General features: G+C 71.1%; 78 protein-coding genes and 3 rRNA genes (2 of these 81 running past the window's edge). 28 read left to right on the top strand and 53 right to left on the bottom strand.

What is annotated here, in order from left to right:
- On the bottom strand, positions 1-431 hold the start of the coding sequence (locus tag J8403_RS25925) for an NsdA family TPR-like regulatory protein (protein ID WP_211125255.1). Its footprint begins 823 nt before the window's first position; the window shows 431 of its 1,254 coding nt (coding positions 1-431); it begins with the start codon at positions 429-431; the stop codon falls past the left edge of the window.
- Between the two features lie 774 nt (positions 432-1,205).
- Between J8403_RS25925 and J8403_RS25920 the strand changes: the two genes are divergently transcribed.
- Both J8403_RS25920 and J8403_RS25915 read left to right on the top strand, forming a co-directional pair.
- Positions 1,206-1,445: a DUF7848 domain-containing protein gene (locus tag J8403_RS25920; RefSeq protein WP_211125254.1), complete on the top strand. Its 240-nt coding sequence runs from the start codon at positions 1,206-1,208 to the stop codon at positions 1,443-1,445.
- Positions 1,442-1,891, top strand: coding sequence for a DUF7848 domain-containing protein (locus tag J8403_RS25915; RefSeq protein ID WP_211125253.1), 450 nt, complete (start codon positions 1,442-1,444; stop codon positions 1,889-1,891). The genes J8403_RS25920 and J8403_RS25915 overlap by 4 nt, the downstream gene beginning before the upstream one ends.
- Before the next feature lie 386 nt (positions 1,892-2,277).
- Here J8403_RS25915 and J8403_RS25910 read toward each other — a convergent pair whose 3' ends face one another.
- A complete protein-coding gene (locus J8403_RS25910; RefSeq protein WP_211125252.1) occupies positions 2,278-4,092 on the bottom strand; it encodes a glycosyltransferase family 39 protein in 1,815 nt (604 codons plus the stop codon).
- Between the two features lie 175 nt (positions 4,093-4,267).
- On the opposite strand from J8403_RS25910, the gene J8403_RS25905 reads away from it, so the two are divergent.
- Both J8403_RS25905 and J8403_RS25900 read left to right on the top strand, forming a co-directional pair.
- A complete protein-coding gene (locus tag J8403_RS25905) occupies positions 4,268-6,400 on the top strand; it encodes a hypothetical protein (RefSeq protein WP_211125251.1) in 2,133 nt (710 codons plus the stop codon).
- Between the two features lie 227 nt (positions 6,401-6,627).
- The gene (locus J8403_RS25900; protein ID WP_211125250.1) at positions 6,628-8,634 is read left to right on the top strand and encodes a glycosyltransferase; all 2,007 of its coding nucleotides are present in this window, start codon (positions 6,628-6,630) and stop codon (positions 8,632-8,634) included.
- 204 nt (positions 8,635-8,838) lie between these two features.
- On the opposite strand, the gene J8403_RS25895 is transcribed toward J8403_RS25900, so the two are convergent.
- The 3 genes from J8403_RS25895 to J8403_RS25885 all read right to left on the bottom strand — a co-directional run bounded on the left by J8403_RS25895 (position 8,839) and on the right by J8403_RS25885 (position 18,315).
- Positions 8,839-10,848 carry a glycosyltransferase family 2 protein gene (locus J8403_RS25895; protein ID WP_211125249.1) on the bottom strand — a complete coding sequence of 670 codons (2,010 nt, stop codon included), beginning with the start codon at positions 10,846-10,848 and terminating at the stop codon, positions 8,839-8,841.
- Between the two features lie 69 nt (positions 10,849-10,917).
- On the bottom strand, positions 10,918-13,179 hold the full coding sequence (locus tag J8403_RS25890) for a bifunctional glycosyltransferase/CDP-glycerol:glycerophosphate glycerophosphotransferase (protein WP_211125248.1): 2,262 nt from the start codon (positions 13,177-13,179) through the stop codon (positions 10,918-10,920).
- A gap of 177 nt (positions 13,180-13,356) precedes the next feature.
- Complete coding sequence (locus tag J8403_RS25885) at positions 13,357-18,315, bottom strand: NAD-glutamate dehydrogenase (protein WP_211125247.1); 4,959 nt, start codon at positions 18,313-18,315, stop codon at positions 13,357-13,359.
- Between the two features lie 558 nt (positions 18,316-18,873).
- Between J8403_RS25885 and J8403_RS25880 the strand changes: the two genes are divergently transcribed.
- Positions 18,874-19,440 carry a DJ-1/PfpI family protein gene (locus J8403_RS25880; RefSeq protein ID WP_043241320.1) on the top strand — a complete coding sequence of 189 codons (567 nt, stop codon included), beginning with the start codon at positions 18,874-18,876 and terminating at the stop codon, positions 19,438-19,440.
- 248 nt (positions 19,441-19,688) lie between these two features.
- Here the strand turns inward: J8403_RS25880 and J8403_RS25875 are convergent, their stop codons facing one another.
- Both J8403_RS25875 and J8403_RS25870 read right to left on the bottom strand, forming a co-directional pair.
- Entirely contained in the window at positions 19,689-20,357 is a 669-nt protein-coding gene (locus J8403_RS25875; protein WP_211125246.1) for an HAD family hydrolase, read from the bottom strand.
- A gap of 35 nt (positions 20,358-20,392) precedes the next feature.
- The gene (locus J8403_RS25870; RefSeq protein WP_093462289.1) at positions 20,393-20,899 is read right to left on the bottom strand and encodes a DUF6912 family protein; all 507 of its coding nucleotides are present in this window, start codon (positions 20,897-20,899) and stop codon (positions 20,393-20,395) included.
- 666 nt (positions 20,900-21,565) lie between these two features.
- On the opposite strand from J8403_RS25870, the gene J8403_RS25865 reads away from it, so the two are divergent.
- Positions 21,566-22,036: an Rv3235 family protein gene (locus tag J8403_RS25865; RefSeq protein ID WP_246585987.1), complete on the top strand. Its 471-nt coding sequence runs from the start codon at positions 21,566-21,568 to the stop codon at positions 22,034-22,036.
- Between the two features lie 886 nt (positions 22,037-22,922).
- On the opposite strand, the gene secA is transcribed toward J8403_RS25865, so the two are convergent.
- Positions 22,923-25,787, bottom strand: a complete 2,865-nt coding sequence (gene secA / locus J8403_RS25860; protein WP_211125245.1) for a preprotein translocase subunit SecA — start codon at positions 25,785-25,787, stop codon at positions 22,923-22,925.
- Between the two features lie 242 nt (positions 25,788-26,029).
- Here secA and J8403_RS25855 point away from each other — a divergent pair, with 242 nt between their 5' ends.
- Positions 26,030-26,686 carry a GNAT family N-acetyltransferase gene (locus J8403_RS25855; RefSeq protein ID WP_211125244.1) on the top strand — a complete coding sequence of 219 codons (657 nt, stop codon included), beginning with the start codon at positions 26,030-26,032 and terminating at the stop codon, positions 26,684-26,686.
- 137 nt (positions 26,687-26,823) lie between these two features.
- Positions 26,824-28,008, top strand: coding sequence for a winged helix-turn-helix domain-containing protein (locus J8403_RS25850; RefSeq protein WP_211125243.1), 1,185 nt, complete (start codon positions 26,824-26,826; stop codon positions 28,006-28,008).
- 109 nt (positions 28,009-28,117) lie between these two features.
- Here J8403_RS25850 and J8403_RS25845 read toward each other — a convergent pair whose 3' ends face one another.
- From J8403_RS25845 to mtnA, 7 genes are all read right to left on the bottom strand, one after another.
- Positions 28,118-28,867, bottom strand: a complete 750-nt coding sequence (locus J8403_RS25845; RefSeq protein WP_059149118.1) for a response regulator — start codon at positions 28,865-28,867, stop codon at positions 28,118-28,120.
- Between the two features lie 222 nt (positions 28,868-29,089).
- The gene (gene hpf / locus J8403_RS25840) at positions 29,090-29,779 is read right to left on the bottom strand and encodes a ribosome hibernation-promoting factor, HPF/YfiA family (RefSeq protein WP_014061177.1); all 690 of its coding nucleotides are present in this window, start codon (positions 29,777-29,779) and stop codon (positions 29,090-29,092) included.
- 315 nt (positions 29,780-30,094) lie between these two features.
- A complete protein-coding gene (locus J8403_RS25835; RefSeq protein WP_211128431.1) occupies positions 30,095-30,952 on the bottom strand; it encodes a ComF family protein in 858 nt (285 codons plus the stop codon).
- Between the two features lie 120 nt (positions 30,953-31,072).
- Positions 31,073-32,950, bottom strand: a complete 1,878-nt coding sequence (locus J8403_RS25830) for an LpqB family beta-propeller domain-containing protein (protein ID WP_211125242.1) — start codon at positions 32,948-32,950, stop codon at positions 31,073-31,075.
- On the bottom strand, positions 32,940-34,913 hold the full coding sequence (mtrB, locus tag J8403_RS25825) for an MtrAB system histidine kinase MtrB (RefSeq protein WP_211125241.1): 1,974 nt from the start codon (positions 34,911-34,913) through the stop codon (positions 32,940-32,942). Before mtrB ends, J8403_RS25830 begins: the two co-directional genes overlap by 11 nt.
- 64 nt (positions 34,914-34,977) lie before the next feature.
- A complete protein-coding gene (gene mtrA / locus J8403_RS25820) occupies positions 34,978-35,655 on the bottom strand; it encodes a two-component system response regulator MtrA (protein WP_014061181.1) in 678 nt (225 codons plus the stop codon).
- Entirely contained in the window at positions 35,652-36,809 is a 1,158-nt protein-coding gene (gene mtnA, locus J8403_RS25815) for an S-methyl-5-thioribose-1-phosphate isomerase (RefSeq protein WP_211125240.1), read from the bottom strand. Before mtnA ends, mtrA begins: the two co-directional genes overlap by 4 nt.
- Before the next feature lie 149 nt (positions 36,810-36,958).
- Here mtnA and J8403_RS25810 point away from each other — a divergent pair, with 149 nt between their 5' ends.
- Positions 36,959-38,227: a DUF7544 domain-containing protein gene (locus J8403_RS25810; protein WP_211125239.1), complete on the top strand. Its 1,269-nt coding sequence runs from the start codon at positions 36,959-36,961 to the stop codon at positions 38,225-38,227.
- A gap of 301 nt (positions 38,228-38,528) precedes the next feature.
- On the opposite strand, the gene rrf is transcribed toward J8403_RS25810, so the two are convergent.
- The 5 genes from rrf to ahcY all read right to left on the bottom strand — a co-directional run bounded on the left by rrf (position 38,529) and on the right by ahcY (position 46,538).
- Positions 38,529-38,645: ribosomal RNA gene (rrf, locus tag J8403_RS25805) — 5S ribosomal RNA — on the bottom strand.
- 100 nt (positions 38,646-38,745) lie between these two features.
- A 23S ribosomal RNA gene (locus tag J8403_RS25800) occupies positions 38,746-41,864 on the bottom strand.
- Positions 41,865-42,152: 288 nt separating this feature from the next.
- A 16S ribosomal RNA gene (locus tag J8403_RS25795) occupies positions 42,153-43,672 on the bottom strand.
- Together the 16S, 23S and 5S rRNA genes form the textbook arrangement of a ribosomal RNA operon.
- A 655-nt stretch (positions 43,673-44,327) precedes the next feature.
- A complete protein-coding gene (locus J8403_RS25790; protein WP_211125238.1) occupies positions 44,328-44,945 on the bottom strand; it encodes a hypothetical protein in 618 nt (205 codons plus the stop codon).
- A 135-nt stretch (positions 44,946-45,080) separates the two neighbouring features.
- Positions 45,081-46,538: an adenosylhomocysteinase gene (ahcY, locus tag J8403_RS25785; RefSeq protein ID WP_086710652.1), complete on the bottom strand. Its 1,458-nt coding sequence runs from the start codon at positions 46,536-46,538 to the stop codon at positions 45,081-45,083.
- Between the two features lie 412 nt (positions 46,539-46,950).
- On the opposite strand from ahcY, the gene J8403_RS25780 reads away from it, so the two are divergent.
- Positions 46,951-49,161, top strand: coding sequence for a fructose-specific PTS transporter subunit EIIC (locus J8403_RS25780; protein ID WP_211125237.1), 2,211 nt, complete (start codon positions 46,951-46,953; stop codon positions 49,159-49,161).
- A 575-nt stretch (positions 49,162-49,736) separates the two neighbouring features.
- Here the strand turns inward: J8403_RS25780 and J8403_RS25775 are convergent.
- From J8403_RS25775 to J8403_RS25745, 7 genes are all read right to left on the bottom strand, one after another.
- Positions 49,737-50,660, bottom strand: a complete 924-nt coding sequence (locus J8403_RS25775; protein WP_211125236.1) for a cation diffusion facilitator family transporter — start codon at positions 50,658-50,660, stop codon at positions 49,737-49,739.
- A 105-nt stretch (positions 50,661-50,765) separates the two neighbouring features.
- Positions 50,766-51,962: a mannose-6-phosphate isomerase, class I gene (gene manA / locus J8403_RS25770; protein ID WP_211125235.1), complete on the bottom strand. Its 1,197-nt coding sequence runs from the start codon at positions 51,960-51,962 to the stop codon at positions 50,766-50,768.
- A gap of 101 nt (positions 51,963-52,063) precedes the next feature.
- Positions 52,064-53,371 carry an SIS domain-containing protein gene (locus J8403_RS25765; RefSeq protein WP_211125234.1) on the bottom strand — a complete coding sequence of 436 codons (1,308 nt, stop codon included), beginning with the start codon at positions 53,369-53,371 and terminating at the stop codon, positions 52,064-52,066.
- Positions 53,372-53,449: 78 nt separating this feature from the next.
- Positions 53,450-53,632: a Trm112 family protein gene (locus J8403_RS25760; protein WP_078641824.1), complete on the bottom strand. Its 183-nt coding sequence runs from the start codon at positions 53,630-53,632 to the stop codon at positions 53,450-53,452.
- 340 nt (positions 53,633-53,972) lie between these two features.
- The gene (locus J8403_RS25755) at positions 53,973-55,331 is read right to left on the bottom strand and encodes a phosphomannomutase/phosphoglucomutase (protein ID WP_211125233.1); all 1,359 of its coding nucleotides are present in this window, start codon (positions 55,329-55,331) and stop codon (positions 53,973-53,975) included.
- Positions 55,332-55,545: 214 nt separating this feature from the next.
- The gene (locus tag J8403_RS25750) at positions 55,546-57,162 is read right to left on the bottom strand and encodes an L-lactate permease (protein WP_211125232.1); all 1,617 of its coding nucleotides are present in this window, start codon (positions 57,160-57,162) and stop codon (positions 55,546-55,548) included.
- Between the two features lie 239 nt (positions 57,163-57,401).
- Complete coding sequence (locus J8403_RS25745; protein WP_211125231.1) at positions 57,402-57,857, bottom strand: DUF3499 domain-containing protein; 456 nt, start codon at positions 57,855-57,857, stop codon at positions 57,402-57,404.
- Between the two features lie 342 nt (positions 57,858-58,199).
- On the opposite strand from J8403_RS25745, the gene J8403_RS25740 reads away from it, so the two are divergent.
- A complete protein-coding gene (locus J8403_RS25740) occupies positions 58,200-58,619 on the top strand; it encodes a metallopeptidase family protein (RefSeq protein ID WP_211125230.1) in 420 nt (139 codons plus the stop codon).
- A 168-nt stretch (positions 58,620-58,787) separates the two neighbouring features.
- On the opposite strand, the gene J8403_RS25735 is transcribed toward J8403_RS25740, so the two are convergent.
- The 3 genes from J8403_RS25735 to J8403_RS25725 form a co-directional block, all read right to left on the bottom strand.
- Positions 58,788-60,365: a DUF5719 family protein gene (locus tag J8403_RS25735; protein WP_211125229.1), complete on the bottom strand. Its 1,578-nt coding sequence runs from the start codon at positions 60,363-60,365 to the stop codon at positions 58,788-58,790.
- Positions 60,362-64,396 (bottom strand): glycosyltransferase, encoded by a 4,035-nt coding sequence (locus J8403_RS25730; RefSeq protein WP_211125228.1) that lies wholly within the window; start codon positions 64,394-64,396, stop codon positions 60,362-60,364. Before J8403_RS25730 ends, J8403_RS25735 begins: the two co-directional genes overlap by 4 nt.
- Positions 64,397-64,753: 357 nt before the next feature.
- Complete coding sequence (locus J8403_RS25725; protein WP_004952403.1) at positions 64,754-65,017, bottom strand: WhiB family transcriptional regulator; 264 nt, start codon at positions 65,015-65,017, stop codon at positions 64,754-64,756.
- A gap of 718 nt (positions 65,018-65,735) precedes the next feature.
- On the opposite strand from J8403_RS25725, the gene J8403_RS25720 reads away from it, so the two are divergent.
- The 4 genes from J8403_RS25720 to J8403_RS25705 all read left to right on the top strand — a co-directional run bounded on the left by J8403_RS25720 (position 65,736) and on the right by J8403_RS25705 (position 70,438).
- On the top strand, positions 65,736-66,269 hold the full coding sequence (locus J8403_RS25720; protein ID WP_137966063.1) for a cysteine dioxygenase: 534 nt from the start codon (positions 65,736-65,738) through the stop codon (positions 66,267-66,269).
- 49 nt (positions 66,270-66,318) lie between these two features.
- Complete coding sequence (gene cofD, locus J8403_RS25715) at positions 66,319-67,317, top strand: 2-phospho-L-lactate transferase (protein ID WP_211125227.1); 999 nt, start codon at positions 66,319-66,321, stop codon at positions 67,315-67,317.
- The gene (locus J8403_RS25710; RefSeq protein WP_211125226.1) at positions 67,314-68,798 is read left to right on the top strand and encodes a coenzyme F420-0:L-glutamate ligase; all 1,485 of its coding nucleotides are present in this window, start codon (positions 67,314-67,316) and stop codon (positions 68,796-68,798) included. Before cofD ends, J8403_RS25710 begins: the two co-directional genes overlap by 4 nt.
- Before the next feature lie 728 nt (positions 68,799-69,526).
- Positions 69,527-70,438, top strand: coding sequence for a DNA-3-methyladenine glycosylase family protein (locus J8403_RS25705; RefSeq protein ID WP_211125225.1), 912 nt, complete (start codon positions 69,527-69,529; stop codon positions 70,436-70,438).
- 386 nt (positions 70,439-70,824) lie between these two features.
- On the opposite strand, the gene manB is transcribed toward J8403_RS25705, so the two are convergent.
- On the bottom strand, positions 70,825-71,931 hold the full coding sequence (gene manB, locus J8403_RS25700) for a mannose-1-phosphate guanylyltransferase (protein WP_211125224.1): 1,107 nt from the start codon (positions 71,929-71,931) through the stop codon (positions 70,825-70,827).
- Positions 71,932-72,003: 72 nt separating this feature from the next.
- The gene (locus J8403_RS25695) at positions 72,004-73,671 is read right to left on the bottom strand and encodes a peptidoglycan recognition protein family protein (protein WP_211125223.1); all 1,668 of its coding nucleotides are present in this window, start codon (positions 73,669-73,671) and stop codon (positions 72,004-72,006) included.
- 128 nt (positions 73,672-73,799) lie between these two features.
- Between J8403_RS25695 and J8403_RS25690 the strand changes: the two genes are divergently transcribed.
- From J8403_RS25690 to J8403_RS25675, 4 genes are all read left to right on the top strand, one after another.
- On the top strand, positions 73,800-74,552 hold the full coding sequence (locus tag J8403_RS25690) for a TIGR03089 family protein (RefSeq protein ID WP_211125222.1): 753 nt from the start codon (positions 73,800-73,802) through the stop codon (positions 74,550-74,552).
- Positions 74,553-74,925: 373 nt separating this feature from the next.
- Positions 74,926-76,044: an LCP family protein gene (locus J8403_RS25685; protein WP_211125221.1), complete on the top strand. Its 1,119-nt coding sequence runs from the start codon at positions 74,926-74,928 to the stop codon at positions 76,042-76,044.
- 227 nt (positions 76,045-76,271) lie between these two features.
- Entirely contained in the window at positions 76,272-77,963 is a 1,692-nt protein-coding gene (locus J8403_RS25680) for an LCP family protein (RefSeq protein ID WP_211125220.1), read from the top strand.
- 79 nt (positions 77,964-78,042) lie between these two features.
- Positions 78,043-79,698: an LCP family protein gene (locus tag J8403_RS25675; RefSeq protein ID WP_211125219.1), complete on the top strand. Its 1,656-nt coding sequence runs from the start codon at positions 78,043-78,045 to the stop codon at positions 79,696-79,698.
- Positions 79,699-79,787: 89 nt separating this feature from the next.
- Here the strand turns inward: J8403_RS25675 and J8403_RS25670 are convergent, their stop codons facing one another.
- Positions 79,788-80,804 carry a glycosyltransferase family 2 protein gene (locus tag J8403_RS25670; protein ID WP_211125218.1) on the bottom strand — a complete coding sequence of 339 codons (1,017 nt, stop codon included), beginning with the start codon at positions 80,802-80,804 and terminating at the stop codon, positions 79,788-79,790.
- A 219-nt stretch (positions 80,805-81,023) separates the two neighbouring features.
- On the opposite strand from J8403_RS25670, the gene J8403_RS25665 reads away from it, so the two are divergent.
- Positions 81,024-82,478 (top strand): LCP family protein, encoded by a 1,455-nt coding sequence (locus tag J8403_RS25665; RefSeq protein WP_211125217.1) that lies wholly within the window; start codon positions 81,024-81,026, stop codon positions 82,476-82,478.
- 6 nt (positions 82,479-82,484) lie between these two features.
- Here J8403_RS25665 and J8403_RS25660 read toward each other — a convergent pair whose 3' ends face one another.
- A complete protein-coding gene (locus tag J8403_RS25660) occupies positions 82,485-83,057 on the bottom strand; it encodes an acyl-CoA thioesterase (RefSeq protein WP_211125216.1) in 573 nt (190 codons plus the stop codon).
- 107 nt (positions 83,058-83,164) lie between these two features.
- Between J8403_RS25660 and J8403_RS25655 the strand changes: the two genes are divergently transcribed.
- Positions 83,165-84,481 carry an LCP family protein gene (locus J8403_RS25655; RefSeq protein ID WP_211125215.1) on the top strand — a complete coding sequence of 439 codons (1,317 nt, stop codon included), beginning with the start codon at positions 83,165-83,167 and terminating at the stop codon, positions 84,479-84,481.
- A gap of 62 nt (positions 84,482-84,543) precedes the next feature.
- On the opposite strand, the gene J8403_RS25650 is transcribed toward J8403_RS25655, so the two are convergent.
- Positions 84,544-85,719 (bottom strand): acyl-CoA dehydrogenase family protein, encoded by a 1,176-nt coding sequence (locus tag J8403_RS25650; protein WP_272934033.1) that lies wholly within the window; start codon positions 85,717-85,719, stop codon positions 84,544-84,546.
- A gap of 163 nt (positions 85,720-85,882) precedes the next feature.
- On the opposite strand from J8403_RS25650, the gene J8403_RS25645 reads away from it, so the two are divergent.
- Entirely contained in the window at positions 85,883-87,223 is a 1,341-nt protein-coding gene (locus J8403_RS25645) for a UDP-glucose dehydrogenase family protein (protein WP_211125214.1), read from the top strand.
- 125 nt (positions 87,224-87,348) lie between these two features.
- On the opposite strand, the gene J8403_RS25640 is transcribed toward J8403_RS25645, so the two are convergent.
- From J8403_RS25640 to J8403_RS25630, 3 genes are all read right to left on the bottom strand, one after another.
- Positions 87,349-88,548 carry a dipeptidase gene (locus J8403_RS25640; protein WP_211125213.1) on the bottom strand — a complete coding sequence of 400 codons (1,200 nt, stop codon included), beginning with the start codon at positions 88,546-88,548 and terminating at the stop codon, positions 87,349-87,351.
- A gap of 154 nt (positions 88,549-88,702) precedes the next feature.
- The gene (gene purE, locus J8403_RS25635) at positions 88,703-89,227 is read right to left on the bottom strand and encodes a 5-(carboxyamino)imidazole ribonucleotide mutase (protein WP_093462347.1); all 525 of its coding nucleotides are present in this window, start codon (positions 89,225-89,227) and stop codon (positions 88,703-88,705) included.
- Complete coding sequence (locus J8403_RS25630; protein ID WP_211125212.1) at positions 89,224-90,372, bottom strand: 5-(carboxyamino)imidazole ribonucleotide synthase; 1,149 nt, start codon at positions 90,370-90,372, stop codon at positions 89,224-89,226. Before J8403_RS25630 ends, purE begins: the two co-directional genes overlap by 4 nt.
- 163 nt (positions 90,373-90,535) lie before the next feature.
- Here J8403_RS25630 and J8403_RS25625 point away from each other — a divergent pair, with 163 nt between their 5' ends.
- A complete protein-coding gene (locus J8403_RS25625; RefSeq protein ID WP_059145136.1) occupies positions 90,536-91,063 on the top strand; it encodes a GtrA family protein in 528 nt (175 codons plus the stop codon).
- Positions 91,064-91,099: 36 nt separating this feature from the next.
- On the opposite strand, the gene J8403_RS25620 is transcribed toward J8403_RS25625, so the two are convergent.
- Both J8403_RS25620 and J8403_RS25615 read right to left on the bottom strand, forming a co-directional pair.
- A complete protein-coding gene (locus J8403_RS25620) occupies positions 91,100-92,350 on the bottom strand; it encodes an ATP-binding protein (RefSeq protein WP_211125211.1) in 1,251 nt (416 codons plus the stop codon).
- Between the two features lie 31 nt (positions 92,351-92,381).
- Positions 92,382-93,062, bottom strand: a complete 681-nt coding sequence (locus J8403_RS25615) for a response regulator transcription factor (protein ID WP_014061218.1) — start codon at positions 93,060-93,062, stop codon at positions 92,382-92,384.
- Positions 93,063-93,387: 325 nt separating this feature from the next.
- On the opposite strand from J8403_RS25615, the gene J8403_RS25610 reads away from it, so the two are divergent.
- On the top strand, positions 93,388-94,914 hold the full coding sequence (locus J8403_RS25610; protein WP_211125210.1) for a peptide MFS transporter: 1,527 nt from the start codon (positions 93,388-93,390) through the stop codon (positions 94,912-94,914).
- Between the two features lie 95 nt (positions 94,915-95,009).
- Here the strand turns inward: J8403_RS25610 and J8403_RS25605 are convergent, their stop codons facing one another.
- From J8403_RS25605 to J8403_RS25580, 6 genes are all read right to left on the bottom strand, one after another.
- On the bottom strand, positions 95,010-96,395 hold the full coding sequence (locus tag J8403_RS25605) for a hypothetical protein (protein WP_211125209.1): 1,386 nt from the start codon (positions 96,393-96,395) through the stop codon (positions 95,010-95,012).
- Between the two features lies 1 nt (position 96,396).
- Positions 96,397-97,458, bottom strand: a complete 1,062-nt coding sequence (locus tag J8403_RS25600) for a hypothetical protein (RefSeq protein WP_211125208.1) — start codon at positions 97,456-97,458, stop codon at positions 96,397-96,399.
- Positions 97,455-98,462 (bottom strand): COG1470 family protein, encoded by a 1,008-nt coding sequence (locus tag J8403_RS25595; RefSeq protein WP_246585985.1) that lies wholly within the window; start codon positions 98,460-98,462, stop codon positions 97,455-97,457. Before J8403_RS25595 ends, J8403_RS25600 begins: the two co-directional genes overlap by 4 nt.
- Before the next feature lie 26 nt (positions 98,463-98,488).
- Positions 98,489-99,235, bottom strand: coding sequence for an LPXTG cell wall anchor domain-containing protein (locus J8403_RS25590; RefSeq protein WP_211125206.1), 747 nt, complete (start codon positions 99,233-99,235; stop codon positions 98,489-98,491).
- Positions 99,236-99,591: 356 nt separating this feature from the next.
- Positions 99,592-100,110: an ATP-binding protein gene (locus J8403_RS25585; protein WP_208520919.1), complete on the bottom strand. Its 519-nt coding sequence runs from the start codon at positions 100,108-100,110 to the stop codon at positions 99,592-99,594.
- Between the two features lie 183 nt (positions 100,111-100,293).
- Positions 100,294-100,662 (bottom strand): STAS domain-containing protein, encoded by a 369-nt coding sequence (locus tag J8403_RS25580; protein WP_069873351.1) that lies wholly within the window; start codon positions 100,660-100,662, stop codon positions 100,294-100,296.
- A gap of 261 nt (positions 100,663-100,923) precedes the next feature.
- On the opposite strand from J8403_RS25580, the gene J8403_RS25575 reads away from it, so the two are divergent.
- Complete coding sequence (locus J8403_RS25575) at positions 100,924-101,868, top strand: RNA polymerase sigma factor SigF (RefSeq protein WP_211125205.1); 945 nt, start codon at positions 100,924-100,926, stop codon at positions 101,866-101,868.
- Between the two features lie 96 nt (positions 101,869-101,964).
- Here the strand turns inward: J8403_RS25575 and hutI are convergent, their stop codons facing one another.
- The 4 genes from hutI to hutU form a co-directional block, all read right to left on the bottom strand.
- Positions 101,965-103,161 carry an imidazolonepropionase gene (hutI, locus tag J8403_RS25570; protein WP_211125204.1) on the bottom strand — a complete coding sequence of 399 codons (1,197 nt, stop codon included), beginning with the start codon at positions 103,159-103,161 and terminating at the stop codon, positions 101,965-101,967.
- A 44-nt stretch (positions 103,162-103,205) separates the two neighbouring features.
- Entirely contained in the window at positions 103,206-104,606 is a 1,401-nt protein-coding gene (locus tag J8403_RS25565) for a formimidoylglutamate deiminase (RefSeq protein WP_211128429.1), read from the bottom strand.
- Complete coding sequence (locus J8403_RS25560; protein WP_211128428.1) at positions 104,603-105,814, bottom strand: allantoate amidohydrolase; 1,212 nt, start codon at positions 105,812-105,814, stop codon at positions 104,603-104,605. Before J8403_RS25560 ends, J8403_RS25565 begins: the two co-directional genes overlap by 4 nt.
- Positions 105,815-105,972: 158 nt before the next feature.
- A complete protein-coding gene (gene hutU / locus J8403_RS25555) occupies positions 105,973-107,631 on the bottom strand; it encodes a urocanate hydratase (protein WP_211125203.1) in 1,659 nt (552 codons plus the stop codon).
- A 201-nt stretch (positions 107,632-107,832) separates the two neighbouring features.
- On the opposite strand from hutU, the gene J8403_RS25550 reads away from it, so the two are divergent.
- Both J8403_RS25550 and J8403_RS25545 read left to right on the top strand, forming a co-directional pair.
- Complete coding sequence (locus tag J8403_RS25550; RefSeq protein ID WP_211125202.1) at positions 107,833-108,849, top strand: MDR family NADP-dependent oxidoreductase; 1,017 nt, start codon at positions 107,833-107,835, stop codon at positions 108,847-108,849.
- 419 nt (positions 108,850-109,268) lie between these two features.
- Positions 109,269-110,633, top strand: coding sequence for a type III PLP-dependent enzyme domain-containing protein (locus J8403_RS25545; RefSeq protein ID WP_246585984.1), 1,365 nt, complete (start codon positions 109,269-109,271; stop codon positions 110,631-110,633).
- Positions 110,634-111,169: 536 nt separating this feature from the next.
- Here the strand turns inward: J8403_RS25545 and J8403_RS25540 are convergent.
- The 3 genes from J8403_RS25540 to J8403_RS25530 form a co-directional block, all read right to left on the bottom strand.
- Complete coding sequence (locus J8403_RS25540; RefSeq protein ID WP_211125201.1) at positions 111,170-111,757, bottom strand: hypothetical protein; 588 nt, start codon at positions 111,755-111,757, stop codon at positions 111,170-111,172.
- A gap of 204 nt (positions 111,758-111,961) precedes the next feature.
- A complete protein-coding gene (locus J8403_RS25535) occupies positions 111,962-112,927 on the bottom strand; it encodes a MurR/RpiR family transcriptional regulator (protein WP_246585983.1) in 966 nt (321 codons plus the stop codon).
- A gap of 31 nt (positions 112,928-112,958) precedes the next feature.
- Positions 112,959-114,485: an aromatic amino acid ammonia-lyase gene (locus J8403_RS25530; protein WP_059145152.1), complete on the bottom strand. Its 1,527-nt coding sequence runs from the start codon at positions 114,483-114,485 to the stop codon at positions 112,959-112,961.
- 160 nt (positions 114,486-114,645) lie between these two features.
- On the opposite strand from J8403_RS25530, the gene J8403_RS25525 reads away from it, so the two are divergent.
- Positions 114,646-115,343, top strand: the 5' portion of a protein-coding gene (locus J8403_RS25525; RefSeq protein ID WP_211128425.1) for an ABC transporter ATP-binding protein. It continues 475 nt past the right edge of the window; the window shows 698 of its 1,173 coding nt (coding positions 1-698); it begins with the start codon at positions 114,646-114,648; its stop codon lies off the right edge, out of view.

The raw sequence follows: 115,343 nt of genomic DNA, 5'->3' as shown, positions 1-115,343 counted from the left end.
CGGTCCTCAGCTCTGCGATGCTCGGCAAGCAAGCGGTCAAGCCAATCGAGGGTTGCGGCGTCCACGCGATGTGATTCGTTCACGACGCCAGTCACCCGAGTCAACAAGTCTTCGTCCGGAGCAGCTCCAGGGAGGGCCAGTCCCGCGACCGGGGCTGTGTCCATTGCGAGTTGCGCCGCTGTGGCTTGCAGATCAAGGGGAACGTTGATCCCCGCCACAATGCGTTGCCGCACCTCCACAGAGGTCACCCGGCGACGGCCCCGCTCGATGTCGGATACGTCGGGTTGAACAAGCCCGACACGTTCCCCCAGCTTCATCTGACTCAGACCGGTGAGCTTCCGGTACGTGCGGAAGACGGCGCCCCAATCTTCACTGGTGACTGCCGCTACTAGCTGGGGATGGGACCACAGGTTCTCGGGACTCTCTCCCATACCTCCAATATAGGGCGGCTCTATAGGGCCATGGGATGGGAGCGACGGAGGGTAGCCCGGAAGGGTCTTGGGGACACGAGACCCCCGCGACCGTGGCGACGGCCCGGGGGCATGTCCACCAACCCCGTGGAGGTTGACGACGTGCACCACGCTATCGGGTGGATCTTCGAATTACTGATGTCTCCGGTGCTGCGCACACGGGGTGGTCAACGACGCTCTCAGCCATCCTCTGCCGACTCCTGGTCCGCCACTTCTGTTGTGGTGGACACACCGAAGGTGCGCTTGCCGCATGTGCCTGCTCCTGTGCTGCGGGGCGGTGAGGTGAGCCAGGTCCGGCCCTACGTGACGGCGTACGAGCGGCAGCGGGAGGGACAGTGTCGGTGTGCGCAGGTACTCGCCACGTACGGCTTCGATCCCTGTCCGTGCCGGATCCGCGGGGGGCAGGCAACGGGATGACGGACGAGGTCTCCGAGGCCCCCCGAGTAGCTGACATCGAGCAGCTTCAGGCGGCCTACCTGATGCACCGCCAGGAATGCCGACAGTGCACCCGTAAGCGGTCATGCCCGATGGGGCGACGGCTGGAAGAAGCGTTCCGAAAGGCGGAGTCAACATGACCCCCGGGAAGGCAGCCTGTGATGCCTGCGCCCGCCTGGAGCGCGAGAAGGAAGCGGCGCGTCAGGCGGGGGACCTGAGCAAGGTCACCGACTGTGCCGTGTTACTCAAGCGCCACCCCGGCCACAGCAAGAGGAGCACCCTCTCAGGAAGGGGGCGGGCATGAACCGGGCCACGTACCGTTTCCGTGAGTTCCAGCTCGTCCCCGACACCGAGCCTGACGCCGAACCGATCACGTTCGCCATGCAGTGCGCGGTATGCGAGCAGACCGGGGAGCCCAGCGACGAGCAGGCCGCCGCGCACGCGTGGGCGACCAGCCACCTGAGAGCGAACCCGGAGCACTTCACCTATCGGGAGATCATCACCCGCCCCTGCCGGTTCGAACCGGGAGCGTGGCAGTGACGCGAACCATCCTTGAAGGCTCGGACCTGGTGCTCAGCGCCGAACGCGCCCAGGGAGCGCCGGACGGGATCTATCTCGCCGAATGCATGACGTGCCCCGCCACGTCGGGGAGGGTGGACAGCGATTCCGGTCCCGTCGCGCGCTGGTCCATCCTCCACACCCAGCAACACGGCCTGAATCATGGGCAGTTCCTCGTGACCGTCGAGCGTCACTGGCGCGTGGACCTCATACGGTCCCAGGACGGAAACGGCACGGCCACGCTGCCCCTGGCCCGCAGCGCCAGCCAGGCGCCAGCCACGCGCCGCGCCCCCGGACGCTGGGGCGCCTGCTGGCGACGCACCGTGGCGCGGCTGGGGCGATTCGCCGGGCCGCTGGTCCTGACCACGTTCATCGTGGCCGCCGGACTCGGCGGCTACCTCATCGGGACCGGCCAGGACACCGGCTGACCCGCTGATGACGCCCGCGCGGCCGGAGGTGCTCCCCCGTAGCCTCCAGCCGCGTGGGATCGGTGACGCTCCCGACCGGACAAGCCCCGAGCCCGATGGGCAGACATGCCCACACCGAGCGGACGCGCTTGAGGCTCCCGCCCCGGTCCGCCCCTTCACCGGAGTGCCGCGCACCGCGCGGTGAGAGCGCCACCGGCCAGCCCCGTCCCAGCCTGATCACCATCGGGGGCGGGGCACTTCCATGCCCTCTGACCTGCCCGTATGCTCAAGAACGCTTACTTACGAGCATCGGGGCTTCCCGAACCAAGGGGCTCAAGCCCCCTGCCTCCGCCGGGACTCCGCCCCAGACCCCGGGACGATCCGCTGTGTGGGGCAGGCCCTCGGTCTCAGCCGGCGGGCTCCGCCCGCACATAGTGCTCCAGCCGGATGCCGGGCAGGCACAGCGAGTACGCCAGTTGGAAGCGCCCGGTCAGCACGGTCGCCTTCGCCCGGTGGGTCTCCCGCTCATCGGCCGCGATCACCCATGCCGACCGCGCCCCGCCGAGCCGCCGCAGCAGCTCGGCGGGGCCGACGTCGACCCCGTAGAGGGTGCCGGAGGCGGGGCCGGGCGTGCCCAGCGCGATGTCGCGCAGCCCGGCGAGGGGGCGCGGATAGGCGATCGCGATCCGCCGTTCCTTGGGCGGGTCGTACAGCACCGGCTCACCCGGCCGGGTGAGCCTGCCCACCGCTGCGGCCAGCGCCGCGAGGTCGTCCTGACGGCTCAACGGCTCACGCTCCCGCTGATGCAGCGGAAGCTGCCAGACGAAGCCGCAGCCGACCACGAGGACCCCGGCCGCCACGACCACGGCCCGGCGCCTGCCCACCACGGCGCGGCGCCAGTCGGCCGCCACCCCCGCCAGCCGGTCCACCCCCGCCGCTGCCAGCAGGGGGATGCCCGCCAGAGCGAAGAGGAGATAGCGCTCGTGAAAGCAGGGGCGGTGGAGGGCGAGGGCGAAGAGGAGGACGGGCGGGACGCAGAAGAGGGGCAATGCCACCGCGGTCAGTGAACGCCATCGGGGACGGACCACCGCGACCACGATCAGCAGGAGGTTGAGGGCCAGGACGAGAGCGCTCGGGCCCGCGAACTCCTCCACCACCGCCCACAGCCGACCCGGCGTCGGATGGCGGATCCAGGCGATCTGCGCGCTCTGCCGCCGGGCCAGCGCCGCCAGTGGCGCCACCGCGGCCACCGCCCCGGCCGCCGCGCTCCCCCAGCCCCACCACACGCGGCGCGGGGCGCGCGAGACGAGCAGCGTCAGGGCGTGCGCGGCGAGCATGAGCACCGCGAAGACGTGCAGCAACGCGGTCACGGCCACGACAGCTCCGTACGCCGCCCACCGCCACCCCGCTCCCGACGCCGCCCGCTCCGGGCCCGGCGCCGAGGCCACCCGCGCGACACGAGGCACGCCGCCGCGGACCAGTACGGCCGAACGGACGCGTGCGCCCAATGCCGCCCTGCCCGCCTCCCCGGCCGCTCGGTCGGGCGCGGCCGAGCGGGCAGACCCGCCCGCGTCCCCAGCCGCTCGGGCCACCCCGCCCGCAGACCCAGCCGCTCGGGCCGCCCCGGGCCCGGCGGCCACGCCCGGACCCACCCCCGACCCAGCGCCCATCCCAGACCCAGCGCCCGCCCCCGCTCCCGCCCCCGCCGCGGGCCGGCCCGCTCGGGCGGCCCCCCGACCCGGCGCAGGCCGGTCCGCCGGGACGCCCCCCGAGGCGCCCCCCGGGGCGGCCACCCAACCCGCTCCCGGGCCGAGCCCCGCCGCGCCCACCAGCAGGTACGTCGCCCACGCCGCGCCCGCCGCGACCAGGGCGTAGGAGCGGCCCTCCTGGGCGTAGTGGGTGGCCACGGGCGTGGTCGCGTAGAGGAGTCCGGCCCAGAGGCCCACCCGGGGGCGGGCCAGGCGGCAGCCGAGGGCGGCGACCAGGGCCGTGGCGGCCACGGCGGCCAGGACCGAGGGCAGGCGCATGGTCACCTCGGAGGGGTGCAGCGCCAGCAGGGGGTGCATCAGGAGGTAGTAGAGGCCGTGGACGGCGTCCACGGTGCCGAGTGTGTCGCGGATCTGAGGGAGGGTCCGCCGCGCCATCTGGTACGTCGCGGACTCGTCCCGCCACATCGTGCCCCGGTCCAGGCCCCACAGGCCCAGCCCCAGCATGACGGCCATCGGGAGCACGATCGCCGTCGGCGCGGAGATTCCGTCACGCTTCCGCGCGCTCGCCCTCATACCCACCTCCGACCTCCCACCTCATCCACTCCACACGACAACAAAAGGCATAAATACGACTATTCGCCTACAGTGTGCAGTCAGGACGACACATCCGCCGCGAAGGGCACGCGTCATGAACCGCCTCGGTATCGAAAACCCCCGCGGTCTCGTGGCCTTCGCCACGCTGACCGGGTGTCTGGTGACCCTGGCGGTGGCCGCGCTCACCGGGGCCGGAGAGGTGTTCGCCGGGGCGGGGCTGGTCGGCTGCGGCTGTGAGCTGCTGCTGCATCGCACCGAACCGGGGCTGATGGCCCGTCTGGGGCGGCTGCACATGGGCGCCACGTCCCGGTTCGAGATCCGCTGCGTCCTGCTGCTCCTGCTGCTGGGCCGACTGCATGTCACCGGCCCGATCGGGCTGGCCGCGGCCATGACGCTGGTGCTGTGCCTGCTGGCCGGGCAGGCCCTGCACGCCGCGCTCATCACGCTGATCCGGCGGCGCCGCGCCCTCGCGGTCGCGGCCCGCAACATCGATCTGCGCCGACTGGACATCAGCGACCGGCCGCCCCGCCGACTCACCGAATGGCCCGGTCAGCGGATGCTGGTCTACGAGCTGTCGGCCCTGCTCGGGCTGACCGCGTCACTGATGACCGGCGATGCCCGCTGGGTGGTGGCGGCGCTCACCCTGGCCGCCGGATCCTGCCTGATCACGGTCGTGGCCCTCGTCCCGTACCTCGTCCGGGCCATCCGCCGGCTGCCCGGCGCCGCGCAGGTGCTGGCCGAGGTCGACGCCTGGCTGATCCAGCGCCGCCCCCGTACGGTGCTGTACTTCTCCGGGCCGCGCGACCGCGCCGACCAGCTCACCCGCTGGCTGGGGCCGGTGGCCGCGCTGCCCACCCCGTCCCTGGTCATCGTGCGCGAACGGGAGTTGCTGGAGGCTTTGGAGCCGACCCCGCTGCCGGTGCTGTGCGTGCCGAGCGCCGCGCACCTCTCGCAGTTGGACCTGAGCGGGGTGCGGGTCGCGCTCTACCCCGCCAACACCGGCCGGAACATCCACCTCCTGCGGATCCCCACCATGCAGCACGTCTTCCTGGCCCCCGGCGGCGACGGCGACGAGGCCACCGCCGTCGACCCGTACAGCAAGGTCTACGACCAGGTGTGGGTCGCGGGCGAGGCGGGGCGGCGGCGCCACGTCCAGGCCGCGGTCGGTGTCGAGGACGCCGACATCGTGGAGATCGGCCGCCCCCAGCTCGACGGACTGCGCGCCGCCGGAACCGGAACCGGAGCCGGAGCCGGAACCGGGACCCGGGCCGGGACCTGCCCCACCCCCGCGCCCCTGCCCACCGTGCTGTACGCGCCCACCCGGGACGGCGCGGCGGGCGCGACGGGTGAGGCGGACGCGACGGGTGAGCCGGGCGCCGCGGACGAGGCGATCGTACGGGCGCTGCTGGACAGCGAACGCCCCCTGCGGCTGCTCTACCGGCCGCATCCCCCCACCGGCCACCGCACCCCCGAGGCCCGCGCCGCCCACCGCCGTATCGTCGCCCTGATCGACGCCGCGAACGAGCGGCGCACCGCGGACGCCATCGGCGAGGCGCCCGAGGACGCCGAGGCGCAGCGCACCGAGGCGCGGCGCACCGAGGACGCCCGCCGCCGCGCCGAACTGGCCAAGCGCATCGCGGCGCTGGACGCGCGGCTGCGCCGGGCCGACGCCGACGAGGCCATGCTCACGCGGGACCGCGCCGCCCCCGATCCGGCCCTGCTCACCGAGGCCGAGGGGCTGCGCAGACAGTGGCACCAGGCCCACTGGGCGGCCTCACCGCCCTGGCTCCACCAGGTGATCGAGGGGGAGATGCCCACCCTCCACTCCTGCTTCGACCAGGCCGATCTGCTGATCGGCGATCCCTCCGACGTGGTCGGCGACTTCCTGGCCACCCTCAAGCCGTACGCGCTCATCGCCCCGGCGGGGCTCGGCGCGGAGGAGTTCCGGCGGCAGAACGTCGTGGCCAGGGCGGCCTATCTGCTCGGTCCCGGGGCATCCGGTATGGAGGACCTCCTGCGCCGGCTCTTCGACCCGTGCCTCGACGAGCTGCGCACCGCCCGCCACGAGGTGAAGGAGTTTCTGCTCGGCCCCACCACCCCACCGTCCATCCAGCGCTTCACCGACGCCGTGGACGCGCTCGCCGAGAAGGGCGAGACGGTCGTCCGGCTGCGTGACCTCCACACGGCCCCGACCCCCGGCGCCGGACGCTGGCCCGTCATCCGATAACAAGACATCCCACAGGTACGTCATCCGATACGTCATCCGACAGCACGACACCCCCCGTGCACGTCGCCCGACATGTACGTCGCACCACATGTACGTCACCCGGTAGCAGCACATCCCACACCCGGACCTCACCCCAGGCCCTCACCATGAGCTTCCACCCCAGACCCCGCCCCCAGGAGCCCCCCTCCCACGTCTCCTGAGCCCCCCGCACCCCCTCCGGAGCCAGCATGCCGCGCAATCACCGCCCCGGCCCGCCTCCCCGTGTCAGCGTGATCGTCCCCGCCCGTGACGCCATGCCCGGGATCACCCGGGCCGTCACCTCCGCCATGGAGCAGACCCTCGGGCTCAGCCGACTCGACATCATCGCCGTCGACGACGGATCGGCCGACGGCACCGCGGAGGAGCTGGAACGGCTCGCCGCCGGCTGCCCCTCGCTCCATGTCGTCCGCAACCCCCACCCCTGCCGCGGCGGCGCCGGCGGCCCCCGCAACACCGGACTGGCCCGCGCCCGCGGCGACTTCGTCTTCTTCCTGGACGCCGACGCCCGCCTGGCACCCGACGCACTGCGCCGCATGGTCGCGATGGCCGACCAGAACGGCACCGACGTGGTCCTGGGCAAGATGGTCTCGCCGGACGGACGCGGCGTCCCCAAGGCGGTCTTCCGCCACAACCAGCTGCGCACCGACGCCCACAGCTCCCACGCCTACGCCACCCTGGAGCCCTGCAAGCTCTTCCGCCGCTCCCTGATCGAACGGCTCCGGCTGCGCTTCCCCGCCCACCTCCACCACGGCGAGGGCAAGCCCTTCACCGCGGCCGCCTACCTCAACGCCTCCGGGATCTCCGTCGTCGCCGACTACGACTGCTACCACCTGGGCCCGGGCCGGGGCCGTACCGCCACAGGTCTCGCCGACCGCGTCGACGCCATGCGGCCGCTGTTCGAGACCGCCGCCCGGCACACCCGGCCCGGCACCCGCCGCGACACGGTGATGCTGCACCACATCCGGCGGGAGCTGTGCCCGGCGCTGCGCGCGCTGCCGCGCGAGGACGAGGCCGAGGCCCGCGAGCGGTTCCTGCCCGAGCTGCGCCGGTGGGCACTGGCCCACTGCTCCGACACGCTCTTCCCCACCCTCACCGCCCCCGAGCGGCTGATGGTCCATCTGCTGCGCACCGGCCGCTTCGAGGATCTGCTGTCCGTCGTGCGCAACGCCAAACGGGACGCCCGGAGCGGCCATCTGGTCGAGAAGGGCAGCGTCTACTGGCTCCACCCCTTCTTCCGCGACCCCGACGCCGAGGTCCCCGACGCCTGCTTCGACGTCACCGACCGGCTGCCGGTGCGCCACCACCTCGCGGGCGCCGCCTGGCACGGCCGCAGCACCTTGCGGGTGCGCGGCCGGGCGGCCATCGACGGGCTGGAGACCGACCCCGAGGAGGACCGCGCCGAGCTGGTGCTGCGCCGCCGCGAGGCACGGGACGAGGTGCGGATCCCGGTGGTGGCCACGGCGGAGGACGACCCGGCGGAGTTCGCGGCCGATGTGAACATCGCCGCCGCGGACGGCGGCGCACCGCTGCGCCCCGGTGTCTGGGACGTCTTCCTCGACGTCCGCGCCCAGGGCATCAGCCGCACCGTGCGGTTCGGCAACCGCCATGACGACACCCTCGACATCGGCACCGCGCGCCGGGTGGTGGCCGCCGGGCCCGGGCTGCGCGCCCGGGTCACGCCGTACTTCACCAGCCCGTACCGCAATCTCTCCCTCGACATCGGCCCGGCCCCGCGCGGCGCGCCCTGCGAGGTGACCGAGGCCGTATGGCATCCGTCGGACAAGGGCACGCTGGTCGTCGCCGGACGGCTGCTGCCGCCCGGCACCCCGGCGCGCGGGCGGCTGCTGCGGCTGCGCGCCGAGCACGCCGACGGACGGGTCTTCGACCATCCGGTGCGGTTCGCCGCGGGGCATCCGGCGGGTGCGTTCACCGCCCGGCTGCCGGTGCGGGACCTGGGCCGCGGCCGCTGGACGGTGACGCTGGCCGTCATCGGCCCGGGCGACCAGGCCCCGGGTCGGCCCGCGCCCGCCGCGCCCGTGCCGCCACCCGCCCGACTGCCCGGCGCCCGCTGGGTGCGCCGCGGCCGTCCGTACTACGCCAAGCCGCTGATGGGGCGCGGCGAGGTGACGCTGGAGCTGCGGGTGGCGCCGGTGCGGCTGCTCGCCGCGGTACGCAACCGGCTGCGGCTGAACTGACCGACGCCCGCGGCAGGCTGTTCCCCTCGGTCCGTTTCCGGTCCGATCCCCGCCCCTTCCCGCGGCATCGATATGCGGATCCGCCGCGTGGCAGGGGCTTCGCCCCTGGACCCTGGGGCCTGGGGCGAAGCCCCGGTCGTGGGAAGGGGCGGGGAGGGGAGAATATGCGGCTCCGCCGCGTGGCCCGCCCGGACATGGCCACGCTCACCCCCGCAGCCGCCGCCGCACCCCCGTGGCCACCTTGATCGGAGCCACCTCCAGGCCGAGGGCCCGGGCCGGGCCCAGAGCCACCGGCTTGGCGTAGTACGGACGGCAGCCGAACCGCAGCCAGCGGGTCGCGGCCAGCCGGTCGAAGTACGGCACGGCCGCGGCACGGCGCGGCGCGTCCTCGTCGCGGCCGTCCATGATCAGCGTCAGGGTCCAGCGGCCCGCGCCCAGCCTGCCGACCGGCAGCCGGGCGGTGAAGACGGACATGGCACCGCCGGGTTCACAGCGCACCGGCAGCTCGTGCACCGTGCCCGTCCCGCCCTCGGCGCGCAGCAGCAGCGTCCCGCCGTCCCGCGCGGCCTCCTCGGTCAGCCGTCCGCCGACGAGCAGGGTGCTCCGGGTGTGCCAGATGGTCCGGAGCACCTGGCAGGGCGGGTCGAGGGGATGGGCGACCTCGCCCACGTCGAGCGAGAGATTGCCGTACGGGGTGTAGTACGGCACCACCACCTCCGCCCCCCGGGACGTGGTGACGCGGCGCCGGGTGGGATGGGTGACCTCACCGCCCTCGCGGCGGTTGCCGAACCGCACCGTACGGCTGACGCCCTGGGCGCGGACGTCGAGGTAGATGTTCCACAGCCCGCGCTCCAGCGGGGCCCCGCCGTCGGCGGTGGCCGGGTCGATCTCGGCGGTGAAGCCCGCCATCTCGTACCGCCGCCCCTCCCCCGGCAGCGGGTTGGCGGAGAGGCACGGCGTGGTGGGCAGCCGCACCTCGGGGCGGTCGGACCGGTACTTGCGCAGCACGATCTCGGTGGCCGGGTCCAGGGCGTCGACGTCCTCGACATAGGCGTGGCCGGCCAGCCGCAGCGCCCCGCCGTGCCAGCTCGCCGCCTCCAGGTAGTGCTGGACCGGCAGCCGGTCGGTGACGTCGAAGCAGACGTCGGGGACGGCGGCGGCGTGGTCCCGGAAGAACGGATGGAGCCAGTAGACCCGGCCCTTTTCGACGAGATGGCCGCGCCGCGCGTCCCGCCCCGCGTTCCGGACCACGGTCAGCACCTCCTCGAAGCGGTCGGCGCGCAGCAGCTGGATCAGCAGCCGGTCGGGGGCGTCGAGCCGCTGGAAGAGGGCGTCGCTCACCCACGTCCTCGCCCAGTGCCGGAACTCCGGGAAGAACCGCTCCCGCGCCTCCTGTTCGCTCTCGCGGGGCAGCAGGGCGCGCAGCGGACCGCACAGCTCCCACTCCACATGGCGGCGCATGATCTGGTCCCGCCGCGGGCCCGGTTCCAGATAGCGGGCCACGGTCTCGAAGCACAGCCGGCTGCCGTCCATGCGGTGGGCGAGATCGGCGGCGGTGAGGGTGAGGTTGTTGCGGTTCTCGCGGTAGCGGACGTAGTAGCAGTCGTAGTCGGCCACCACCGAGATACCGGCGGCGTTGAGGTAGGCGGCCGCGGTGAACGGCTTGTCCTCGCAGTTGCGGTAGGGCGGGAAGCGCAGGTGCAGCCGCTCGATGAGGGAGCGCCGGAACAGCTTCCACGGGCCCAGGGTCAGATAGGCGTGGGAGGAGAAGATGTCGGTACGGGGCTGATTGTGCTGGAAGACCGCCCGGGGCACGGCCCGTCCCCCCACGGAGGCGATCTTGCCCAGCACGATGTCGGTGCCGTGGGCGTCGGCCATGGCGACCATGCGGCGCAGCGCGTCCGGCCCCAGGTAGTCGTCGGAGTCGAGGAAGAAGACGAATTCGCCCCGGGCGTGGTCCAGTCCGGTGTTGCGGGGTATGCCCGCGCAGCCGGAGTTCTCCTGGTGGATGACGCGCAGCGCGGAGCAGGTACGGGCGAGCCGGTCCAGCTCCTCGCCGGTGCCGTCGGTCGAACCGTCGTCCACCGCGATGATCTCGACCCGGTCCGGGCCCAGGGTCTGGTCCATCGCGGAGGTGACGGCGCGGGTCAGCTCCGGCAGGGCGTTGTAGGCGGGGATGATCACACTGACACGAGGTCGGGACGGAGAGGGCATGACGGCCTCCTGACTCCGGGCTCTCGACGGGGCGGGGGTCGGGGTCGGGGGTCGGGGTGAGGGGTCGGGTCACTCGGCGGTGAGGACGCCGCCGCGCGGCCCCGCCGGGGCGCTGTCGCCACCGGCCGGCAGCGGCCGCGGCCGTGGCGCGGACGCGATCGGGAGCGCCATCTCGTCCTGGCCCAGCATCAGGGTCCGTACCACCCGTTCGGCCGCGTGGCCGTCGTCGAACGGGCAGAACCGGGCCCGGAAGGCGGTGCGCAGCGCGGTAGCGTCCGCGTCGCACCAGCGGCCCTCGCGGAAGACCTCGGCCAGCTCCCGCCCGGTGCGGGCGACGGCTCCCGGGGTCTCGCCGGGGGATCCCGAGAGGAGGTCGAAGTAGACCCCGCGGGAGGACCGGTAGATGTCCCAGTCGTCGGCGTAGATCACGATGGGTCGGTCCAGGAGCGCGTAGTCGAACATCATCGACGAGTAGTCGGTGATCAGCGCGTCGGCCGCCAGGCACAGGTGCTCCGCCGACGGGTGGTGCGAGACGTCGATCACCAGCCCGGCCTCCTGGAGCCGGGACAGGTGGTCCTGCGGCCGGTAGGAGTAGTGGGCCCGCACCAGCAGCGTGGTCCGCGGGCCGAGTTCGCGGCTGAGCCGCTCCAGGTCCAGCCGGGGGGTGAACCCCTTCTGGTAGTCGCGGAGGGTGGGCGCGTAGAGGAGGGCGGTGTTCCCGGCCGGGATGCCCAACTCCCCGCGGATCCGCCGGATGTCCTCCTCCGACGCCGTGAAGAAGACATCGTTGCGCGGATATCCGTATTCCAGCAGCCGGTACGCGGCGGGATAGACCCGCTCCCAGATCTGGCTGGAGTGCGGATTGGAGGAGAGGGCGACGTCCCAGCGGTCGATGCGCTTGAGCAGATTACCGAAACTCATGCCGCCCGCGGCGGCCGGATAGTGCTGCTGATCCAGCCCCATGCATTTGAGCGGAGTGCCATGGAAGGTCTGCAGATGCACCGTGCCCGGCCGCTTCACCACCTCATTGGGGAAGTTGACGTTGTTGATGAGGTATTTCGCGCGGGCCACGGCCCGGTAGAAGTCGCGGGTGCCGGTGACGACGTAGTCGACGCCTTCCGGAAGCGCTTCGATCTCCGACTTCTTGACCGCCCACACCCCGTGGACCTCCGGTGCCAGCTCCCGCGCCTTGTAGTAGATGGCCCCCGGATTGCACAGCACCCCACGGCCCCAGTACGCGGAGTAGACGGCCAGGTGGGGGTCCACGGGGCGCTGCCGGTGCAGCCGGTACAGCCCCCGCTTGGCGCGTGCGGCCAGGGGCGGCCGGACGGTCCGGCGCAGCTTGCGGGCCCCGGCGGCCGCCCGCACGCCCAGCTCGCGCTCCCGGTAGCGGAGGAAGGAGCCGGACGCCAGCGCCTCGAAGCGCCACCGGCCCTCGACCGGCGGGGTGAACCCGGCCGGCAGCCGGCGGCGGTACCACGCGGCGGCCCGTGCGAAGAAGCGCGGCCGGTCCGCCGTCGCCACCCGGGACGTCCGGTCCAGGCAGAACAGGAAATGCGAGATGGCCCGTTCGAAGAGCAGCGGGCGCAAAGGGTCCAGCCGCGGATGCTCGTCGAGGAAGTCGAAGAGCCGGGCGTACTGCTGGAAGATGACGAAGTGCTTCTCCCCGGGGCTTGCCGTACTGGCCCCGACCCGCCGCTGCCGGTATTCCAGACCCACCAGATCGATACACGCTATTCGCCGCGCGGTGAGCATCGTCTTGTACGAGAGCAGGGCGTCCTCGTAGATGCCCTCGCTGAACGCGAAGCCATGACGGGCGTAGAAATCCCGGCGATAGACGCGGTTGGACGACATCGCGAACAGCCGCAGGAATTCCGGGCGTTCGACGACGGAGAAGACATCGGTGCCCGCCGAGGCCAGCAGCTCCCCGAAGAGGCTGGGGGCCCTCCGCTCCGACCAGTAGGTGCGCACATGGTTGAAGTAGAGGATGTCCGGGTCCTGGGTGAGGGCGATCCGGTCGGCGAGGCCCTGGAGGGTGCCCGGGGCGAGGGTGTCGTCCCCGTCCAGGAAGAGCAGATAGTCCCCGCGGGCCCGCTCGACACCGGCGTTACGGGCCTGGCCCGGCCCGGAGTTGACCCGCTGGTGCACGGGCACGACCCGGCTGTCGCGCGCCGCGTACGCGTCGATGATCGCGCCGCAGTGGTCCGGTGAGCAGTCGTCGACGGCGACCACCTCCACGTCCTGACACGACTGCGTCAGCACGGAATCCAGGCAGGCGCTCAGATAGCCCTGGACGCGATAGGCGGCGATGACGATGGTGAAGCGGGGCATAGGGCTCCTCGGGACGCGACGGCGGTTCGAGGTGCGAAGCACTCACTGACCACCCACGCTAGGTGGGTTCGTCCCGGTATGCCCGCTCGGTCGTTGGACGGACGCCCAAGCGGGTGACAAACGCCCCCGGCGGACATGAAGTCCACCGGGGGCGCCGGTACTGCCTTCTGCTGAGCCTCAGCTGTGGGTGCGCAGCAGCGTCCGCATCGTCCGCATCGCGACCGACAGATTCGCCAGGTCGAAGGTCTCCGACGACTGGATCTCATCGAGCGTGGTGCGCGCACGCTGCAGGATCGCGGCGTTCTTCTCCTCCCACGCCTTGAAGCGCTGCTCGGGCGTGGAGCCGCCGTTGCCCACCGACAGCACATCGGAGGTCAGGGCGGCCTGGGCCGCGTACAGGTCCTCGCGGATGGAGACCCGGGCCATGGACTGCCACCGGTCGGCGCGCGGCAGCTCGATGATCCGGTCCATCAGCTGGCTGATCCGCAGCCGGTCGGCCAGGTCGTAGTAGACCTCGGCGACCGCCAGCGGCTCCTTGCCGGTGCGGTCCGCGATGGCGACGATGTCCAGCGTCGGGAAGGCCGAGGAGAAGCCCGCCACCCGGGTGGCCAGGTCCTCCGGGACGCCCGCCGCGGTGATCTCGTCGTAGATCCGCTGGTACCACTCGATGTCGGAGCCGCGCAGCAGCTTGGGCATCTGCGCCCGGACCGCGGCGACCCGCTCGCCGAAGAAGTCGATGGTCTCGGCGAGCTCCAGCGGCTGCGGCCGGTTGTTGAGCAGCCAGCGGGTGCCGCGCTCGACCAGCCGCCGCGAGTGCAGCCGCATCCTGGTCTGGATCTCGGCGTCGACGACCGTGTCCAGCGCCTCGACCTCGTCCCACACCTGGTTCAGCTCGAAGATCGCGCGGGCCGCGGTCTGGGCGCGCACGACCTCCTCGGTGGAGGCCCCGCTCTCCTCCCGCATCCGGTGCAGGAAGGTCGTCCCGGCGGTGTTGAGCGTGTCGTTGACCAGCACCGTGGTGATGATCTCGCGCCGCAGGGCGTGAGCGTCGATGTACTCGGGGAACCGCTCGCGCAGCGCCTGCGGGAAGTAGGCGTGCAGCAGCCGCTGCAGATACGGATCGTCGGGCAGCCCGGTGGCGATCAGCTCATCGGCCACCGTGATCTTGACGTAGGCGAGCAGCACGGCCAGCTCGGGCTGGCTCAGACCGCGCCCGGCCGAGAGCCGCTCGCGGATCTGGCGGTCGGTGGGCAGGAACTCCAGCGCCCGGTCCAGCCGGCCCTCGCGGCCCAGGCGGCGCATCAGCCGCTGGTGGGCGTGGAGCAGGCTGGGGGCCTGGGCGACGGAGTTGGCCAGGGCCACGTTCTGCGCGTAGTTGTTGCGCAGCACCAGCGCGCCGACCTCGTCGGTCATCTCGGCGAGCAGCTTGTTGCGCTGCTTGAGGGTGAGGTCGCCCTCGGTGACCAGGGCATTGAGCAGGATCTTGATGTTCACCTCGTGGTCGGAGGTGTCCACACCGGCGCTGTTGTCGATCGCGTCGGTGTTGATCCGGCCGCCGTTGGCGGCGAACTCGATCCGGCCCAGCTGGGTCAGGCCCAGGTTGCCGCCCTCGCCGACGACCTTGACCCGCAGGTCCTGGCCGTCCACCCGGATCGCGTCATTGGCCTTGTCGCCGACATCGCCGTGGGATTCGGTGGACGCCTTGACGTAGGTGCCGATGCCGCCGTTCCACAGCAGGTCGACCGGGGCCTTGAGGATCGTCTTCATCAGATCGGCCGGGGTCATCTTGGCGACCCGCTTCTCGATGCCGAGCGCGGCCCGCACCTGCGGGGTGATTGGGATGGCCTTGGCGGTACGGGGGTGGATGCCGCCGCCCGCCGACAGCAGCTCGGTGTCGTAGTCCTCCCACGAGGAGCGCGGCAGCTCGAACAGGCGGCGGCGCTCGGCGTAGGAGGTGGCCGCGTCCGGGTTGGGGTCCAGGAAGATGTGCCGGTGGTCGAAGGCGGCGATCAGCCGGATGTGCTCGCTGAGCAGCATGCCGTTGCCGAACACGTCACCGGACATGTCGCCGACGCCCACGACCGTGAAGTCCTCGGTCTGGGTGTCATGGCCCAGCTCGCGGAAGTGGCGCTTGACCGACTCCCAGGCGCCGCGGGCGGTGATGCCCATGCCCTTGTGGTCGTATCCGGCCGAGCCGCCGGAGGCGAAGGCGTCGCCGAGCCAGAAGCCGTACGACTGGGCCACGTCATTGGCGATGTCGGAGAAGGTCGCGGTGCCCTTGTCGGCGGCGACGACGAGATAGGTGTCGTCCCCGTCGTGGCGGACCACGTCCTTGGGCGGCTCGACCTGGCCCGCGACCAGGTTGTCGGTGATGTCGAGCAGACCGGAGATGAAGGTCTTGTAGCAGGCGATGCCCTCGGCCATCCAGGCGTCGCGGTCGACGGACGGATCCGGCAGCCGCTTGCCGACGAAGCCGCCCTTGGCGCCCACCGGCACGATGACCGTGTTCTTCACCATCTGCGCCTTGACCAGGCCCAGGATCTCGGTACGGAAGTCCTCACGCCGGTCGGACCAGCGCAGACCACCGCGCGCGACCTTGCCGAACCGCAGATGCACACCCTCGACCCGCGGCGAGTACACCCAGATCTCGTACGCCGGGCGGGGCGCGGGCAGATCGGGCACGGCCTGCGGGTCCAGCTTGATCGACAGATACTCGTGGGGCTTGCCGTCCCCGTTCATCTGGAAGTGATTGGTGCGGAGGGTGGCCTTGATCAGGGTGAGGAACGAGCGCAGGATGCGGTCCTCGTCCAGCGAGGCCACCTGGTCCAGCGCCGCGTCCAGCTCCTCCAGCAGGGCGTCGGTCAGCTCCACGCCCGCCCGCTGCCGCTCCGGCGACATCCGCGCCTCGAAGAGGGAGACCAGCAGCCGGGTGGTGTGCACATTGTTGCGGAGGGTGTCCTCCATGTACGACTGGCTGAAGGTGGAGCCGGCCTGCCGCAGGTACTTGGCGTAGGCCCGCAGCACCATCGCCTGCCGCCAGTCCAGCCCGGCGCCCAGCACCAGCTGGTTGAAGTTGTCGCTCTCGGCCCGGCCGGTCCACACCGCGGCGAACGCGTTCTGGAAGCGCTCACGGGCGTCGTCGGCCAGCGCCTCGCCCTCGCGCAGGGGCAGCCGCAGCCCGAAGTCGTAGATCCAGGCGGTGCTCTTGTCCGAGCAGCGCAGCTCGTACGGGCGCTCGTCGACCACCTCGACACCGAGGGTGTTGAGCACCGGGAGCACCGCGGACAGCGAGATCTGGGCACCCGCCCGGTAGATCTTGAAGCGGCGCTCGGCGTGGGCCGCGCCCACCGGCTCGTAGAGGCTGAGCCCGAATTCCTTGCCCCGGTCCTTCAGCCGCTCCAGGTGCTGGAGGTCGGCCACGGCGCCGCGCGGGGTGTGGTCCGCCTTGTACCCCTCGGGGAAGGCGTGCTGATAGCGGCGCAGCAGCTCCGCCGCGCGCTCCTCGCCGACCTCGGAGACCAGCGCCTCGGAGAAGCCGTCGGCCCAGGAGCGGGCGGCCTCGATCAGCCGGTTCTCGATCCGTTCCACATCGGCGTCGGTGAGGTCGGGCAGCTCGGTACCGGGCTGGAGGCGCACCACGAAGTGCAGCCGCGAGAGCACCGACTCGGTGTGCAGGGCGGTGAAGTCGACCGGCGGACGGCCGCTCAGCTCCTCCAGCAGGATGTCGGTCAGCCGCAGCCGCACATCGGTGGTGAAACGATCGCGCGGAAGGTAGACCAGCGCGGAGTAGTAGCGCCCGTACTCGTCCTGGCGGAGGAACAGCCGCAGCCGGCGGCGCTCCTGGAGGTAGAGCACGCTGGTGACGATCGAGCGGAGCTGGTCGACCGGGGTCTGGAACAGCTCATCACGCGGGTACGTCTCCAGGATCTGCAGCAGATCCCGGCCGTCATGGCTGTTGGGGGCGAAGCCCGCGCCCGCGAGCACCTCGACGACCTTGCGGCGGATGACCGGGACCCGGCGCACCGACTCGGTGTACGCGGCGGAGGAGAACAGCCCCAGGAAGCGGCGCTCGCCGATCACATTGCCCTCGGCGTCGAACTTCTTCACGCCGATGTAGTCGAGGTACGAGGGGCGGTGGACGGTGGCGCGGCTGTTCGCCTTGGTGAGCACCAGCAGCTTGCGCTCACGCGCCTTGGCGCGGGCGTCGGCCGGAAGCCGGTTGAAGGACGGCGACCCCGGGCCCCCGTGGGTGCTCTCGTCGCTGTCCTTGTGCTGCGGATCGGAGCGGAGGATGCCCAGGCCGGTGCCGGGCACGGCGGTCAGCACGTCCTCCTCGCCACCGGCCTCGGTGGGGACCTGCGTCAGCTCGTACTCGCGGAAGCCGATGAAGGTGAAGTGGTCGTCGGCGAGCCAGCGCAGCAGCTCCCGCGCCTCCTCGACCTCCTCCTCGCGGACCTCGGCGGCCTTGGGCTCGTCCGGCAGGCCCTCGGCGAGGCGCAGCGCGGACTCGCGCATCTTCTCCCAGTCCTCGACCGCCTCGCGGACATCGGACAGGACGCGCAGGAGGTCGGTGGTGATCTGCTTCAGATCGCCGCGGTCGGTCTCGCGGTCGGTCTCGACATGGATCCAGGACTCCACGACCGCGTCGTGCGGGAGCTTCTTCCTGGCCGGGCCGTCCGGGGAGACATCGAGCAGCTCGATCAGCTTGCCGGTGATGTCACGGCGCACGATCACCTGCGGGTGGATCACGACATGGATGCCGCGCCCCTGGCGGGTGAGCTCATTGGTGACCGAGTCGACCAGGAACGGCATGTCGTCGGTGACGACCTCGACCACGGAGTGGCTGCAGGTCCAGCCGTGCTCCTCGACGGTCGGGGTGTGCACACGGACGTTCGCCGTGCCCTGCGGACGCACCTCGGCGAGCCGGTAGTGGGAGAGCGCCGCCCCGAAGACGTCGACCGGGTCGCGGTCGGCGAGGTCCTCCGGAGGCGTGTGCAGGTAGTAGTGCTGGAGGTATGCGGTCAGGGTCTCCGGTCCTGGGCCCTGAACCGGTTTTCCACCGGCAGGGCTGTTCTCAGCGACCCGGGCGGCCCGTTCGAGCAACTCGGCCTTGGCTTCGTCCAGCTTGGTCTGCATGTCCTCTGGCTCCTGTCGCGCGCCGTTGCGTGACATCGATGGCGGTGGCATGACGCCGCGACGCGAAAAATCCGGTCGTTGACGACGGTATGCCGGATCGGGGAATGGCCGGGGTGTACTGGGCCGTAAGTGACCAAGAACCCACGCGCCACGGGTCAGCGGCGGCTCGGGCCCGGGGCCGGTGCGGCTCCGGGCGCGGAGCGAGGGCCTCGTTGCCCTCACGGACTATCGCGCTGATCACGCAGTAAGGCTATCGCTCCTCCCCAGGGGGTCGTCATGAGCCGTTCGTGTACAAAACCGAGCCCTGAAGTTTGACGAAATGGACAGCGACCACGGGCGCGCGCGAACCGATGATGTGCCGGTCATGCTGTCTGGTGCCCTCTGGCGCCGTCTTGCGCCGTCTGGCGCCTACTTGTGTCCTCTGGTGCCCTCTTGGCAACGCGTCGGCGCGGATGCACCGTGATCGGGACGGTGGTAAGCGTGGACGTGAAGGTGGAGGTGGGCGGTATGAGCGGCAACGGCACGGGCGGCGCGGGCGGCATGGGCGGCGCGGGCGGCATGACTGCGAAGATCCTTCTGGTGACCGGCGACGCGGCCGAATCCCTGGAGGTGCTCTACCCCTACCAGCGGCTGCGCGAGGAGGGGTACGAGGTCCATATCGCGGCCCCGACCCGCAAGACGCTGCGCCTCGTGGTCCATGACTTCGAGGAGGGCTTCGACACCTACACCGAGAAGCCGGGCTACACACTCCCCGCCGACCTCGCCTTCTCCGAGGTCGACCCGGGTCAGTACGGAGCCCTCGTGATCCCGGGCGGCCGGGCCCCGGAGTATCTGCGCAACGACCCCGAGCTGCGCAAGATCTGCAAGGCGTTCTTCGACGCGGACAAGCCGGTGGCGCAGATCTGCCACGGCCCGCTGCTGACGGCGGCCGTGGGCGGCCTGAGCGGGCGGCGGGTCACCGCGTATCCGGCGCTGGAGCCGGACATGCAGGCGGCGGGCGCGGAATACCAGGACGCGGAGGTCGTGGTCGACGGCTCGCTGGTCTCCTCACGGGCCTGGCCGGACCATCCGGCGTGGATGCGGGAGTTCCTGGCGGTGCTGCGGACGAAGGCGCCGGTGGTGTGAGGGGGGCGGGGGCCGTCCGTGGCGACGCGGGGGGCGTATGGAGGCAAGAGGGGGCGCACTAGGGGGGTGAAGAGCCCGAGACGGACGCCGAGGAAGCCAAGAACGGACCCCGAGGAGCCCAGGACGGGCCGGCGCGCTCCGGATGGCCTCGCCACGCCGGCCCGCCTCACCACTCCGGCCTACGCCTACTCGCGCCTACGCCTACTCGTGCTCACACCTGCCCGTGCCTACGCCTACCCGTGCCACGCCTACTCGTCGGCCATGCGCTCGGCCTCCCGTACGGCCTCCTCGAGCGTGTCCACGACCGGCACCCCGGCCGCCTCCAGACTGACCCTGCTGTGCGAACCGCCCGTGTAGAGCACGGCCCGCGCCCCCACATGGCGCGCCGCCAGCGCGTCGTCCACGGCGTCCCCGATCACCACCATCCGCTGCGGGGGCACCCCTTCGAGCTCGGCGATATGGCGCATCATCTGCTCGGCCTTGCCGGTGTTGCTCTGGCCGACGCGGCCGTCCACCCGGACGAAATGGCGCTCGATGCCATGCGTCCGCACCAGCGGGACCAGATGCTCATGCGGGGCCAGTGAGCACAGCGACTGGGTGAGACCCGCCTCCTGCCACTCGACGAGCAGCTGCCGGGCGCCGATCGCCAGCCCGGCGCTCTCGGCCAGCGCCCAATAGTGCCGGTGGAACGCCTCGTCCATGACCACCCACTCCTCGTCGGTGGGCAGCCGCCCCATCAGCCGCTCATAGAAGCGCGGGACCGGGACGCAGTACAGGTCGCGATAGCGCTCGAGGGTGATCGGCGGCAGCCCGACCTCCCCGAACGACGCGTTCGTCGCCGAGATCACGGCGTCGATGTCGTGGAACAGCGTGCCGTTCCAGTCCCACACCAGGTGCGTCACGTGGTTCTTCCCCATTCCACGACCGTACCTGCCGGGTCCGACAGCGGGCATCACTCGATGAGATTGGGGATCTCCTGGGTGGCGTACCAGAGCAGCTCATGGTCCTCGGCGCCGTCCACGGTGAACTGCGCGTCGTCGTCACCGAGGTCCGCCGCGCCCAGCGCGTCGGCGGCCGCGGCGATGTCGCGCTCGGCGTCATCGGCGTCCAGGTGCACGGCGGCGGCCTTCGCCAGCGGTACGGCGGCCTTGATCCGCACCTCGCCCAGCGCGGACTGGTCCAGCCCCCGGTCCGGATCGGCGACCGCCTGCCCGTCGGGCACGTCCACGGCCACCACGACCCGACGGCGCGGCGCTTGCGGGTCGACGGCGAGCAGCCGCAGCGAGGCCTGCGCGGCCCGGCTCAGCGCCGCGTACTCCAGCTCCTCGATGTCGTCGGACACGTACCACTCGCGGAGCGCGGGGGTGACCGCGTAGGCCGTCAACGGCGTCGGCCCCAGTTGGCCCTCCTTGTGCGCCTCGGCGAGAGCGGAGAGGGTCAGGGGGACGTAGACGCGCATGTCTGCCGCTTTCATCAGAGACCAATAGGTTCCCAGCATACGATCGCCCGTCCGCTGGCCCGAGCCTTCCGCTAAGGCCCGGCGGTCCCCTTTCGGGCGACGAACCGCGTCGCCGCCGCACAGAGCTCCGAACGGGCCCGCCCCGAGCCCGTGACCAGCGGCGATGAGCCCCCGTATGCCCCAAATAGGTGAACCGCGACGTCGCCCGCGACCAGTGGCCGCCTGCATTGCGGAGGCCGAAAACCCCCCGGTAGAAGACTTTCCTACGAAAGCTACCGCCCGGTATTCGACCGGGCCGGCGAGAACGGGGCGAGCGGCATGCGCGAGGGCGTCCGGACGACGGATCGGACCACGACGACCGGGGAGGCCGCCGTACGACGGCGCGCCGGCAGCGGCCCAGGCCGAAGCGGCCCTCCGCCCCGCAAGGACCCCCGCCGCCCCCGCACCACCCCGACAACGGCAGCACCACCACCCACCACGACGGCAGCACCACCCCCCGCAACGTCGGCACCACCCACCCAGGCCGCACCATGCAGCGCGACCGCCACCAACGACACCGCCACCTCGCACGACGTAGCAGCCACGCCACCCGCCCAGGCCGCCCCGCACAGCACGACCGCCACCAGCGGCACCCGCGCCGCGGCGGTATCGCGTACTGCGGTCACATTGCCCACCACGAAAACCGCAACCGCACCCCACGCCCCCACCGCACCCCACGCCCCCACCGCATCCCGCGCCGCCGCCGTATCGCGCACTGCGGCCGCCGCCGCGGCGTGTCGGCAGCGAGACCGGTTGCCGCGCTACTGGTTCGCCAACCGGCTGGTGCTCACCCTCAGCGGTCAGCGCCCCGTCCACACCCTCCTCGGCCACGCCCTCCCCGCCGCCTACGACCAGCTGATCGAACTCGCCCCGCGCGCCCCGCTGCGCCCCGCCGGAGGGCGCGCCACAGCGCCCGTCGTGCGGCGCTGTGGCGAGTACCAGCCCCGGCACGGGGTTATCGAGGCGTTCGCCCGGATCGCCTCCGGAGACCGGCTCAGCGCGCTCGCATTCCGGCTGGAACTCGGCGCCGACGCCCGCTGGCGCTGCGCCGCCATCGATCTCGGCCCACTCGCCCAGGCAATGTCCGACGGAGCGTGACGCCTACAGCAGGCTGCTCCCCGCCCCGCAGCATCGACGCGGCTCCGGCCCAGCCGCCCGGCGCCCAGGACACTTCCCGAAACCGGGGCGTAGCCCAGGCCCCGCGTTCCAGGGACGGAGCGCTAGCCCACCCCCGGCGTTTGAGGAGCGGAGCCCCGCCGGGGGCCGGGGCCAGCCAGGCCCCCGGTTTTCCAGCCCCTCCGGCACTTGAGGAGCGGCGCCCGGGGGCGGAGCCCCGGCGGGGCCGGGGGCCGGTATCCCCGGTTATCCAGCCCCTCCGGCACCTGAGGAGCGGGGCCCGGGGGCGGAGCCCAGCCGGGGGCCAGGAAGCCAGACCCCGGTTATCCAGCCCCTCCGGCGCTCGAGGAGCGCGGCCCACCGGCGGAACCCCGCCGGGGGCCAGGGGCCAGGCTCCCGGTTTTCCAGCCCCTCCGGCGATTGAGGAGCGGGGCCCGGGGGCGGAGCCCAACCGGGGCCGGGGGCCGGTATCCCCGCTTATCCAGCCCCTCCGGCGATAGAGGAGCGCGGCCCACCGGCGGAGCCCCGCCGGGGCCAGGAAGCCAGACCCCGGTCATCCAGTCCCTCCGGCGATTGAGGAGCGGGGTCCAGGGGCGGAGCCCCGGCCGGGGTCTGGGGCGGAGCCCCGGTCTTCCAGCCCCTCCGGCGATTGAGGAGCGGGGCCCGGGGGCGGAGCCCCGGCGGGGGCCGGGGGCCGGGTCCCCGGTTGCGGGAAGGGGCGGGTAGGGGAAAGACCCGCCGGACACCCCATAAGCCCGCAGCCACAACCACAGCCACGGCCAACACCCACACCCACACCCACAACGCACCGGGCCGAGGCGCCGCGCCCCGCGCGGCACCCCGGCCCGTCAAACCAACCCCCGCCGGACTACTTCTTGCGGCGCCGCCCCTTCTGCGCCTTACGCCGCTCCGCCCGCGTCAACCCGTCGGACTCCGACCGCGGCGCCGGCGGCGTCTCCCCGTTGGGGAAGTCGCCCTCGACGACACCGCCCTCACCGTCCACCGTCGGGGCGGAGAAGTGCAGCCGGTCCGGCCGCTGCGGGGCCTCCAGGCCCTTGGCGCGGATCTCGGGGCGGCCCGAGGAACCCGCGGCCGGCGCGGCCGGCGCCGCGGGCGCACCCGCCGGCACCGCAGCGTCCTCCACGTCCTTCGCGAGGGCGACCTTCTCGTCCGCCGCCTCGACCGGAACCTCCTCGACCTGCTGCTCGACCTGGACCTCCAGGTTGAACAGGTAGCCGACGGACTCCTCCTTGATGCCCTCCATCATGGCCTGGAACATGTCGAAGCCCTCGCGCTGGTACTCGACCAGCGGGTCCTTCTGGGCCATCGCGCGCAGCCCGATGCCCTCCTGGAGGTAGTCCATCTCGTAGAGGTGCTCGCGCCACTTGCGGTCCAGGACGGAGAGCACGACCCGCCGCTCCAGCTCACGCATGATCTCGGAGCCGAGCTGCTCCTCACGCGCTTCGTACTGCTGGTGGATGTCGTCCCTGATGGACTCTTCGATGAACTCGGCGGTGATCCCGGCGCGGTCGCCGGCCGCGTCCTCCAGCTCCTCGACCGTCACGCTGACCGGGTAGAGCTGCTTGAAGGCGCTCCACAGCCGGTCCAGGTCCCACTCCTCGGCGAAGCCCTCGACCGTCTCCGCCCGCACATAGGCCTCGATGGTGTCGTCCATGAAGTGGCCGACCTGGTCCTGCAGGTCCTCGCCCTCCAGGACGCGGCGGCGCTCGCCGTAGATGACCTCGCGCTGCCGGTTCAGGACCTCGTCGTACTTCAGGACGTTCTTACGGGTCTCGAAGTTCTGCTGCTCGACCTGCGACTGGGCGGAGGCGATGGCCCGCGTGACCATCTTGTTCTCGATCGGGACGTCGTCCGGGACGTTCGCCATCGCCATGACGCGCTCGACCATCTGCGCCTTGAACAGCCGCATCAGGTCGTCGCCGAGCGAGAGGTAGAAGCGGGACTCGCCGGGGTCTCCCTGACGGCCGGAGCGGCCGCGGAGCTGGTTGTCGATCCGGCGCGACTCATGGCGCTCGGTGCCCAGCACATACAGCCCGCCGAGCTCCTTGACCTCTTCGAACTCGGCCTTGACCGCGGCCTCGGCCTTCTCCAGGGCGGCGGGCAGCGCGGCGGCCCACTCCTCGGAGTGCTCCACCGGGTCCAGACCGCGCTGGCGCAGCTCGGCCTCGGCGAGGTCGTCGGGGTTGCCGCCGAGCTTGATGTCGGTACCGCGGCCCGCCATGTTGGTCGCGACCGTCACGGCGCCCTTACGGCCGGCCTGGGCGACGATCGTCGCCTCCCGGTCGTGCTGCTTGGCGTTGAGCACCTCATGCGGCACCCCGCGCTTGGCGAGCTGCTGGGAGAGGTACTCGGACTTCTCCACGGAGGTGGTGCCGACCAGGACGGGCTGGCCCTTGGCGTGCTTCTCGGCGATGTCGTCGACCACCGCGTCGAACTTCGCGACCTCGGTGCGGTAGATCAGGTCGGACTGGTCGATGCGGGCCAGCGGGCGGTGGGTCGGGATCGGGACCACGCCGAGCTTGTAGATCTGGTGGAACTCGGCGGCCTCGGTCATCGCCGTACCGGTCATGCCGGAGAGCTTGTCGTAGAGGCGGAAGAAGTTCTGCAGGGTGATCGTGGCGAGCGTCTGGTTCTCGTCCTTGATCTCCACCGCTTCCTTCGCCTCGATGGCCTGGTGCATGCCCTCGTTGTAGCGGCGGCCCGCGAGGATACGGCCGGTGTGTTCGTCGACGATCATGACTTCGCCGTCCATGACGACGTAGTCCTTGTCCTTCTTGAAGAGCTCCTTGGCCTTGATCGCGTTGTTGAGGTAGCCCACCAGCGGGGTGTTGACCGACTCGTAGAGGTTGTCGATCCCCAGCCAGTCCTCGACCTTGGTGACACCGGACTCATGGATGCCGACGGTGCGCTTCTTCTCGTCGACCTCGTAGTCCCCGGTCTCCTCCACGCCCTTCTGCGGCTCGGCGGCCTGGCCCCTGCTGAGCCGGGTGACCAGCTTGGCGAAGTCGCCGTACCACTTGGTGGCCTGGTCGGCCGGGCCGGAGATGATCAGCGGCGTACGGGCCTCGTCCACCAGGATGGAGTCGACCTCGTCGACGATCGCGAAGTTGTGCCCGCGCTGCACCAGCTCGTCCTGCGACCACGCCATGTTGTCGCGCAGATAGTCGAAGCCGAACTCGTTGTTGGTGCCGTAGGTGATGTCGCACGCGTACTGCTCACGGCGCTGCGCCGGGGTCATGTTGGCGAGGATGCAGCCGACCTCCAGGCCGAGGAACCGGTGCACCCGGCCCATCCACTCGGAGTCGCGCTCGGCCAGGTAGTCGTTGACCGTGATGAGGTGGACGCCCTCGCCCGACAGCGCGTTCAGATACGCCGGGAGAGTGCCGACCAGGGTCTTGCCCTCACCGGTCTTCATCTCGGCGACATACCCGAGGTGCAGCGCCGCGCCGCCCATCAGCTGGACGTCGTAGTGACGCTGGCCGAGCACCCGCTTGGCCGCCTCGCGCACCGTGGCGAACGCTTCGGGCATGAGGTCGTCGAGGCTCTCACCGTCGGCGTACCGCTGCTTGTACTCGTCGGTGAGGGCGCGCAGCTCGGCGTCGGAGAGGGACAGGAAGTCCTCTTCGATGGAATTGACCTGGTCCGCGATGCGGTGCAGCTTGCGCAGGATCTTTCCTTCGCCTGCACGCATGAGCTTGTTGAGGACGGACACGTAGGCTGGCTCCTTGCCGGTCGGGCCTGGCACGGTCGGGGTGCGCTGGCGCGGCATTGTCAAGGGGCGCAGGCCCCGCCGCAACGGCCATCGTAAGACAGACCCCGGCACGCCGGGAGGTCCGTCACCACGAGGACCGGATGTCACCTCACCGTGTCAACGCCCGAGAGCTCCCCCAGGTGCCCTGGAATTCACGGAAACCGCTCGCGGTGAGTGACGACGGCGGCGCAGACTCAGGACGCATGGAGCCCGTCACCCTCACCACCGAGCGTCTGGTCCTGCGCCCCTTCCGGCCCATCGACACGGACGCGGTCTTCGCAGCTTGTCAGGACCCGGACATCCAGCGATGGACCGCCGTGCCCTCTCCGTACGAACGCGCGCACGCGGAGGACTTCACCGGCCGGATCTGCCCGGAGAACTGGCGCGACGACGTGACCTACGACTTCGCGGTGGTCACCAAGAGTGACAGCATCCTCGTCGGCGCCATGGGCCTGGTGCGGCTGACCCATCTGCGCACTCCCAGGCACCAGGCCGAGCTCGGCTACTGGACGGTACGGGAGCACCGGCGGCGCGGCTATACGGACGAGGCGGCGCGGGCCGTGATCGAGTGGGCGTTCACCCGGCTGGGGGTGGAGCGCCTGGAGTGGAGCAGCGAGGCCGGGAACGAGGGCTCGCGGGCGGTCGCCCTCGGGGTGGGCTTCCGTATGGAGGGGACGGACCGCGCCCGGATCGTCCATCAGGGGACCCGGCGGGACGCCTGGCGGGGCGCGCTGCTGCCCTCCGACTGGGGACTGCCGTCGACGACGCCCTATCTGCCCTCCAAGGCGTCGGAGACGTCCAACGCACCTCAGGCCTCCGAGGCGTCCGGCCGGGCGTCCACGGCGCCGTCAGCGGTCTGAGAGAGGCCGTGAGAGGCCGTCGGCCGGGGGCCGCGGCCTCTCACGGGACAGTCGTCCCGGGGCGGCGGTGCTCGGTGTCGGGCGGGCGCGGGCGGGGATCGGCGGCGTTGTCAGTGGGTGCTACTACGGTGGCGCGCATGACGAACGCCGCCACCGGGTCCGCCGTGGACCGCACACCCGAGGCCACGCTCTCCGCCGACGAGGCACGCCGGATCGCGCTGCGCGCCCAGGGGCTGCTGGGCGCGCCCGACCGGCGTGGCGGGGTGCGCGGCGTGCTGCGCCATCTGGGCGCGGTGCAGCTCGACACGATCTCGGTGCTGGCCCGTTCGCATGAGCTGATTCCGTACGCACGGCTGGGCGCCGTCGGCCGTAAGACGGTCGAGTCGGCCTATTGGAGCGACACCCACGCCTTCGAGTACTGGTCGCATGCCGCCTGTGTGCTGCCGATCGAGGAGTGGCCGCACTTCGCCTTCCGGCGCCGCGCCTACCGCCTCCGTCCGCACTGGCACCACGAGCTGCCGGACGGGGTGTACGAGACGGTGGTGAAGCAGCTGCGCGCCGAGGGCCCGCTGACCGCGACCGAGCTGGGCGGGGCCAAGAACGGCGGGCCGTGGTGGGACTGGTCGGCGGCGAAGATCGCGGTCGAGCGGGCGCTGATGTTCGGCGAGGTGGTGTGTGTCGAGCGGCGCGGCTGGAAGCGGGTGTACGACCTGGCGGAGCGCGCCGTTCCGGACGCCCTGCTCCATGACGACCTGGACGACCGGGAGTGTCTGCGCCGGCTGGTCCGGCTGGCCGGGCAGTCCCTGGGCGTGGGCACTCGGGCGGATATCGCCGACTACCACCGGCTCAAGGGCGAGCAGGTGGACGCGGTGATCGCGGACTCCGGGCTGGTGCCGGTGGCGGTCGAGGGCTGGGACAAGCGGGCCTGGGCGGACCCCGAGGCGCTGGCCGCCCCGCCGCGCGGCCGGCACCGCACCACGCTGCTGTCGCCCTTCGACTCGCTGATATGGGACCGGGCGCGCACCGAGCGGATCTTCGGCTTCACCCATCGGCTGGAGGCGTATGTGCCCAGGCCCAAGCGGATCTACGGCTACTTCGCGATGCCGCTGCTGTCGGGCGGGCGGCTGCTGGGCCGGGTCGATCCGGCCCGGGAGGGGACGACCCTGATCGCCCGGCAGGTGTCCCTGGAGTCGCCGAAGGCCGTGGCCCCCATGGCGCAGGCGCTGCGGGAGGCGGCCGACTGGGTGGGCTGTGACTCCGTACAGGTCGAGCGTGTCGACCGCCCGGAGCTCGCCGCACCGCTCGCGGCGGCCGTCGCCTGAGCCACCCCGGCGGACGCCCGGCCGGGGCTCCGGCTCATCCGGGGCTCCGGCGTATCCGGGGCTCCGGCGTATCCGGGGCTCCGGCGTATCCGGGGCTCCGGCTCACCCGTCACCTGATCTCGAGGATCTTCTCCCGCATCGCATAGACCACGGCCTCCATCCTGGAGTGCAGCTGCAATTTCTCCAGAATGTTCCGCACGTGGTTCTTCACGGTGTTCTCGCTGATGAACAGCTCCTTGGCGATATCCCGGTTGTTCATTCCGGTCGCCACCAGCTTGAGCACCTCCAGCTCCCGGTCGGTGAGCCGGGGCGCGGGCACCAGCCGCCGCTCATCGGTGCGCTGGATCATCGACTTGAACTCGGTCAGCAGCTTGGCCGCCATCGACGGGCTGATCTGCGACTGGCCGTCCGCCACCGCCCGGATGGCGGTCGAGACCTCGTCGGTCGAGATCTCCTTCAGCAGATAGCCCGTGGCACCGGCCTTGATCGCGTCGTAGAGGTCGGCTTCCTCATCGCTGATCGTCAGCATGATGATCTTGGCGCTGGGTGCCACCTCCTTGATGGCGGTGCAGGCCTCGATCCCCCCGCGCTTGGGCATCCGCACATCCATCAGGACGATGTCCGGCAGCAGATCCGCCGCCTTGTCCACGGCCTCGGCCCCGTCCCCCGCCTCGCCGATGACCTGGATGTCCTCCTCCTGAGCCAGGACGATCTCCAGCCCACGCCGGAAGAGCGCGTGGTCGTCCACGACGAGGACCCGAATCGGCTCCTTGCGCGGCTCGCCGCGCGGCTCGCCCCCGTCCGGACCGACGCCATGGTGTTCACCGGCGTCGGACACGGGCCCGAAGCTGTCCGCCATCGTTCCTCCCCCTGAAGGCCATGGCCCTTGCGGTGCGCACCCTGGGTGCACTCGGTCTGGCGTCAACCGGTGCATTCGCTACACCGGTTGGCCGCCCGGCCATGATTTCATGCCCGGACGGCGGAATGTTCCTACCTTGGTCGCACGGCGGTGCCCCGGGAGGCGCGCACGCGCTCCGGGGCACCACTTACATATCAGGCTGGATTCGGCTGAATTTCTCGGTCAGCCGCCGAGTGCGCCACCGGCGCCGCCGGGCGCCTCTCCGACGAACGCTTCCGGCTGAAGATGAATCACCCCGTAGTCATAACCATGCCGCCGGTAGACGACGCTGGGCTGGTTGGTGTCGGAGTCGACGAACAAATAGAAGTCGTGCCCGACCAGCTCCATCTCGTAGAGAGCCTGGTCGAGGCTCATCGGAGCCGCGGCGTGGGTCTTCTCCCGGACCACCAGGGGGCCCTCACCCTGGACTTCCAGGGGGCCCATCCGAGTGGTGGGAACGGTCTCCGTCGTGCGCTGGGGTGCGATATCGCCATGCCCGTTGATACGGGCCGCGTTGGGCACGGTGACAGCCACATCGCTGGCCGGAATGCGACCGTTTCCACGGCGCGTATGGCGCTTGTCGTGCTGCTTGCGCATCCGTGCTTCCAGCTTGCTGGCCGCCAGGTCCAGCGCTGCGTACGGATCGGCCGCGGCGGCCTCCGCCCGGATCACCGGGCCGCGCGAGCGGAGCGTGATCTCCACCCGGTCGGCGCGGTCGGACTGCCGCGGGTTGTGCTCCTTGGACACCTCGACGTCGAGGCTGATCACCTTGCCGTCGAGCTTCTGGATCTTATCCAGCTTCAGCTTCTCGGCCACGTGCTTCCGGAACCGCTCGGGCACCTCAGTTTTACGGCCCTTGACGACGATGTCCACGCAGAACTCCGTTCCCGGGTAGCTCCAGTCAGTATCGGAGCGTCATCCCTTGTGCACTTGGCTCCGGCGTCCTCCGGAGCCATCGGCTTGGCGCTTTCAGCTCCTCCTTCCCACGGAGAGGATCTCAACCCCGTTTGTTCCAAGCCTCACCAGAATGCAGGCAAAACACGCCAAGCGGATGAGCGAGTCATAGCACCCGCCTTTCCTCACAACCGAACATAGCTCGACCGGTCGGAAGTCGGCACCCCCTACCGGCACGTACCTCCGATCAGGTGCTTTGCCGCGCTTACCACCTGCAACGATGCGGCTTCGTATTCAGTTCCGGTTGATACGCGTCAGGGGTGCGGCCACCACGGCCGCGCCGATGACCAGCCCACCGGCCGCCGTCACCGCCCGCGCCGCCTCCGCGAGCGAGGCCCCCGTCGTCATCAGGTCGTCCACCAGGACGACCGGACCTGCCGCCAGCAGCCGGCCGCTGCCGGGGACCGCTCCCAGCGCCCCCGTCACATTCGCCCGCCGCTGCCGAGCGTCCAGCCTCGACTGGTCGCTCACCCGGCGCCGCTGGCGCAGCACCGCCGGGACCCGCGCCGGACACCCACCACCGCGCAGCACACCCGCCGCGGCGAGCGCGATCCGCCGGGCCGGGTCATGCCCCCGGGCGCCCACCGCACGCCGGGCCGATGGCACCGGCACCAGCAGCAGCGGACCGCCGCCGGGTCTCGCCCCGGATCCGTACCCGGGTCTCGCCCCGGCACACGCTCCCGATCCAGTACCCGGTCTCGCCCCGGATACCCGGTCCGATCCCGCGCCCGGCCGCCTTGGGGACCCCGCACCGGGCCGTGGGCCGGGCTCTGAGCCGGGCAGTGGGCCAGGCCCCGGCCCGGGACAGGCCGCCCGCACCGCCCCCGCCAGCGCCTCGCCCAGCGGCCGCGCCAGCCGGAGCGCTCCGCGCTCCTTGTGCGCGAGCAGCACCGCCCGCGCCTCGTCCACGTAGTCCACCGCCGCATGGACCACCGGCAGCCCCGGCGGCACCGGGCTCGGCTCCACCCGGCGCGCCCCGGACCCGCGCAGCGCCCCACGACAACGCTCACACAACGCGCCGCCCGGCCGACCGCATCCGGCACAGTCGCCCGGCAGCACCAGATCGGCGATCTCCTGCCACCAGCCCCGCATGAACACCACTGTCCCGGCGGCCAAGCCCGCGCGCCACCCCTTGTGGACAACCGCGCACATGTGGACAACCGCGCCACCCCGACCGGTGTCCTCGCCCAGAAGCTGCCGCCGCGGCCCCGGCTAGCCGGGGTAGACCGGAGCCGAACCGTCCTGGTCCACGGTCTTCCAGTCGGTGTTCGGCAGCAGCCGCACGATGCCGTTCTCCCTGGTCTCGGCGATCAGCGGCCGGGTCTGGTCCTCCGAGGCACCGATCGACTGCACGCCGTTCGGACCCGGCACCTCCGGGATGTTCGCCGGCGAGCCGTCCGTCTCCACGTACTGCAGCTGCTGCACCCCGTCCGATTCCCGGCCCGCGACCACCAGCCGGCTGTCGCCCGCCCAGGAGAAGGTGTCCACGTCCTCCAGCTTCGGCGCGACCGCCCGCAGCGCCCCCACCGACAGCTTCGGGGCCGCCTCGGTGCCCCGCCGCTCGATCCGGCCGAGCCGCAGCGTGGTGTGGCCGGACCGCTTGACCAGCATCGCGATCCTGGATCCGTCCGCGGAGACCCGCAGCGCCGTGATCCGGCCGCCGTCCAGCCGCGGCAGCGCCACCTCGTCCGCCGCTCCGGTGCCGCCCCGCAGCCGCAGCAGCCTCGGCCGCTGCGGATTGCGGTCGGCCACCCACAGACCGCCCAGCCCGTCCCAGCTCGGCGCCGTCAGACCGTGCTCCACGCTGCCGCCCTGGCTGCGCAGCCGCACCTTGCCGCGCTCGGCGCCCGGGGCCATCTGGCTGACGTACAGCGCCTGACCGTCGGCGGTGACCCCCGCCGCGTCCCGCTCGTCGCGGGAGACCGCCACCGTGCCCAGACCCGCGCCATCGGAGCCGAACGGCCCCGGAACCGGCTGTGGCTGATCCTCGTCGTCGGACAGCCGGACCATCCGATGATCGGAGTCCACGAAGTACTGGTGGCGCGGATGGCCCTCGACCCCGTCCGGGGCGTAGGCACGCGCCCCGTCGCTGGAGAGGGCACACAGCTCCGAACCGTTCTGCCGCTCCAGCCGCACCCCGCTGACCTCGGACGAGCCCTCGCCCAGATCCTGGACCGTGAACAGCGTCTGCGCCGCCATCCGGGCACACCGCGCCGCGCTGACCTGCGCCGCCCGGTCACTCAGCCGGACCTTCAGCGTGTTCGAGTCGTCCAGCGACAGCCGCTCGTCCCGGCGGCCGAGCGCCGAACCGCGCGGGAAGGAACTGCTGACCACCGGCTCCAGCCACTCCGTCGGACCGCCCAGCAGCGCCTTGACGGTCGCGGTCACCGGATCGATACGGCGCCGCACATAGACCGGATCGGCCACCAGCACGTTGTCCCCGGCCGTCGACTCCTCGGCGTCCGGACCCAGATCGGCGAAGTAGTACTTGTTGACCGAGCGGTAGATGCGCTGGAAGTCCGACTCACCGAGGATCAGCCCCCGCGGCGGCCCGTCGATCCGCCACTCCGAACCGCTCAGCGTGAGATGGATGCGCTCCTCGTACGGCTGCTCATCGGGCTTGTAGGCGTGCGTCTCGTCCACGACGGCGATCCGCTTGCCCGACAGCACGACCGTCTTACCGCTGCCGTCCCGGTCCCCCGGGTCCGTCTCCACCCGCACATCCGGAGCCTGCTCCAGCACGGTGGTGGCCGCGAACGGCTGCCACCGCTTCACCGCGCTCTTGGTCAGGTACTCCTTCGCGGTGCCGAAGTTCTCCTCGTCGCTCGTCGTGGCCTCCAGGAAGCCGGAGACCAGCTCCGCGGGCTGCTCACCCTTGCCCGGGCTCACCCCGTACACCCGGACCTGCGAATCGACGTCGGAGCGCGGTGAGGAGTCCACCCGCCGCACATCGCCGCTGTCGGGCATCGAGGCACAGCCGGACAGCAGCAGGGCGCCACAGGCCAGCAGCGCGGGCGTGCTCAGGGCCCGGCCGTCCGGGCGGCGCCCACGGCGGCGGAAGCGGCGGCGGTCGGCACGGTCAGCGCCCACGAGGGCGGCCCTCCCCTTCGTTCGATGTCGTCGGCCGGGCGGCCGGCGCCCTGCCGCCCAGCGACCCGTCGGACGGCGTCTCCGGGGCGCCACGCACCACCCGCGCCCCATTGCCCGGCAGGGCCGTGGGGTCGGCCGACGGCGCCGCCGCTTCGGCGGGCAGCGCGGACCGCGGCTGCGCGGGCACCGCCGCCAGCCGCTCCGCCGGGGGCTGCGGGTCCCCGGCGTCATCCGTACGGCGGTTGCGCCGGGAGTCCTCGGGCTCCAGCGGGATCGGCGAGCCGCGCAGCAGATCGCCCGCGGTGCGCGGCACCGTCAGCCGGAACTGCGAACCGCCGCCGGGCTCACCCCACGCCTGCAGCCAGCCGCCGTGCAGTCGCGCGTCCTCCACCGCGATCGACAGGCCGAGACCGGTGCCGCCGGTGGTGCGCGCACGGGCCGGATCGGCCCGCCAGAAGCGGTTGAACACCCGCGTCGCCTCGCCGGGCTTGAGCCCGACGCCGTAGTCCCGCACCGCGACGGCCACCGCACCGCCCGCCGTCGCGAGCCGCACGACCACATCGCGGCCCTCGCCGTGCTCCACGGCATTGACCACCAGATTGCGCAGCACCCGCTCGACACGGCGGGTGTCCACCTCCGCGATCACCGGCGCCTCGGCGCCCCGCACCAGGATCCGGGTGCCCTTGGCCTCGGCGAGCGGCTCGGCCCCGTCCACCACCCGGTGCACCACATCGCGCAGATCGATCGGCTCGGCCTCCAGCGCGGCCGCTCCCGCGTCGAACCGGCTGATCTCCAGCAGATCGCTGAGCAGCGACTCGAAGCGGTCGACCTGGCCCCACAGCAGCTCGGCGGAGCGCGCGGTGATCGGGTCGAAGTCCTCACGCGCCTCGTAAATGACGTCCGCCGCCATCCTTACGGTCGTCAGCGGCGTGCGCAGCTCATGAGAGACATCGGAGACGAAGCGACGCTGCATCCGGGAGAGCTCCTCCAGCTGCTGGATCTTGAGCTGGAGGTTCTGCGCCATCTTGTTGAACGACTCCCCCAGGCGGGCGATGTCGTCCTCCCCGGTGACCTTCATCCTCTCCTGGAGCAGACCGGCCGCCAGCCGCTCGGAGATCCCCGCCGCCATCCTTACGGGCGTCACGACCTGCCGGACCACCACCCAGGCGATGGCCCCCAGCAGCACCACCACGAACACCCCGGCCGTGGCCAGGGTGCCCTTGACCAGGCTCAGCGACTTCTCCTCCTGGCTGAACGGGAAGAGGTAGTAGAGCTGGTAGGCGTCGCCGTTGTTGTCGTCCAGACGCTTGCCGATGATCAGCGCGGGCTCGGAGTCGCCGGAGCCCGCGTGCACGATCTTTCCGTAGCGCTCATACGGCGCCGTCCGGCCCTCGTCCACCCGACGGCGCAGATCGGCGGGCACGCTGTCCGGCTGGACATCGCCCGAAGCCCGCGGCCCCCGGCTGGCCACATAGGGCGTCTCACCGGAGTCGGAACTGAGCGCCACCACCGAATACGCGCCCTTGCCACCGCTGGAGAGCTGCTCCACCAGCGCGTTCAGCCAGGCGCCGGAGTCCTCGGGACCGGCCCCCGGCCCGTCCTGGCCACGGGAGTCGCTCTTGCGGTCGGCCATCTGCTCGGCCACCTCGAACCCGCCGACTGCCTGCCCCTGCGCCGCATGGCGCTTGGCGTCCAGCAATCCGTTGCGCACCTGCCCGATGACCACCAGGCCCAGCAGCAGCACCACACCGAGCGACATCAGCAGCGTGGTGGCGACCACCCGCAGCTGGATGTTCCGCCGCCACAGCCGGGCAGCGGGCAGCAGCGGACGGCGCACCCACCGTCCGAACAGCCGGATCACCGGATGGGCCGGCCCTCCGGAAGCCCCGTCGGGCAGCAGATGTCCACCGCTCCACAACCTGCGCAGCAGCGGTATCTCACCCGCCGGATCGGGCCGCCCCATCCGGGCACCCTCCGGAGCCCCGCCTCCCGGTCCTCCGGGCTGCGGCGCCGTACCACCCGTCATCTCAGCTTGGCCCGGCCTTGTAGCCGACACCGCGCACGGTCACCACGATCTCCGGCCGCTCCGGGTCCTTCTCGACCTTCGACCGCAGCCGCTGCACATGCACATTCACCAGCCGGGTGTCGGCGGCATGCCGATAGCCCCAGACCTGCTCCAGCAGCACCTCACGGGTGAACACCTGCCACGGCTTACGGGCCAGCGCCACCAGAAGATCGAACTCCAGCGGGGTCAGCGCTATCGACTGGCCGTCCCGCTTCACCGAATGCCCCGCCACATCGATCACCAGATCGCCTATGGCCAGCTGCTCCGGCGCCGGCTCCTCGGAACGCCGCAGCCGCGCCCGGATCCGGGCCACCAGCTCCTTCGGCTTGAACGGCTTGACGATGTAGTCATCCGCCCCGGACTCGAGCCCGACCACCACATCGACCGTGTCGCTCTTGGCCGTGAGCATGACGATCGGCACCCCAGACTCGGCCCGGATCAGCCGGCAGACCTCGATGCCGTCCCGGCCGGGCAGCATCAGATCGAGCAGCACCAGATCGGGCTTGGTCTCGCGGAAGGCGGCAAGAGCCTTGTCGCCGTCCGACACGAACGACGGTTCAAAGCCTTCGCCGCGCAGCACGATGCCGAGCATCTCTGCCAGTGCGGTGTCGTCGTCGACGACAAGGACGCGTCCCTTCATATCGACATCATCCCATTACCCGATCGTGACCTGGCCCACAGCTCGGCGATACCGTCCGCTGTGACCGGAGAGATCACACCGTCCTCGGTCACGATCGCCGTCACCAACTCGGGTGGTGTGACGTCGAAAGCCGGATTGTGGGCCTGTGTCCCCAGCGGAGCGACCGGCACTCCGGTGCCCGCCTCATGCCCGGCGATGGGGGCGTAAGGAATTGTGATGTCTGTCACCTCATGTCCAGGGCGCTGCTCGACCTCGATCGAGGCTCCGTCGGGAGTGGCCGGGTCCACCGTGGTGGTCGGGGCTACCACCACAAAGGGCACATGGTGGTAGCGGGCCAGCACCGCGAGCGGATAGCTGCCCACCTTGTTGGCCACCGAGCCGTCCGCGGCGATCCGGTCCGCCCCGATCAACACCGCGTCCACCTCACCGGCCGCGAACAGCGAACCCGCCGCGTTGTCGGCGAGCAGCGTGTACGCCATACCGGCACGCGCCGCCTCGTACGCGGTCAACCGCGCCCCCTGGAGCAGGGGCCGGGTCTCGTCCACCCAGAGCCGCCGCAGCTGCCCAGCCCGGTGCACCGCCTTGACCACGGCGAGGGCGGTCCCCTCACCCCCGGAGACCAGTGCGCCGGTGTTGCAGTGCGTGAGGATCCGATGACCACCGGCAGGCAACAGCTCATCGAGGAGCGCTTGACCATGGGCCGCCATGCGGTCGCTGGCCTCGGCATCCTCCCGGTGCAGGGCCCGGGCCTCGGCGAGGGCGGCCGCGGCGGCCTGAGCGTCGTCCGCGTCGTCCCGGATCGCCGCGTGATAGGCGGCGACGGCCCGGCGGACGCCATAGCCGAGGTTGACGGCCGTGGGACGGGCATGGGCAAGCGATTCGGCGGCCTCGTCCACATCGAAACCCCGGGCCGCGGCGAGCGCGATCCCGTATGCCCCGGCGAGGCCGAGCAACGGGGCGCCGCGCACGGCGAGCGAGCGGATCGCCTCCACCAGCGCCGGCACATCGGTGCACACCAGATCGACCTCTTCGGCCGGCAGCCGGGTCTGGTCGAGAAGTACCAGTACGGGCCCCTCCGGGGGCTCCTCCCAGCGCAGCGCCAAGGCGGTGGGAGGTATGGGGGCTTCCGGGGACACCGGACGCTGATCAGCCATCCGCCCAGTCTGCCCTGTGCGCCACCGACTATTGAAGTGCCGGACCGCCCCCAGTGACCGGTACGAGGCGGAATACGCCGTGGCACGATGGCTGGCATACGGCCGCCGCGGACGCCGCGGCCGGTCAACGAACAACCTACGGAGCGACGATGAATGACACTCCGGGCTGGGCCCCGCCCGGATCGTCCCCTTCCGACGAACCGGACCACGGCGCTCAGCAGCAGGACGAGCCCGCCGACCAGCCCGCCCCGGAGCAGCCCACCTGGGGCGGCCAGTGGGCCCGTCGCCAGCCGCCGCCGGGCCGCTGGACCGCGTCGGGAAGAGGCCCCACGCCACCACAGGTGCCGCCCGCTCCCATGCCGGGCGGCGGGTGGGGCGCCGGCCGGCGTCAGCCGCCTGCTCCCCGCCCCGGTGTCATTCCGCTGCGGCCGCTGGCCGTCAGCGAGATCCTGGACGGCGCGGTGTCCATCATGCGCGCCCACTGGCGCACGGTCCTCGGCATCTCGCTGATCGTCTCGATCGTCACCCAAGGTCTGATCACGGCCGCCACGGGACTCTGGTTCAACGACGCCCGCGGCAACGAGAGCAATGTCCTCGACGATCCGGACGCCACCGTCAGCCAGGCGATGCGCGCCGTCGGCGCCGCACTCGGGGACAGCGGAGTCACCCTGCTGCTCGGCGTCCTCGGAACGATCGTCACCACCGCCCTGCTGACCGTGGTCACCGCCCAGGCGGTGCTGGGCCGGTCCGTGTCCGCCAAGGAGGCATGGGGCGGCGCCCGCCCGCACCTCCTTCAGCTGTGCGGGCTGCTCCTTCTGATCCCCACCATCGCAGTGGCCGTCATCGCGGCCGGTATGACGCCGGGTCTGCTGCTGGCCTTCGCGGGCGTGCACAGCGAGGGCGCCGCACTCGCCTCTCTGGGCGGGTTCGCCGCGGCCGGCGTCGCCGCCTGGCTCTGGGTCCGCTTCAGCCTCGCCCCTCCCGCGCTGATGCTGGAGAAGCAGGGGATCATCAAGGCCCTGCGACGCTCTTTCAAGCTGGTGCGCGGTGCGTGGGGGCGCGTCTTCGGCATCCAACTGCTGGCCGTCGTCCTGGTCTTCATCGTCGGTGCCATCGTCGAGATCCCCACCAGCCTGATCGCCATGGTCATCGGCGGGGACAACGCCATGGACTGGCTCTCCGGCGAATCCGTCTCCGTCAGCTGGACCTTCCTGATCGTGGTCGGTGTCGGCGGAGTGCTCAGCTCGACCATCACCTTCCCGATCAGCGCGGGTGTGACGGCCCTTCTCTATATGGACCAGCGCATCCGGCGCGAGGCGCTCGACCTCGAGCTCGCCCGCGCCGCGGGAATGGCGGACGACCCCACGCAAGGCCATGGCAAGGACCAGCCGACCGTCGCCTCGACATCCGGGAACTGACGGCACCACAGGCGGGCACGAAGGGGACGTCACCCGACGCCCCTTCACCGCACAGGTCGTCACTCTCACAGGCCCTCACCTCCCCCGTCCGCCCGCTCGGCGTCGCGCCTGCGGTCTGCTGACCGGTCGTCAACGGGCTTGTCGGCCCCCGGCCTCACAGACAACTCTGCGTGCCATCCACCGCGCCACGCCAGGACGCTGAGCCTTATTCACTCGATCCGGTGGAACATCCGATCGAATGGGAACGCAAAAAAGCCTCGGTCCCGAGCACTATGTGTGCTCGGGACCGAGGCTAAAAATTGTTCGGCGGCGTCCTACTCTCCCACAGGGTCCCCCCTGCAGTACCATCGGCGCTGAAAGGCTTAGCTTCCGGGTTCGAAATGTAACCGGGCGTTTCCCTAACGCTATGACCACCGAAACACTATGAAGTTGAACCGGAACCACACCCCAAAGGAACAACAAAGGGGGGCTCAATACGGTTCGTTGCTTCAGAACCAACACAGTGGACGCGAGCACCTGAGGACAAGCCCTCGGCCTATTAGTACCAGTCAACTCCACCGGTTACCCGGCTTCCATATCTGGCCTATCAACCCAGTCGTCTACTGGGAGCCTTAACCCATCAAGTGGGTGGGAGTCCTCATCTCGAAGCAGGCTTCCCGCTTAGATGCTTTCAGCGGTTATCCCTCCCGAACGTAGCCAACCAGCCATGCTCTTGGCAGAACAACTGGCACACCAGAGGTTCGTCCGTCCCGGTCCTCTCGTACTAGGGACAGCCCTTCTCAAGACTCCTACGCGCACAGCGGATAGGGACCGAACTGTCTCACGACGTTCTAAACCCAGCTCGCGTACCGCTTTAATGGGCGAACAGCCCAACCCTTGGGACCGACTCCAGCCCCAGGATGCGACGAGCCGACATCGAGGTGCCAAACCATCCCGTCGATATGGACTCTTGGGGAAGATCAGCCTGTTATCCCCGGGGTACCTTTTATCCGTTGAGCGACGGCGCTTCCACAAGCCACCGCCGGATCACTAGTCCCGACTTTCGTCCCTGCTCGACCCGTCGGTCTCACAGTCAAGCTCCCTTGTGCACTTACACTCAACACCTGATTGCCAACCAGGCTGAGGGAACCTTTGGGCGCCTCCGTTACTCTTTAGGAGGCAACCGCCCCAGTTAAACTACCCACCAGACACTGTCCCTGATCCGGATCACGGACCCAGGTTAGACATCCAGCACGACCAGAGTGGTATTTCAAGGACGACTCCCCCTGAACTGGCGTCCAGGGTTCACAGTCTCCCACCTATCCTACACAAGCCGAACCGAACACCAATATCAAGCTATAGTAAAGGTCCCGGGGTCTTTCCGTCCTGCTGCGCGAAACGAGCATCTTTACTCGTAGTGCAATTTCACCGGGCCTATGGTTGAGACAGTCGAGAAGTCGTTACGCCATTCGTGCAGGTCGGAACTTACCCGACAAGGAATTTCGCTACCTTAGGATGGTTATAGTTACCACCGCCGTTTACTGGCGCTTAAGTTCTCAGCTTCGCCACACCGAAGTGTGACTAACCGGTCCCCTTAACGTTCCAGCACCGGGCAGGCGTCAGTCCGTATACATCGCCTTACGGCTTCGCACGGACCTGTGTTTTTAGTAAACAGTCGCTTCTCGCTGGTCTCTGCGGCCACCACCGGCTCACACCGCAAGGGTGATCACCAGCAATGGCCCCCCTTCTCCCGAAGTTACGGGGGCATTTTGCCGAGTTCCTTAACCATAGTTCACCCGAACGCCTCGGTATTCTCTACCTGACTACCTGAGTCGGTTTAGGGTACGGGCCGCCATGAAGCTCGCTAGAGGCTTTTCTCGGCAGCATAGGATCATCCACTTCGCCTCAATCGGCTCGGCATCGGGTCTCACCCATGTGAGGGACGGATTTACCTACCCCTCGGGCTACACCCTTACCCCGGGACAACCACCGCCCGGGCTGGACTGCCTTCCTGCGTCACCCCATCGCTCACCTACTACAGGTCTGGTCCGTCGGCTCCACCACTCCCCTTTGCCCGAAGGCTCCGGGGCGGCTTCACGGACTTAGCATCGCCTGGTTCGACGTTGGCGCTTCAAAGCGGGTACCGGAATATCAACCGGTTGTCCATCGACTACGCCTGTCGGCCTCGCCTTAGGTCCCGACTTACCCTGGGCAGATCAGCTTGACCCAGGAACCCTTAGTCAATCGGCGCACACGTTTCTCACGTGTGTATCGCTACTCATGCCTGCATTCTCACTCGTGAACCATCCACAACTCGCTTACACGGCTGCTTCACCCGGCACACGACGCTCCCCTACCCATCACAGCGGTCGTTGGACCTCATGCTGCAATGACACGACTTCGGCGGTACGCTTGAGCCCCGCTACATTGTCGGCGCGGAATCACTTGACCAGTGAGCTATTACGCACTCTTTCAAGGATGGCTGCTTCTAAGCCAACCTCCTGGTTGTCTCTGCGACTCCACATCCTTTCCCACTTAGCGTACGCTTAGGGGCCTTAGTCGATGCTCTGGGCTGTTTCCCTCTCGACCATGGAGCTTATCCCCCACAGTCTCACTGCCGCGCTCTCACTTACCGGCATTCGGAGTTTGGCTAAGGTCAGTAACCCGGTAGGGCCCATCGCCTATCCAGTGCTCTACCTCCGGCAAGAAACACACGACGCTGCACCTAAATGCATTTCGGGGAGAACCAGCTATCACGGAGTTTGATTGGCCTTTCACCCCTAACCACAGGTCATCCCCCAGGTTTTCAACCCTGGTGGGTTCGGTCCTCCACGAAGTCTTACCTCCGCTTCAACCTGCCCATGGCTAGATCACTCCGCTTCGGGTCTTGAGCGCGCTACTAAAACGCCCTATTCGGACTCGCTTTCGCTACGGCTTCCCCACACGGGTTAACCTCGCAACACACCGCAAACTCGCAGGCTCATTCTTCAAAAGGCACGCAGTCACGAGACACCAGCAAGCTGATGTCCGACGCTCCCACGGCTTGTAGGCACACGGTTTCAGGTACTATTTCACTCCGCTCCCGCGGTACTTTTCACCATTCCCTCACGGTACTATCCGCTATCGGTCACCAGGGAATATTTAGGCTTAGCGGGTGGTCCCGCCAGATTCACACGGGATTTCTCGGGCCCCGTGCTACTTGGGAGATGAGCAAGCAAGCCATCACGATTTCAGCTACGGGGGTCTTACCCTCTATGCCGGACCTTTCGCATGTCCTTCGCCTATCGCAATGGTTTCTGACTTGCCCAGTCGCCGGCAGACGACTGAAGCTCATTCCCACAACCCCGTATGCGCAACCCCTGCCGGGTATCACACACATACGGTTTGGCCTCATCCGGTTTCGCTCGCCACTACTCCCGGAATCACGGTTGTTTTCTCTTCCTGCGGGTACTGAGATGTTTCACTTCCCCGCGTTCCCTCCACATACCCTATGTGTTCAGGTATGGGTGACAGCCCATGACGACTGCCGGGTTTCCCCATTCGGACACCCCCGGATCAAAGCTCGGTTGACAGCTCCCCGGGGCCTATCGCGGCCTCCCACGTCCTTCATCGGTTCCTGGTGCCAAGGCATCCACCGTGCGCCCTTAAAAACTTGGCCACAGATGCTCGCGTCCACTGTGCAGTTCTCAAACAACGACCCGTACCCCGTCACCCACACCCATTGATGTGGTTCACCGGGACCGGTCGAAGGGACGAGCGTCATAGCCCGTGCCCTCAGACACCCAACAGCGTGCCCGGCCCGACCCCTGCATCCAGCGGTCTCGTTCCACGCCCCGAAGGGCAGTACTAGAGACGGCGGACCAGACGGCCGTGCCGAATAGTCAACGTTCCACCCATGAGCAAACCGTGCGAGACATGCGCTCGCAGTCGGCTATGCGCTCCTTAGAAAGGAGGTGATCCAGCCGCACCTTCCGGTACGGCTACCTTGTTACGACTTCGTCCCAATCGCCAGTCCCACCTTCGACGGCTCCCCCCACAAGGGTTGGGCCACCGGCTTCGGGTGTTACCGACTTTCGTGACGTGACGGGCGGTGTGTACAAGGCCCGGGAACGTATTCACCGCAGCAATGCTGATCTGCGATTACTAGCGACTCCGACTTCATGGGGTCGAGTTGCAGACCCCAATCCGAACTGAGACCGGCTTTTTGAGATTCGCTCCACCTCACGGCTTCGCAGCTCATTGTACCGGCCATTGTAGCACGTGTGCAGCCCAAGACATAAGGGGCATGATGACTTGACGTCGTCCCCACCTTCCTCCGAGTTGACCCCGGCAGTCTCCTGTGAGTCCCCGGCATAACCCGCTGGCAACACAGGACAAGGGTTGCGCTCGTTGCGGGACTTAACCCAACATCTCACGACACGAGCTGACGACAGCCATGCACCACCTGTACACCGACCACAAGGGGGCCTCTGTCTCCAGAGGTTTCCGGTGTATGTCAAGCCTTGGTAAGGTTCTTCGCGTTGCGTCGAATTAAGCCACATGCTCCGCCGCTTGTGCGGGCCCCCGTCAATTCCTTTGAGTTTTAGCCTTGCGGCCGTACTCCCCAGGCGGGGAACTTAATGCGTTAGCTGCGGCACGGACGACGTGGAATGTCGCCCACACCTAGTTCCCAACGTTTACGGCGTGGACTACCAGGGTATCTAATCCTGTTCGCTCCCCACGCTTTCGCTCCTCAGCGTCAGTATCGGCCCAGAGATCCGCCTTCGCCACCGGTGTTCCTCCTGATATCTGCGCATTTCACCGCTACACCAGGAATTCCGATCTCCCCTACCGAACTCTAGCCTGCCCGTATCGAATGCAGACCCGGAGTTAAGCCCCGGGCTTTCACATCCGACGCGACAAGCCGCCTACGAGCTCTTTACGCCCAATAATTCCGGACAACGCTTGCGCCCTACGTATTACCGCGGCTGCTGGCACGTAGTTAGCCGGCGCTTCTTCTGCAGGTACCGTCACTCTCGCTTCTTCCCTGCTGAAAGAGGTTTACAACCCGAAGGCCGTCATCCCTCACGCGGCGTCGCTGCATCAGGCTTTCGCCCATTGTGCAATATTCCCCACTGCTGCCTCCCGTAGGAGTCTGGGCCGTGTCTCAGTCCCAGTGTGGCCGGTCGCCCTCTCAGGCCGGCTACCCGTCGTCGCCTTGGTAGGCCATCACCCCACCAACAAGCTGATAGGCCGCGGGCTCATCCTGCACCGCCGGAGCTTTCCACACGCATCCCATGCGGGAGCGTGTCATATCCGGTATTAGACCCCGTTTCCAGGGCTTGTCCCAGAGTGCAGGGCAGATTGCCCACGTGTTACTCACCCGTTCGCCACTAATCCCCGGCCGAAACCGGTTCATCGTTCGACTTGCATGTGTTAAGCACGCCGCCAGCGTTCGTCCTGAGCCAGGATCAAACTCTCCGTGAATGCTTCCGGGATATCCCGGTCACACAGTCACGAGAGCGGAGCAGACCGGAGGAATAATCCAGTCCGCTCACAGCGTCCTCGCTGTGTATTTTTCCAAAGGAACCTCGTCCGAGATGGACGGGGTTATCAACATATCTGGCGTTGACTTTTGGCACGCTGTTGAGTTCTCAAGGAACGGACGCTTCCTTCGAAACCGTTTCACCGGTTTCTCCGGGCGCTTCCCTTCGGTGTTTCCAACCTTACCAGATTCTTTTCGGTCCGTTTCCGGTCCGAATTTTGATTCCGGTGGCCGTTGGAGTGGCCTTTGCCTTTCGGCGTGTTTTCGACTTTAGCAGACACGCATCCGCCGAACCTAATCGGCTTCGGATGATGTCCGCGGGTGTCAAAAGGTGCTCCGTTGGATTTCCATCCGTCTGCGGAGCGAGTTCAGATCAAGCGTCCGTGAGTGAGCAGACACTGCTCACCACAACCGTTTAAACCTACCTCCCTGGGCGAACCTCGTCAAGGACCCCGGGGAAGATTTTTTCTGTGGCGTCGTCGGAGGGCCTAGGCTCTCCGTCCGCCGCGACATTCCAACGTACGCATCCGTGCTCCCTGCGTCAAGGGAATCGCGGAAGATTCCTAACGCCGCAGGTCAGAGGGGATGCGGCGGCGGTCAGGCGGCGAAGGACGACGGCGGGCTCTCCAGGTCCTCCAGCTCGATGCCGGGGGCGGCGAGCACCACGTCGCCGGCGATATGGACCGTCCTGACCTCTCCGGTGTCCAGCTCGCTGACCTCGTATTCATCCACGACGAGTGGGCCCGTGTCCGTGGTGTGTCCGGCTCGGTCGCGAAGTGCCCAGGACTGGTCCAGGGTCAGAGGCGCGAGGACCGGATCGGTGAAGGCCACGAGGCGGACGCGGACGGCCCCGGCGCCCGGCTCCAGCCTCAGCAGACGGGAGACGGCGACCAGGAAGGCGGGGGAAGCGCCGGTGAAGGCGTGGGCGCCGACATTGCCCTCGGTCGCGTGCTCCCCGGTGGGATCGGTACGGACCCAGGTGACCCCGTCCAGTGCGGCGCCCTTGACCTGCCAGCTCGACGCGTGCAGCTCGACCCTGAGCGGCCGGCCCAGTTCGTCGAGGGTGAGGTCCACGGACCCGGCGTGATCGCCGGAAGGTGAGGTTCGCTGTGCGACATAGCGCCATCCGCTGGGACCGGGCGCGCACTGGAAGTGCTCCTCACCCAGCGGGGTGTGGTCGTGCGGGTCGTGGAGGGAGTAGCGGCCGCGGGGCATATGAGGTCCTTGACGAGCGTCGGGCCCGCCCGGCCGGACGGCGCGGACGGGCCCTGGGGCCCCCGCCGGGGCGCGGGCCGGGTCAGCGGCCGCCGACCGTGCGGTCGGCGGCGCCGGTGCGATCAGCGGATGCGATCAGTAGCGGTAGTGCTCGGGCTTGTACGGGCCCTCGACCGGGACGCCGATGTAGGCGGCCTGATCGGGCCGGAGCGTGGTCAGCTTCGCCCCGAGCGCGTCCAGGTGGAGGCGGGCGACCTTCTCGTCCAGGTGCTTGGGGAGCACATAGACGTCGGTCGGGTACGACTCCGGCTTGGTGAAGAGCTCGATCTGGGCGATGGTCTGGTTCGCGAAGGAGTTGGACATCACGAACGACGGGTGACCGGTCGCGTTGCCGAGGTTCAGCAGACGGCCCTCGGAGAGCACGATGAGCGTCTTGCCGTCGGGGAAGGTCCAGGTGTGGACCTGCGGCTTGACCTCGTCCTTCACGATGCCCGGGAGGGCGGCGAGGCCGGCCATGTCGATCTCGTTGTCGAAGTGGCCGATGTTCCCGACGATCGCCTGGTGCTTCATCTTGGCCATGTCCGCGGCCATGATGATGTCCTTGTTGCCGGTCGTGGTGATGAAGATGTCGGCGGTCTCCACCACGTCGTCCAGGGTGGCGACCTGGTAGCCGTCCATCGCGGCCTGCAGCGCGCAGATCGGGTCGATCTCGGTGATGATCACCCGGGCGCCCTGGCCGCGCAGCGACTCGGCGCAGCCCTTGCCCACATCGCCGTAGCCGCAGATGACCGCGACCTTGCCGCCGATCAGCACGTCGGTCGCACGGTTGATGCCGTCGACCAGCGAGTGGCGGCAGCCGTACTTGTTGTCGAACTTGGACTTGGTCACCGCGTCGTTGACGTTGATCGCCGGGAAGAGCAGCAGGCCGTCCCGCTGCATCTCGTAGAGGCGGTGCACGCCGGTGGTGGTCTCCTCGGTGACCCCGCGGATCTCGGAGGCCAGCTGCGTCCACTTCTGCGGGTTCTCGGCGATGGTGCGGTTCAGCAGCTCGAGGATGACGCGGTGCTCGTCGTTCTCGGCGGTGGCGACGTCAGGGGCGGCGCCGGCCTTCTCGTACTCGACGCCCTTGTGGACGAGGAGGGTGGCGTCGCCACCGTCGTCCAGGATCATGTTGGGTCCGCCGGTGGGGGTGCCGGGCCAGGTCAGGGCCTGCTCCGTGCACCACCAGTACTCCTCCAGGGTCTCGCCCTTCCAGGCGAAGACCGGGATGCCCTGCGGGTTCTCCACAGTGCCGTTCGGACCGACGGCGATCGCGGCCGCGGCGTGGTCCTGGGTGGAGAAGATGTTGCAGGAGGCCCACCGGACCTCGGCGCCGAGGGCGACCAGGGTCTCGATCAGCACGGCGGTCTGCACGGTCATGTGCAGGGAGCCGGTGACACGGGCGCCGGCCAGGGGCTGCTGCTCGGCGTACTCCTTACGGATCGCCATCAGGCCGGGCATCTCATGCTCGGCGAGGGTGATCTCCTTACGGCCGAAGGCAGCCAAGGAGAGGTCCGCGACCTTGAAGTCCTGACCGGAGACGGCTGTCGTCATGAGTGCTGCTCCTCCTCGATCGTGTGCGAGCGAGAGTGGTTTCGGCTGGGCATGTGAGGCGCTGGGCAGGGCCCCGCACAGCGGGCACACCTGTCCCCTTCTACCTCACAGTGCGCAGTCCGTCGGAGGCCCTCTCTCCCTCGGCCGACCCGCTGTACGGGCCGCCCGACCGCCATCAGCAGCGACGTCTGGCTCGGTCACGAATCTACACCGATCGGCGCAGCGAACCCCAGCCCCCATGGGCCATCTTCGGCCGTAAGGCCATGACCTGCGCCGACGGCCAAGCCGCTCGGGAAGCCCCGGTGGCTCACCCCGTCGCTTTGATCCTGGCCGGATGTATTGCACGATGCCGCGAGCGCGGGGACGCTGGCAGCCTTCCGCGCCCGCCCAATGCGTTGTTAAGGAGAACCACGTGACCAGTCCAGCCGATCCCCCCAACGGTGCGGGGGCCAGCGGACCGGGGCTCAAGCTGCTCGCGGTGACCGCCTGTCCCACGGGTATCGCCCACACCTATATGGCCGCTGAGAAGCTGGCTCAGGCGGCGGAGTCACTCGGCCACAGCATGAAGGTGGAGACCCAGGGCTCGATCGGGGCCGAGAACGTTTTGTCTGACAACGATGTCAGTCAGGCCGACGGCATCATCATCGCCGCCGACAAGGACGTCGACCGCAGCCGTTTCATCGGTAAGAGAGTGCTCGTCGTCGGGGTCGCCGATGGCATCCACCGCCCGGAACGGCTGATCGAGCAGGTGCGCAACGCGCCGGTGTACCGGGGCGACGGCCATGAGGCCCAGCGCGGCGCCGCCTCGGCGGCTTCCGGCGGCGGTAGGGGGCGCAGCGTCACCTATAAGGCGCTCATGAACGGCGTCTCGTACATGATCCCGTTCGTCGTGGTCGGCGGTCTGCTGATCGCGGTCTCGCTCGCCCTGGGCGGTGATACGACGTCCAAGGGCATCGTCATACCCGACGACTCCTTCTGGAAGACGGTCAACGACATCGGGAGCATCGGCTTCGAGCTGATGATCCCGGCCCTGTCCGGCTATATCGCGTACGCCATCGCGGACCGGCCCGCGCTGGTGCCGGGCATGGTGGGCGGCTGGATCGCGGCCCACGGCGAGCTGTACGACAGCGAGGCGGGCGCCGGCTTCATCGGGGCGATCGTCACCGGCTTCCTGGCCGGCTATCTGGTGTTGTGGATCAAGCGGGTCAAGGTTCCGAAGTTCGTCCAGCCGATCATGCCGATCATCGTGATCCCGATCGTGGCGACCTCGGCGCTCGGCCTCTTCTTCATCTATGTCCTCGGCGAACCGATCTCCTGGGTCTTCGAGCGCCTCACCGACTGGCTCGGCGGACTGACCGGCACCAGCGCGGCGCTGCTCGGCATCATCCTCGGACTCATGATCGCGTTCGACATGGGCGGTCCGGTCAACAAGACCGCGTTCCTCTTCGGCGCCGGGCTGGTGTCCAAGAACCCCGAGGTCATGGGGGCGTGTGCGGCGGCCATTCCGGTTCCGCCGCTGGGCCAGGGGCTGGCCACGCTGCTGCGCCGCCGGATGTTCGACGACCAGGAGCGGGAGACCGGGCTCGCGGCGCTCTTCATGGGCTTCTTCGGCATCACCGAGGGCGCGATTCCGTTCGCCGCGGCGCGTCCGGCACGGGTCATCCCGGCGAACATGCTGGGCGGCGCGGTCGCCGGGGCGATAGCCGGGGTGGCATCGGTCGAGGACAACGTGCCGCACGGCGGGCCGATCGTCGCGGTGCTCGGCGCGGTCGGCGGGGTGCCGATGTTCTTCGTCGCGGTCGTCGTCGGTACGGCGGTTACGGCGCTGGTCACGATTGCGCTGATGTCTGTGGGCGGTGGCGGGCGCGGTGCGGACGCGGATGCGGGTGCGGGTACGGGTGCGGGTACGGGTGCCGAGGGTGTGGCGGAGGCTGCGGGGGCCGCGGAAGCCGTCTCCTTGGATCCGTCGCCGGCGAGCGCGCCAGTACTGGCCGGGGTGGGCAGCGGTGCCGTGGCCGCCTCTGACGCGACTGCCGCTAAGGCCGTGGCCGTCTTGGCCGCTGAGCCGCGGGGCGGCGGTAAGGCTGCCGCCGAGGCCGCTGCCGAGGCCGCGGCCGCTCCCGAGGCCGCTCCCGAGGCAGCAGATGCCGCTCCCGAGGCCGGGGGCCAGGTGCTGTCCGGCTATCTCACCGAGCAGACCGTGAAGGAGCGGCTGACGGCGGACGGTAAGGACGCCGCGATCCGCGAGATGGCCGAGCTGCTGGCCGGGGCCGGCAAGGTGGCGGATACGGCGGAGCTGGTCCGGGCCGTGTTCGCCCGGGAGGACCAGGGCACCACCGGTCTGGGCGAGGAGATCGCGATTCCGCATGCCAAGACGGACGCGGTGACGGCTCCGGTCGTCGGCTTCGCGCGCTCCCCCGAGGGCATCGAGTGGGGCGCGCCGGACGGCACGAAGGCCCGGCTGGTGTTCATGATCGCGGTGCCGGAGGCGGCCGCGGGCGATGAACATCTGCGGATTCTGGCGCTGCTGTCGCGCAAGTTGATGAGCGCCGAGTTCCGGGAGCGGTTGCTGGGGGCGGCGGATGTGGAGGCGATTCTGCGGGTGCTCGGGGAGATCGAGTAGGCCCCCCTTGCTGGGCGGCAGGTGCGCCCCGGTCGCGAGTGCGGTGTACGCCGTCGGCGGCCGGGGCGTGCTTATTGGTGCGGGCCGAGTGGTCGTGCGGGGCGCCTTGTCTGCGGCCGAGGTGCGCTTCCAGGTGCGGCCCGGGTGGTCGTACGGGGCGCCTCGTCTGCGGCCAAGGTGCGCTTCCAGGTGCGGCCCGGGTGGTCTTACGGGGCGCCTCGTCTGCGGCCGAGGTGCACTTCCGGGTGCGGCCCGGGTGGTCGTACGGGGCGCCTCGTCTGCGGCCGAGGTGCGCTTCCGGGTGCGGCCCGGGTGGTCGTACGGGGCGCCTCGTCTGCGGCCGAGGTGCACTTCCGGGTGCGGCCCGGGTGGTCGTACGGGGCGCCTCGTCTGCGGCCAAGGTGCGCTTCCGGGTGCGGGCCGGTGGCCGGTTTGTGCCCACCCGTTCCGCCCGGGGGCACCTCCCAGCGGTAGCTGGGGGAGGAACGAATGCCCACAAACCGGCGTTCGGTGCCGGTCCCTCGCGTCCGTGTCAGGTTCGAAGGGCGGCGGCGGGGCGGCTCTGCCGTATGAGTTCAGGTGGTCGGGGAGGTGCGGAAGATGTCTGGTTCCAGGTAGATGACGCGGGCGATGGGGACCGCCTCGCGGATGCGTGCCTCCGCGGCGTCGATCGCGCGGGCGACCTCCGCCGCCGTGTCGTCGTGCTGCACCGCGATCTTGGCGGCCACCAGCAGCTCCTCGGGGCCGAGGTGGAGCGTACGCATGTGGATCAGCCTGGTGACGGTCTCGCCGTCCACGACCGCTTCGCGGATCTTGGCGACCTCGTCGACGTCGGCCGCCTCACCCAGCAGCAGCGACTTGGTCTCGGCCGCGAGCACCAGGGCGATCAGCACCAACAGGACGCCGATGCAGAGGGTGCCGATGCCGTCCCAGACGCCGTCGCCGGTCAGCAGCGCGAGCCCGACGCCGCCGAGCGCGAGGACCAGTCCGACGAGGGCGCCGAAGTCCTCCAGGAGGACGACGGGCAGCTCGGGGGCCTTGGCCCGGCGCACGAACTGCGACCAGCTCAGCTTGCCCCGGATCTCGTTGGACTCGTTGATGGCCGTACGGAAGGAGAAGCCCTCGGCGATGATCGCGAAGACGAGCACCCCGACCGGCCAGTACCAGTGCTCCACCTCATGGGGGTGCTTGATCTTCTCGTAGCCCTCGTACAGCGCGAAGACACCGCCGATGGTGAACAGCACGATGGAGACGAGGAAGCCGTAGATATAGCGCTCGCGGCCGTAGCCGAAGGGGTGCTCGGGGGTGGCCTCGCGCTTGGCCTTCTTCCCGCCGAGGAGCAGGAGCCCCTGGTTGCCCGAGTCGGCGAGCGAGTGCACGCCTTCGGCGAGCATCGACGACGAGCCGCTGAAGGCGAACGCCACGAACTTGGCTGCGGCGATAGCCAGGTTCGCGCCCAGCGCGGCAACAATCGCCTTGGTTCCGCCTGATGCACTCATATGTGCCGAATGTCCCTTCCGGTTCAATACACCTCATGGCGGCTTTGCCAGCGCTTTACCGCCTCACGGCGCGCCATTGTTCCAGCCCCTCGAACGGGCCGTACGTCAGGCTGTCACTGTGGCCCTGAACACAGTGCCGTCGCCGCCCAGTACGACCTCCTCGCCGGCCGGTACGAAGGCCGACTCCCCGCGCTTCAGCGGGAGTTCGCCGTCCGCGCCGCGCAGGGAGACCTCGCCCGAGGCGCACAGCAGGATCTGCGGGCCGGTGGCAGGCAGCGGGCGCGCGGCGGCGCCGTCGGCCAGGACGTGGCGGGAGAGCCGGAACTCGCCGATCGGGGTGGTGTAGAGCTCCTCACCGGAGGGGTCCGCCTCGGGCCGCAGGACGGCGGGGGCGGCGCTTTCGAAGCGGACGATGCGCAGCAGCTCGGGGACGTCCACATGCTTGGGCGTGAGCCCGCAGCGCAGCACGTTGTCGGAGTTGGCCATGATCTCGACGCCCAGGCCGTCGAGATAGGCGTGCGGAACGCCGGCGCCGAGGTAGAGCGCCTCGCCGGGCTGGAGGGTCACGAAGTTGAGCAGCATCGCGGCGATCACCCCGGGGTCGCCCGGGTAGTGCTGCGCGATGGAGGCGTACGCCGCGTACGCCGGGGCGTGTGGCCCGTCCAGCGCGCCGAGGCGCTCGGCGGCGGCCGCTGCCTGCCTTACGGTCTCCGTCATCGCCTCCGGATCGGCCGTCAGCACGGCGGTCAGCACCTCGCGCAGGGCGTGCGACTCCGGGTGGGCGTGCAGGATGTCGACGTACGGCTTGAGCGAGTCGACCTCCAGGGCGGCCAGCAGTTCGGCCGCCTCGTTCGGGTCGCGGAAGCCGCACAGCCCGTTGAACGGCGTGAGCGCGCATATCAACTCGGGCTTGTGGTTGGCGTCCTTGTAGTTGCGATGCGGGGCATCGGCCGGAACGCCGCGCTCCTCCTCGTCCGCGTAGCCCTCCTTGGCCTGCTCGAGGTCGGGGTGGACCTGGAGCGACAGCGGCGAGGCGGCGGCCAGCACCTTCAGCAGGAACGGCAGCCGCGGCCCGAAGAGGCTGACGGCGTCCGCGCCGAGCTCGCCCTCGGGGTCCGCGGCGATCACCTCGGAGAGCGCGACGGGGCCCGTGCCCCGGTCGACCCGGGACGGCGCCCCGGGGTGTGCTCCCATCCACATCTCGGCCTGCGGCTCCCCGGTCGGCCGGACGCCTAGCAGCTCGGGGATGGCGGTGGTGGAGCCCCAGGCGTAGGGGCGCACGGTGTTGACGAGGCGGTCCATGCGGTGCGGTTCCTGACTGTGCAGTGAGGGACGTGGGGCGGGTGGTGCGTGGTCTTACGGCGTCATGTCGTCGCGGTCCACGGCGTCACGTTCTGACGGCGTCAAGTTCTATCGGCCGAAGCGAGCGCGAGGTAAACGGCGGCGAAATCCGTGATGGCGAGAAGTTCCGCGGCGCTCTCCAGCGGGGTGCCCTCGGCCGGTTCCAGCTCGCTGAAGGCGGTGTCATGCGCCAGGGCGAGCTCCCGGGCGGTCGGCACCGCCGAGACCGGGCCCACCGGCTCCTCGTGGAGCAGCACGATCCGGGCGCGGAGCGACTCGGCCTCCTCCACCCGGTCCCGGAAGAAGTCGTCCGGGTCGGCCCCGCCCGCGAACGCCCCGGTCAGCATCGCGCCATGCGCGGCGAGCGCCCCGGGGAGCTCGGCGACGAGCGCGGGGCGCCCGGCGAGCGACGCGAGCAGCCGCGCGAAGCGCCGTCCGGTCGCGGCGGCGACCGGGCCCTCGGTCCACAGCAGCGGAAGCGCCCCGGCGAGCTCGGCCGCGAGCGTCTTGGCGGGGTTGGTGTAGGTGGCGATGGCCGGGCCGCAGCGCTCGGCGACCTGGTCGAGCCGGTCGGCCACCTGCAGCAGCGCGGCGGGCGACGCGGACACCAGGCCGATCCGGTCGACCAGCAGGAGCAGCGGGGTGAGCAGGGCCCACAGCGTGCCGGGCAGCGCGGGGCCGGTCATCTCGTCGGGCGCGGTGCCGGGCGGCTCGACGGGGTGCGGGACGGAAGGCGTCCCGTACGAGCCGGGGGCATCGCCCAGGGCGCCCTCGGCGCGGGCGGTGTCGTCGTCCTCGTCCGCGCCGGGCGCGTGCGGGTCCCTGCGGTACGGATCGGTGCTGTACCCGCCCGTGGCATACGGGGCCGAGGCGTACGACGCCGCGGCCAGCGGCACCATCAGGCCGCGTGCCTGCGCGACCGCGTCGGCCAGCGGGGACTGGCCCGGGGCGACCGCGACGATCGCGCAGCCGCGGCGGTAGGCCTGCTCGACAAGGCGCGGAAGGCCCGGTTCCGTACCGTCCGGCGTCGCGACGACCAGCAGGTCGAGCGGGCCCGCCCAGCCGGGCAGCGTCCAGCGCAGGGCGCCCGGCGCGGGGGCCACGCCGGTGGGTCCGATCAGGCTGACCGGGCAGTTGCCCCCGCTGAGCGCGCCGAGGAGGTCGGCAGTGCAGGTTCCGGCCGCCCCCGGGCCCGCGACCATGACGGCGCGCGGCCGCCCGTCGGGCTTGAGGTCGCCGATCCCGGCCTCGGTGGCGTGCCGGGCGGCGGTGCGGATGCGGGCGCCGGATTCGGCGGCTCCGCGCAGCAGCCCGCGGCTATCGGCGCGGGCCAGTGCCTCTGGGGCGTCGAGGAGGGATTCGTCGAGCATCGTGCTTCGGCCTCCGATCGCCGTGGCGGGCGGTACGCGCGGGACCGCGCGGGGCTGGGGCTCCGGCGGGCCGCCGGGTCAGGCCGGGCGGCGGGCCTCGTCGACGAGCAGCACGGGGATGCCGTCCCGGACGGGGTACGCGAGACCGCACCCCTCGCCCGTGCACACCAGCTCGGGGGTCTCCGGGGACTGCTCCTCGCGCAGCGGGGCGTGGCACGCCGGGCAGGCGAGGATGTCCAGAAGACCGGCTTCGAGCGGCATGGGGCGTCCCTTCGGGTATGGGTCCAGCCGGACATCGGCCCGGCGTGGTCAGCGTACCGCCGGGCGGGGGCGGGGCGCGGCCGGTGGGGGGCGGAGCCCGGGGACCGGCCCCGGGCTCCGGCAACGGCGTGCGCCCCGCGCGCGGTACCGCCGTCCTTACGGCGACGCCGCGCGCGGTGCCCGCCGTAAGGACGCCGACGGCCGCGGGGTTCCGCGCGCGGGCGGCCGTAAGGGGATCACGAGGACCGCGGGGAGCCGGTCCTCGGCGGGCCGCGCGCGGGACGGCCGGAAGGTTACGCCGACGGCCGTAAGGCTTACGCGCGGACGACGGCCGTAAGGCTTACGCGCGGACGATGGAGAGGACCTCGTCGCGGACCTCGGCCACCCGCTCCGCGTCCCGCGCCTCCACGTTCAGCCGCAGCAGCGGCTCGGTGTTGGAGGGACGGAGGTTGAACCACCAGTCGGCGGCGGTGACCGTAAGGCCGTCGAGTTCATCGAGCTCGACGCCTTCGCGGCCCTCGTACGCCGCCTTGACGGCCTCCATCCGCCCGGTCTGGTCGTCGACGGTGCTGTTGATCTCCCCGGAGGCCGCGTACCGGTCGTACTGCGCGACCAGCTCCGACAGCGGGCCCTTCTGACCGCCGAGCGCGGCCAGGACGTGCAGGGCGGCCAGCATGCCGGTGTCGGCGTTCCAGAAGTCGCGGAAGTAGTAGTGCGCGGAGTGTTCACCGCCGAAGATCGCGCCGGTGCGGGCCATCTCGGCCTTGATGAAGGAGTGGCCCACGCGGGTGCGGACGGGGGCGCCGCCGTTCTCCTTGACGACCTCCGGGACCGACCACGAGGTGATGCAGTTGTGGATGACCGTCCCGCCCGGGTGCTTGCCCAGCTCGCGGGCGGCGACCAGGGCGGTGATGGCGGAAGGGGACACCGGCTCGCCGCGCTCGTCCACGACGAAACAGCGGTCGGCGTCGCCGTCGAAGGCGAGCCCGAGGTCGGCGCCGGTCTCCAGGACCCGGGCCTGCAGATCGACGATGTTCTTCGGGTCGAGCGGGTTGGCCTCGTGGTTGGGGAAGGTGCCGTCCAGCTCGAAGTAGAGGGCGTCGAGCTCGAGCGGGAGCCCCTCGAAGACGGTCGGGACGGTGTGGCCGCCCATGCCGTTGCCCGCGTCCACGACGACCTTCAGCGGCCGGATGGCGGTCAGGTCCACCAGCGAGCGCAGATGGGCGGCGTAGTCGGCGAGGACGTCCCGCTGGGTGATGGTGCCGGCCTCGGCGGCGGGCTCGGGCGCGCCGCTGTCGGCCCATTCCTCGACCAGGGCGCGGATGTCGGCGAGCCCGCTGTCCTGGCCGATGGGGGCGGCGCCCGCGCGGCACATCTTGATGCCGTTGTACTGCGCGGGGTTGTGGCTGGCGGTGAACATCGCGCCGGGCAGGTCGAGATGTCCGCTCGCGAAGTAGAGCTGATCGGTCGAGCACAGCCCGATCTCGGTCACATCCACCCCGAGCGAGGCGGCGCCGCGCGCGAAGGCCCGCGACAGACCGGGTGAGGAGGGGCGCATGTCATGGCCGACGACGATCGCGTCCGCGCCGGTCACCCGGGCGAAGGCGGCGCCGAAGAGTTCCGAGAGCGACTCGTCCCACTGGTCCGGGACCACACCGCGCACGTCGTACGCCTTCACGATCTGCGACAAGTCGGGCACAGCCAACCCCTTCTGGAGGTCCTGGTGAAGATGTCTCGGCGGACGCCTCTGGGGACGTCCCCGCGGACCTCAAAACCTACCCGCAGGACCTGGGCCGGAACTGTGAGCCCCGTCGCGCGGCGTGCTGCCGGGCGCCCCGGGCCGGGTCACGGCGGCAGGGCGTCCCCGGCCGGATCGCGGCGGCATGGCGTGCCGCCGGCGGGCCGCGTCCGGGTCACGGCAGCATCCAGCTCAGCAGGAACGACGACTGCGCGACGACGATCAGGCACATCACCAGCAACAGCGCGAGGCTCCACGGCAGCACCTTACGGAGCAGATCCCCCTCCCGCCCCTTCAGCCCGACCGCCGCGCAGGCGATGGTGAGGTTCTGCGGGGAGATCATCTTGCCGAGCACCCCGCCCGAGCTGTTGGCGGCGGCGAGCAGATCGGGGGAGAGCCCGGACTCATGGGCGGCGGTCACCTGGAGGGCGCCGAAGAGGGCGTTCGCGGAGGTGTCCGAGCCGGAGACGGCGACGCCGAACCAGCCCAGCACCGGGGAGAGGAAGGCCAGCCCGGCCCCGGCGGCCGCGACGAAGTGCCCGATGCTGGCGGCCTGCCCGGAGAGATTCATGACATAGGCGAGCGCGAGCACCGAGGTGACCGTAAGGATCGCATGACGCAGTTCGTGCACCGTGGCCGTCCACTCCCGCACGGCGTCGCGGGCGGTCACCCCCAGCACGGCGACGGTGGCCACCCCGGCCACCAGCACCAGGGTGCCGCCGGTGGCGATCAGCGGCAGCGAGAAGACATTGGCGCCGACCGGCTTTCCGTCGGGCGCCGCGACGTCCAGGAAGGGCCAGTCGAAGGTGCGGGTGGCCTTGGCCAGGAGATCCTTGACCGGGCCTATCTGGGCGATGGAGAAGATCGCCACGATGAGCGCGTACGGCGCGTAGGCGCGCAGCACCTCGGGGCGCGCGTCCTCGCGGTCCAGGTCGTCGCTGCGTACGCCGGTGAGCACGGCGGCGCGCACCGGCTCCTCGGCGGGGCGCCGGGCGGCGGGCATGGCCACCAGCACGGCCGCGCCGACCAGCGCCGCCGCGATGTCGGCGAGCTGGACGGAGAGGTAGTTGGAGACGGTGAACTGGGCGACGGCGAAGGCCACCCCGCAGGCGAGCGCGGGCGCCCAGGTCTCGCGCAGCCCGCGCCGACCGTCCACGAGCGCGACCAGCAGCAGCGGGACGACGAGGGCGAGCAGCGGGGTCTGCCGCCCCACGACGGAGGCGACGGAGTCCAACGGAAGCCCGGTGACCTGAGCCAGCGTCACCACGGGGGTGGCCATGGCGCCGAAGGCGACCGGCGCGGTGTTGGCGACGAGCGCGACGACGGCGGCGCGCACCGGGTCGAAGCCGAGCGCCACGAGCATGACCGAGCAGATCGCCACGGGCGCGCCGAACCCGGCGAGCGCCTCCAGGAGCGCACCGAAGCAGAAGGCGATGACGAGGGCCTGGACGCGGGGGTCGTCCGAGAGCCGGCCGAAGGAGCGGCGCAGCACGTCGAAGTGGTCGGTGCGGACGGTCATCCGGTACACCCACAGGGCGTTGACGACGATCCACATGATGGGGAAGAGACCGAAGAGCGCCCCCTGGACGGCGCTGGAGAGGGCCTGGCCGACGGGCATGCCGTACGGGAGGCAGGCGACGAGTGCGGCGACGACGAGCCCGATGGGGCCCGCGTAGTGGGCGCGCATCCGCACCCCGCCGAGCAGAACGAGGACGGTGACGAGGGGAAGGGCGGCGACGAGGGCGGACAGGGAGAGTGAATCGGCGACGGGGTCCAACTGCTGCACGAACACACGGGCCTCCCGGCATGGGCCATCCCTGGAAGGTCACATCCGTAATGCGGAAACGGAGGACCCTGGGGTGCACGCATGGTCGTGTCCGCGCCAAGTCGCAGTCAATGCTCCGTCAGCAAGTGATCCGAACAAAGGGCCGGAGAGGACCGCGAGACGTTCGCGAGAAGATCGCGGGGGAAGTGCGGGTGATCGCGGGGAACGTCCGGGGTGATCGCGGGGGAAGTGCGGGGAGGAGCCGATCAGGGCTCGGGCGACCGCAGGACCCGCAGATGGCCGCGGCGCGCGACCTCGCGCGGGTCGCCCTCCCGGCCACCGTGCCCGGCCCCGGTCCCGGAGCCTCCCGAGCCGGACGCCGCCCCCGCCGCGCGCTCATGCGGGCGGGCGGCCTCGCGGACCGCGTTGGCCAGCGCCTCCAGATCGTCACCGCTGGGCCGCGTCGGACCGGTGTCGACGGCGAGCCGGACGACCTCCCAGCCGCGCGGGGCGGTCAGCCGCTCCGAGTGCTCCGAGCACAGGTCGTAGCAGTGGGGCTCGGCGTAGGTGGCGAGCGGCCCGAGAACGGCGGTCGAGTCCGCATAGACGTACGTCAGCGTCGCGACGGCGGGGCGGCCGCAGGCGGTGCGCGAACAGCGACGTACAGGGCTCACGACGTTGGACGGTACCGCACTCTTGAGCGGGCCGCGACGACTCTCCACCAGCTCACTCCGCCGTGTCGTCCTGGTTCGCCCCGTGCACCCGAAACGTGAACTTACCGGTTGACCAGCGCGGACTCCCGGCGCGCCGAAAACCGGCGACAACGAATCCGGTCAGCACTCGAACCGAGAGGGATCATCCTGGGCCAGAGAAGCGACGCAAGAGACGTCCGTTTTTGGACCCAAGCATGGCTGGAATGCTCATTTGGCGACATCCGGCACGGCTGTCCGCTAAGCGCACGGGGGGCGGGCGGGTGACGGCTACCCTCGTGAGTGATGACCAGGCCCGTACATTCCCATCAGTCCGAGCCGCGCCCTCGCCGTCGCGACCGCCACGGACGAGGTATGCGCGGCCCTATCGCGCCGCCCCAGGTGCCGCTCTCGGTCAGCCGCGCGGAGTCCTTCGTCGATCTGGTGCAGGACTCGGCCGAGCGGCTGGAGAGACGCTGGCCACAGCTGTCCGGAGTCGACTTCACGGTGCTGGAGGTGCCCACGTCGGGACTCGGCGGCCCGGGGTCGGGCGGGGGCCCGGACGGGCACGGCGGACCGGACGGCTGGGACGGCGAGTCCGTGCCGCTCGGGCGCTTCATCGCGGCCCGCGGCGACGCGCCGGACCGGATCGTGATCTACCGCCGCCCGGTCGAGATCCGGGCGAAGAACCGGGACGAGCGGGCGCTGCTGGTGCACGAGGTCGTGGTCGAGCAGGTGGCGGAGCTGCTGGGGCTGGCCCCGGAGTCCGTGGACCCGCGGTACGGGCAGGAGTAGCCCGCGCGCGGTACGGGCGGGAGTGGTGGGCACGCCGGGTGGCGGGGGCTCCGCCCCTGGACCCGGGGTCTGGGGGCGGAGCCCCCGCCACACGGAGCCCCCGCCACACGGAGCCCCTGCCCCGCGGCGAACGCCTCGTAAGGGGGCAGCCGAGGCTCCAGCCCCGCTCTAGTCGTCGTTGAGCAGGGACAGGTCCTGGCCCGCCTCGGGCACCGCGACCATGCCCCGGTCGTCCGGCAGCGGCTGGATCGTGAACATCGGCACCCCGCCCTGCGGCAGCGCCAGCATCCGCGAGGCGTGCACCGGGCCGCCGGAGAGCCGCTCGACCGTCACCGCGTACGGGCCCTTGCCCGAGGCCGGGCGCGGCGGCTCCAGGGCCTGGGTGGTGCCGCCCTTGACCTCGTAGGTCTTGCTGACCGGGCTGCCGCCGCCGGTGCCCGCGGAGGCGGTGATCCGCACCTTGGCGGTCGCTCCCGGCGCCACCAGGGAGAGCGTCGAGCCCTTGGTGCGGTTGTCGGCCGCGGTGGCGCTGCGCTCGATCGCGCCGGTCGCCGGGATGAACGCCGTCTCCTGGTCGCTCCCCTTGCCCCGGGTCACCTGGAGCCCGGCCACCACCGGTGTGGCCGGACCGTCGCCGCCCTCGGGGGTGAGCAGCAGCGAGCCGGGCTCGCCCTTGGTCACATCGCCCAGGTCGATGGCGGTCGTCATCCCGCTCTTGACGTGCAGTGACTCATGTCCGGCGGGAGTGATCGAGTTGTTCGGCCCGGCCAGCCGCACCTTGAGGTCCGCGTCATCGGCGCCGGGCGCGAAGACGACCAGGCGCGCCGAGGTGGCGTCCTTGGGGATGCCGGGGATCGCCACGCTCGTCGAGGGCACGGCGGAGGCGGGGAGCCAGTCGCTGCCGGCCTTCTGGTCCACGGCCTGTACGGCGGCGCCGAGCCGGCCGGTGCGGGCCGTCACGCGGAGCGAGGCACTGGCCGCCCGCTGGTCGGTGAGGGTCGAGAGCAGGACCGGGACGGTGGAGCGCGGCGGGACCGTGATCGACTCGTCGGTCGAGGGCTGCAGCCGGCCGCTCGGTCCGTAGAGCTTCAGATCCACCTCGGCCGCGGCGTCGTCCGGGTTCGTCAGATGGACGAAGTCCTGACGGTTCTTGTCGGTGCTGACCCCGGGGAACCAGAAGTCCGTGTCGGGCGCCGTGCACGCGGTGCCCAGGATGCCGCGTCCGCTGCCCGCGTCGATCGTGGTGGTCTGCTGGACGGTCCAGCCGGGCGCGAAGCGGCCGTCGGCGGTGCCGATGAGCGCCGGGGCGCCCTCGCTGTCCACGTCGGTGGTGACGGGCTTACCGGGCTCCTTCAGGGGCAGTACGGGCTTACCGCCGCCCGGGGACGCCTGGCCGCCCTTCTCCCCGCCCTTGTCGTCCTTGCCGTTCTTGCCGCCCTTACCGCCGTCATCACCGCCGGGATCCGCCACGTCATCGGCGGGGTTCTGGGCGGGCAGCAGTTCGGCGGTGCCGTCCTTGGCGTCCGCGCCGTCCCGCTTGGGCGTGTACGCGGTGTAGGTGGTGCTGCTCACATCCGAGGAGGAGGGCGTCGGGCACAGCAGCGTCGAGCGCTGCACGGGCAGCCTGGTGGCGGCCTTCGCGGCGGAGTCCGTGTCATCGGAGGAGCCCCCGGTGAGGGCCGCGACGCCGGTGACGGCGGCCAGGGCCGTGGCGGCGCCGATCAGGGACAAGGTGGTGCGGTTCATCGCTGCTGCTCGCTCCCGTCGCGGCGGTCCTCGGGGTCGGCGCCGCCGTACGTCGTATCGCCCTGCGGGGGGTAGCCGCCGTCGGGGTAGGGCTGCTGCTGGTCGTAGCCGTAAGGGTCGGCGTACTGGCCGCCCGCGTACGGGTCCGCCGGGTACTGGCCCTCCTGGAACTGGCCCTCCTGATAGCCGGCCGGATAGCCAGCATCCTGATAGCCGCCCTGGTAGTCACCGGCCGGGTACTGGCCGCCGGGGTACTGACCCGGGTAGCCCTCGCCCTGGTACTGCTCGCCTTGGTACTGCTCCCCCTGGTACTGACCGGCCGGGTACTGGCCGTATCCGGCGTCGGCGTACGTCTGGGCGTCCCACTGCTGCCCGTACTGCTGCTGGTGCGGCACGGCCTGCTGCTGATGCTGCACGGCGGCGTACGGGTCACCGGCGGCCGTCTGGTCGCCGTAAGGGTCGTTCGCCGCTGCCTGGTCGCCGTACGGATCGTTCGCCGCCGCCTGGTCGCCGTAAGGGTCGCCCATGGCGGCCGGCTCGGCGGGCGGCTGCAGCGGCGGCTCGCCCGGCCGCGGGGGGATCTCGTCCGGCCGCGGGGGCATGGCGTCCGCGGCGGCCGGATCCGACTCGGGCCGCCCCTGGGTGGCCTCGGCCTGCACGGCCTGCGCCTCCGCGGCGGCCCGCAGCCGCCGCGCCCGGCGTCCGTCGCCCGCCAGGTCCTCGGCGGTGATGACGGCGGCCGCGGCCTCCGCCTCCGGCAGGTCGTCGTCGACGTTCCGGCGGCGGCCCGGCAGCGCGAGCACCAGCAGCACGACCGCGAGCAGCCCCTGCGCCCACACCCACGCGGTGTGCGTGATGGGCGTGTCGTAGGTGAGGTCCAACCGGCCGCCGGTCGCCGGGAGTCCGAAGCCCTGCGCCCAGCCGTCGACCGTCGTCGCCTTCAGCGGCTTGCCGTCGAGCGTGGCCTGCCAGTCGGGTGCGGACCGGTCGGCGATCCGCAGCACCCGCCCGGCCGCGCCGTCCGGCACCGTGGTGTGCGCCTCGACCGGGCCGGACGCCACATGCACCGGCTTGGCCGCCGCCCCGCCCGCCGGACGGCCCGAGGACTCGGCCGGGACGATGGAGACCCGCGAGACCCGCTGGTCGACCCGCCACAAGACCCCGCCGTGCTCCCGGCTGAGCTGGGTGAGGCCCGGGGTCGCGTTCAGCACCCGCTCCATCTCGGACGGCGCGCCCTTCTGGACGTACACATAGCGCACCGCGTAGCCGCCGAGCTGACGCGTCTGGTCGGCGCCGGAGCCCGCGATCAGATTGGCCACGACACCGTCGAGCCGGGTGTCGGCGCCGCCCGCCGCGGCGAGTTCGCCCTCGCCCAGCCGGGCGCCTGAGCCGCGCACCAGGGCGTAGTCGGCGTGGGCGGTGCTGCTGCCGCCGCCCAGCACCAGGGTGCGGGCCTGGTCCTCGGTGGCGCTCTCGGCCGCCACGAACGCCGGAACCTGCGAGGGGTCGCGCCGCCCCACCGGGCCGTCCGCGCCGCTCACCATCCAGCTGACGGCGGCGTACAGCGGCGCGGCGACCGTGGCGACCGCGATCAGCAGCGCCACCGGCTGGCGCCAGCCGAAGCTCTGCGCCGCGACCCGCTCGCGCGCGTCCTCGGCGCCCACCACACCGGCGGTCAGCAGCGCCAGACCGTAGACGAGGGTCGCGGGCCCGGCCCAGCCGGAGCCGCCCGTGAACGCCGCGAAGAGGAAGCCGGTGAGCGCCACGGCCCACGCGGTGCGCACCACCGTCTGCCGCTCCCCGCGCATCAGGGCGGCGAGGGCGGCCAGCACGAAGCCGAGCAGCAGCAGCGTGCCGCCGCCCTTGGGGCCACCGGGGCTGAGCGCGAGCAGGTCCAGGGCGGACGCCGAGCCGGCGCCACGGTCCAGCCCGGCTTCCTCCAGGAAGCGGGCGGGGTCGGTAAGGAGGTCCAGCGACCAGGGGGCGAGCACGACGAGCGGGGTGACGACCACGGTCAGGAACCGCAGCCCGTATCCCATGAGCTGCTCGGTGCCGCTCTGCCGCTGACGCAGCACGAGCACGCCCGCGCCCAGGAGGAGCGCCATCGGCCAGACGACCGGGGTGAAAGCCATGGTGAACGTGAGCAGCAGCGCGTAGGCCCACGCCGCCCGCCAGCTCGGCAGCCGCGTCCCATTGCTCGTGAACCCGCTCGCGGCGGCCGCGGCCCGGGCCATCAGCGGCAGCAGTATGGCGAGCACGGCGGTGCCCAGCCGCCCGCCCGCGAGCGCCCCGGTCGCGGCCGGGAGGAAGGCGTACGCGACACTCCCCCAGGCACGCAGCAGCCGGGACTCGACCAGCGGCCGGGAGGCGAAGTACGCGATGAACCCGGCCAGCGGCACCGAACAGACCAGCAGCAGGGTCAGCGTGAAGCCCGTGGAGCCCAGGAAGACCGTGCCCAGCGCGGCGAGGGCGGCCAGATACGGCGGCGCGGACTGCGTTCCGCCGGTGCCGACCGGATGCCAGCCGTCCACATAGCTCGACCACAGGTCCGAGACATGAGCGGGCGCGGGCAGCAGGGCGCCGCCCGCGAGCGCGCCCGCGCCGAGCAGATCCCGGCAGGCGACCAGCGAGACCACCAGCAGGACGAGGAAGAGCATCGGCCCGGGCTTGCGCGCGATCCGCTTGAGCCGGGCGAACTGCTCGATCTCCAGGAAGTCGGCGTCATCGCCACCGGGCCCGGACTCGACCGCGCCATGCCGCCCGCCGGAGGAGAGTTCGGGCTCGGAACGGCCGCCTATATTGCTGGCGACCTGCTCCACCGTCGCCCTTACGGTCGCGCCGGGCGGCGGGAACAGCGGCCGCAGCTCGCTCGGCTCCGCCTCGGGGCGGCCTCTGCGCTTGCGCGCGGCGAGGATCCGCCCCGGCCGCAGCAGGATGCCGAAGAGACCGGCGACCTCGTCCAGGGCCTGCCCCGGCACCTTGCCCACGAGATAGGCCAGGGTGCGCAGCAGCGTGCCGAACAGCAGCCGCAGCATCACATAGGGCAGCAGCGCGCCACTGGTGTTGACCAGCAGGGTGTAGACGGCGCCGGCCTTGTCCACGCGATGCGGGTTCGCCACGGAGCGCCCCACGCAGTCGATGGGCCGCCGCTCGCGGGCGGACGCCTCCGCGTGCCGCAGTACCGCGTCCGGAGCGATCAGCACCTGGTGGCCGGCCGCCTGGGCACGCCAGCACAGGTCGACGTCGTCCCGCATTAGGGGCAGCCGGGCGTCGAAACCGCCCAGCTCCTCCCACACATCGCGGCGCACCAGCATGCCCGCGCTGGACACCGACAGCACGGGGCGCACCTGGTCGTGCTGGCCCTGGTCCTGCTCACGCCGCTCCAGACCGGTCCAGCGGCGGCCGCTGCGGGCGATGCTGACGCCGACTTCGAGCAGCTGCCGGCGGTCGTACCAGCCGCGCAGCTTGGGGCCGACGATCGCGGGCTCGCGGTTGGCGGTGAGCTCGGCGTCGACGACCCGCAGCAGCTCGGCCAGCGCGTCGGGCTCGGGTGCGCAGTCGTCGTGCAGCAGCCACAGCCACTGGACGGGTTCGCCGTGCGGCAGCTCCGGCAGGTCGTACGCGTCGTCGCGCCAGGTCCGGTTGACGGGGTCCCAGCCGCTGGGGCGCTTGAGGTAGGTGAGCTCCTCGGGGCCGAGCACCGGCGCCGTACGGACCGCCTCGGCGACGGCCGCGCCGAAGCCGCTGCGGCGCGCCATATGCAGCACCCGCTCGTCGCCGAGGGTCTCGGTGAGCAGCCGGGCGGAGTCGTCGGCGCTGCCGGTGTCGGCCGCGATGACGCTCTGGACGGGGCGCTCCTGGCCGAGCAGACCGGCCAGCGCGTCGGGCAGCCAGCGGGCGCCGTCGTGGGCGACCAGGACGGCGGTGACGACATGACGCGGATAGGCCGGTGTCTGGACCGGTTCTTGAGCGGGCGCAAACGCGGCGTTGGCGGCCGGATATTGGGCCGCCTGGTGGCTGTGCACGGACATCGAGGTACGGGCCCCGGTTCGCTGGACTGCGGTGGACGCGCGCGCCCCCTGGGGGCGTTGGAGCGTCTCGGACGGGGCCCCACACTAACGGCTGTGTATGCGACCGGTCCGCCTCCCGTCACCATGCGGGCGGGGGGCGGACCGGTCGCGGTGGCTCACTCCGCCGTGAACTGTGCGGATATGTCAGCGCGGGTCATACGGTTCCGGCAGGGCTGACGGGGCCGGTGAGTCGGCGGAGCCGACGGGCGCCACGAGTCGGCGCAGCCGACGGGGCCCACGAGTCGGCGGGGCCGACTGCCCGGACAGGACCGACAGGACCGACGGGTCCGGGGAGCCGGACGGGTCCCGCGGCGGGTGTCAGACGGCGGCCTTCTTCAGTCGGCGGCGCTCACGCTCGGACAGACCACCCCAGATGCCGAACCGCTCATCGTTGGCGAGGGCGTACTCGAGGCACTCGGAACGGACCTCACAGGCAAGGCAGACTTTCTTCGCCTCACGGGTGGATCCGCCCTTTTCCGGGAAGAACGATTCGGGATCGGTCTGGGCGCACAGCGCGCGCTCCTGCCAACCGAGCTCCTCGTCCGCCTCTTCGACCAGCAGTTGCTGGAACAACTCGGTCATGTGCGCCCCTCGTCTGTCTTTGCGTCCCCGTGCCTGATGCCGTCGGTGAAGCGGCAGAACGACACGAGTGAAATTACAAGTGTGCCGATCCGGGCCAGTCAAGCCGAGATCTGCTATTGGGCCTCTTATTCACTCTGCGGAACCAAGGCTGCGCGGAAAGTGTTCAAATCGGCCTAAACGCGACACCTTCCCCATCCGACGCCCGAGTTCCCCCCTCTCACGCTCACTGAGGAGGACGCCATCGACGCCGGTCCCGTTGCATCGCACGGGAGATGGGGCGGGGTGGCGCAGAGGTCGTGCGGGGGTCGTGCAGGGGTCGTGCGGGGGTGGTGCGCGTCGATGCGCGTTGATGCGCCGTCTCACCGGTACAACGCGCGCACAAACCTTTCTGCCTCCAGAGCGACCGGATGAGGTGAACCTTGAGCTGAAACGTGAGATCAAGTTGACAGCGGCGCGGCGATCCGGGTCTCCTTGGTCGCATGTCAGTGACCCACGCGCCCCTGCCGACCCGTGACCACGGGTTCCGCTGCGCTGTGCAGGCTCGCTGTCGCTGTTCGAGCTGTTGACGCCCTCCGAGCTCCAGCTTTCTCCGCGTTTCTGCCGCTTCGCCTACGGCGTCTCCTTCTGAGACCCCGTTCGCACCGCACTTCGCGCCCTTACCGCTACCGCGTCCCCACGGCGCACCTCTCCGCGCCCTTCCCGCCGAGGAACCCCCGCCATGAACAGCGACGTCCAGATCGCCGGCGACCCGCTCGCCATCCCGCATCTGCTGCCGCCCGTACCCGCGCACCCCTCCACCGTCTCCGCCTTCGCGGGCCTGGCCCGCACCATCGCGGCCGACCGCGACGGCTGGGCGTCCCTCGTCCAGTACGACGCCACCAGCCGCTGGTACCACCGGCTGCGCACCGGCCCCGGCTACGAGGTGTGGCTGCTCAGCTGGGTGCCCGGACAGGGCAGCGGCGCCCATGACCACGGCCGCTCCTCCGGGGTGCTGACCGTGCTCCAGGGCGAGCTCACCGAGCGGGTGGGAACGCGCGGCGTGCGGCATGCGCTGCGCGCCGGCGCACAGCGCGTCTTCGCGCCCGGTTATGTGCACGACGTCGTCAACGACGCCCTCGAACCGGCCGTCAGCCTGCACATCTACTTCCCCGGGTTGACCGAGATGCCGCTGCACCCCACCCAGAGCGCCGAGTTGTCCGCCCCCACCGCCCCGGTCGCGGCCCCCGGCACGCTGGGCGTCCCGGGCCGCTGAACCGCCCCGAACGCCCGCGATGTCCGGGGCTGCTGCAAGACTGTCTCCCATGCGCATTGTGGTTCTGGCAGGCGGTATCGGCGGCGCCCGTTTCCTTCGCGGTCTGATGTCGGCGGCTCCGGACGCCGACATCACCGTCATCGGGAACACCGGCGACGACATCCACCTCTTCGGCCTCAAGGTCTGTCCCGACCTCGACACCGTGATGTACACCCTCGGCGGTGGCATCCACGAGGAGCAGGGGTGGGGCCGGGCCGACGAGACCTTCACCGTCAAGGAGGAGTTGGCGGCGTACGGGGTGGGGCCCGAGTGGTTCGGCCTCGGCGACCGCGACTTCGCCACGCACATAGTCCGTACGCAGATGATCGGCGCGGGCTATCCGCTGAGCGCCGTCACCGAGGCGCTGTGCGCCCGCTGGCAGCCGGGGGTGCGGCTGCTGCCCATGACGGACGACCGCGTCGAGACCCACGTCCTGATCGACGACCCGGACGCCCCGGGCGGCGTGCACGACCCGGATGCCCCGGGCGGCGCGGGCCGTAAGGCCGTCCACTTCCAGGAGTACTGGGTGCGGCTGCGCGCCTCCGTGCCCGCCCACGCCGTCGTTCCCGTCGGCGCCGACCAGGCCAAGCCGGCGCCCGGCGTCCTGGAGGCCATCGCCGACGCCGACGTCGTCCTCTTCCCGCCGTCCAACCCGGTCGTCAGCGTCGGCACGATCCTCGCCGTGCCCGGTGTGCGCGAGGCCATCGCCGACGCCGGGATCCCGGTCGTGGGCCTGTCCCCCATCGTGGGCGACGCGCCCGTGCGCGGCATGGCCGACAAGGTGCTCGCCGCCGTCGGCGTCGAGTCCACCGCCGCCGCCGTCGCCAAGCACTACGGCTCCGGGCTGCTGGACGGCTGGCTCGTGGACACCGTGGACGCGGGCGCGGTCGATGAGGTCGAGGCCGCCGGGATCCGCTGCCGGGCGATCCCGCTGATGATGACGGACCTCGAGGCCACGGCGGCGATGGCGGCCGAGGCGCTGAAGCTGGCGGAAGAGGTGCGGGGATGAGCGGGTTGCGGGACGGGGCCGGTGGCGGGTCGGGAGACGCGGCGCGGGAGCTGCCGTCGTATCAGGTGTGGGCCCTGCCCGGTATGCCCGAGGTGCGGCCCGGTGACGACCTCGCCAAGCTCATCGCCGACGCCGCCACCTCCGGCGGGCTGCCAGGGCTCGCGCACGGCGATGTGCTGTTGGTCACCTCCAAGATCGTCAGCAAGGCGGAGGGGCGCGTCGTCGAGGCGACCGACCGTGAGGCGGCCATAGACGCCGAGACGGTGCGGGTCGTGGCGCGGCGCGGCCGCACCCGGATCGTCGAGACCCGCCACGGGCTGGTCATGGCCGCCGCCGGGGTCGATGCCTCCAACACCCCTTCCGGCACCGTCCTGTTGCTCCCTGAAGACCCCGACGCCTCGGCGCGGGCGATCCGGGCCGGGCTGCGGGAAGTGCTCGGCGTGGAGGTGGGCGTCATCGTCACCGACACGTTTGGTCGACCGTGGCGGACCGGGGTCACCGACGTCGCCATCGGGGCGGCGGGGGTGCGGGTCCTGGACGATCTGCGCGGCGGCGTCGACGCGTACGGAAACGCGCTGAGCGCGACCATCGTCGCCACCGCGGATGAGTTGGCCGCGGCGGGTGACCTGGTCAAGGGCAAGGCCGAGGGGTTGCCGGTGGCGGTGCTGCGGGGGCTTCCGCAGGTGGTGGCGTTCGAGGGGCTGGATGACGGGTCTGGTGAGCTTGGCGGGTCTGGTGAGCCTGGCGGGTCTGATGGGCTTGGTGGGTCTGATGGGCTTGGTGGGCCGGATGGGCTCAGCGGGTCTGATGGGCAAGGGGTCGATGAAGGTGCGCGGGCTTTGGTGCGCGGTGCCGCGGACGACATGTTCCGGCTGGGCACCTCCGAGGCCGTACGGGAGGCCGTGACGCTGCGCCGTACGGTCCGGGAGTTCACCGACGAGTCGGTGGACGGCGCGGCGGTGCGGCGCGCGGTCGCCGCCGCCGTCACTGCGCCGGCGCCGCACCATACGACGCCGTGGCGCTTCGTCCTGCTGGAGTCGGAGGAGCCGCGGACGCGGCTGCTGGACGCGATGCGGGATGCCTGGATCGCCGACCTGCGGGGGGACGGCTTCTCGGAGGAGAGCATCGCCAAGCGGGTGCGGCGCGGCGATGTGCTGCGCAAGGCGCCGTACCTGGTGGTTCCGTGCCTGGTCGCGGACGGCGCCCACACCTACCCCGACCCGCGGCGGAACACGGCGGAGCGCGAGATGTTCGTGGTCGCGGCGGGCGCCGGGGTGCAGAACCTGCTGGTCGCGCTGGCGGGTGAGGGGCTGGGGTCGGCGTGGGTGTCGTCCACGATGTTCTGCCGCCCTGTGGTGCGTGAGGTACTGGGCCTGCCGGACGACTGGGACCCGATGGGCACGGTCGCGGTGGGCCAGGCGGCCGTTCGGCCGGCGGCGCGGCCGGAGCGGGGGGTCGAGGGGTTCGTGGTGGTGCGGTAGGTAGGGCGCGTCGGGGCGGGTTCTGGGGTTGATCGATGGCGCGGGTGAGTTGAGCGGAGCGGTTGCGCGTGGCGGTTGTGCGTGGCGGTTGTGCGGTGGGGTCGTGTGCGCGGGGGTAGGGGGGCGCGCGTTGTGCGGGGTGGGGGCACGGGTGCGGGAGCGTTTGCTGGGGTGCGCCGCGGGGTTGCCCCGGGGCGGGGGCGCCCTGCGAGTTCCGCTGTGTGCGGGTGCGTGGTGGGGTGCGCCCGGGGTTCGTGGTGGGTGGCGGGTGCGGGGCCTCCGGGGCGGCGCCCTGGACCGTATATTTACGGCGCCATTGGCCGGGGGCGTTGAGTTGGTCGGGGATTGGCGCCACAAATACGCCCCTGGCCTTCGGCATGGGAAACCCCGAGCGTCCAGGACACCACCCCTGCGACCCCGCCCCCTCCCGTCTCGTCGGCGACCGCGCCCCGGTGGCCCCAGGCCCAGGCCCGGGCCTGCGGTCTCGTGGCTTCCCGTTGGTGGCATGGGCCGCCTGCCCGCCCGGCGTTCAGCCCGGGGGCGCTGGCGGGGGTGGGTGCGGCCCCGCTCCCTCCCGCCGTTCCGCGGCTGCCCGTAAATCCAGCCCCTCCGGCGTTTGAGGAGCGGGGTCCGGGGCGGAGCCCCGGCGGGGGTCCAGGGGCACAGGGCGTCCGGTCCGGAACCGGGTGCCGATCCTCGGCGCGCGCGGTGGGTCGTAGGGTGGCGGGGTGTGTGTGAGACGTACCTGGAGCCCTTCAGGGCCCTGCGACCTCGCGCGTAACCTCGGCGTGCTGCAGCGAGGCCCAGGGGATCCCGCGTTTCAGGTCGGCGCGGACGGCGCCTTCTGGCGGGCGAGCCGGACGCCGGCCGGGCCCGGGACCATACGGATCGCGCGCAAGGGTGCGGAGGTCGAGGGCCGGGCCTGGGGGCCGGGAGCGGAGTGGCTGCTGGACGGCCTGCCCGCCCTCCTCGGGGCGGACGACGACCCGTCCGCGTTCGTACCCCGACATCGGCTCGTCCACGAGGCGCACCGCCGCCACCCCGGCCTCCGGCTGATCCGCACCGGGCTGGTCCTGGAATCCCTGATCCCCTCGATCCTGGAGCAGAAGGTCACCGGCGTCGAGGCGTACCGCGCCTGGCGGCTGCTGCTCCAGCGCCATGGCGAGCCCGCGCCCGGTCCGGCCGAGGGGATGCGGATGCGGGTCATGCCCGATCCGCGCACCTGGGCGCTGATCCCGTCGTGGGAGTGGCATCGCGCGGGCGTGGACACCAAGCGTTCCTCGACGATCCTGCGGGCCGTCCGGGTCGCCCGACGGCTGGAGGAGGCCACGTCCATGGACCTCGCCACCGCCTCCGCCCGGCTGCAACTGATCCCGGGTATCGGGCCCTGGACGGCGGCGGAGACCCTGCAGCGCAGCAATGGCACCCCGGACGCGATCACGGTCGGGGATCTGCATCTGCCGCGGATCGTGGGCTACGCGCTCACCGGAGAGCGGGGTGCGGACGATGAGGCGATGCTCGAACTCCTGGCTCCCTACGCGGGGCAGCGCTACCGTGCGACCCGCCTGATCCTTCTGTCGGGCCGTACTCCGCCGCGCCGCGCGCCGCGCTTCGCGGTCAGGGACTTCCGGACGATGTAGGCCCCCCGGGGGGCCTCGGTTCGGGCAGGGGCCCCGGCCCCGCCCCTTCCCACAGCATCAATATGCGGCTTCGCCGCGCGGCACGGGGCCCCGCCCAAGGCCTGGGCCCGGCCGCACACCATGTGCGGGCCGTAGGCGCCTCCGGCGGACAGCCCCCACCCCGCCCCTTCCCGAAACGAGGGGCTCCGCCCCTCGCCCCCCGGCGGGGCTCCGCCCCGGACCCCGCTCCTCAGACGCCGGAGCGGCTGAATTCACGCCCCCGGGCCGAATACGCAACGGACGGGCGCCCTGGGGCCACCGGCGGGTGGCCGCCGACGACCCGCCACCCACCACGCACAGCGGGCACACCCCACCACGCACCCGCACACAGCGGGAACGCGCCCCCGTCACTGGTCGGACGAGAAGCGCACCGCCCCCGCCGGGATGTCCGCGCCGCACCACACCCGTACGCCGTCCCGCAGCTCGTTGTCCGGGCCGACCAGGGCGCCGTCGCCGACCACCGCGCCCTGCAGCACCGTACGGGCGCCGATGCGCGCGCCCGCGCCGACGAGTGAGTCGCGCACCTGGGCGCCCTCCTCCACGACGGCGCCCTCCAGCACCGTGCTGCCGTCGATGCTCGCGCCCGCGCCCACCCGGGCCTGGGGGCCGATGACCGTGCCGCCGGTCAGCTTGGCGTCGCCCGCGACCGACGCGCTGTCCAGGACGAGGCGGTCGCCGCAGCGCCCCGGGACGGCCGGGGAGGGGGCCCGGCCGAGCACCAGGTCCGCGGAGCCGCGGACGAAGGCCTGGGGGGTGCCGAGGTCGAGCCAGTACGTGGAGTCGACCATGCCCTGCAGATGCGCGCCCGCGGCCAGCAGGCCGGGGAAGGTCTCGCGTTCGACGGAGACGGGGCGGCCGGCGGGGATGGTGTCGATGACCGAGCGGTTGAAGACGTACGCGCCCGCGTTGATCTGGTCGGTGACGATCTCCTCGGGGGTCTGCGGCTTCTCCAGGAAAGCGGTGACCCTGCCCTGTCCGTCGGTGGGCACCAGCCCGTACGCGCGGGGGTCGGGGACCCGGGTGAGGTGCAGGGAGACATCGGCGCCCGTCGTGCGGTGGTTGTCGACGAGGGCGCGGATGTCGAGGCCGGTGAGGATGTCGCCGTTGAAGATCAGTACCGGGTCGTCGGGGCCCGAGCGCAGCCGGGAGGCGACGTTGCGGATGGCGCCGCCGGTGCCGAGGGGTTCCTCCTCCGTGACGTATTCCAGGTGCAGACCGAGCGCGGAGCCGTCACCGAAGTACGGCTCGAAGACCTCCGCCAGATAGGAGGTGGCGAGCACGATGTGCTCGACCCCGGCGGCGCGGGCGCGGGCGAGTTGGTGGGTCAGAAACGGAACGCCCGCCGCCGGGACCATCGGCTTGGGAGTGTGCACCGTCATCGGGCGCAACCGGGTTCCCTTGCCGCCGACCAGGAGGATCGCCTCTGGCGATGGCGTTGCTGGCGCAATGGTCACGTAACGTCTCTGCTTCCTGCTGGGGCTCGCCGGTCGGCGGCCAGTGTATGCAGATCCCCGGACCGCGCCTGATCAGCGCCCCTGGAGGCGGGCGGCGGTCTTCCGCACCGAACCGAGCTTCTTGTAGAGGTCCTTGCCGGGGCACTCGGTGGCGAAGCCGTCGCGGTGACCCGCGATCACATGGAGCTTTACGTTGGCACCCTTTTTGTACTTGTTGCCGCCGCCGGACACCAGATGCGTGGTGCCACGCGGATTTCGCTTGAAGAGACCCAGTTTCCACGCGGTGAGCTTGGCGATGGCCTTCACGGCCTTTGCCGGGGGCTTCTTGGCGGAGAAAGTACCGAGGACGGCGACGCCCATGCTGTTGGTGTTGAAGCCCAGCGTGTGCGCTCCGCGTACGGCTTTGGCCACACCGCCGGAGCGGCCTTCGTAGATTTTTCCGCACTTGTCGATGGTGAAGTTGTAGCCGTAATCGCGCCATCCCAGGCTCTTCACGTGGTAGCGGTAGATACTGCGCAAAACGGAGGGCGCCTGGGAGCAGCTGTACTTATTGCCCGTCACGGTGTGGTGGATGAAGGCGACCTTCACGGTCTTGCTGTAGACGTGGCCCGTTTCACGGATCTTCTCGTCGGCACCCCAGCCCGCGCGGGTGACGATGCTGGGCCGCGGCGCGCTGTAGCGGGCGGCGTTCGCCTTGGTCGCCTCCTCGGCGAGGACGTCGGGCGGCGGGGTGGAGGGAATGGCGTGGGTGGCGGGGGTGGGGGGGTACGGCAGTGGCTTGGCGGATGACCCGGAGGGCCTGGGGGACGCCGGCTTCGCGGACCATCTGGAGGGCCAGGGCGGCTTGACGGAGGGCCTGGAGGGTCTGGAGGGCCTGGGCGACGGCCTCGCGGACCACCTCGCGGGCCCGGAGGGCTCCCAGGCCGGCTTCCCGGACGACCCCGCCGAGGGCCTCACCGATGGCCTCGCGCCCGGCGCGGCGCCCTCCGCCGTCGGCACCGGATGCGCCGGGAGGGCGCTCAGTACGGCCCGGTCCGGGGGCGGCGGCGCCGGGGCCGCGCCGGGGTCGATCAGCTCCAGCCGCAGCCCGGACGGCAGAGCCGCCGCCCGGGCATCCGCGCCAGCACCCCCGTCCACATCCGCACTCGCGCCCGCGTCCGCACCGGCACCCCCGCCGCCGTCCGCACCGGCACCCCCGTCCACGGCAGTGCCCCCACCCCCGTCCACGGCAGTGCCCCCACCCCCGTCCACCACCGCCGCCCCTTCCGGCCGCACCCGCGCCTGGACGCCGTCCGAGTCGCCGACCCACAGCGGCGCCGTGCCGCCGTGGGCCCGTGCGCCGCGGAGTTCGGGCGAGTCGGGGTCGGGGGCCTCGTCCCCGTACGGCAGCAGTTCGCGCCATGGGGACCACGCGCCGCCGACCGCACGGGTGCGGACCTGTACCCGGCCGCGGAGGTCGGCGGAGGGCCGGTCCCAGACGACGCCGACGAGCGAGAACGGCCGCACGCGCGGCGCGGTGACCCCCCGGTCGGCCGGGGCCGGGGCCGGGGGGTCGCCGGGTGCGGTCACACCCCGGTCGAGCCCGTCCGCCGCGAGCGGAAGAAACGGCAGCGATTGTGTGGAGCCGGGTGCGGCGATCCGCTCGGCCCGGGCGTGGGCGGGGCCGGGGTAGACGGCGAGGGGCAGGGCGAGGGCGGCGGTGCACGCGACGCCGATCGAGGATGCCAGGTATGCACGCATGATTGAAATCGTCTACATAAGGGGACAAACCTGTCCATTCGGAAGAGCGGACACGTCGCGGACCGTTCACTGAGCCGAGCCCCACCGACCCCGTCCGCGCCGCATCTTCGGCGCGTAGTCTTGCGCGCGTGAACGCCACCGATCGCACCCCCGCCGACCTGCTGGGATCCGCGCTCGCCGCGGACCCGCCCCGCCCGCTCGTAACCTTCTACGACGATGCCACGGGCGAACGCGTCGAACTCTCCGTGGCCACCTTCGCCAATTGGGTGGCGAAGACCGCCAATCTGCTCCAGGACGATCTGGCCGCCGCGCCGGGCGACCGATGCGCACTGCTGCTGCCCGCCCACTGGCAGACCGCCGTGTGGCTGGTGGCCTGTTCCTCGGTCGGGGTCCTCGTGGACATCGGGGGCGACCCGGCCTCCGCCGATCTCGTCGTCAGCGGCCCGGACACCCTCAAGGAGGCACGCGAGTGCTCCGGTGAGCGGGTGGCGCTGTCGCTGCAGCCGCTGGGCGGCCGGTTCCCCCAGCTGCCGGAGGGGTTCGCGGACTACGCCGTGGAGGTGCCCAGCCAGGGCGACCGCTTCGCCCCGTACTCCCCCGTGGACCCGGAGGCGCCCGCGCTGACCGTCGGCGGTGTGGAGCTGACGAGCGCGGAGGTGGTGGAGCGGGCGCACGCCGACGCCGCCGCGCAGGGGCTCGGGCCCGGTTCCCGAATCCTCTCCGGGCTTCCGTACGACAGCTGGGAGGGACTGTCGTACGGGCTGTACGCACCGCTGGCCACCGGCGGTTCGGTGGTGCTCTGCCGCCATCTGGACCGGCTGGACGAGAAGGGGCTGGCCGGGCGCATGGAGAGCGAGCGCGTCACCGCCACCACGCCCTGAGGCCACGGCCGCAGCCACAGCGCCTCCACCTGGGACCGACCACCCCACCCCGAGACTTCCCCCGAGACCACCCCACCCCGAAACCACGCCGAGACCGCCCCGAGCCGCCGTAACCGCCCCACCCCCAGACCCAGAACCCACCCCCTTCCCACCCCTGACCCGTCCGGCGGACCGCGGGCCGAGTCCACGGGCCGTGCCGCCCACCCCGCGCGATGATCGACGGATACGTACAACCATGTACGGGCTTCGCATGTCTGTTCCGTTAATCGGTATCCGGTCAATCGGTATCCCGGTGATCGGTACCCGGTAATCGGTATCCCGGCATGCGATGCCGCTCCGCCCCCGGGCGGAAGACGGGTGGGAGGACGCGGACGTGACGACCGACAGCTCTGAGCCTGCGCCGAGACGCAGGCGCCGCTGGCCGCGTGTTCTCGCGCTGGGCGTGGCCATGCTGGTGCTGTCGGTCGCCGGGGTGGGGTGGTGGTTCTACGAGCGCCTCGACGGCAATATCCGCACCGATACCCGGACCGCGGACGAGCTGAGGAAGTACGAGGCCGAGCGGCCGGTGTCGGTGGTGCGGGACGCGCAGAACATCCTGCTGATCGGCTCCGATAACCGGGGTGGCAAGGGCAACGGCAAGTACGGCAGGGACACCGGCACCCAGCGCTCGGACACCACGATCCTGCTGCATCTGCAGGCCGGCGGAAAGAGCGCCACCGCCGTCTCCATCCCCCGCGATCTGATGGTGGACATCCCGGCCTGCGACCGGCCGGACGGAAAGCGGACCCAGGCCCGGTTCGCCCAGTTCAACTCGGCGTTCGAGGCCGGTGGCGCGGCCTGTTCGATCCGCACCGTCGAGAAGCTGACCGGGATCCGCGTCGACCACCATCTGATCGTGGACTTCAGCGGCTTCAAGCGGCTGGTGAACGCGGTCGGCGGGGTGGAGATGTGCCTGAAGGAGCCCGTGGACGACGATGAGGCGCATCTGAAGCTGCCCGCGGGCCGTCAGGTCCTCCACGGGGAGCAGGCGCTGGGCTATGTGCGCGCCCGGTACAGCATCGGCGACGGCAGCGACACGGAGCGTATCGGCCGGCAACAGGAGTTCATGGGCTCGCTTGTGAAGAAAGTGCAGAGCAATGGTGTGCTGCTCAATCCTGCGAAGCTGTACCCGGTGCTCAACGCGGCGACGTCCTCGCTGACCACGGATCCGGGGCTGGATTCGCTCAAGGATCTGTACGCGCTGGTGCGCGGGGTGCGGGACATCCCGCGGGAGAAGATCCGGTTCCTCACGATTCCGCGGCAGCCCTACACGTACAACAAGAACCGGGATGAGCTCGTCCAGCCCGACGCCGACCGCCTGTTCCGGCAGTTGCGGCTGGATCGTCCGGTGCCGGTGGCCCACACCGTCACCGCCTCGACGGGCGGCGACCAGAAGGCCGGCGACCTCAGCCCGTACCAAGGGACGACGGCCGCGCGAGGCATCTGCGAGTAAAAGCACGTTAAGGGCGGGCCACGAATCGTGAAGGATGAGATAAGGATTGAGCAGATTGCCCAGTTGTAGGGAAGTGGAATTTGTCACCGGCGTCGCTTGACGCTGATCCGGGCGGATAGTGTGAGCGATCCGGTGCGCTCTACGAGGTGGCCGCGCACTGCACGAAGACAGATGGAGCGCCTTGAGGGGGAGGCGCCGCGTGGCACCGACGGAGGACACAAACGACCGTGGACGCGCAAGGCCCTGGCGGGGCGGGTGACTTCGACCCAGCCGATCAGTGGGTGTTCGACCCGAATACGGGCAATTACGAGCTGCGGCTGAACCCCGCCGAGACATCGGAGGACACCACCGAGCTGCGACGGGTCACCAGATCGTCGAGCGGTGACGGCGCCGCCGACTCCGAGCCGAGGGGGCGCCGGCGCGCGGCCAGACGGGAGTCGGAGAAGGAGAAGGAGACCGGCCCGGTCAGCCGTCGCAAGCCGAAGCCGAAGAAGTCGAAGACGAAGAAGGCGCTCTACTGGGGCAGCGGCACCCTGGCCTTCCTGCTGGTGGGCGGTTCGGCCGCGGCGTACTTCGTCTATCAGCACCTCAACAACAACATCAGCAAGGTCGACGTCGGCGAGAACAACGCCGCGGTCTCCGACGGCCCGATGAACATCCTCCTCATCGGCACCGACCGGCGCGACGGCAAGGGCAACGAGGGGTACGGCGACGCGGGGAGCGTCGGTCACGCCGACACCACGCTGCTCTTCCATGTCTCCGAGGACCGGTCCAACGCGACCGTGCTGTCCATCCCGCGCGACATGATCACCGACATCCCGAACTGCCGTACGAAGCAGAAGGACGGCTCCTTCAAGAGCATTCCGGGCGAGTCGGAGGTGCGCTTCAACACCAGTCTGGGCCAGGAGGGGCGCGACCCCGGCTGCACCTGGCAGACGGTCGAGAAGCTCACCGGGCTGCAGATCGACCACTTCATGATGGCCGACTTCAACGCGGTCAAGGAGATGTCCTCGGCGGTCGGCGGGGTCGAGGTGTGTCTCGCCAAGGACGTCAACGACCCCAAGTCGCATCTGAACCTCAAGAAGGGCCGCCACACGATCAAGGGCGAGGAGGCGCTGGCGTTCGTCCGGACCCGGCACACCGTCGGCTTCGGCGGCGACCTGGACCGCATCAAGCTCCAGCAGCAGTTCCTGAGCTCGCTGATGCGCAAGATGAAGGACAGCGGAACGCTCACCAGCCCGGGCAAGATGTGGGACCTGGCCCAGACCGCCACCAAGGCGCTCACCGTGGACACCGGGATCGGCACCGTCAACAAGCTGGCCTCACTGGGGAAGAACCTGAGCAAGGTCGACCTCAAGAACGTCACCTTCGCGACCGTCCCGGTCGTCGACAACACCGACGGCGCGACCGTGCTGCTCGACAAGACCAAGGCCGAGCCGCTGTTCTCCATGGTCCGTCAGGACGTCTCCCTGACCGAGGTCAAGAAGAAGGAGAAGGCGGCCAAGGACGAGCAGGCGGCGCGGCTGAAGGGGCCGAAGTCCGACCCCGCCGAGGTCCGGGTCAAGGTGCTCAACGGCAGTGGGCAGTTCGGCGCCGCCCAGGAGACCGTCGACTGGATGCAGAACACCGAGGGGATGCTCCTCACCAGCAACGGCGGAAACGCTCCGTCAGAGCTGAAGAAGACGACGCTGGAGTACGCTCCCAACCAGGCCGACCAGGCGCGTCGGCTGGCCGACAGCATGGGGCTGCCCGCCTCCGCCATGAAGGAAGGCACCAAGGACGCCGAACCGAAGGCGGAGATGAACCTGACGCTGGGCGCGGACTTCAAGGGCGCCGGCACACCGATCTCCGCTCCGACGCAGGCGCCGAAGGACATTCAGAGGGTCGAGGCCGACGACAAGAACGTCTGCGCCAAGTGACCGTCGTCGGCCGGCGGACCCCTCGCGTCCATCGGGGTCCTGCGGGCCGGACGACCCAGAGAGTGCGGGGAGGGGCCCGATGGGGCAGAGCAGTGTGCGGGGGGAGAGAGGGCGGCGGGCCGCCGTCCCCGAGCCCCGCGAGCCCGGTGAGGACGGCAGCCCGCAGAAAGGCAAGCGCCCCGCGTCATCGGACGCGGGGCGCCGCTCGAGCGGTGGAGGGCGGCCGGGCGGCGACGGGCGGCGCGGCGAGGAGCGGCCGCGGCGCGGTCGCGGGGTGCGGATCCTGCGCTGGACCGCCCTGACGCTGGCCGTGCTGGTACTCGGCGCGGCCGGCGCCGGATACTTCTACTACGAACACCTGAACGGCAATCTGAAGAAGGAGGACCTGGACCTCGGCGACAGCAAGATCGGCAAGCCCGAGCCGAACGCCGCCGGCCAGACCCCCCTCAACATCCTGCTCATAGGCTCCGACAGCCGGAACACCGCGGAGAACGTCAAGCTCGGCGGGGCCAAGCAGGACGCGGACCGCAAGCCGCTGGGCGATGTGCAGATGCTGGTGCATGTCTCGGCCGACCGCAGCAACATGTCGGTGGTCAGCATCCCGCGCGACACCCGGGTGACCATCCCCCAGTGCACCGATCCACACGACGGAACGGTCTATCCGAAGACCGTGGGGGCCATCAACGAGTCGCTCCAGCACGGCGGTCCGGGCTGCACGGTCGCCACCTGGAAGGAGCTCACCGGCCTCTACATCGATCACTTCATGATGATCGACTTCTCCGGGGTGGTCTCCATGGCGGACGCCATCGGCGGTGTCCCGGTGTGCGTGGACAACAACGTCTACTCCCATGACAGCAAGGGCCATGGCTCCGGGCTGAAGCTCACCAAGGGCACCCACAACGTGAAGGGCGTCCAGGCCCTCCAGTGGCTGCGCACCCGCTACGGCTTCGAGGACAACACCGACATCGGCCGGGCCAAGGCCCAGCACATGTACATGACCTCGATGATCCGCCAGCTGAAGTCGGGCACCAAGCTCAGCGACCCGGGCAAGCTGATGGACCTCGCGGAGGCCGCCACCGAGGCGCTGACCGTCGACCACGGCCTCGGCACCGTCAAGAACCTCTACGACCTGGGCAATGACCTCAAGCGGGTGCCCACCAAGCGCACCACCATGAGCACCATGCCGTGGGAGTACGGCGGCGGCGGGGAGTATGTGCTGCCCAAGCCGGGCGACGCCGAGCAGACCTTCTCGCTGCTGCGCAACGACATCGCGCTGGACGGCAAGGACAAGAAGAAGCCCGACGCCACCCCGGCCCCCACCGCGCCCAAGGAGCAGCTCCCGGTGGTGGTGCAGAACGGCACCGCCAGCACCGTCCTGGGGCCGGTCTCCGGCCGGGCCTCGGTCATCACCTCCGAGCTGGTGCGGCTGGGCTACGCCAAGGCCACCGCGAACACGGAACTCATCTCGCAGGCCGACACCACCGTCCTCTACCCGGGCGAGGACCGGCAGGGCGACGGCCTGGCCGTGGCCAAGGCGCTGAAGCTGCCGAAGTCCGCGGCAAGGTCGTCCGCGTCGGTCCAGGAGATCACCGTGGTGGTCGGCAACGACTGGCGCGAGGGCACCGCCTATCCGAAGCCGGCGACGGACGACGACGGCAAGGCGCCCGAGAGCGCGGACGCGCTCAACGGCGAGGAGAAGGGCTGTATGAAGGTCAACCCGGGCTACAGCTTCTGACGCCCCCGTGACGGCACGGCGAAGACGCCCCCCGTGACGGCACGACAAAGGGGCCGGGCCCGCGACGGGTCCGGCCCCTTCGCGTACGGCTACGAGGCCATGACCGCCGGGCGGCGGCTGGCGATGACCCGCTTGGCCAGCGCCCGCGGGCTGGTCAGAAAGCCCCAGCCCCAGGACATGTGCATGGTCGCGAGCGCCACCGGGACCCGCAGCCGGGCGGCCACCGGAAGCCCCTTGCCCGCCGGGATCGAGCCCGCGACGATCGCGGCCAGATAACCGCCGGGGATCACCAGGGCCCACGGGGTGACGGCCGCGCCCGCCACGAGGCCCGCCGCGATGGCGACGACGGCGGTCGGCGGGGCGAGATAGCGCAGGTTGATCGAGCCCTGGTGGAAGCGGGCGACGACATGGCGCCAGCGCCCGTAGTCCTTGTACTGCTTGGCCAGGGCCCGCACGCTCGGCCGCGGCCGGTAGGAGACCTTCAGCTCGGGCGAGAACCAGATCAGCCCGCCGGCCTCGCGGATCCGGAAGTTCAGCTCCCAGTCCTGGGCGCGGATGAACTCCTCGTTGTAGCCGCCCTGTTGTTCCAGCGCCTCGCGCCGGAAGACGCCCAGATAGACGGTCTCGGCGGGGGCCGCCTCGCCGCCGGTGTGGAAGGCCGCGTTGCCCACGCCGATCTTGGAGGTCATGGCGGCGGCGACGGCCTTCTCCCAGTCGTTCTCGCCCTCGGCGTGCATGATCCCGCCGACGTTCTGCGCGCCGGTCTCCTCCAGGAGCCGGACGGCGGTCGCGATGTAGTTCGGCGAGAGCATGCCGTGGCCGTCGACCCGCACCACCACCGGATGGCGGGATGCCTTGATCGCCGCGTTCAGGGCGGCGGGGGTGCGGCCCGTGGGGTTGGGGACCGTATGCACCCGGGGGTCCTCCGCCACCAGTTCGGCGGCGATCTCGTCGGTACGGTCCGCGGACGGGCCGAGCGCGATCACCACCTCCATCTCGCCGTCGTACTCCTGCTCCAGGATGTGCCGCACGGCATTGCGCAGATGGCGTTCCTCATTGAGCACCGGCATGATCACGGAGACGGCCGGGAGCTGATGCGGGGGCATGGCACCTCGGGGTTCGGGGGCCGGGCCCCAGGAGACTGGGGGTGGGGCCCCAAAAAGACTGCGATATCGCGCCCACGTTACCGCGAATGGTGGACACCGGAGCGCGCCGCCCGGGTGGCAGCGCGCCACACGGGCGGCGTGGGGCCGTCAAAGCGATCGTCGTATGGGCCTACGGTGAGGCGGTTCCGCCCAGCCCACCCGTTCACGGAGGTCCCCGGAGTGAGTGCACCGGCCCGATCGCCGCGCCCGCCGCGCCCCCGCTCCCGCCGCCCCCGCTGGGGGCTGCGGCTCGCCACGGGCGGCGCCGCTCTGGTGCTGGCGGTCAGCGGCATCGGGCATCTGCTGGTCAGTGAGCTCGAATCCGGGATCCACCGGGTGGATGCCTTCGGCGGCCTGGACAACCGGCCGAAGAACACCGGCGGCGGCGTCAACTTCCTCGTGGTCGGCACGGACGGACGGGAGAAGATCACGCCTCGGGAGAAGGCGCTGTACCGGCTGGGCGGAGCCCCCTGCCGCTGCACCGACACGATCATGCTGATGCATCTGTCGGCCGACCACCGCCGGGTCAGCGCGGTCAGCCTGCCCCGCGACTCCTACGCCCAGATCCCCGCGTACACCGACGCCACCGGGAAGCGCCATCCGCACCATCCGCGGAAGCTGAACGCCGCGTACGCCGAGGGCGGGCCGAGCCTGACCGTGCGCACCGTGGAGCATCTGACCGGCATCCACATCGACCACTACCTCGAGGTGGACTTCACCAGCTTCATGAAGACGGTCGATGTGCTCGGCGGGGTCAAGATCTGCACCGCGCGGCCGCTCAAGGACGACCACACCGGGCTCGACCTGGCGGCCGGCACCCATGTGCTGAACGGCGGCCAGGCGCTGCAGTACGTCCGCTCCCGGCATGTCGACGGCACCTCCGACCTGGGCCGGATCCAGCGGCAGCAGCGCTTCCTGGCCGCTGTGGTCCACCAGACCACCGCCGGTGGCCTCCTGCTCAACCCGGTGCGGTTCAACCGGGTGGCCGGGGCCCTGCTGGGCTCGGTCCGCGCCGACCACGGCTTCGGGGCGGCGGACATGGTCGCCCTGGGGCGGGCGATGAGCGGCGTCACCCCCGCGTCCTCCGAGTTCGCCTCGGTCCCGGTGATCCTGCCCGGCGTCCCGGTGAAGGGGTCAGGCTCCACGCTCCGCTGGGACCAGCCCAAGGCCGAGCGGCTCTTCGCCACCCTCCGCGAGGACCGGCCGCTGGTCGCCCACCGCCCGAAGCGTTCCGGCGCCACCGCGGTCGACGTGGACCCGGACCGGGTCCGGGTGCATGTGCTCAACGGCACCAATACGGCGGGGCTGGCCCGCCGGGCGGACCGCGCGCTGCACGCCACCGGCTTCGCCACCACCGGCTCCCCCGCCGACGCCGCGACCCCCGACGTCCGGCACACGGTGATCGCGTACGACCCGGTCTGGGACCGCTCGGTGCGCTCGCTGGCGGCCGCGCTGCCCGGGGCCCGGCTGAAGCCGGTGGTCGGGCAGGGCGCGGTGATGCAGATCACCATCGGCGCGGACTACGCGGGTGTGCGGCGGGTCCGGGTCGAGAAGCCGCGGACCGACGCCGCCGGGTTCGGGGCCGTCACCGGCGACGAGGTCGTCTGCCCCGAGGGCGCCACTCGCGCCCTGTGACCGGGGTCACCCCCGGCCGGCGTCCTCCGTGTCGTCGTCGACGCGCGGGGCGACGCGCCGGGCGCGGAGTTCCTTGATCGCGCGGCGGCGGGCCAGCCGGTGGGTCCGGCGGATCTCGGCCTCCTGGTAGCGCCGCTTGTCCCGCTCGGTCTCCGGGATGACCGGGGGCACGGGCCGGGGCTTGCCGTCGGCGTCGACGGCGGCGAAGACCAGATAGGCGCTGCCGACCTGGGTGGCGGGCGTGGACTCGTTCCACCGCTCGGCCAGCACCCGCACCCCGATCTCCATGGAGGACCGGCCGGTCCAGTTGACCTGGGCCTTCACATGGACGAGGTCGCCGACCCTGACGGGTTCGAGGAAGGCCATCTCGTCCATCGACGCGGTGACCGCGGGCCCCTCGGAGTGGCGTCCGGCGACCGCTCCGGCCGCGTCGTCCACCAGTTTCATGATCACGCCGCCGTGGACGGTCCCGAGCAGATTGGTGTCACTGCCCGTCATGATGTGTGACAGCGTGGTACGGGAGGCGGAGGTGGGCTTTCCCGGAAGCTCCGGTTCCGCACCGTGGGCCTGATTGGTCATGCCGTCCACCTTATGCGGACCGGATTCTTATCAGGTCTGCAACAGCCGTGCCCCGATCCGGCACCCGCCCTGTAAGGCGACCCACCCGACCAGGCACACTGCCTTGCATGAGCGAATGGCCCCAGGGATCGACCGGCGACCGCAGCGGCCGGTACGGACGTGGTAGCGGCAGCCCCGACCCGGAAGGGGCACGCGCCATGCCACAAGTGAGACGTACGGCGCCCGGTGCGGGCGGTCCGTACAACGAGCCGCCCCTGCCCCCCGACCTCTCGCCGCACGGCACCATTCCGCGGCAGCAGGCGTCCCAGGGCTATGACGACTACGACGACGGCTACAACACCGGGCAGGTCTACGGCCGCGGCAACGGCGGGCCCGGCGGCGGCGACCCCTACGGCCCCGGCGGTCCGGGCGGCCCCGGGCCGCGTCCGGTGAGGCCGAAGAACTGGAAGCGCCGGATAACCATCGGCCTGGTCACCCTGCTCGTCCTGCTGCTCGCCGTCGGTATCGGCACCTACTTCTGGGCCGACTCCAAGCTCCGCCGCGAGGTCGACCTCAGCAAGGTCGAGGACCGGCCGGGCGGCGGCAAGGGCACCAACTACCTCATCGTGGGTTCGGACAGCCGCGAGGGCATGTCCGACGAGGACAAGAAGAAGCTGCACACCGGTTCGGCCGACGGCCGCCGCACCGACTCCATGATCCTTCTCCATGTCGGTGACAACGGCAACACCATGGTCAGCCTCCCGCGTGACTCCTGGGTCACCATCCCGGCCTTCACCGGCTCGGAGAGCGGCCGGCGGATCCCGCAGAGCCAGAACAAGCTGAACGCCTCGTACTCCTCCGAGGGCCCCTCGCTGCTCGTCCGCACGATCGAGTACAACACCGGTCTGAAGATCGACCACTACGCGGAGATCGGCTTCGACGGCTTCGCCAGCCTCGTGGACGGGGTCGGCGGCGTCGACATCGACATCCCGCAGGACATGAAGGACAAGAAGTCCGGCAATGACCTGAAGAAGGGCAAGCAGACGCTGAACGGCCAGCAGGCGCTCGCCTTCGTCCGGCAGCGCTACGGCCTCGCGGGCGGCGACCTGGACCGCACCAAGAACCAGCAGAAGTTCCTCTCCGCGCTGGCCAACAAGGCGGCCTCGCCCGGCACGGTCATGAACCCCTTCAAGCTCTACCCGACGATGGGCGCCGGCCTGGACAACCTGGTCGTCGACAAGGACATGAGCCTGTGGGACGTGAAGGACATGTTCTTCGCCATGAAGAGCGTCTCCGGCGGTGACGGCAAGCAGATGAACATGCCGATCTCCAACCCCGGCCTGTCCACCTCCAAGGGCAGCGCGGTGCAGTGGGACATGGCCAAGGTCAAGCAGCTGATGGGCGAGCTGAAGAACGACGACAAGGTCACGGTCTCCAGCAACTGATCCAAGACGAATGAGCGGCGCCGGGCCCGTCGGGCCCGGCGCCGCTCATTCGTTGTGACGGGCTACGGAAGGTTGCGCGCCATCACGATGCGCTGGACCTGGTTGGTGCCCTCGTAGATCTGCGTGATCTTGGCGTCGCGCATCATCCGCTCGAGCGGGTAGTCACGGGTGTAGCCGTAGCCGCCGAGCAGCTGGACGGCGTCCGTGGTGATCTCCATCGCGGCATCCGAGGCGTAGCACTTGGCCGCGGCGCCGAAGAACGTCAGGTCCTCCTTGCCGCCTCCGGCGGAGACCCGCTCGGACTTGGCCGCCGCCGCGTAGGTGAGCTGCCGGGCGGCCTCCAGCTTCATGGCCATGTCGGCGAGCATGAACTGGACGCCCTGGAAGTCGCCGATCGGCTTGCCGAACTGCTTGCGCTCCTGGACGTACCCCTTGGCGTAGTCCAGGGCACCCTGGGCGATGCCGAGGGCCTGGGCGGCGATGGTGATCCGGGTGTGGTCCAGGGTCTTCATCGCGGTGGCGAAGCCGGTGCCCTCTTCGCCGATCATCCGGTCCGCGGGGATGCGGACGTTGTCGAGATAGACCTCACGGGTCGGGGAGCCCTTGATGCCGAGCTTCTTCTCCGGGGCGCCGAAGGAGACGCCCGGGTCGGACTTCTCGACGACGAAGGCGGAGATGCCCTTGGAGCGCTTCTCGGGGTCGGTGACGGCCATCACCGTGTAGTACTCGGAGACCCCGGCGTTGGTGATCCAGCGCTTGACGCCGTTGAGGACGTAGAAGTCGCCGTCGCGCACCGCCTTGGTCTTCATCCCCGCCGCGTCCGAGCCCGCGTCCGGCTCGGAGAGGCAGTACGAGAACATCGCGTCGCCCTTGGCGAGCGGTGCCAGGTACTTCTTCTTCAGCTCCTCGGAGGCGGAGAGGATGACCGGCAGCGAGCCCAGCTTGTTGACCGCGGGGATCAGGGACGAGGAGGCGCAGACCCGGGCGACCTCCTCGATGACGATCACGGTGGCCAGCGCGTCCGCGCCGGAGCCGCCGTAGGACTCGGGGACGTGCACCGCGTGCAGATCGTTCGCGACCAGGGCGTCGAGCGCCTCCTGGGGGAACCGGGCCCCCTCGTCGACCTCTGCGGCGAAGGGGGCTATCTTCGCCTCGGCGAGAGAGCGGACGGCGTCCCGGAGCATGTCATGCTCCTCGGACGGCCGGTACAGGTCGAAGTCGTTCACCGAGGACGCCAAGCCTCTCACTCCCCAAGAGTGCTAACTACCGTTAAGTAACTGAATTCTAGGGGCGACGCCCCGGTAGGTATACGTGAGTTACCTGACAGAGTCGCTGAGGCCGTCCCGCGGTCCCGACTATGCTCAGGCACCGCATCTGCGATCGACCGTTCTGGAGCACTGCATGGCCCTCAAGATCACTGTGATCGGCACCGGCTACCTCGGCGCCACCCACGCAGCGGCCATGGCGGAACTGGGCTTCGAGGTGCTCGGCCTCGACATCGTGCCCGAGAAGATCGCGATGCTCACCGAGGGCCGGGTGCCGATGTACGAGCCCGGTCTCGAGGACCTGCTGCGGCGCCATGTCGCGGGGTTCGAGGGCGCCACCGGGCGGCTGCGCTTCACCACCTCCTACGAGGAGGCCGGGGAGTTCGGCGACATCCACTTCATCTGTGTGAACACCCCGCAGAAGCACGGCGAGTACGCCTGTGACATGAGTTACGTCAACGCCGCGGTGGACTCGCTCGCCCCGCATCTGCGCCGCCCCGCGCTGGTCGTCGGCAAGTCCACGGTGCCCGTCGGCAGCGCCGACCTGCTCGCGGCCCGGCTGGCCGAGCTGGCCCCGGTGGGGGCGGACGCGGAGCTCGCCTGGAACCCGGAGTTCCTGCGCGAGGGGTTCGCCGTCCAGGACACCCTGCACCCGGACCGGATCGTGGTCGGCGTCGCCGGCGACCGGGCCGAGAAGCTGCTCCGCGAGGTGTACCAGACGCCCATCGCCGAGGGCTCGCCCTTCGTGGTGACCGACTTCCCCACCGCCGAGCTGGTGAAGGTCGCGGCCAACTCCTTCCTGGCGACGAAGATCTCCTTCATCAACGCCATGGCCGAGGTCTGCGAGGCGGCGGGCGGCGATGTGGTCAAGCTGGCCGAGGCCATCGGCTACGACGAGCGCATCGGAAGTAAGTTCCTGCGGGCCGGCATCGGCTTCGGCGGCGGCTGTCTGCCCAAGGACATCCGGGCCTTCATGGCACGCGCCGGTGAGCTCGGCGCCGACCAGGCGCTCACCTTCCTCCGCGAGGTCGACTCGATCAACATGCGGCGCCGCGGCCATATGGTCGAGCTGGCCCGCGAGGCCGTCGGCGGCAGCTTCCTGGGCAAGCGGGTCGCCGTGCTGGGCGCGACCTTCAAGCCGGACTCCGACGACGTCCGGGACTCCCCCGCACTCAACGTGGCCGGTCAGATACAGCTCCAGGGCGCCCAGGTCACCGTCTTCGACCCCAAGGGCATGGAGAACGCCCGGGCCCTCTTCCCGACCCTCGCCTACGCGGCGACCGCGGCCGAGGCGGCGCGGGGCGCCCATGCGGTGCTGCATCTCACCGAGTGGCGCGAGTTCCGCGAGCTGGACCCGGCGGCCCTCGGCGGCGTCGTCGCCGAGCGCCGCATCCTGGATGGGCGCAACGCCCTGGACCCCGACCACTGGCGCGAGGCCGGCTGGACCTACCGCGCCCTGGGGCGCCCGCTGGCGTAGCCGTTCGCCCACGCGTGAGCGATCGTCATACCGCTTCGGCTCTCTCGCCCGCCAGGCGACGGGGAAGAGGAGAAGCCTCGGGCTGGGGTGCCTGAGGTTGGTGCGCCGGGCCGGTGGGGTGGGTGTCAGGCGGTGGGCGCGGCGTCCAGTTGGTCGATGGTCGCGAGGGACGGGCCGCGGGTGCCCTGCGCGGCGCGCGCCGCGTCCTCGGCGCCGCGCAGCGTACGGACCGCGTTCTGCCAGGTCAGCTTGGCGAGGTCGGCCGGTGACCAGCGGCGGCCGAGCAGCTTGGCGATCAGGTTCGGATAGCCCGCGACATCGGTGAGGCCCTCGGGGGTGAAGGCGGTGCCGTCGAAGTCGCCGCCGATGCCGATGTGGTCGATGCCCGCCACCTCGCGCATATGGTCGAGATGGTCGGCGACGGTCGACACGCCGGCCAGGGGGCGCGGGTTGGCCTCCTCGAAGGCGCGCTGGACCTTCATCCCGGCGGGCGTCATCTCCAGCGGATGCATTCCGTGGGCGCGCATGTTCTCGTCCGCCGCCCGGGTCCAGGCGACCGCCTCGGGCAGGACGAACTTGGGGACGAAGGTGGCCATCGCCACGCCCCCGTTGGCGGGCAGCAGGGCCAGCACGTCGTCGGGGATATTGCGCGGATGGTCGCAGACGGCGCGCGCGGAGGAGTGCGAGAAGACCACGGGCGCCTCGGTCACCCGGAGCGCGTCCCGCATGGTGTCGGCCGAGACATGGGAGAGGTCGACGAGCATGCCCAGGCGGTTCATCTCGCGCACCACCTCCTCGCCGAAGCGGGTGAGGCCGTGCGCCTTCGGCTCGTCGGTCGCCGAGTCGGCCCAGGGGACGTTGTCGTTGTGGGTGAGCGTCATATAGCGCACGCCGAGGTCGTACAGGGTGCGCAGGGTGGCCAGGGAGCAGTTGATGCTGTGGCCTCCCTCGGCGCCCATGAGGGAGGCGATCCGGCCCTCGGTCCGCGCCGCCTCCATGTCGTCGGCGGTGAAGGCCGGGCGCAGGTCGGTGGCGTAGCGCTCGGTGAAACGGCGGACGACATCGATCTGTTCGAGGGTGGCGCTGACCGCGGTGTCGCCGCTGAAGTCCGAGCGCACGTACACCGACCAGAATTGGGCACCTACGCCGCCGGCGCGGAGGCGGGGGATGTCGGTGTGGGTGTGCGCGGTGAGGTCGGCGGCCATGTCCCGCTGGTCGAGGTCGTAGCGGACTTGCTCGCGCAGGGCCCAGGGGAAGTCGTTGTGGCCGTCCACGACGGGGTGGGCGGCCAGCAGGTCGTGGGCTTGCGCGAGGTGATCGGTCATCCTCGTAGTCTCGTATGCGGGCGGGGCGAAGTCACGTGTTGGGGGGCGTGCGTGGGGTGGGGCGCCTGCGGCGGGCTGTGCCCCACCCCGCCCCTTCCCGAAACCGGGGGCTCCGCCCCGGACCCCGCTCCTCAGTCGCCGGAGGGGCTGGAAGTCAGCGGCCGAAGCCGAACGCGTCCGCGCCGTCCACCTTCGCCCGCAGGCGCTTGCCCTTTTCCGTGGCCTGGGCGTTGAGTTCGTCCTGGAACTCGCACATCCGCGCCTGGAGTCCGGGGTCGTGTGCGGCCAGGATCCGGGCGGCGAGCAGGCCCGCGTTGCGGGCGCCGCCGATGGAGACGGTGGCCACCGGGACGCCCGCGGGCATCTGGACGATCGACAGCAGGGAGTCCATGCCGTCGAGGTACTTCAGCGGTACGGGCACCCCGATCACCGGCAGCGGGGTGACGGACGCGAGCATGCCCGGGAGGTGGGCGGCGCCGCCCGCGCCCGCGATGATCGCCTTGAGGCCGCGGGATGCCGCGTTCTCCCCGTAGGCGACCATCTCGCGCGGCATGCGGTGGGCCGAGACGACATCCACCTCGTACGGGACCTCGAACTCGTCGAGGGCCTTGGCCGCTTCTTCCATGACGGGCCAGTCGGAGTCGGAGCCCATGACGATGCCGATCACAGGAGCGCTCATTCGGTGATGGTCCCTCGGAGGTAGTCGGCGGCGTGCCGGCCGCGCTCGCGCACATCGGCCAGGTCGTCGCCATAGGTGTTGACGTGGCCGACCTTGCGCCCGGGCTTCACGTCCTTGCCATACATATGGATCTTGAGCGCCGGGTCGCGCGCCATGCAGTGCAGATACGCCCCGTACATATCGGGGAAGTCCCCGCCGAGCACATTGGTCATCACGGTCCACGGGGCGCGCGGCCGCGGATCGCCGAGCGGGAGGTCGAGCACGGCCCGCACATGGTTGGCGAACTGGGAGGTGACGGCGCCGTCCTGGGTCCAGTGACCGGAGTTGTGGGGGCGCATCGCCAGCTCGTTGACCAGCAGCCGGCCGTCGCGGGTCTCGAACAGCTCGACCGCGAGATGGCCGACCACCCCGAGCTCCGCCGCGATCTTCAGCGCCATCTCCTGCGCCGTGCCGGACAGCTCCTCGGAGAGGCCGGGGGCCGGGGCGATCACGGTGTCGCAGACCCCGTCCACCTGGATCGACTCCACGACGGGGTAGGCCACGGCCTGGCCGTGCGGGGACCGTACGACATTGGCGGCGAGCTCACGGGCGAAGTCGACCATCTCCTCGGCGAGGACGGGCACCCCGGCGCGGAACGGCTCGGCCGCCTCCTCCACACCGCGGACGACCCAGACGCCCTTGCCGTCGTAACCGCCGCGCACCGTCTTGAGGACGACCGGAAATCCGTCGCCCTCCCCCGCTTCCGCCGCGAACCGCGCGACGTCCTCGGGGTCGGCCACGATGCGGTGGCGCGGGCACGGCACACCGGCCTCGCTCAGCCGCTCGCGCATCACACCCTTGTCCTGGGCGTGCAGCAGCGCCTCGACTCCGGGGCGGATGACCACGCCATCCGCCTCCAGGGCGCGCAGATGCTCCGCCGGGACATGCTCGTGGTCGAAGGTGACCACATCACAGCCTTGTGCGAAAGCACGAAGGACGTCCAGGTCGCGGTAGTCGCCGATGACGACATCGCTGACCACCTGGGCCGCCGAGTCCTGGGGGGTGTCACTGAGCAGCTTGAACCTGATGCCGAGGGGGATGCCCGCCTCGTGGGTCATACGGGCGAGCTGGCCGCCGCCGACCATGCCGACTACCGGGAATGTCACCCTCCCAGGGTAACTTCCCCCTCCGACCGGCCCTGACCTGCGTTGGAGGAACCTCCAGACATACCCGCCGGACACCTGACCGCGGCCTGAAAGGCACGGGGTGCGGCCGCTGGTTAGCATGGGGGGATGGACGACACCGACGGGACGGGGCTGAACGATCACCATGAGTGAACGGAGCACACTCGGCGGGCTGCGCGCCCAGATGGGGCAACTGGCTCGCGAGATCGCGAAGTTCGGGGTGGTCGGCGGTGCCGGCGTCTTCGTCAATCTCGCGGTGTTCAACCTGGTCCGCAGCGTCACCGAACTGCCGGTGGTGCGGGCCAGCATCGTGGCCACGGTGGTCGCCACCGGCTTCAACTACGTGGGATACCGCTACTTCACCTACCGGGACCGCGACAAGCAGGGCCGCACCAAGGAGCTCAGCCTCTTTCTGCTGTTCAGCGCCATCGGCCTGATCATCGAGAACGGTGTGCTCTACGCCGCCACCTATGGCTTCGGGTGGGACAGCTCACTGCAGAGCAATGTGTTCAAGTTCCTCGGCATCGGGCTGGGCACCCTCTTCCGCTTCTGGTCCTACCGGACCTGGGTGTTCCGGACGCTGCCGGCGCGGGACGCCGTCGTGCGCGCGGAAGCCTTCCTGTCCGACGCGCCGCCCGCCCAGGCCACCCGTAAGCAGCCGGTCCGCAAGTAGGTCCGCCCGTAGCCCCGAGGGGCCCTCCGGCGCGGCTCACGAGTCCGAGGCGTCCTCGGCCTCCCGGCTGAGGAAGAGCGCGAACACCGGCGGATGCTGCTGCAGCAGCTCCAGCCGTCCGCCGTCCGCCTCGGCCAGGTCCCGCGCGACGGCGAGCCCGAGCCCGGTGGAGTTCCGTCCGCTGACGGTCCGCTCGAAGACCCGCGCCCCCAGGTCCGGCGAGACCCCAGGGCCCTCGTCGGAGACCTCCACCACGGCCTGGTTGCCGGTGACCCGGGTACGCAGCGCGACCGTACCGTCACCGTGCATCAGCGAGTTCTCGATCAGCGTCGCCAGCACCTGGGCGACCGCGCCCGGAGTGCCCACCGCGCGCAGCCCCTTCTTGCCCGAGCGCACGATGGCCCGGCCCTCGCTGCGCGAGGCCGGGCGCCACTCCTCGATCTGCTGCTTGACGACCTCGTCCAGGTCGAAGGCGACCGCGGAGCCGCTGCGCGGATCGCGCGAATTGGTCAGCAGCCGCTGGACGACGTCGGTGAGCCGCTCCACCTGGCCCAGCGCGATCGTCGCCTCTTCCTTGACCGTTTCCGGGTCGTCGGTGAGCGTGATCTCCTCCAGCCGCATCGACAGCGCGGTCAGCGGCGTACGGAGCTGATGCGAGGCGTCGGCGGCCAGCCGCCGCTCCGCGGTGAGCATCCGGGCGATCCGCTCGGCGCTCCCGTCCAGCACATCGGCGACCCGGTCCAGCTCCGGCACCCCATAGCGCCGGTGGCGCGGCCGGGGGTCTCCGGAGCCCAGCCGCTCGGCGGTCTCGGCGAGGTCGGTGAGCGGGGCGGAGAGCCGGTGCGCCTGGCGTACGGCGAGGGCGACGGCGGCGAGCACGGCGAGCAGCGCGACCGCGAGGATGATCAGCATGGTGCGGCCGACCTCGCGGCTCACCGTGGTCCGGGACGCCTCGACCCGTACGACCTCGCCCTGCTCACCCGGCTCCTCGGCGGAGATGACACTGCCCTCGGGGCGCTTGCCGATCTCCACATTGCGGTGGTCGGGCATCCTGATCACGGCGTAGCGGCCGGGCTCGATCTGCTCGCGCAGCACTCTGGGGGTGACCCCCTCGCCCCCCAGCAGCCTGCTGTCGACGATGCTGACCAGGCGCACCGCGTCGGAGCTCACGCTCTCCTGGGCGCTGTTCTCGATGGTCCGCGTCTCGACGATGACCAGCGACAGACCGAAGACCGCGATGACGACGAGCACCACGGCGAGCGTGGAGTTGATCAAGCGACGGCGCATTGCCCCACCGTGTCAGTACTGGTCAGCTTCTTCAGCTTTTCTCGAATCGGAAGCCGACACCACGAACGGTGGCGATATAGCGGGGATTGGCCGCATCGTCACCGAGCTTCTTGCGCAGCCAGGAGATGTGCATGTCGAGGGTCTTGGTGGACGACCACCAAGTGGTGTCCCACACCTCGCGCATCAGCTGATCGCGGGTGACGACCCGCCCGGCGTCCCGCACCAGGACGCGCAGCAGGTCGAACTCCTTGGCGGTCAGCTGCAGCTCCTCGTCGCCCATCCAGGCGCGGTGCGACTCGACGTCGATCCGCACCCCGTGGGTGGCCGGCTGCTGTTGCTGTGTCTCGACGGCACCGCGCCGCAGCAGCGCCCGGACCCGGGCGAGCAGTTCGGCGAGCCGGAACGGCTTGGTGACGTAGTCGTCGGCGCCGGCGTCCAGGCCGACCACCGTGTCCACCTCGTCCGCGCGGGCCGTGAGCACCAGCACCGGAAAGCCGTGGCCCTCCGTACGGAGCCGACGGCAGACCTCGAGCCCGTCCATCCCGGGCAGGCCGAGGTCGAGGACGAGCAGGTCGACGCCTCCTTGCAGACCGGCGTCGAGCGCGGTGGGTCCGTCCTCGCGCACCTCGACCTCGTACCCCTCGCGGCGCAGGGCGCGGGCGAGCGGCTCCGAGATGGATGCGTCATCCTCGGCGAGCAGTACTCGGGTCATGGGGGTGATGGTAGTCCGCTGAGGTCGGGGCACGGGGCGCGTACGGCGCGACGGACGGTGCACGGACGGTTGCACGCCTCCGCCGTGAGCTATCTCTCACCGTCTCCAAGAGTGTCAAGTACGTGTCGTATGGTGAAACAACGTCTGTAGCACTCCTCCGGGGCCTTTGGTGACGACGACGCGCCCAAAGGTCTCTGTCATGTCCGGAGCGGGGAAGGGGTCGGCACGACCGGCCCGGACCACATCCGGCGCTCAGTCGCTCAGCCATCCCCCCATGGGCGCTGGCCCGCTCGGCAGCGCTCTCTGAGCACGCAAGGAAACCACCATGGCGTCCAGCCTGACGAAGGGCGCCACCGCGCAGGGGACCCCTGCCGGCGGCAAAACCTTCTTCGGCCACCCCCGCGGCCTGGCCACTCTCTTCATGATCGAGATGTGGGAGCGGTTCAGCTTCTACGGCATGCGGGCCCTCCTCGTGGTCTATCTGATCTCCGGCGGCCCCGACGCCAAGGCCGGCGGGCAGGGTGGCGGACTCGGGCTGACCGAGGGCAACGCGGTGGCCATCTACTCGGTCTACCTGGCCATGGTCTATCTGCTGGCCATGCCGGGCGGCTGGTTCGGCGACCGGGTCTGGGGCCCGCGCAAGACGGTGGTCATCGCGTCCGGGATCGTCATGGCCGGACATCTGGCGCTCTCCGTTCCCGGCCAGGCGACCTTCTTCGTCGGCCTCGCCCTGGTGGCGCTCGGCTCCGGTCTGATCAAGGCCAACATCTCGACGATGGTGGGCCAGCTCTACGACGGTCCGCAGGACCCGCGCCGGGACGGCGGCTTCACCCTCTTCTACATCGGCATCAACCTCGGTGCCTTCGCCGCCCCGTTGGTCATCGGCACCGTCGGCCAGTCGTACAACTGGCACCTGGGCTTCGCGCTCGCCGCGCTGGGCATGGCCCTGGGCCTGGTCCAGTTCCTGATCGGCACCCGCCATCTGAGCCCGGAGAGCAACGTCGTCCCCACCCCGCTGGCGGCCGAGGAGCGCCGCTCCTGGCTGCGCAAGGCGATGCTCTGGCTGATCGTCGCCGCGGTCTTCTACACCGGCGTGGTGCTCAGCGGCAGCTGGACCCTCAACTGGGTGCTGATCCCGATCACCATCCTGGGCCTGATCATCCCGACCGGCGTGCTCATCCGGATCAAGCGCGACCGGGAGCTCTCGGCGGTCGAGCAGACCAAGGTGAGCGGCTACATCTGGTTCTTCGTGGCCGCCGCGGTGTTCTGGATGATCTACGACCAGGGCGGTTCGACGCTGTCCGCCTTCGCCGAGGGCAAGACCGCGGACACGATCTTCGGGCTGCACTTCCCGTCCTCGTGGTTCCAGTCCGTCAACCCGCTGATGATCATGGCGCTGGCCCCGGTCTTCGCCTGGCTGTGGCTGTGGCTGGCGCGGCGTGACCGGGAGCCGAACACCACGCTGAAGTTCGCGATGGCCCTGGTCCTGATCGGCGCCTCGTTCTTCGTCTTCGTCGTGCCGATGGGGATGGCCCAGGACGGGACCAAGGTCAGCCCGCTGTGGCTGGTGTCGATCTACATGGTCCAGACGATGGGCGAGCTGTGCCTGTCGCCGGTCGGCCTGTCGGTGACCACCAAGATGGCGCCGGCGAAGTACGCCAGCCAGATGATGGGCGTGTGGTTCCTGGCCGTGACCGCGGGCGACTGCATCACCGGGCTGCTGTCCATCGCCGGGGTCGACCTCAGCGGAGTCGGGGTGATCACGCTGGAGGCGGCCATGGCGGCGCTCGCCGGCTTCGCGGTCTTCATGTACCGCAAGAAGGTCGTGGCCCTGATGGCCGACGTCCACTGACGTCCGGGGCGGTAGGCGGTACCGCGTAGCGATACGAGGGGCCCGACGCGGGAAGACCGCGCCGGGCCCTTCGCCGTTCGGAGTGGCTATTCGGTTCAGCGGGTGGTGGTGCCGCGCAGCTTGCGCCACGGGGTGAGGGTGAAGATGGCGCCGCCGAGCAGCACGGTGGTACCGGCGATCAGGGCGAGCGCCTTCAGCCCGCCGTGGTCACTCGCACCGGTGTCGGCGAGCCCGCCGCTGGTGGCCGAACCGCCGCTGCCCGAGCTGCCGCTGCCACCGGAGGTGCCGCCCCCGGAGCCGCTGCCCCCGCTCGTACCACCGCCGGTCGTGTCACCGCCGGTGGTGCCGCCGGGCTGGCCTGTGGTGTCCAGCTCGAGCGAGACACCGGGGTCCTTGGACGGGGTGCAGGTGGTGGTCGTACCGAGCGCCTTGACCGTCAGCACCCCGGGGGTGAGCGTCGACTTGCCGCTCGCGCCCGGCTTGTAGGTGCCGGTGAGGTCGGGGATCTCGATCGGATCACCGGACTTGATGGGCTCCTTGTTGGTCGGCCCGGCCACGGCGACGGTGCCCTTGTCGGCACCGCCGACCTTGACGGCCATCGACGGCTTGACCGAATCGGCGGGTATATCGGCCGGGCTGTCCATCACGGACTTGCCGAACTTCACGGTCAGCGCGAAACTCCCGCCGCTCTTGGTGGCGTTGATCTGGACCGGGGAGGTCGCGTTCTTGTCGCCGATGGGGGTCTTGCAGGCGTAGGCGACCTCAACCTCCTTACCGGTGTACGAATCGTCTCCGCCGCCCCCGCCGCCGGTGTTCCCGCTGGTCGTGCCACTGGTGGTGCCGCTGGTCGTACCGCTCGTGGTGCCACTTGTCGTGCCGCTGGTCGTCCCGCTCGTGGTGCCACTCGTCGTGCCGCTCGTCGTGCCGCCCGGACCGCCGCCGCCGTCCGTCACCTTGATGGTCGCGGCCGCCTTGACGTCCTCCTTCGCCGAGCACTTGGTGTCCGTGGGCAGCGGCTTGCTGACGTTGATGTTGTAGCCGCCGGGCGTCAGCGTCACCTCGCCCGCCTTCGTGAGCTTCAGCTTCCCCTTCATATCGGACAGCTTCATCTCACCGCCCTTGGGGATCGCCGGGTTCTCCCGCGGCCCCTCCAGGGACAGGTCACCGGTCTGTGCGCCGCCCACCGTGATGGTGCCGGTCGGCAGGATGGTGTTGGCCTCCAGGTCGAGGATCGGCGGGTTCTTGGAGGCGGCCTGCACCGTCTTCCACACCACCTCGACCTCCTCCCCGACCTTGGCCGTCGCCGGTGCCGTGACGGCCACGGTCGTGGTGCCCTCCACCGGCGGCATACCGGAGATCGGAGGCGGTAGACACTCGGTCTTGTACGAGACCTCGGCGCCCGCCGCGCTGCCCGCGCCGAGCAGCACGCCCGCACCGCCGAGCAGCAGCGCGACGGCGGCCGCACTCACTCTTCGTCGCATCTCAGGTGGTTCCTTTCGGAGTCGATCGGATCTCCTCGGACGGTGCGGAAATCTGGTGGTGCGGCGGTGCCTCCGGCGCCGTGTCGGGGGTGAACCAGGGCAGCGCCGGACGCGCGCCGTTCGCCCCGGCCGGTCCGGTGGAGGGGGGCGCGGAGGGGGGCGGCGGTGGCGCGGCCCGGGCCGTACGGGGCCGTACCTTGTCCACGACGGCCATGCCGATCCGGAAGACCGTCGCCGCGACCACGACGCACAGCAGCACCCAGAAGAGCGTGACGCCCCACGGCCGTCCCACCGCCCACGGCTGTTCGACGAGCAGCTTGGATCCGTAGCGCAGCGAGATCAGATAGTCGCCATGGGCCCCGGCCGACAGTTCGACGTTCAGCTTGACCTGCGCCTTCTTCCCCGGCTGGATCGTCCCCCGCCATCGCTGCTCCTCCCAGGAGGGGGCGAAGACGCCGTGCGAGGTGCCCACGTCGAAGACCGGATCGCGGGCCGGGGTCGAGCCGAGATTGCCGACGGTGACGACGAGCCGTCGGCTCGGCGGTGCGCCGAACCAGGTCAGCAGCCCGCTGGAGCCGTCGAGCCGGGCCGAGAGCACGCTCAGCCGCTCGCCTCCGCTCCGCTCCTTCGGCAGCGGCGCGACCGGATGCCCGGCGACCTTGAACGCCACGTCCGCGGCGGCGGCTTCACCGGTGACGGTCGCTATATGGATGACACAGGGACAGGGTTTGGGCGGCTCGGAAACCGGGAGCTTCTTGGTGAAGGTGCCGTCCGCGCCGACGGTGACGGCCCTGCCGTCGCCGTTGGCGCAGGAGTTGGTGCCCCCGATCATGTTCTGCCCGCAGATGAGCAGGGTGAGCAGGGCACGCGGCCGCCATCGGGCGCCGGTCACGGTGACCGTGCCGCCGGTGCCCGCCTCGGCCCGGGAGACCTTCGCGGTCGGGCCCTCGGCCGCCTCGGCGCCGCCCGTAAGGGGTGCGCCGAGGCTGAGAAGGACCAGGGCGAGCACGGTGACCACGGCGGAGGGCCGGGCCGGGGTGCCTGCGCGTCGGCATGGGTTCACGTGGTCGCTCCTGCCCCTGTGCTCTGCGGTTGCGGCTGCGGTCCCGGGGTGCGGCGTCGGCGCCGTCGTCTTCGCCGCAGCCAGACGCCTCCGCCGGCGCCCGCGCCCACCAGAGCCGCCGCCGCGGGGGCGAGCAGCCACCACGGGACGGCCGTGTAGCGGGCGGTCGCCGTGGCGTGCGCGCCCCCGCCCGCGGTGACCGTGAGCCGCACGTCCACCGAGTCGAGGGCGGGCGGGTGCGGCCAGCTCTCGGTGAGCCGCACCCGTTTGCCCGGCGGCAGCTCGACCGGCAGGGTGCGCGGGTCCCGGCGCAGCACCTGGCCGAAGAGCCCGTCGGCGCGTACGGCCAGCCGAGGGGTGAGCACGGTGTTGCCGCGGTTGACGAGGGCGTAGCGGATGGCCGCCCGGTCGCCGCGGCCCTGGATCGTCACGTCCTCCACGGCGAGGGCGGACAGCGTCGCACCGCTGATCCGCAGCCGCAGCCGGACCGCGATCTCGCGGCCGCCGGAGGAGACCATGACCGCGCCGGGGCGTTCGCCGGGCACCGCGTCGGAGGGGACGGTGAGGGTGAAGGGGATGTCGGCGCGGGTGCGGGGCGGCACCGTGACCCGCTGTTCGGCGAGCGCGATACGGACGCCGTCGGCGCCGCGCAGCCGGACGGTGCGGGGGCGCTCGCCCTTGTTGGTGACCGACAGCTTGTCCTCCAGGACGGCGCCGGGCCCGCCTTCGAGGTAGATGTACGGCCGGTCGCCCGCGCCCGGTGCGCTGCCGCCGCCGGCGGCGGGAGCCGCCGACCAGCCGGGTCCGGCGGCGCCCGCCGGGGCGGCCCAGGGCGCCGGGGTCACCAGGAACGCGGCCAACAGGGCCGGGACACACACGCGGGCGGCTGGACGGGCGACGGCATGCACGGCTGTACGGCCGAGCGCTCGGCCGGCTGTACGGCTCACCGCACGGCCGGCTGTACGGCCGACCGCTCGGCTCACGGCACGGATACGCGACGGCATCGGCGGCTCCTCGGATGCCGCGAGCGTCAGGGCGTCCGCTGACGGCGGGTCAGCCAGAGCGCCCCGGCCACTCCGGCGAGCAGCACCGTGCCGCCGAGGGTGCCGAGCGCGACGGCGGAGTCCGCTGGTCCGGTCTGTGGCAGCTGGTCGCTGCCGGAGCCGCCCTGCGCACCGCCGGAGCCGCCCGTACTCGTACCGCCCGTGCTGCCCGTACCGCCGGTGGAGCCGGAGTCCCCGCCACCGCCCGCGCCCTTGACGTCCAGCGTCAGCGAGGGCTTGGGGTTGTTGCCGGGGGTGCAGGTCGTGGTCGTTCCCAGCGCCTTGATGGTGAGGGTCGAGGCGGTGAAGGTGACCTTTCCGCTCTTCTTGGGGGTGTAGGTGCCCGACAGGTCACTGATCTTGATCGGGGTGTTGGCCGGGATGGCCTTGTCGTTGGCGGGCCCCGCCACCGAGACCGTGCCGCTCTCCGCCCCGCCCAGTTTGATGAGCGCGCTGGGGTGCATGGCGCCCTTGCCGAGCTCGACGGGGCTGGAGGAGACGCCCTTCTCGAAGGACATCGTGAGCTTGTAGGCGCCGCCGCTCGCGGTGCTCTTGATGTCGATCGGCGATACGGCGCTCTTGTCGCCGATCGGCGTCTTGCACTGGTAGTCGACGTCCACGGTGTCGGCGTGCGCGGCCGGGGCGGCGAGGAGCACCACGGAGCCGGCCAGGGCCGCCGCGAGCGTGAGGGCGCCGCCACGGCCGGCCGGGCGCCGTTGGTTGTGGGACACCACGAGATCCCCTCTCGTCAAGCGCCGCAGCCGAATGTAACTGACGGCACATCAGATTGGGCGCTGACGGTACGCCGGGGACCTTGCCAAGGGAAGACAAAAAGCACGCCGGATCGGCGCGAAGCGGAGAAGAGGGGTGAAGCGGCCGCCGCGGCGGCGGGATCAGGCGGACCCGGGGCCGGAAATGGGACGGGGGTCAGGCGGGCCCGGGGCCGGACATGCGGCGAGGGTCAGGCGGACCCGGGGCCGGGCCTGCCGGAGGAGACCCCGGCCGTGGTGGGCACGGCCGGCTCGGCGCGGCGGATCAGCCGGGCCTGCGGGCGGACGGCGGCATCGTGGTGGGGCGTGAGCCGCGCTCTTCAGCCCGGCGCGGCGAGTTCGGCCCAGACCGTCTTGCCGGATCCCTCCACGTTCCGCACGACCCCCCAGTCGAGGCACAGCCGCTGGACGATGAACATGCCGTGGCCGCCGGGCCGGCCGGCGCGGTGCGGGGTGCGCGGCGCGGGCGTACCGGTGCCGAGGTCCACGACCTCGAGGCGGAGCACTTTGGCGTTACAGCTGACGCGCAGCTCCTCGGGACCCTCGGCGTGCAGACAGGCGTTGGTCACCAGCTCGGAGACGACGAGCAGGACGTCCTCGGCGGCGGCCCGGTGGTCGGCGGTCGCGGCCGGAAGCCACCCCCAGTCGCGCAGCGCCTCGCGTGTGAAGTCGCGGGCGCGCGGAACGGCCCCGCTGGCCCCGATCAGAGCGAGCCTGCGGGTCTGGCGGATGGGGCCGGCCGTCGGGGGTGCCGGGGGTGCCGGTGGGGAGGCCGAAGCCGCGGGGCCGTCCGGGTCCGGGCCGCGGTCGCCCGGCGGGTACGGCCGGGTGGTGCTCATCAGCGCTTCACCTCACCGATTCACCGATTCAGGGTCAAGGGATACCTGATCTCTTCAACAGTTTCAGCCTGTCTCCTGCCCGGCCAAAGCGTGAGAACACCCACTACTTCCGCCCCACTGATGTGACGCAGGCAACGCATCGATGACCCATCGATGACACGCCGGGAACAGGAGTGACCTATGTCACTCGACAAGCGCTGCGTCGAGCGACTCATGCACCGTAAAGACGGCGTCCGCGCCCGTGATCTCGAACACTCGGGCAACGATCGGCAGCATCCCGGCCAGATGGACGCCGCCGCCTTCGGCTTCGGCCTTGAGTCGTGCACCGAGAAGGACATTGAGCCCGGTGGAGTCGCAGAACTCCAGCTTCGAGCAGTCCACCACCAGCCGGACACGTCCCCCCTCTACGCACTTCTCGAGCGGCTCGCGCAACACTTCGGCGGTGTGGTGATCCAACTCACCCGCCGGTGTCACGACCGCGCTCGCCCCGTGGTGCCGAACCTCGACCTGGAGCCGGCCTTTGCTGGCGCTGCCGACCATCCCGCGGTCCATCTGCGCACCTCTTCTGGCGTCTCGTTGCTTTCGATTGCGCGCATCGAACCCTACGCCTTCTACCCGGTCCTCTGGTAGCTGAACATTTCGCATAGTTCGGCAAATTCGGCAAATATGGACAACGCGGACTTGCCACTTGGTGGCTGATGCAGGTAGGCGTAGAGGGTCACATCCGCTTACGGCCCGGCTTTGGAGGCGCCGCTCACCGGAGCAGCACGTTATGGCACCGGCAGCCATATGCCGAGAACGATGGAGGAGACTATGTCACCCCGCCTCGACGACACGCGTACCGAACCCTCGGGGAGTACCCGGACCACCGTTTCGTCGGCCCCCCTGCCCGAGCAGTTCACCCCCGACGCGGACGCCCAGGCGACCGTTGGCCTCTTCGATGAACTGCCGGAATTGTCCGATCTGCCGGAAATACCTCCTTATGACACGGTAGCACCGGTAGACGCGAGGGCTCTGTCGAAGACCCTTTTCGAACGTCTCGAGGTGCTGGAGGAAGGCACCCACGAGTACGCCTATGTGCGTAACACCCTGGTCGAGCTCAACTTGGCGCTGGTCAAGTTCGCCGCCTCCCGGTTCCGCTCCCGCAGCGAGCCGATGGAGGACATCGTCCAGGTCGGCACCATCGGCCTGATCAAGGCCATCGACCGCTTCGAGACCGGCCGGGGCGTCGAGTTCCCGACCTTCGCGATGCCGACGATCGTCGGTGAGATCAAGCGCTTCTTCCGCGACACCAGCTGGTCGGTGCGCGTACCGCGGCGGCTGCAGGAGCTCCGTCTCGACCTGGCCAAGGCCGGCGACGAACTCGCCCAGCGGCTGGACCGCGCCCCCACCGTCGGCGAGCTGGCCGAGCGGCTGGACATCAGCCAGGCCGAGGTCGTCGAGGGCATGGCCGCGAGCAACGCGTACACCGCGAGCTCGCTGGACGCCCAGCCGGAGGAGGACGACTCCGAGGGAGCGCTGGCGGACCGGATCGGCTACGAGGACCACGGACTCGAAGGCATCGAGTACGTCGAGTCCCTGAAGCCTCTGATCGCCGATCTGTCCGCGCGCGACCGGAAGATCCTCTCCCTGCGCTTCGTGGCCAATATGACGCAGTCGGAGATCGGCGAGGAGCTGGGCATCTCCCAGATGCATGTCTCGCGGCTGCTGTCGCGCACCCTCCGTCGGCTCCGCAAGGGTCTGATGATCGAGGAGTGACGTCTCCGCAGACGAGTAAGGGCCCGCCCCCGGCCGACCGGGACGGGCCCTTATCCGTGCGTGCTGCCGCTCCGTCAGCTCACATCACGTCACGCGTCAGAGCAGAGTGCCGCCCAGCCACACCGCCGAGATCAGCGGGACACCGGGGCGGTAGGCGAGGTGCACATGGGACGGGGCGTCCAGCAGCGCCAGATCGGCGCGGGCGCCCGGGCTCACCCGGCCCACGTCGGTACGGCGCAGGGCCCGCGCCCCACCGGCCGTGGCGGCCCACACCGCCTCGTCGGGGGTCATCCCCATCTCCCGTACGGCCAGGGCCACACAGAACGGCATGGAGCTGGTGAAGGACGAGCCCGGGTTGCAGTCCGGGGACAGCGCGACTGTGGCGCCCGCGTCGAGCAGCCGGCGCGCGTCCGGATAGGTCGAGCGGGTGGAGAACTCCGCCCCGGGGAGCAGAGTGGCCACCGTCTCCCCCTGGGCCAGCGCGTCGACGTCCGCGTCGGTCAGATGCGTGCAGTGGTCGGCCGAGGCGGCGCCCAGCTCCACCGCGAGCTGCACCCCGGGGCCGTAGGAGAGCTGGTTGGCGTGGACCCGCGGGATCAGCCCGCGCTCCTTGCCCGCGGTCAGGATGGTGCGGGCCTGGTCGCCGTCGAAGGCGCCCTGCTCGCAGAAGACATCGATCCAGCGGGCGTACGGGGCGCAGGCGTCCAGCATCGGGCCGGTGACCAGATCCACGTACGCGGCCGGGTCGTCGGCGAACTCGGGGGCGACGATATGTGCCCCGAGGAAGGTCACCTCGTCGGTGTGGGCACCGGCGATGGTCAGCGCGCGGGCCTCGTCCTGCGAGGTCAGCCCGTAGCCGGACTTGATCTCGAGGGTTGTGGTGCCCTGGCGGCGCGCCTCGGCCACATAGCGGCCGACGTTGGCGTGCAGCACGTTGTTCGACGCGGCGCGGGTGGCGGCGACGGTCGTGCGGATCCCGCCCGCGCTGTACGGGCGGCCGGACATCCGGGCGTTGAACTCCTCGGTCCGGTCGCCCGCGAAGACCAGATGGGAGTGGGAGTCCACAAAGCCCGGAATGGCCGCCCGGCCACCGGCGTCGACCCGGTTGTCGGTGGCGGGTGCTTTGCTGGACTCACCGACCCAGGCGATGCGGTCGCCGTCGATGACGACGGCCGCGTCCCGGATCAGGCCGAGGGGGCCTTCACCGAGGGAGGGGTCATTGGTGACCAGACCGGCGATGTCGGTGATGGCGGTCGTGGTCGGCGCGGTCGTCGCAGTCGTCGCGGTGGTCATCGTGGGGGTGTTCTCCTTCGTCGGCCGTTGCGGTGGCGGCCGGGTCACCGTCCGTGCAGGGCTTCGATGGCTTCGGCCAGTGCTTGCGGGACGCGTGGGACGAGCTGATGGGTGCCGTCCCGTACGACATGGCGGCCGCCGACCACGGTGTGCCGGACGTCCGCGTTGGTCGCCGCGAATACGGCGGTCTCGGCGCCCAGCCGGGGCGGCGGCCCCGCCGTGCGCACCGAGTCCAGCGCGACCGTGGTGAGGTCGGCGAGCGCGCCCACCTCGATCCGGCCGGCCTCCGCGCCCCAGCCGAGCGCCGCGTGACCGTCCACGGTGGCGGCCCGCAGCAGCTGGGGCGCGGTCCAGTGGCCCCGGGCGCGGGTGCGCAGCCGCTCGTCCAGCTCCATGGCGCGGGCCTCCTCCAGGATGTCGATCACGGCATGGCTGTCGCTGCCCAGCGAGAGCGGTGAGCCCGCGCTCTGCAGCTCGGCGGCCGGGCCGATCCCGTCGGCGAGGTCACGCTCGGTGGTCGGGCACATGCAGACACCCGTGGCGGCGTGGCCCAGGAGCCGGATGTCGCCGGGGGTGAGATGGGTGGCGTGCACGGCGGTCGTCTCCGGGCCCAGCACACCGTGGTCGGCCAGCAGCCGGGTGGGGGTGAAGCCGTGCGCCTCCACACAGGCGTCGTTCTCGGCGGTCTGCTCGGAGAGATGGACGTGCAGGGGCGCCGTGCGCTCCTGGGCCCACCCCGCCACGGTCGCCAGCTGATCGGCGGGGACGGCCCGCACCGAGTGGATCGCCGCGCCGATGCGGGTGTTGCCGTCGCTCTTCAGCTCCGAGACCCGCTCGGCCCAGGCGTCCGCCGTGCCGTCGGAGAAGCGCAGCTGGTGCTCGTTGGGCTCGGCCCCGAAACCGGAGGAGAGATAGCAGGTGTCGAGCAGGGTGATCCGGATACCGGCCTCGGCCGCGGCCGCGATCAGGGCCTCCCCCATCGCGTTGGGGTTGCCGTAGCGGGTGCCGCCGGGCGCGTGGTGGAGGTAGTGGAACTCCCCCACGCAGGTGATCCCGGCCATCGCCATCTCGGCGTAGACGGCGCGGGCCAGCTCGAAGTAGCTGTCCGGGGTCAGCCGGTCGGCGACCCCGTACATCACCTCGCGCCAGGTCCAGAAGGAGTCCGGCGCGCCCGCCGCCTTGTTCCCCGCCCTGTTCCCCGCCTCGGCCCCCGCCTCGCTCTCCGCCTGTACGACACCGCGCAGGGCCCGGTGGAAGGCGTGGCTGTGGGCGTTGGCCAGACCGGGGATGGTCAGACCGCGGAGCGTGACGGACCCGGCGGGCGGCCGTGGGCTGCCGGGCACCACCGCCGCGATCCGTCCGTTGGCCGCGGCCACGATCACCACGTCCGACCGCACGCTTCCGTCCACCCAGGCGTGCTCCGCCCAGTACGTCTGCGCCGTCAGTGACACGCCAGGCCCTCCAGTACCTCCGCAAGCGCGGCCACACCGGCGAGGCAATCGTCCTCGCCCGCCGTCTCCGCGGGTGAATGCGAGACGCCGGTGGGGTTCCTTACAAACAGCATGGCCGTAGGAACGGACGCCGACAAAATGCCGGCGTCGTGCCCGGCCCCGGTCGGCAGCACCGGAACGCCGCCCAGCAGCCCGGACAGCCGGTCCCGCAGGTCGTGGGCGAACTCGACGACCGGGGTGAACGACTCCCGGGTGACCCGCACGTCCACCCCGTCGCGCTCTCCGCGCTCCAGCGCGGCGCGCTCGATCTCGCCGACCACGGCGGCCAGGGTCTCCTCGTCGGCGGCGCGCGAGTCCAGCCAGCCGCGGACCAGGCTCGCGATCGCGTTGACCCCGTTCGGCTCGACGCTGACCTTGCCGAACGTCGCCAGCGCCCCGGCGATCCTGGCCTTCTTACGGGCCGCGAGGACGGTGTTGGCGTAGGTGAGCATCGGATCGCGGCGGTCCTCGATCCGGGTCGTCCCGGCGTGGTTGGCCTCGCCGTGGAAGTCGAACCGCCAGCGGCCGTGCGGCCAGATCGCGGACGCGACGCCCACGGCGTCGTTGCTGGCGGCGGAGCCGCTGTCGGACCGCGCCGCCAGGGCACGCCCCTGCTCGATATGCAGCTCGACGAACGCGCCGATGCGGGCCAGCCGCTCCGGGTCGGGCCCGATGGCGTCCGGATCGTATCCGGCGCGCTCCATCGCCTGGGGGAGGCTCAGCCCGTCCCCGTCGCGCAGCTGGTGCGCCTGGTCCAGGGTGAGCTGCCCGGCGGTCAGCCGGGAGCCCACGCAGGCCAGACCGAAGCGGGCGCCCTCCTCGTCGCCGAAGTTGACGATGGCGAGCGGTTTGGCGGGGTGCGCGCCCCGTGCTCGCAGCTCGTCGAGGGCGGCGAAGGAGGAGACGACGCCCAGCGGGCCGTCGAAGGCGCCGCCGTCCGGGACGGAGTCGAGGTGGGAGCCGGTGACCACGGCGTTTCCGGCGGTGGGGTCGCCGAGCCAGGCCCATTGGTTGCCGTTGCGGTCCACTTCGTAGGTGAGGCCGCGGTTCTGGGCTTGCTCTTTGAACCACGTTCTGCAGTCGGCGTCGGCTTCCGTCCAGGCGTAGCGGCGGTAGCCGTTTGTTGTTGTGTTGCGACCGATGGGGGCCAGGTCGCGCCACATCTCGTGGAACGACGCGCCGGTCGTGTTGGGTGCGCCCACGCCCGTCTCAGCCTCCGTTTCATGTGCGAGTACGGGCCGGTGGGTGGGTTGTGCCCACCCGTCCCTCCCCCAGCTACCGCTGGGAGGTACCCCCTCCGCGGGACGATTGCCCACAACAGTCACTCCGTCTCCCTCATCGGGATCCGTACGTTCCGCTCCTCCGCCACCTCGTCCGCGCGGTCGTAGCCCGCGTCCACGTGGCGGATCACGCCCATGCCGGGGTCGTTCGTCAGCACCCGGCGGATCTTCTCGCCCGCCAGCGCCGTGCCGTCGGCGACCGTGACCTGGCCCGCGTGGATCGAGCGGCCCATGCCGACGCCGCCGCCGTGGTGGATGGAGACCCAGGACGCGCCCGAGGCCACGTTGACCATGGCGTTGAGCAGCGGCCAGTCGGCGATCGCGTCCGAGCCGTCCAGCATGGCCTCGGTCTCGCGGTACGGGGAGGCCACCGAGCCGCAGTCGAGGTGGTCGCGGCCGATCGCCAGCGGTGCGGCGAGCGTGCCGTCGGCGACCATCTCGTTGAACCGCTCGCCCGCCTTGTCGCGCTCGCCGTAGCCGAGCCAGCAGATACGCGCGGGCAGCCCCTGGAAGTGGACCCGCTCCCCCGCCATCTTGATCCAGCGGGCCAGCGACTCGTTCTCCGGGAACAGCTCCAGCATCGCCTTGTCCGTGGCCGCGATGTCCCTCGCGTCGCCGGACAGGGCGGCCCAGCGGAAGGGGCCCTTGCCCTCGCAGAACAGCGGCCGGATGTAGGCGGGCACGAAGCCGGGGAAGGCGAAGGCGCGGTCGTAGCCCGCGAGCTGGGCCTCGCCGCGGATCGAGTTGCCGTAGTCGAAGACCTCGGCGCCCGCGTCCATGAAGCCGACCATGGCCTCCACGTGGCGGGCCATCGCCTCGCGCGCCCGCTGGGTGAAGTCGGCGGGCTTCTCGGCGGCGTACGACGCCATCTCGTCGAAGTCCACGCCGATCGGCAGATACGACAGCGGGTCGTGGGCGCTGGTCTGGTCGGTGACGATGTCGATCGGGGCGTTCATCGCGAGGAGCTGCGGGACCAGCTCGGCCGCGTTGCCCAGCACGCCGATCGACAGGGGGCGCCGGGCGTCGCGCGCCTCGGTGGCCAGCTGCAGCGCGTGGTCCAGGCTGTCGGCGCGGACGTCCAGGTAGCGGTGCTCGATACGGCGCTCGATGGCACGCGGGTCGCAGTCGATGCAGATCGCGACGCCGTCGTTCATGGTGACGGCCAGCGGCTGGGCGCCGCCCATGCCGCCGAGGCCCGCGGTGAGGGTGATCGTCCCGGCCAGGGTGCCGTGAAACTTCTTGGCCGCCACGGCCGCGAAGGTCTCGTAGGTGCCCTGGAGGATGCCCTGGGTGCCGATGTAGATCCAGGAGCCCGCGGTCATCTGGCCGTACATGGTCAGGCCCAGCGCCTCCAGGCGGCGGAACTCCTCCCAGTTGGCCCAGTCGCCGACCAGGTTGGAGTTGGCGATCAGCACCCGCGGCGCCCATTCGTGCGTCTGCATGACGCCCACCGGGCGGCCCGACTGGACCAGCATCGTCTCGTCCTGCTTGAGCGTGCGCAGGGTGCGGACCATGGCGTCGAACGAGCGCCAGTCGCGGGCCGCCTTACCGGTGCCGCCGTAGACGACGAGCTTGTCGGGGTGCTCGGCGACCTCCGGATCGAGGTTGTTCTGCAGCATCCGCAGGGCGGCTTCCTGCTGCCACCCCCGAGCGCTGAGCTCTGCACCACGCGGCGCCCGTACGGGTCGCGGTCCTGTCATGGGGCCAAGCCTCCCTGCCATCGATTGGATCGAGTTATTCACATCTTGATGCCGATGAATATGACTAGTCAATACCGCGGAGCTGCGCATACACCCGGGTGGTTCAGCGGCGCGGGCTCGCGGGCGACGCGAACGGCACGGTCCGGCCCCCCGGGGTAGCGTCACCGGAAGGTGTCCGCTCCGCCCGCCGAGGAGCCCTGCGTGTCCCTTCCCGCGACCCACCGCGAGGTCCGTCTGGCGGCCCTGCCCGAAGGGGCACTCACCCCCGCTCACTTCGAGGTCGTCACCGCTCCCGTCCCCAGCCCCGGCCCCGGTCAGGTGCTGGTGCGCAACCGGCTGATGAGCGTCTCCGCCGTGATGCGCCCGCTCACCCTCGCCGACCCCGACACCCTCGGCCTTCCCCGGCCGCCGCACAAGACCGGCGAGGTGATGCGGGGCCCTGCCCTCGGCGAGGTTCTCCGCGCGCCGGGCACGGAGCTCGCCCCCGGGACCCTCGTCCGCCACCGCGCGGGCTGGCGCGAATACGCGCTGCTCGACGCCGCGCAGGCGGCGTCCATCGACCCCGAGGCGCTGCCGGACCCCGCCGCCCATCTGTCGCAGGGGTTCGCCGCCTGGCTGGGGGTGGTGCGCGGGGCCGGGGTACGGCGCGGCGACACGGTGTTCGTCACCGGCGCGGCGGGCGGCGTGGGCTCCCTGGCCGGGCAGTTCGCCCGGCTGCACGGCGCCGAACGGGTCGTCGGCTCCACCGGCTCCCACGACAAGGCCGACCGGCTGACGCGGGAGCTGGGCTACGACGCGGTCGTCCTCCGCGGCGCCGGACCGATCGAGGAGCAACTGCGCGCGGCCGCCCCCGACGGCATCGACGTCCTCCTCGACACCGTCGGCGGCGAACAGCTGCGGGCCGCCCTGGCGGTGGCCCGCCGCAACGCCCGTTTCGCCCTGGTCGGCGCGCTGGCCGCGCAGCTGTCCGACGACGCGTCGGCCCCGACCGGGATCAGCACCCTGGCGCTCATCGCCCGGGGCATCACCCTGCGCGGCATCAGCGCGATGGACCACCAGGACGCCATGCCCGCGTACACGCGCGAGTTCGGCCGGGCGCTGCGCGAGGGCACCCTCAGCTATCCGTACACCCGGCTGACGGGGATCGGCCAAGCGCCGCGCGCGCTGTGCGAGTTGGTGGCGGGCCGTCACCTCGGGGCGGTGCTGGTGGAGCTGTAGCCCTCGGACGGTGTGCTGGAGCTGTAGCCCGGTGTGCCGGGGTGGAGCCCTCGGGCGGGGTGCCTGCCGGGGAACCCTCGGGGCGGGGCTGGTGCGGGTGGCCGAGCGCGGTCGGTCCGAGGCCATGAGCCGCTCCGACGTGATGCGCGTTTCGTCATGGTTCATGCCCCCAGCGTCACCTCGCCCATCGCCCCCAGCCGGGCCCCACGCATCCTCGGAGCCACCAGGGCAGGCTCAGACCGCGCCGGGCGCCTAGCGTGGAGGTATGGCGGAGAGCACGAATCGGCTGGGCGCCTGGCGCTGCTGTCGGGGCTCGCGGCCGACGCCGGGCAAGACCCCCGGAACGGCTCTGGGAACGGCCCCGGGAACGGCCCCGGGGCAGTTGGTCCGCAGCCGTCCCCGGATGGTTGGCTGAGGCCATGACTTCGAAACCGGTGACGATGGCCGCCCGGCGCGAACGGGCCGTTCGGGCCGCCGTGGAGCAGGGGCTGCTGGGCCCGGATCGGCCCGTCGTCGGGCTGCTGGACGTGGCCGGGATCCGCGCCGCCGCGGCCGAACTGCGCGCGGCCTTCGAGGACGTCGTCACGCCCGGCACCCCCGTGCTGCACGCGTTCGCGGTCAAGGCCGCCGCGCTCGTCCCGGTCCTGCGGCTGCTGGCCGACGAGGGCCTGGGCTGCGAGGTGGCCAGCCCCGGCGAGCTGGCGCTGGCCCGCGCGGCGGGGGTGACCCCCGACCGGATCGTCCTGGACTCCCCCGCCAAGACCCCCGCGGAGCTGTGCGAGGCCCTCGACCTGGGCATCGCCGTCAACGCCGACAACCCACAGGAGCTGGACCGGCTCGGCGCGCTGGTGGGGCACAGCGCGGACCCGCCCGCGCCCCTGGGCCTGCGGATCAACCCGCAGGTGGGCGGCGGCAGCATCGACGCGATGAGCACGGCCACCGCGACCTCCAAGTTCGGCGTCGCCCTCCAGGACCCGGGGGCGCGCGAGTGGGTCGTCCGCGCCTTCGCCGAGCGCCCCTGGCTCACCCGGCTGCACGCCCACGTCGGCTCCCAGGGCTGTCCGCTGGAGCTGATGGCGGCGGGCATACGGGTCGCCTATGAACTGGCCGAAGAGATCAACGGGGCGGTCGGCCGACAGCAGATCGACGCCCTCGACATCGGCGGCGGCCTCCCGGTGAACTTCGCCTCCGACGAGATCACCCCCAGCTACCGGGAGTACGCACAGCTGCTGCGGACCACCGTGCCGGGCCTCTTCGACGGGCGGTACAAGCTGGTCACCGAGTTCGGGCGGTCCCTCCTGGCCAAGTCCGGCCTGGTGCTGGCGCGGGTCGAGTACGCCAAGTCCGCGGGCGGCCGCCCGATCGCGGTCACCCACGCGGGCGCCCAGCTCGCCACCCGTACGGTCTTCGCCCCCGAGGCCTGGCCCCTGCGCGTCACGGCCTACGACCCGGAGGGCCGCCCCAAGGCCGGGGGCTCCTCCGACGGCCAGGTGCCCCAGGACATCGCCGGTCCCTGCTGTTTCGCGGGCGACCTGGTCGCCCGCGACCGGCCCCTGCCGGAGCTGGCGGCGGGCGATCTGGTCGGCCTGCTGGACACCGGCGCGTACTACTTCTCCAACCACTTCGCGTACAACAGCCTGCCCCGCCCCGGGATCTACGGCTTCGACGCGACGAGTCCCGACGGCGATGTGCGCTTCGCGACGGTACGGGAGCCGCAGACGGTGGACGAGATCGTGACCGAGAGCGGTGCGAAGCATGCGCTGGGCCTGAGCCGGTTGCGGTAGGGCGCGGGGCGCCCAGGCTGTGGGGCTCCGAAGTCCGAACCGTACAGGTGGCGCTTTCGTCTGGGCTGGCGTTGATTGAGCATCGGGCCAGGTGGGGGCGGGCGCGGGCCACGTCGCCGACCACCGGCCAGGTGGGGGCGAAGCCCGGTGGCGGCCTCTGTGACCCGGAGCCGAGGCCGTTGCCGGACTGCGGGCCCCGCGTGGCCCGGCCCCCTCCACCGGGGGCGGGGGTACCCCCTTCAGGAAAACGCTTGATCTGGCGCAACTAATTTGTCAAACATTTTCGAGAGGGGTACCCAACCCCCCGGCAGTCCGGAGCGGCGCGAAGCCCGGGCCGGAGGGGCGCCGCGACCGGGCCCGCCCCCACGGGCGGGCCGTCGGCGACGGACCCCGGCCAGGGCACCCCCGCCCCCATGCTCAAGGCGCCGAAGGCGCGAGACGGCGCCGCACCGACCCACGCCGCGCAACCCCGCCGGGGCAACCCCCTCAGACCCCCTCAGACCCCCTCAGAGGCGACCCTCGACGCCGGGCACTTCTCAGCGCCCGGCCGCCGCCATCGCGCGGGAGCGCCTCGCGCCGCCCGGCCCCGCGTCGCCGGCCACGATGCCCGTCGTCTGGTAGGCGTCCACCGCCTTGCCCGCGGGGCGCCCGCCGGAGACCCGCTCGGTGCGGACCCACAGCAGCACCTCGTTCGCGCGCTCCCAGCGGCCCAGCCACAGCGCCTTGGCCCACAGCCCGGCGCCGAGCCCCGCCAGCAGCATCCCGCCCGCCGCCGGAACGGCGAAGGACGAGCCGATCGCGGCGAGGAAGGCCAGCAGCAGCCACCACCGCAGGGCGCGTCGGCGCGTCCTTACGGTCACCGCGCGGTCCTGGAGGAAGACCGACTTGCCGGCACGCGAGGCACCGCGCGCCAGCTCCAGATACCGCTTCCTGCGCATCACGAACACCACGACCGCGGCGATCAGGAAGAGCGCCGCCCCGGCGAGCACTCCGATCCGGCGCCCGGTCAGCCCCGGCACCAGCGCTCCGATCCCCGCGGCCAGCACACCGGGCCACCACAGCCACCCCGCAGGGGCCCTCACGACAACCGCCGCCCGTGCCAGCGCATACGCCCCGCGCCCCACGACCGACCTCCTCACCCTGGCGAATCCCTGATGAATCCCTGTCGAATCGAGGAATCTAGCCAGGATGCCTGAGAATTGGGTGAGAGGGACGGGATCGGGACACAGAGCGGGCCGGAAAACCCGAGCAGCCCAAGAGCCCACAGGCCCCGAGAGCCGTCAGGACCCCGAGAGCCCTCAACCCCGCTTCAGCCGCGGCTCGGCCGCTCACTCCACGAACAGTCCCCGCTCCGCCGCCTTCGCGTCGAACTCCTCCAGCCGCGCCTGCGCATCCGGCAGCGCGTCGCACATCGCCTCCAGCAGCACCCGCCCCAGCAGCATCGGCGCACACGCGGTGTCGAAGGCCAGGCCCGTGCCGACCGCCGCGGGCAGCAGCAGATCGCTGTGGCGGGCGATCGGGGCGAAGGCGCTGTCGGCGACGGCGACCACGGTCAGCCCCGCCTCCTGGGCGTACTCCAGCCCCTCCACGACCTCCCGCGGATGCCGCGGCAGCGCGAAGCACAGCAGCGCCGTGGCGCCCGCGCGCTTCGCCGCGTCGACGCGGTCGGCGAGCATCGTGCCGCCCTCGTCGAGCAGCCGCACGTCCGGATGGACCTTGCCCGCGAAGTAGCTGAAGCCGCGCGCCTGCGCGGAGGCGGCGCGCAGCCCGAGGACCAGCAGCGGGCGGGAGTCGGCGAGCAGCCGGCCGGCCCGGACGACGGGGGCGGGGTCGGCCAGCAGCGCGGCGAGATGGCGCAGATTGTCGATCTCGGACTGCACGGCCTGCTGGTACTCGTTGTACGACCCCTCGTCCGCCTCCGGCTCGGCGGGGGCGACATCGCGCAGATGCTTGCGCAGCGCCGGATAGCCGTCGAAGCCGAGGGCGACCGCGAAGCGGGTCACGGACGGCTGGCTGACGCCCGCGAGTTCGGCCAGCTCGACGCTGGAGAGGAACGGCGCGTCCGCGGCCCGCCGCACCATGCAGTGGGCGATCCGCCGCTGGGTCGGGGTCAGCCGGTGGCCCTCGAAGAGCGCCTGCAGCCGGGCGGCGGTCGAGGCACCGGAAGCGGCCGAGGCGACCGAACCCGCCGAAGCGGCCGTCGCAGCGACCGGACCGCCCGCGCCCACCGGCACCCCCGGTGGCGCCATCCGGGCACCGCTCACCCCGTCGCTCACCCCATGGTCCGTACTCATCGCGTCCTCCTGACCCTCGTACCCTCGTCCCTCATACCCCTGCCAGCCGGTCGAGCAGGCGCGCGGCCACCGCCACATCCTCCGTCAACGGCCGGTCCTCCATGCGGGGATCGAGCACTTCCGACGCCATGGCGAAGGCGACACCGGCCGGGAGCTCCGGGTCCGGTTCCAGACCGCGCTGGCGCAACGCCCGTACCGCCGCGACCAGTTCGCAGCCCAGCACCAGCCGGTAGTGGTCGGCGACGCGGAGCGTCTGGCGGGCGCCGAGCGAGGCGAAGCTGGCCTGTTCCTCGACACCGCGGGAGAGCACGGCATGGCCCAGCGAGGCGGGGTGGGAGACCGCGCGCATCTCGCCGAGGGCCGCCCCCGCCGCGTATTCGAGGATCATCACGCCCGAGCTGGCGGGCGCGGCGTCGCCGAGGAAGGGGCGCAGCCGGGTGAAGTCGGGTTCGCTGAGCGCGGCGAGCCGGGCCGTGGAGAGCCGGGCGGTCTGCAGCGCGGCGAGCCGGAAGGCGTCCAGGGCGAGGGCGGCGTGCGCGGCGTAGAAGTTGCCGTGGTGGTAGGCGGCCTCGTCGGCGGAGCTGATCAGCGGGTTCTCGGTGGCCGCGTTGAAGTCGACGGTCAGCACCCGCTCCAGCGCCTCCGCCGCGTCCAGCGCCGGTCCGTGGATCTGCGGCAGACAGCGGAAGCCGTACGGGTCCTGTATGCGCCCGAGCGGTGGGGTGGGCCGGGCCGGAGCGCCCAGCAGGGCGCGCATCCGGGCGGCGGCCTCGACGGAGCCGGGGTGCGGCCGGGCGGCGTGCACGGGTTCGGCGTACGCCTCGTACGACCCGCCGACCGCGATCAGCGAGAGCGCGGCCACCGAGAGCGAGGCGGACAGCAGCCGCCGCAGCTCGGCGAGGGCGAGCGCGGACTGGCCGAGGGTGAGGGCGTTGCTGCTGATGAGCGCGAGTGCGTCGTTGCTGTCGAGCACGATCGGGTCGGGGGCGCGGCGCCCCGGGGCGGCCTCGGTGAGGTCCCAGGGGTGCTCGCCGACGAGCGCGAGACCGGTCTGGGCGAGCGCGGCGAGGTCCCCGGTGCCGACCGCGCCGTATTCGTTGATCACCGGGTGGGCGCCGCTGTCGAGCCCCTCGACCAGCGCGGTGACGACGGCGGGGCGCAGTCCGGCGCCGCCCGCCAGCAGCTGATTGGCGCGGACGGTCATCATGGCGCGCACCTCGCGCGCGGGCAGCGGTGCGCCGATCGCGCCCGCGTGGCTGCGCAGCAGCCGCAGCCCGTGGTCGGAGTCGGCCGGGCCGACGTCCTCGGTACGGTTGGCGCCCACGCCGGTGCTCCGGCCGTAGACGCGCCCGGTGGCGGCCAGCCGGTCCGCGGTCTCCCAGGCGCGCTCGGCCAGGGCGAGCGCGGTCGGGTCGGGCGCCGCGGGCCGGCTGACGCGGTCGGCCAAGCGGGCGATATCGACGACGCGTAGGCTCCGGCCGTCCAATGTGATGCGCTGAGCTGTGCCGCCTGTGCCCTCGGCCGCCGCGGCATCAGCATCCAGCATGTGAGACAACATCCAGGGCAACCCCTCTCGAAACGCCCATTCCGGGCCAGCCGCCAGGCACTTCGTCCACATCGCGAGCAGAAGTAACCGGTGATTAACGCAGACCTCTTGACTTCTATTCACTCGACTATGACTGTGCATGACTATATGCAGACAGGGCAAGGGGAAGCGGATGATCAGCTTCAAGGACGTCAGTAAGCACTACCCGAACGGCACCACAGCCGTGGACCGGCTCAGCCTCGAACTCCCGGAAGGGGGCATCACGGTTCTTGTCGGCTCCTCGGGCTGCGGCAAGACCACCACCCTCCGCATGGTCAACCGCATGGTCGAGCCGAGCAGCGGCACGGTGAGCGTGGCCGGGCGTGATGTCCTCGCGGCGGACGCCGCCGAGCTGCGGCGCGGCATCGGCTATGTGATCCAGCAGGCCGGGCTCTTCCCGCACCGTACGATCCTCGACAACATCGCCACCGTCCCGCTGCTGCTGGGCTGGGGCCGCCGCAAGGCGCGGACCCGCGCCGCCGAGCTGCTGGAGCTGGTCGGGCTGCCCGGCGACTCCGGCAAGCGCTATCCGCACCAGCTCTCGGGCGGTCAGCAGCAGCGCGTCGGGGTGGCCCGCGCGCTGGCCGCCGATCCGCCGGTGCTGCTGATGGACGAGCCGTTCGGCGCGGTCGACCCGGTCGTACGGACCCAGCTCCAGAACGAGCTGCTGCGGCTGCAGAGCGAGCTGCGCAAGACGGTCGTCTTCGTCACCCACGACATCGACGAGGCGGTACGGCTCGGCGACCGCATCGCGATCTTCCGCACCGGCGGCCATCTCGTCCAGTGCGCACCCCCCGCCGAACTGCTGGCGAGCCCCGCCGACGACTTCGT

Origin of the sequence: Streptomyces yatensis (assembly GCF_018069625.1) — a bacterium.
GTDB lineage: Bacteria > Actinomycetota > Actinomycetes > Streptomycetales > Streptomycetaceae > Streptomyces > Streptomyces yatensis.
This window is presented reverse-complemented; position numbering and strand designations above follow the sequence as displayed.

Bases quoted from the DNA above. Each gene is read 5' to 3' on its own strand.
- cofD (WP_211125227.1), top strand. From the start codon at position 66,319: ATGCGCATTGTGGTTCTGGCAGGCGGTATCGGCGGCGCCCGTTTCCTT.
- J8403_RS25615 (WP_014061218.1), bottom strand. From the start codon at position 93,062: ATGACCCGAGTACTGCTCGCCGAGGATGACGCATCCATCTCGGAGCCG.
- J8403_RS25740 (WP_211125230.1), top strand. From the start codon at position 58,200: ATGCGCGGCCCTATCGCGCCGCCCCAGGTGCCGCTCTCGGTCAGCCGC.
- J8403_RS25710 (WP_211125226.1), top strand. From the start codon at position 67,314: ATGAGCGGGTTGCGGGACGGGGCCGGTGGCGGGTCGGGAGACGCGGCG.
- J8403_RS25670 (WP_211125218.1), bottom strand. From the start codon at position 80,804: ATGCCCCCGCATCAGCTCCCGGCCGTCTCCGTGATCATGCCGGTGCTC.
- J8403_RS25640 (WP_211125213.1), bottom strand. From the start codon at position 88,548: ATGACCGATCACCTCGCGCAAGCCCACGACCTGCTGGCCGCCCACCCC.
- J8403_RS25660 (WP_211125216.1), bottom strand. From the start codon at position 83,057: ATGACCAATCAGGCCCACGGTGCGGAACCGGAGCTTCCGGGAAAGCCC.
- J8403_RS25655 (WP_211125215.1), top strand. From the start codon at position 83,165: ATGAGCGAATGGCCCCAGGGATCGACCGGCGACCGCAGCGGCCGGTAC.
- J8403_RS25790 (WP_211125238.1), bottom strand. From the start codon at position 44,945: ATGCCCCGCGGCCGCTACTCCCTCCACGACCCGCACGACCACACCCCG.
- hutU (WP_211125203.1), bottom strand. From the start codon at position 107,631: ATGACAGGACCGCGACCCGTACGGGCGCCGCGTGGTGCAGAGCTCAGC.
- J8403_RS25920 (WP_211125254.1), top strand. From the start codon at position 1,206: ATGAACCGGGCCACGTACCGTTTCCGTGAGTTCCAGCTCGTCCCCGAC.
- J8403_RS25560 (WP_211128428.1), bottom strand. From the start codon at position 105,814: ATGTGGCGCGACCTGGCCCCCATCGGTCGCAACACAACAACAAACGGC.
- J8403_RS25585 (WP_208520919.1), bottom strand. From the start codon at position 100,110: ATGAGCACCACCCGGCCGTACCCGCCGGGCGACCGCGGCCCGGACCCG.
- J8403_RS25775 (WP_211125236.1), bottom strand. From the start codon at position 50,660: ATGAGTGCATCAGGCGGAACCAAGGCGATTGTTGCCGCGCTGGGCGCG.
- J8403_RS25595 (WP_246585985.1), bottom strand. From the start codon at position 98,462: ATGCCGTCGCGTATCCGTGCCGTGAGCCGAGCGGTCGGCCGTACAGCC.
- J8403_RS25530 (WP_059145152.1), bottom strand. From the start codon at position 114,485: ATGTTGTCTCACATGCTGGATGCTGATGCCGCGGCGGCCGAGGGCACA.
- J8403_RS25905 (WP_211125251.1), top strand. From the start codon at position 4,268: ATGAACCGCCTCGGTATCGAAAACCCCCGCGGTCTCGTGGCCTTCGCC.
- J8403_RS25625 (WP_059145136.1), top strand. From the start codon at position 90,536: ATGAGTGAACGGAGCACACTCGGCGGGCTGCGCGCCCAGATGGGGCAA.
- J8403_RS25730 (WP_211125228.1), bottom strand. From the start codon at position 64,396: ATGTCCGTGCACAGCCACCAGGCGGCCCAATATCCGGCCGCCAACGCC.
- J8403_RS25900 (WP_211125250.1), top strand. From the start codon at position 6,628: ATGCCGCGCAATCACCGCCCCGGCCCGCCTCCCCGTGTCAGCGTGATC.
- J8403_RS25760 (WP_078641824.1), bottom strand. From the start codon at position 53,632: ATGCCGCTCGAAGCCGGTCTTCTGGACATCCTCGCCTGCCCGGCGTGC.
- J8403_RS25850 (WP_211125243.1), top strand. From the start codon at position 26,824: ATGACGAACGCCGCCACCGGGTCCGCCGTGGACCGCACACCCGAGGCC.
- J8403_RS25535 (WP_246585983.1), bottom strand. From the start codon at position 112,927: ATGAGTACGGACCATGGGGTGAGCGACGGGGTGAGCGGTGCCCGGATG.
- J8403_RS25895 (WP_211125249.1), bottom strand. From the start codon at position 10,848: ATGCCCTCTCCGTCCCGACCTCGTGTCAGTGTGATCATCCCCGCCTAC.
- hutI (WP_211125204.1), bottom strand. From the start codon at position 103,161: ATGACCACCGCGACGACTGCGACGACCGCGCCGACCACGACCGCCATC.
- J8403_RS25835 (WP_211128431.1), bottom strand. From the start codon at position 30,952: ATGCGGGGCTGGTGGCAGGAGATCGCCGATCTGGTGCTGCCGGGCGAC.
- J8403_RS25695 (WP_211125223.1), bottom strand. From the start codon at position 73,671: ATGCGTGCATACCTGGCATCCTCGATCGGCGTCGCGTGCACCGCCGCC.
- mtrB (WP_211125241.1), bottom strand. From the start codon at position 34,913: ATGGGGCGGCCCGATCCGGCGGGTGAGATACCGCTGCTGCGCAGGTTG.
- J8403_RS25910 (WP_211125252.1), bottom strand. From the start codon at position 4,092: ATGGCCGTCATGCTGGGGCTGGGCCTGTGGGGCCTGGACCGGGGCACG.
- J8403_RS25725 (WP_004952403.1), bottom strand. From the start codon at position 65,017: ATGACCGAGTTGTTCCAGCAACTGCTGGTCGAAGAGGCGGACGAGGAG.
- J8403_RS25610 (WP_211125210.1), top strand. From the start codon at position 93,388: ATGGCGTCCAGCCTGACGAAGGGCGCCACCGCGCAGGGGACCCCTGCC.
- J8403_RS25880 (WP_043241320.1), top strand. From the start codon at position 18,874: ATGACTGCGAAGATCCTTCTGGTGACCGGCGACGCGGCCGAATCCCTG.
- J8403_RS25675 (WP_211125219.1), top strand. From the start codon at position 78,043: ATGGGGCAGAGCAGTGTGCGGGGGGAGAGAGGGCGGCGGGCCGCCGTC.
- J8403_RS25890 (WP_211125248.1), bottom strand. From the start codon at position 13,179: ATGCCCCGCTTCACCATCGTCATCGCCGCCTATCGCGTCCAGGGCTAT.
- J8403_RS25645 (WP_211125214.1), top strand. From the start codon at position 85,883: ATGGCCCTCAAGATCACTGTGATCGGCACCGGCTACCTCGGCGCCACC.
- J8403_RS25580 (WP_069873351.1), bottom strand. From the start codon at position 100,662: ATGGACCGCGGGATGGTCGGCAGCGCCAGCAAAGGCCGGCTCCAGGTC.
- J8403_RS25765 (WP_211125234.1), bottom strand. From the start codon at position 53,371: ATGCTCGACGAATCCCTCCTCGACGCCCCAGAGGCACTGGCCCGCGCC.
- J8403_RS25545 (WP_246585984.1), top strand. From the start codon at position 109,269: ATGACTTCGAAACCGGTGACGATGGCCGCCCGGCGCGAACGGGCCGTT.
- J8403_RS25810 (WP_211125239.1), top strand. From the start codon at position 36,959: ATGAATGACACTCCGGGCTGGGCCCCGCCCGGATCGTCCCCTTCCGAC.
- manA (WP_211125235.1), bottom strand. From the start codon at position 51,962: ATGGACCGCCTCGTCAACACCGTGCGCCCCTACGCCTGGGGCTCCACC.
- J8403_RS25855 (WP_211125244.1), top strand. From the start codon at position 26,030: ATGGAGCCCGTCACCCTCACCACCGAGCGTCTGGTCCTGCGCCCCTTC.
- J8403_RS25605 (WP_211125209.1), bottom strand. From the start codon at position 96,395: ATGCGACGAAGAGTGAGTGCGGCCGCCGTCGCGCTGCTGCTCGGCGGT.
- J8403_RS25620 (WP_211125211.1), bottom strand. From the start codon at position 92,350: ATGCGCCGTCGCTTGATCAACTCCACGCTCGCCGTGGTGCTCGTCGTC.
- J8403_RS25720 (WP_137966063.1), top strand. From the start codon at position 65,736: ATGAACAGCGACGTCCAGATCGCCGGCGACCCGCTCGCCATCCCGCAT.
- J8403_RS25735 (WP_211125229.1), bottom strand. From the start codon at position 60,365: ATGAACCGCACCACCTTGTCCCTGATCGGCGCCGCCACGGCCCTGGCC.
- J8403_RS25870 (WP_093462289.1), bottom strand. From the start codon at position 20,899: ATGCGCGTCTACGTCCCCCTGACCCTCTCCGCTCTCGCCGAGGCGCAC.
- J8403_RS25845 (WP_059149118.1), bottom strand. From the start codon at position 28,867: ATGGCGGACAGCTTCGGGCCCGTGTCCGACGCCGGTGAACACCATGGC.
- J8403_RS25575 (WP_211125205.1), top strand. From the start codon at position 100,924: ATGTCACCCCGCCTCGACGACACGCGTACCGAACCCTCGGGGAGTACC.
- J8403_RS25885 (WP_211125247.1), bottom strand. From the start codon at position 18,315: ATGCAGACCAAGCTGGACGAAGCCAAGGCCGAGTTGCTCGAACGGGCC.
- mtrA (WP_014061181.1), bottom strand. From the start codon at position 35,655: ATGAAGGGACGCGTCCTTGTCGTCGACGACGACACCGCACTGGCAGAG.
- J8403_RS25875 (WP_211125246.1), bottom strand. From the start codon at position 20,357: ATGGGGAAGAACCACGTGACGCACCTGGTGTGGGACTGGAACGGCACG.
- purE (WP_093462347.1), bottom strand. From the start codon at position 89,227: ATGAGCGCTCCTGTGATCGGCATCGTCATGGGCTCCGACTCCGACTGG.
- mtnA (WP_211125240.1), bottom strand. From the start codon at position 36,809: ATGGCTGATCAGCGTCCGGTGTCCCCGGAAGCCCCCATACCTCCCACC.
- ahcY (WP_086710652.1), bottom strand. From the start codon at position 46,538: ATGACGACAGCCGTCTCCGGTCAGGACTTCAAGGTCGCGGACCTCTCC.